Origin of the sequence: Nitrospirillum guaranorum, from assembly GCF_034653275.1 — a bacterium.
GTDB lineage: Bacteria > Pseudomonadota > Alphaproteobacteria > Azospirillales > Azospirillaceae > Nitrospirillum.
In genome coordinates this window covers 1,654,839-1,770,181 of the sequence record NZ_JAYEES010000004.1, presented here as the reverse complement: position 1 = coordinate 1,770,181, position 115,343 = coordinate 1,654,839, and the positions used below count along the sequence as shown (strand labels likewise).

Genomic DNA, 115,343 nt, shown 5'->3' with positions numbered 1-115,343 from the left:
GCCTGTTGCTGGCGCCCACCGTGGCCGGCGCCGATGAAGGCATGTGGACCTTCAACAATTTCCCCAGCGCCAAGGTGAAGCAGGCCTATGGCTTCAGCCCGGATCCCAAGTGGCTGGAGCGGGTGCAACTGGCATCCGTCCGCTTGGCGCGTGGCTGCTCTGGCGCCTTTGTCTCCGCCAGCGGCCTTGTCCAGACCAACCACCACTGCGCCCGCGCCTGCATCCAGCAGGTCTCCACCGCCGACCACAACCATATCAAGGACGGCTTTTACGCGGCCGACCTCAAGGACGAGGCCAGGTGCCCGGATATGGAGGTCAACCAGCTGGTCCAGATCACGGACGTGACCCAGCGGGTGAACGCCGCCACCGCCGGCAAGGAAGGCGACGCCTTTTCCGCCGCCTTGAAGGAGGTGCAGGCCGCCATTCAGACGGAATGCACCGGTGGCGCCGATGACACCCGCTGCGACGTGGTCGAGCTGTACCATGGCGGCGCCTACAATCTTTATAAGTATCACCGGTATCAGGACGTGCGCCTGGTGTTCGCACCGGAAGAGGACATCGCCTTCTTCGGCGGCGACCCCGACAATTTCGAGTTCCCGCGCTACGATCTCGACGTGTCCTACGTCCGCGTCTACGACAAGGATGGCAAGCCGCTGAACACCAAGGCCACTTATTTCCCCTACTCCGCTCATGACGCGGACGAGGGGGATCTGGTCTTCACCTCAGGCAATCCCGGCCGGACGGAGCGCTTGGACACCGTGGCCGAGCTGGAATACGAGCGCGACCACGCGCTGCCCGACCGCCTGCTGTACCTGTCGGAACTGCGCGGCATCCTGTTGCAGTTCACGGCGCAGGGCGAGGAGAACGCCCGTATCGCCCGCACCAAGCTGTTCACCCTGGAGAACAGTTACAAGGCGCTGTACGGCGGGTTGCAGACCCTTGTCGACCCGGCCCTGATCAATGCCAAGCGCAAGGATGAGGCGGCGCTGAAGGCCCTCATCGACGCCGACCCGGCGTTGAAGCAGCAGTATGGCGACCCCTGGGCGGCCATCGCCAAGTCGGTGGACCACTATGCCGTGGTCGCCACGCGTTACAACGTGCTGGAAGGCAGCCGCAGCTTCACCCAGTCCGACATGTTCACCTATGCCCGTAACCTGGTGCGCGCCGGCGGCGAACGCCCCCTGCCGGACGGCAAGCGTCTGCGGGAATACACCGACGCCAACTTCCCCTTCATCCGCCAGCGCCTGCTGTCCAGCAGTCCGGTCTATCCGGAGTTGGAACGGGTGCTGATGCGCATGCAGCTGGTCTACATGCAGCGTCAGCTGGGCCCCGACGACCCCCTCGTGCGCAAGGTTTTCGGCAACCGCTCCGCCCAGCAGATCGCGGATGACCTGGTCAAAGGCTCCAGCCTGGGCGATCCCTCGGTGCGCAAGAGCCTGCTGGAGGGGGGCCAGGCGGCCGTCGACGCCTCCACTGATCCCATGATCAAGTTCGCCAAGCTGGTGGACGCCGATGCCCTGGCCGCCCGCCGGGATGTCGAGGCCAACGTCTCGGCCGTGCAGCAGAAGAACGCCGGCTACATCGCCCAGGCCATGTTCAAGGTGCACGGCACGTCCATCTACCCGGACGCCACCTTCAGCCCCCGCGTCTCCTATGGGACTGTGAGGGGCTATGAGCAGAACGGCCAGCACGTGGCGCCCTTCACCACCATGGGCGGCACCTTCGATCGCGCCACCGGCGCCTTCCCCTTCGCCTTGCCCGACAGCTGGCTGAAGGCCAAGGACGCCATCAATCCGGCGCAGAAGTTCGATGCCGTCAGCACCAACGACATCATCGGCGGCAACTCCGGTTCCCCCGTCATCAACAAGGACGCGGAAGTCGTGGGCCTGATCTTCGACGGCAACATCCAGTCGCTGGGCGGCGACTACGGCTATGACGGTTCGGTCAACCGCGCCGTCTGGGTCTCGGTCGGCGCCTTGAAGGAGGCGCTGGCCAAGATCTACCACGCCAATCGCTTGACCAGGGAACTGGGCGCCCATTGAGGCCGAAGATGGAAAGGGCCCGCCGGATGCATTTCGCGGGCCCTTTCCCATGCGCGGCCATCAGACTGGGTAAACCAAATGCCGCACCCGTCGGGCCGTCAGGTAAAGGCCACAATCCCGTATTATAAGGCAGGGATGGCCCCGAGCGCCCCGGGCCGTTTCCAAACGCGATCAAGGGCGGCTTTGAGGCGGTACCCGCGGCATCAGCGGGCCCGCCGTCTGAAAGAGGATGATCATGCAGCGCGTGTTCAAGGCTCCGTTCCTGGTGATGATGTCGCTGGTGGTGGCCTTGCTGGCGTTGGCCGGCGGCGCCGCCCCGGCGAGCGCCCGCACCTTCGTCAGCGTTGGTATCGGCGTCGGCCCCTTCTATCCGGCCGGCTATTACGGCGCCTATTGGCATGACCCCTACTGGCGTTGGCGCGGTCCATACTGGGCGCCCTATCCGGTGGCGTACGCGCCCTACCCCTATTACGCGCCCCCCGCCTATGTGGCGCCGGCCCCGGTCGTGGTACAGGCGCCGCCGCCCGTGGTGGCGCAGCCCGTCCAGGCCATGGCGGCCAAGCCGGCCTATGATCAGGCCAACTGCCGCGAATACACCTCCACCATCACCGTGGCGGGACAGCCCAGCCAGCAGGTGGGCACCGCCTGCCAACAGCCTGATGGGTCCTGGCGCATCGTCAACTGAGCGGCGGCCCGTCCCTATTCGTTGGAATAGGCGTCACGTGAACCCCAGGGATTTCCCTGGGGTTTCGGCGTTCTGGGGCTGCGACATTTGCACTTCCGTTACAAAATCCCGTCCCGCCCCGGTTTGGCTTGGGGGTATGCTCACAGGGACTGTACCGCCCGGCGGGGAGGCCGGGATCAAGAGGTACAAACGGGCATGCAAGGGACGGGGACCATGCGTACGGGGCTTAGGGCGGCTGCGGTTGGCGGCTGCTTGTCCGGGCTTTTCGCCTCCACGCCCTTCGGGGCCCGCGCGGATGAGGGACTGTGGACCTTCAACCACTTCCCCAGCGCCAAAGTCCAGGAGACCTACGGCTTCGAGCCCACCGTCCAGTGGTTGGACCATCTCCGCATGGCGTCGCTGCGGCTGCCCCGGGGCTGCTCCGCCTCCTTCGTTTCGCCCACCGGCCTGGTCCAGACCAACCATCACTGCGCCCGCGATTGCCTGCAGCAATTGTCATCACCCGCCAACAACCTGGTGCAGGACGGCTTCTATGCCGCCAAGCCGGAGGACGAGGTGAAATGTCCGGATGTGGAGGCCAACCAGTTGGTGGGCATCACCGACGTCACCCCCCAGGTGAGGGAGGCGGTGGCGGGCCGCGAGGGCCAGGATTACGGCCGCGCCCTGCGTGAGACGCTGGCCAAGCTGCAGCGCGACTGCGCCGGCGGGGATGAGGCCATCCGCTGCGACGTGGTGGAGCTGTATCGGGGCAGCGTCTACGACGTGTACAAATACCGCCGTTACCAGGATGTGCGCCTGGTGTTCTCGCCCGAGGAGGACATCGCCTTCTTCGGCGGCGATCCCGACAATTTCGAATTCCCCCGCTATGACCTGGATGTCGCCTTCCTGCGGGTTTATGACGAGCATGGCGCGCCGTTGAACACCCAGGCCAATTACTTCGCCTACGCTCCCCGGGACGCGCAGGAGGGCGATCTGGTCTTCACCTCCGGCAATCCCGGTACCACCGAACGCCTGGATACGGTGGCGGAGCTGGAATACGACCGCGACGTCGTCCTGCCGGAGAGTTTGGTCTACCTGGCGGAGTTACGCGGCCTGTTGCTGCAATTCTCGGCCGAGGGGACCGAACACGCCCGCGTGGCCTTCGCCAAGCTGTTCGCGGTGGAAAACGCCTACAAGGCCCGCCTGGGCCAGTTCCGCGCCCTGGTCAATCCCGGCCTGATCGACAGCCGCCGGCGGGCGGAGAATGAGCTGCGGGCCAAAGTGGCCGCCGACCCGCAATTCCAGCAGCGTTTCGGCGATCCCTGGGCCGCCATCGCCCAGGCCGTGAGCCATTACCGTGCCGTCGCCGACCGCATGGAAGTGGTGGAGGAGGGGCGCGGGCCCCAGTCCGACCTGTTCGCCTATGCCCGCCTGCTGGTGCGCGCGGCGGAGCAGCGCCAACTGCCCGACATCAAGCGCTTCCAGGAATTCACCGAGGCCGGCTTCCCCTTCACCCGTCAGCGCCTGCTGGCCAACGCCCCCATTTCCACCGACCTGGAAAAGGTGCTGCTGCGCGCCTGGCTGGTGCAATTGCGGCGGGTGCTGGGGCCGGACGATCCCCTGGTGCGCGATGTGCTGGGCGCGCAGACGGCCGAAAAGATGGCCAGCGACCTGGTGGACGGCACCAGGCTGGCCGACCCCAACGAACGCAAACGCCTGCTGATGGGCGGCATCGAGGCCATCAAGAACAGCCACGACCCCCTGATCCGCTTCGCGCAAGAGGTGGACAAGCAGGCGCTGGTCATCCGACGCGACGTGGAGGTGAATGTGGAGGCGGTGGAGCGGCGCAACGCCGGCGTCATCGCCCAGGTCGTCTTCGCCGCCAAGGGCACCGGCGCCTACCCGGACGCCACCTTCTCCCCCCGCGTGTCCTACGGGACGGTGAAGGGCTATGACGAGAACGGCCGCCATGTGCGGTATTACACCACCATCGGTGAGGCCTACGGCCGCGCCACGGGGGCGGAGCCGCTGGCCCTGCCGCGCTCGTGGCTGCGCGCCCGCAGCGATGTGGACTTCAGCCGCAAGCTGAACATCGCCAGCACGAACGACATTGTGCGCGGCAATTCCGGCTCCCCCGTGGTCAATACCGATGGCCAGGTGGTGGGCACGATCTTCGATGGCAACAGCCAGTCGCTGGGCGGCGATTTCGGCTTCGACGACACCTCCAACCGCGCCGTCTGGGTATCGGTCGGAGCGGTGAAGGAGGCATTGACCAAAATCTATGGGACCACCCGCCTGAACCGCGAACTGGGCTTCTAAAACCTTGGGCCCGCCCCTGTGATGGTGGACGCTGACAGGCGCCGCCGACCGATGTTGGGCGCGGTGGCGTTGTCGCGGGAAATGGCCTGGAATCCTAAGGTTTTGGTGGGATGCATGGGTGGGTGCTCAGGTCCCACGGTTTTGGCGCTTGCCGCATCCCAGATCTGCGCCATCCTCATTAGGTGCGTTCCGAGGCCATAAGCAATAACTTGCTTGCAAGCAGTTTCCGCGCCGCAGGATTTAGCGGCACCTTCCCCACATCCGTATTCCTTGACCCGGCCGGGCCGGGCCCAAGGTGTTCGCCCCCCGCACGGGGCCCAAGCCCGATCCGGCCTTCAACGATCAGGGACTAAAGGACCATCATGACCAGCGCGTCCACCGCCCTTCCGCCCAAGCGTTCCCCCCTGCCGCGCATCATCGGCTTCGGCGTGCTGGCCGTCGTCATGGTCGGCGGCGTCGTCCTCTGGCTCAGCGGCAGGGGCAAGGAATCCACCGACGACGCCTTCACCGAGGGCCGGGTGGTGACGGTGGCGCCCAAGGTTTCCGGCCTGGTGGTCGAGCTGGCGGTGCAGGATAACCAGAAGGTGAAGGCTGGCGACCTGCTGTTCCGCATCGATCCCCGCGACTATCAGATCACCCGCGACCGTGACGCCGCGCAGCTGCAACTGGCGCAGGCGCAGCTGACGCAGGCGCAGACCAATCTGGAAATCGCCCAGGTTTCCTATCCGGCGCAGCTGGACCAGGCCCGCGCCGCCCGCGCCCAGGCCGAGGCCACGCTGGTCCGGGCCAAGTCCGACCTGTCGCGCCAGACCGAGATCGACGTCCGCGCCACCACCAAGTCGCAGATCGACGCCGCCCAGGCGGCGTTCCGCACCGCCCAGGCCCAGCTGGCCGACGCCGACGCCAAGCTGCGCTCGGCGGAACAGGCGCCGCGCAACATCGAGGTGGCCGCCACCCAGGTGAAGCAGTGGGAGGCCCAGGTGGCCGCCGCCCAGGCCGAATTGGCTCAGGCGGAGCTGAACCTGTCCTACACCACCGTGGTGGCGCCGCAGGATGGCTGGGTGACCAAGCGCGCCGTGGAAAAGGGCAACTACCTGCAGGTGTCGCAATCGGCCATGACGCTGGTGACGCCGGAGGTGTGGGTGGTCGCCAACTTCAAGGAAAACCAGTTGAAGCACATGCGCGTGGGCCAGCCGGTCGATATCGAGGTCGACGCCTTCCCCGACCTGAAGCTGACCGGCGCCGTCGACAGCTTCCAGATGGGCACCGGCTCGCGCTTCACCGCCTTCCCGGCGGAAAACGCCACCGGCAACTTCGTGAAGATCGTCCAGCGCCTGCCGGTCAAGATCAAGGTGACGGGCGGCCTGCCCGCCGATCACCCCCTGCCCCTGGGTCTGTCGGTCGAACCCACGGTCAACCTGAACTGAGGGGACGGCGGTGAGCGAAGGACTTCCCCCACCCGAGGCTGATCACGGGGCGTCGACCTGGCGTCCCAAGCACAACCCCTACCTGGTCGCCATGGTGGTGACCGTCGCCACCTTCATGGAGGTGCTGGACACCACCATCATCAACGTGGCCCTGCCGCACATCGCCGGCAGCCTGTCGGTGGGCACGGACGAAAGCACCTGGACGCTGACCTCCTACCTGGTGGCCAACGGCATCGTGCTGCCCGTGTCCGGCTGGCTGGGCCGCATGATGGGGCGCAAGAACTACTTCCTGCTGTCCATCATCATGTTCACGGTGTCGTCGCTGCTCTGCGGCCTGTCGACCTCGCTGCCCGAACTGATCATCTTCCGCCTGATGCAGGGCTTCTTCGGGGGCGGCCTGCAGCCCAACCAGCAGTCCATCCTGCTGGACACGTTCGAGCCGGCCAAGCGCGCCACCGCCTTCGGCGTCACGGCCGTCGCCATCATCGCCGCCCCCATCATGGGGCCGACGCTGGGCGGCTGGATCACGGACAATTTCAGCTGGCGCTGGGTGTTCCTGATCAACGTGCCGGTGGGCGTCATCGCCACCTTCGCCATCTCGGCGGTGGTGGAGGATCCGCCCTGGGCCAAGGCCGGCGCCGGCAAGGGCAAGCGCAACATCGACGTGGTCGGCCTGTCGCTGATCGCCGCCGGCTTCGCCTGCCTGCAGATCGTGCTGGACCGGGGCGAGCAGGAGGACTGGTTTTCCAGCGGCTTCATCCAGGCCTTCGGCGTGGGCGCCGTGCTGGGCCTGGTGGGCGCCGTCGTCTGGCTGCTGGATCGGCCTGATCCCATCGTCAACCTGCGGGTCTGGAAGAACAAGGATTTCGCCATCGGCACCCTGTTCATCAGCATCATGGCCGCCACCCTGTACGGCAGCGCCGTGCTGATCCCGCAGTTGGCGCAGTCCCAATTGGGTTACACCGCCACCTGGTCGGGCATGATCCTGTCGCCCGGCGGCTTCATGATCCTGTTCATGATCCCCATCATCACCCGCGTGCTGCTGAAGAAGTTCCAGGCCCGCTTCATCGTGGCCACCGGCTTCTTCCTGCTGGGCATCGCCATGTTCTACACGGGCACCATCACGCCCCAGGTCAGCTTCCTGAACCTGATGAGCATGCGCCTGGCCCAGACCTTCGGCACGGCGCTGCTGATGATCCCCATCAGCACGGTGGCCTTCGCCTCCGTCCCGCGGGAGATGAACGGCGACGCCGCCGCCCTGTACGCCATGTCGCGCAACCTGGGCGGCAGCATCGGCATCGCGCTGGTCACGGCCTACCTGACGCAGCGGTCGCAGGTGCACCAGGCCTATCTGGTCGAGCACCTGTCGGACCTGAACATGGGCTATCAGATGACCAAGCAGGCCTGGATGAACGGCCTGGCCGGTCACGGGCTGACGCCGTCGCAGATGGACTCCTCGGCGCTGGGCGGCATCTACCGCACGTTGGTGCGCCAGGCGGCCATCCTGGGCTACGTCGACGTCTTCCGCATATCCGGCGTGGTCGCCTTCTGCGTCGTGCCCCTGGCCTTTTTCATGAAATCCACCAAGGCGGCGCCCAAGCCCGCCGCCGCGGAGTGACCCTGATGTCCGCTTCCACTCCCCTCTTCCCGCTTCCGCGCCGGGCCGGGCTGCTGGCCGCCACGGCGGCCCTGGCCCTGACGGCCGCCTGCACCCTGGGCCCGGACTACCAGCCGCCGGCGGCCGACGCGCCTGCGGCGTGGAGCGCCACGACCACCCAGGCGACGGCCCAGGTGGCGGGCAAGACCCAGGTCAACACCGACGCCACCGTGCTGGGCCACTGGTGGACTGAGTTCCGCGACCCCACGCTGGACAAGCTGGTTGCCGACGTGGTCGCCGGCAACCTGGACCTGAAGGTGGCGGAGCAGCGCATCCTGTCCGCCCGCGCCCAGCGCCAGCAGGCGGCCGCCGCGCAGTACCCCAGCGTGAAGGGGGAGGGCGCCGCCATGCGCAACCGCCTGCCCCCGGGGGCCACGGGCTCGCTGGGCGGCACCAGCAACATCTTCCTGGCGGGCTTCGACGCCTCGTGGGAGCTGGACCTCTTCGGCGGCACGCGCCGCAGCATCGAGGCGGCCGACGCGAACATCGAGGCCGGCGTCGAGAACCGGCGCTCGCTGGTCATGTCCATGCTGGCGGAACTGGGCACCGACTACGCCGCCCTTCGTTCCGTCCAGGCGCGCATCGTCATCGCCAATGAAAACGTGCGCCTGTCGCAGGAAACCCGCGACCTGACGGCCGCGAAGTACAAGGTGGGCCTGGCGACCGAATTGCAGTTGGCGGAGGCCGACGGCCAGCTGGAACAGCAGAAGGCGGTGCTGCCGTCGCTGGCGACCCAGGCCGCCCAGCGTGCCCACGCCATCGCCACCCTGACCGGCCGCACCCCCGCCGACGTGGACAGCCTGCTGACCACCGCCGGGCCGGAGGTGCCCCTGCCGCCGGCCCTGCCGGCCAGCCTGCCATCCGAGGTGGTGCGCGCCCGTCCCGACATCCGGGCCGCCGAGCGCACCATGGTCGCCACCAACGCCGAGATCGGCGTGAAGGAGGCGGCGCGTTTCCCCAAGCTGTCCCTGGGCCTCATCGGCGGCTTCCTCAATCCCGATATAGGCAAGCTGCTGCAGGGCGACAGCTTCGGTTGGAGCGTGGGCCCCACCGTCAGCGGCACCATCTTCGACGGCGGCCGCCTGAAGGCCGGCGTGAAGGATGCCGAGGCCCAGGCCGAAGAGGCGCGCCTCACCTACCGCAAGACGGTGTTGACCGCCTTCCAGGAGGTGGAGGACGCGCTGGTCGCCTATGCCAACGAGCGCCAGCGGAACGAGACCTTGCACCGCGCCCTGGACGCCGCCCAGCGGGCGCAGGACCGTGCCCGCTCGCAGTACCGCGCCGGCCTGGCCGACTTCCTGACCGTGCTGGACGCCGACCGTACCCTGGCCACCTCCAAGGATGCCGTGGCACAGAGCGACTATGCCCTGGTGCAGCAGACCATCGCCCTCTACAAGGCGCTGGGCGGCGGCTGGCAGGCGGGTGAGACGGCAGAGGCCGGTGCGGCCGGCACCCCGCCGGCGTGAACTGGATACGGCGATGACCCAGGGTGAAACGGTGATGGCGGGGGACCTCGACCCCCAAACGCGTCCCAGCGGGCGCCAACGCAAGGCGGGCGACACCCGCCGTGCGGAGATCATCGCCGCCGCCCTGGAATTGCTGCACGAGGTGGGGCCCGGCGGCACCACGACCACGGCCATCGCCCGCCGTATCGGTATGGCCCAGGGCTCGCTGTTCCGCCATTTCCCCACCAAGCGCGCCATGTGGGAGGCGCTGCTGGACAACCTCTCCCAGCGCATCGCCCCCCCGGTCCAGGAGGCGCTGAACGGCGCCGGCAGTCCCATGGCCCGCCTGCGGCAGGTCATGCACACCTGGCTGGGCCTGGCGGAAAGCATCCCGGCGCTGTCGTCGCTGATGTTCTCGCGCGAGGTGCTGGCCGACAGCCCGGACATGCGCAGTCTGCTGGCGGAACGCCTGCAACGGCCGCACCGCATCTATTGCGCCCTGATCCGTGAGGGCATCGCGGCGGGCGAGGTCGCGCCCGAGACCGACGTGGAACGGGTGGGCTGGATCCTTTCGGGCATGAAGCACAGCCTGGTCATGCGCTGGACCCTGCTGGACCGCACCCTGGACATGCACGCCGATCTGGACGTGATGCTGGACACGATCATCGCCGGCATGAGCCCGCGATAATCCGGCTGTTGGCCCGCCTGTGTCGTTTTTCCCGACAGGTTGGCGGCTTTCGCCCCGTACCATCGGGCGGTCACGGGCGGGCGGTCACGGGGGGGGCGTTCCACTTCCCCGGCTGGTGGCTGGGCCAATTGGGCGCAGGCCCAGTTCGTCCGTGACAGGGGGCCTCCGGTGTGAAAAGAAGGGCGCCGGGTCCCGTCCCCAATCCGCGTTTCCATCTGGCCTCCCTTCCTGGATCACGTCCCGCGATGCTGCGCCACCGGTCGTCCCGTTCCCTGCTTTCGTCCGTCGCCAAGCCGGCCCTGGCGGCCTTCCTCATGGCGGGTGCGCTGACGGGCTGCACCGTAGGGCCTGACTATGAACGGCCGGAAACGCCGCAGCCGGCGGCCTATCGGGAAACGGTGACGGGCGACGCCGCCAAGGACGCGACCTTGCGCACGGAAATCGCCGCCGACTGGTGGCGGCAGTTCAAGTCGCCGGAACTGGACAGCCTGATCGCCCGCGTGGCGTCGAATAACTTCGACGTGCGCGCCGCCGTGGCCCGCATCCGCCAGGCCGAAGGGACGGTGGACGAACAGCGCTCCACCCTGTTCCCCACGGTGACGGCGAACGCCGGGCGCACCCGCAGCCAGACGGGCGGCGGCACCACCACCGTCAGCAACGGCAACTTCATCACCCGCAACAACATCAGCAGCAACTATTCGGCCAAGCTGTCGGCCAGTTACGAGCTGGATTTCTGGGGCAAGAACCGGTCCGCCTTCGAATCGGCCAAGGCCAGCCTGAACTACAGCCGCTACGACAAGCAGACGGTGCTGATGACGGCCATCGCCACGGTGGCCACCGACTACTTCCAGGCGCTGGCCTACAAGGACCGCCTGGCCCTGGCCCGCCAGTCGTTGCGCGATGCCGAGGACGTGCTGCGCGGCATCCAGGCCCGCGCCCGCGCCGGCACCGCCACCGATGTGGACGTGGCCAACCAGGTGAACGTGGTGGAGGGCGAGCGCGCCGCCATTCCCCAGTATGAGCAAAGCCTGGCGCAGCAGATCGACGCGCTGGCCGTGCTGGTGGGCGTGCTGCCGGAACAGCTGAAGATCGAGGGCACCACCCTCAGCGGCCTGGCGGAGCCCGAGGTGGCGCCCAACCTGCCGTCCACCCTGCTGACCCGCCGGCCTGACGTGGCCTCGGCCGAGGCGCAGCTGATCGCCGCCAACGCCACCCTGCGCAGCGTCATCGCCCAGCAATACCCCAGCCTCAGCCTGACGGGCAGCTACGGCTACCAGAACCAGACCCTGGACAACCTGTTCAACCCGGCCAGCAAGCTGTGGTCGCTGGGCACCTCGCTGACCCAGACGGTGTTCGACGCCGGCAACCTGCAGGCCCAGTCCGACGTGCAGCGCGCCCGGGTGGAGGAGCTGGCGGCGGATTATCAGAAGGCGGTCGTCACCGCCTTCTCCGATGTCGAGGATGCGCTGGCCGGCGTGCGCTACACCCGCGACATCCGGGGCGCCCAGGAAAAGGCGACGGCCTCGGCCGACGTGGCTCTGCGCGGCACCACCGGGCAGTTCCAGCGTGGTACCGCCGATATGGTCAGCGTGCTGACGGCCCAGCGCACCCTGTTCAGCGCCCAGGACAGCCTGGTGCAAAGCCGCCTGAACTACCTCACCGCCATCGTCACGCTGTACCGCGTGCTGGGCGGCGGCTGGTCGGTGGAACAGACCGAGGCCCAGGCCGACACCATCCCGGCCAAGGCCGGCGGCTGACGGCGCCGTCAAGGCGACCGGCGCCTTCGTCATTTCCGGTAAAATGCCGATCTGGGGGCTAGCCGCGCGTGGCGGGTGCTGGCACACCTGACCGCATCCTCACGCCGTTCCCGGTTGAAAGGCCTTGCCTGACCCCCATGTCCGCACCCGCCTCGGACCGTCCTTCCAGGGAACCTTCCCTGGCCGCCAAGCCTGAACGCCTGCTGTCGCTGGACGTCTTCCGGGGGCTGACCGTGGCCCTGATGCTGCTGGTCAACGACCCCGGCACATGGTCCGACATCTATTGGCCGCTACGCCACGCCAAATGGCACGGCTGGACGCCAACCGACCTGGTCTTCCCCTTCTTCCTGTTCATGGTGGGCATCACCACCCACCTGTCGCTGACCCAGCGGCGCGCGCGGGGGGATGGCGACGGCGCCCTGGCCCGCCAGATCCTGCGGCGCGCGCTCATCCTGTTCGGCCTCGGCCTGTTCATCGCCTGGTTCCCGGGCTACGCGCTGGCCAGTCATGGCACGCTGGCCGACCGCGCGGCGGCGCAGGTCCTGTCCTGGCGCATCCCCGGTGTCTTGCAGCGCATCGCCCTGTGCTACGCCGCCGTTGGCCTGCTGTCGCTGCGGGTGGGGCCGAAGGGGCAGGGCGCCCTGATCGTGCTGCTGGCGCTGGGCTATTGGGCGGTGATGACGCTGGTTCCCGTGCCCGGCACCGGCGCCACCGGCCTGGCGGCGCTGGCCCATCCCGGCGCCACCGTGGCGGCGGCGGTCGACCGCGCGCTGTTTGACTGGGGTCCGCTGGGCAACCATCTGTGGGCCGCCGCCAAGACCTGGGATCCCGAAGGCGCGCTGTCGACCCTGCCGGCCATCGCCACAGCGCTGCTGGGCGTCCAGGCCGGACGCTGGCTGGCCCGGCCCCTGCCGCTGCCGGCCCGCATCCGGGGCCTGATCGTGGCCGGGGTCGCGGGTGTCCTGCTGGGCGAAATCTGGGATTTGGCCTTCCCCATCAACAAGAGCCTGTGGACCAGCTCCTTCGTGGCCCTGACCGCCGGCATGGCCTGCCTGTGCCTGGGTGCCCTGCTGTGGGCGGTTGAGGTGCGCGGCTGGCGCCGCTGGACCCGGCCGGCCCTGGTCTTCGGCGTCAACCCCATCCTGGCCTATGTCGGGTCCGAACTGATGGCCATCGTCATCGGCGGCGTCATCACCCTGCCCTGGGACCACCGCATCGCCCCGCTGCAGGACGTGGTCTACGAGGCGGTGTTCTATCCTGTGCTGCCGGAAAAGGCGGCCTCGCTGGCCTTCGCCCTCCTGTTCGTCACCCTGTGGTGGGCGATCCTGGAGGTGCTGTACCGCCGCCGGATCTTCCTGAAGGTGTGAACTTCAGCCGCGGGGCGCGGTGGGCCATTGCGACAGGAAGGGCGCATACGGACGCAGGGCGGCGACCGTTTTGGGCAGCCCTTGCTTTTCCAGTGTGTCATCCAGCGGGAAGTCTTTAAGATTGAAGGTGATGATGGCGTCCGCTCTTGCCTGAGCGGCCGCAGCCACTACGTGTCGGTCATCGGGGTCGGGAAGATTGATGGTTGGTGTCAGATGTTCATAACCAGACACCAGGCAATCTATGACGCTGGCGTCCATTCGCTCCCGCGTCCACCGCAGCTGCTCCCGCGTCAAATCCGGACGATTTTTCAGAACGTTGCGGATCCATTCGTCATGAATCGCATCGGTCCATCGCGCTCGAAACAGCTCCGTCGCCGCCAATCCATCAGAAAATCGCGCAGCGGCGCCGGATAGAGCACGCAGGCATCGAAGACGACGGTGAACCGTGACACGTCAATAACCCATGTCGAGTTCCTGGGCCTGCGCGACCAGTTCCTCCAGAGCCTTGGATCGAGCCTCCGCCCTTCCTTGTTTGTACGCCTTCAAATCCGCGAAGCGGACACGGCGATGGGTCCCCACCTTGTGGTGGGGTAGCTGTCCCGTCTCCAGCAACTTGACCAAGTGGGGTCGGCTGACGTTCAAGAAGTCGGCCGCCTCCTGTGTCGTCATCTCCGCATGGACCGGGATCACGGTCACCGCGTTGCCTTGCGACATCTCCACCAACAGATGGGTGATCAACTCCCGCAGGGCCCGGGGCAGCGGTAGGGCCTGCCCGTCGTCCAACTGCACTTGAAGCTCCCGGTCCCCGTGTCTGGACAGGATGCGGCTCGACTCCGTCGCCAGCTGTGCGTCTTCGTCAGACGGAACGATGGTGTCGTTCCGCTCCAGCAACGCTGTCATCATAACCTCCACGCTCAATGTATCGGCACGGGGGGCCAAACCTCGGCGCCTCATGGCGCCGCAATGATGTAGATATGAGTCAGGCGCGTATTAAACGCAATATACGAAACATAACCACTAACGGCTTAGGTGTTCTCAAAGCACAGACTGAACAGCGCCCCGCCGCCGTGGCGGTCGCGGGCGGCCAGGCGGCCGCCGTGCTGGCGCATGATCTCCATGGCGATGGCCAGGCCCAGGCCGGATCCGGTGATGCCGGCGCCGGCGGCACCGCGCACGAAGGGCTCCGCCAGGGTCAGGGGGTCCTCGCCCTGTAATCCCGGCCCGCGGTCGGCCACGGACAGGATGGGGCCGGGGCCCACGCGCACCTCCACCGTGCCGCCCGTGGGGCCGTAGGCCACGGCGTTCTCCACCAGGTTGCGCAGGGCCTCGGCCACGGCGCCGGTGTTGCACACCAGGGGGAAGTCCTCCACCACCTCCAGCTCGATGGATTTGCCCAGCGACCGGATGAAGGGCGCCAGGGTCACCAGCTCCCCCGCCGTCAGTTCCCCCGCCATGACCCGGTCGGTGCGGGGCAGGGGGGTGCCGGACAGGCGCGACAGCGACAGCAGCTGCGCCACCAGGCGCGACAGGCGGCGCACGTCTGTTCGCACGGCCGCCATATCGGCCTCCCCGCTTTCTAGGCGGGCCTGCACCACCGCCAGGGGGGTGCGCAACTGGTGGGCGGCGTCGGCGATGAAGCGGCGGTGGTGGCGAAAGCTGCCCTCCAGCCGGGCCAGCGCCGTGTTGAAGGCGTCCACCAGGGGCAGGACCTCGCTGGGCAGGTTCTTGCCGTCCAGCCGGTGGTCCAGGCGGTCCAGGCCGATGGCCGCCGCCTCCTCCGACACTTCCTGGATGGGGGTCAGGCTGCTGCGGATGGTCCAGACGCCGATGGCGGCGGCGATCAAGGCAACGGGAATGCCGAACAGCAGGATGTCGCGGACGAACTCATCCAGCAGGCCGTTGATGATTTTCTGGTCGGCGGTGGGCGACTGCGCCACCGCCAGCGTCAGGGTGCGGTCGCCCAGCTTGATGGGTGTCGCCAGGCCATAACGCTCCGGCTCCCCCGGCGGGCGGAAGAAATATTCCGTGTCCGGCTGGTTCAACGCCTCGCGCAGGGTGTTGGCGGCGCGGGGCAGGGACTGGGTCAGCAGCCGGCCGTGCTGGTCCCACACGGCGTAGATGACGCCGTCCTCCTCCAGGGCATAGCGGTTGGCCAGATCCGGCGGCAGGCGGTCTAGCGACAGGCCGCCGTGGTTGAACACGGCCATCAGCTCATTGGCCTGGCCGCGCAGCACCTTGCGTTGCACGACCCCACCGGCTTCCTCCAGCCGCACCACTAGGGGCAGGATGCCGACGGCGACCGACACGAGGAACAGCAGGCCCAGGCGCCAGGCCAGGCGGCCTTGCAGTGACCGGTGCCGCCATATCTGCGCCAGGGTGGGCAGCAGGTGGCGGCTCACGACGCGCTCATCATATAGCCCAGGCCGCGCATGGTGATGATGCCGGCCGTGGCCTCCGCCGTCGCCAGCTTGCGGCGTAGGCGGGACACCAGGGCCTCCACGGCGTTGTCGGTGGCCTCGTTGCCGAAACCGTAGAGGGCGCTGTCGATGTGGGCCTTGGTCACCACCTGGTCCACCTTGCGCAACAGCACCTCCAGCAGGGCCAGCTCGCGGGCCGTCAGGGCCAACGGGGCGCCGGCCACGGCCACGCCGCGGGCGGCGCTGTCGAAAGACAGGTTGCCGCATTCCAGCACCACGCCGATGATGCCGCCCGGCCGACGCAGCAGTGCCCGCAGGCGGGCCGCCAGCTCCCCCATGTCGAAGGGCTTCACCAGGTAATCGTCAGCGCCGGCGTCCAGCCCCTCGATGCGGTCGTCCAGGGTGGACCGGGCCGTCAGCATCAGGATGGGCACCTTGCGACGGCTGCCGCGCAGGCGGCGCACCAGGCTGACACCGTCGCCATCGGGCAGGCGCCGGTCCAGAACCAGGGCATCGTACTCGGCGGTCGAGATATGGTCATCGGCCTCGGCCAGGCTGCCGCAGGCATCGACGGTGAAGCCGATTCGCGACAGGTGATCGGCGGTCAAGGTCCGCAGATCCCGTTCATCCTCAACCAAAAGAAGCCGCATCGGCCAGGTTCCCACAAGTCGCCCATTACGGGCGGCAGACGTATCTATACGCGCGACCGGCCGCGGCCTGTCGGCATCCGGGCCGATTTTCGTGGGCGGGGCCGGGTTGTGGCGCGGCAGGCCCGCGTCAGCAAGGCGTCAGCTTGACTGTGCCATCGTTGCCACGCGCTGATCAACCGAGGCTGCCGACCATCATGACCGTGCTCACCGCCGCCCTGCTGCCGGACCCTTCTTCCGGCCCTTGGGACATCCCGTCCGCCGGTCCGGCGGACGGCTTCCCCATCATCGACTATCGCGCCCCGGTGGCGCCGGCGGACGACGGTTTCGGACGGCATCGCCCCGCCGGGCTGCCGGGCTTGCTGCTGGCGCTCGGCGCCGCCCTGCCGGCCAGCCGCGGGGGCCGGGCGGCGGGTAGGGTGTTGGGACCCGTGGTGCGGGTCATGGTGCCATGGCTCTACGGCTCCGTCATCGATGTTGCGGCTGATGGCCTGCGCCGCCGCCTGCATGTCCGCGACCATGCCGACGACCGCCGGTTCCTGGCGTTGCCCCGCCAGGCGGCGGCCCAGGCCCGGGCCCATGTCGCGGCGGCCCTGCCGGCGGAGGGCGTCTTCGTCGATGTCGGCGCCGGCACGGGTCTGCACACCCTGGCCGCCGCGCGCCACCTGGGCCCCCAGGGCCGCGTGCTGGCGGTGGAGCCCAATGCCGCCACCCGCGACCGGCTGGCCGTCAACCTGTCCCTGAACCCCATCGCCGCCACCGTGACCCTGGTGGAAGAGGCGGTGGGGCCCACGTGCGACGGCCTGGTCCTGGCGACCGGCACCCGCAAGGCCGCCACGGCGCTTCCCGCCTGGGACGCGCCACCGCCGGCCCTGGTGCGCACGCGCCCGCTGCTGGATTTGGCGCGGGCCGCCGGCCTGCGCCGCGTGGACGTGCTGCGTCTGGGCTACAAGGCCGGCGCCGACCTCGCGTTGATCCCCTTCCTGCAAGCGGCACCCCACGCCCTGCGCCCCCGGCTGATCGTCGTCGACCGGTGCGGCGCCAAGGGCTGGGGCGTGGATCTGCCGGCCACCCTGGCCTTGTTCGGCTACCGCGCCTGCGGCGGCACGCCGGACGCGCTGCTGTTCCAGGATGATGCCGACGCCGACGCCGGCGCCCTGTGGGAGCCGGCCGACTGGTCCTTGGTCGCCTCCTGATCCCGTCTGAGCGATTCGCGCGACATGAAAAGGGCCCGCCGGGGATGATCCGGCGGGCCCATTTTCGTTGGCGGGGTGTTGGAACCAATCCTACTTACGGTTCACCCCGGCCATGGCGGCGTGCAGGCGCGACAGCTTCACCTTGCGCGGCCGCAGGGCCAGGTAGATCACCGGCGTGGTGTAGAGGGTGATGAACTGCGACACCAGCAGGCCGCCCACCAGGGCGATGCCCAGCGGCTGGCGCAGCTCGGCCCCCGTGCCGCCGCCGATGGCCAGTGGCACGGCGCCCAGCAGGGCGGTCAGCGTGGTCATGGTGATGGGGCGGAACCGTTCGCGGCACGCCTCGGTGATGGCGTCCACCGGGGACAGGCCGTGGATGCGCTCCGCCGCCAGGGCGAAATCCACCAGCATGATGGCGTTCTTCTTCACGATGCCCATCAGCAGGATGATACCGATGAAGGAGATCATCGATAGCTCGAACCCCGTGGCCATCAGCGCCAGGATGGCGCCGATGCCGGCCGACGGCAGGGTGGACAGGATGGTGATGGGCTGGGCCCAGCTTTCGTACAGCATGCCCAGCACGATGTAGATGGTCACCAGCGCCGCCACGATCAGCAGAGGCTGACCCTGGTTCTGCTGCTGGAAGATGCGGGCGATGCCGCCCACCTCCACCCGCATCGAGGCCGGCATGGCCAGTTCCGTCACCGCCTGCTGCGCCCGGGCCAGGGCGTCCACCTGGGCGACACCGTCGGCCAGGTTGAAGCTGAGGGTGGAGGAGGGGTACTGCCCCTCATGGTTCACCGACAGGGGCGATTCCTGGACCTGCACCTTGGCGAAGGTGGACAGCGGCACCATACCCGCCACCGACTTCACATAGATGCGCACCAGGTCGTCCGGGCCCTTCTGCTCATTGGGCGTCGCCTCCAGCACAACATGGTACTGGTTGCGGGCGCCATAAAGGGTGCTGACCTGCTTCTGGCTGAAGGCGTTGCCCAGGGCGGCGTCCACGTCCGAGGGCGTCAGGTTCATGCGCGAGGCCAGGTTGCGGTCGATGACCACCTTGGCGTCCAGGCCGGCCTTGTCCTGGTCGGAGCTGACGTCCTGGAAATAGTCCGGTAGCTCCTTCAGCTTGGCCACCAGTTTCGGCCCCCATTCATAGAGGTCGTCCAGGTTGTCGCTCAGCAGCGAGACCTGGAATTGCGAGTCGCTGCTGCGCCCGCCGAAGCGCAGGTCCTGCTCCGCCTGCAGGAAGACCTGCAGCGCCTCCATCTTCGCGAACTTGGGCCGCAGGCGGGCGATGACCTGGTCTGCCGTGGCGTCACGCTGATTGCGCGGCTTCAGCGAGATGGTCATGCTGCCGGTGTTGGCGCTGCTGCTGCCGGGGCCGCCGCCACCGCCGCCGGTGGTGCCGCCGATGGCCGCCACCGCCGGGTCGTCGGCGATGATCTTCACCACCTCCTGCATGCGACGCTGCATGGTCTGGAAGGAGGTGTCGGCCGAGGCGCGCACACTGCCGCGCAGCAGGCCCGTGTCCTGCTGGGGGAAGCCGCCTTTGGGCACGACGCCATAGAGGTAGACGGTGCCGAAGATGGTGCCCAGCGCCACGAACAGCATGAGGATGCGGTGGCGCATCACCCAGCCCAGACCCTTCATGTACAGGTTGGTGGCGCCGTCCAACGGCCGGCCCACCCACCGGTCGGCCCAGTTGGCCTCGCGCTCGCGCGCATGGTCGATGAAGCGGGCGCACATCATGGGCGTCAGGGTCACCGACACGACGCCCGAGACCAGGATGGCCGCCGTCAGGGTCATGGCGAATTCGTGGAACAGCCGGCCCGCCAGCCCGCCCATGAAGATGATGGGCACGAACACGGCCACCAGCGACAGGGTCATGGACACGATGGTGAAGCCGATCTCACGCGCGCCGTCCAGGGCCGCCTGCAAGGGGGGCTTGCCCATCTCGCGGTGGCGGACGGCGTTCTCGATCATGACGATGGCGTCGTCGACCACGAAGCCCACGCTGATGGTCAGGGCCATCAGCGACAGGTTGTCCATGCTGTAGTCCAGCATCCACATGACGGCGAAGGTGCCGGCCAGTGACAGGGGCACGGCGGTGGCGGCGGCCAGGGTGGGCGCCAGGCGGCGCAGGAACAGGCCCACCACCAGGATGACCAGGCCGATGGAGATCAGCATGGTGATCTGCACGTCGTCCACGCTGGCGCGGATGGTGCCGGTCTGGTCGTTCACCACGTTGATGTCGATGCCGGGCGGCAGCCACTTCTGGATCTGGCCCAGGTTGGCCTTGATCAGGTCCACCGTCTTGATGACGTTGGCGCCCGGCTGTTTCAGGACCGAGACCAGCACGGCCGGCTGCGTACCGAACCAGCCCGCCTGCCTGATGTTTTCCGAGCTGTTGAGCACCGTGGCCACGTCGCCCAGGCGGAAGACGGTGCCGCTGGCGGTGCGCACCACCAGGTCGCGGTAGTCCTGCGCCTTCAGCATGGTGTCGTTGGTGGTCACCGTCATCAGCGTGTCTTCGCCGTCCATGGTGCCCACGGGCTGGCTGACGTTGGCGTTGGTGATGGCGGTGCTGATGTCGGCCAGGCTGATCTTGCGCGCGGCCAGGGCGTTCACGTCCACCTGCACGCGGATGGCGGACTTCTCGCCACCGGCGGCCGAGGCCTGGGCCACGCCCTCGATCTGCGACAGGCGCTGGGCCAGGATGCCGTCGGCGGCGTCGAAGATGGCCTGGTTGGTCAGGGTCTTGGACGTCAGGGCCAGCGTCATGATGGGCCGGCCGTTGGGATTGGCCTTGCGGAACGTGGGCTGGCTGGTCAGGCCCGAGGGCAGGTCGGTGGCCGCCGCGCTGATGGCGGCCTGCACGTCGCGCGCCGCGTCCGTCACCGGCCGGCTGACGTCGAATTGCAGGATGATGGTGCTGACACCCAGCGACGTGGTCGAGGTCATCTCGTTCACGCCGGCGATCTCACCCAGGTGGCGCTCCAGCGGGGCGGTCACCGTCGCGGCCATGGTCACCGGGTCGGCCCCCAATTCCCTGGCCTGGATGAAGATGATGGGCAGGTCGGTGTTGGGCAGGGACGCCACCGGCAGGAAGGCGTACGCCACCGCCCCCACCAGCGCCAGGCCCAGGGCCAGCAGGGCCGTGCCGATGGGCCGGCGGATGAAGGGTTCGGAGATGCTCATGGGATGGCCGCTCCGCGCCTCAATCCGCCAGGCCAGTCAAGGGCGGCGGGGCGCCGGGGGGCACGTCCTCCGTCCGCTCGCCGCCGGTGCGCCGGGCGACCCAGGCGCGCAGGCGTTCCATGTACAGGTAAATCACCGGCGTGGTGTACAGGGTCAGCAGCTGCGACAGGATCAGGCCGCCGACGATGGTGATGCCCAGCGGCCGGCGCAGCTCCGATCCCGTGCCGTGCTCCAGCGCCAGGGGCAGGGCGCCCAGCAGCGCCGCCATGGTGGTCATCATGATGGGGCGGAAGCGCAGCAGGCAGGCCTCCACGATCGAGTCGTGGGGTGACTTGCCCTCCACCCGCTCCGCCTCGATGGCGAAGTCGATCATCATGATGGCGTTCTTCTTCACGATGCCCATCAGCAGCACGATACCGATCAGGGCCACCAGCGACAGGTCGTTGCCGGTCAGCCACAGGGCCAGCAGGGCGCCGATGCCGGCCGACGGCAGGGTCGACAGGATGGTCACCGGGTGGATGATGCTCTCGTACAGCACGCCCAGCACGATGTAGATGGTGACCACGGCGGCGGCGATCAGCCATGGCTCGCTGGCGATGGAGGTCTGGAACTCCGCCGCCTCGCCGGCGAAGGACCCGGTCACCGTGTCCGGCATGCCGATGTCCTTCTCCGCCTTGGTCACGGCGTCCACCGCGTCGCCCAGCGACTGGCCCTCGGCCAGGTTGAAGGTGACGGTCAGGGCCGGGAACTGGGCCTGGTGGTTCACCGTCAGGGGCGCGCTGGTGGTCTCGATCTGCACCAGCGAGCTCAGCGGCACCTGGGTGTTGGTGGTGACCTGGGTGCTCTGCGCCACCGTGTTCACCGCCACCGGCCCGCCCGTGCTGGGCACGTACAGGCGGCCCAGCGCCTCGGGGCTGGACTGCAGCTTCTCAGGCACCTCCAGCACGACGCGGTACTGGTTCATCTGGGCGTAGATGGTGGAGATCTGGCGCTGGCCAAAGGCGTCATAGAGCACGTCGTCGATGCTCTGGATGCTGACGCCCAGGCGGGCGGCCAGGGCGCGGTCGACGTTCAGCACCACCTGGCGGCCGTTGGTCTGCTGGTCGCTGGCCACGTCGCGGAACTGGGGCAGGCTGCGCAGCTTGGCCACCAGCTTGGGCGCCCATTCCGCCAGTTCCACGCCATCGGCGTCGGCCAGGGTGTACTGGTACTGGGTGCGGCTGGCGCGGGCGCCGATCTGGATGTCCTGCACCGACTGGACGTAAACCTCGCCCTGCACACCCGACAGCTTGTGGCTGAGGCGCACGGCGATGGCGTCGGCGTTGGCCGATCGCTCATCCCGGGGCTTGAGGCCCACGGACAGGTGGGCGGTGTTGGGGGTGGGGTTGACGGTGCTGGCGCCGGCGAAGCTGGTCACCGACACCACGTCGGGGTCCTGGGCCACGATGTCGGCCACCTGCTGCTGCAGGCGGCGCATGGACGCGAAGGAACTGTCCTGGTCGCCGTCCACGGTGATGGCCAGGATGCCGGTGTCCTGGCTGGGCAGGAAGCCCTTGGGCATCCACATGTAGAGGACGACGGTCAGCACCAGGGTGCCGATGGCCACCAGCAGGGTCAGGAACTGGAAGCGCATGACCACGGACAGGGTCCGCTCATAGCCCTTCAGCATCCAGTTGAAGCCGGCTTCCGTCCATTCCAGGGGGGAATACTTGGCCCAGCGCGCGCGGCGCCGGTGGGCGGCCTGCTCATCGGCATGGCTGCGCAACAGGCGGCCGCACATCATGGGCGTGACGGTCAGCGACACGACGGCCGAGGCGACGACGGCGATGGTCAGGGTCAGCGAGAATTCGCGGAACAGGCGGCCGATGATGCCGCTCATGAACAGCAGGGGGATGAACACCGCCACCAGCGACACCGTCAGCGAGATGACGGTGAAGCCGATCTGCTTGGCGCCCTTGTAGGCGGCGGGCAGGGGGGCCTCGCCCGCCTCGATGTAGCGGATGACGTTCTCGATCATGACGATGGCGTCGTCGACGACGAAGCCGGTGCCGATGGTCAGCGCCATCAGCGACAGGTTGTCCAGGCTGAAGCCGCACAGGGCCATGACGCCGAAGGTGACGATCAGCGACAGGGGCAGGGCCACGGCCGGGATGACGGTGGCGCGGCCGGACCGCAGGAAGGCCAGGATGACCAGCACCACCAGCACGGTGGTCAGCACCAGGGTTTCCTGCACGTCGCGCACGCTGGCGCGGATGGTCTCGGTACGGTCGGCGACGATGGTCAGCTTGATGCCGGCGGGCAGGGCCGATTGCAGCTCATGCAGCTTGGACTTCAGGCGGTCGGCCGTCTCCACGATGTTGGCGCCGGGCTGGCGCTGGATGTCCAGCAGCACGCCCTGCTTGCCGTTGAACCAGGCGCCCACCCGGGAATTCTCCAGCCCGCGGGTCACCACGCCCACGTCCTTCAGGTGGACGGGGGCGCCGTTCTTGTAGGTGACGATGACGTCGGAATACGCCTCCGCCTTTTCGATCTGGTCGTTGGCGGTGATGGTGTAGGCCTGCGCGACGCCGTCGAAGCTGCCCTTGGCCTGGTTGACGTTGGCCTTGCCCAGGGCGCTGCGGATGTCCTCCATGCTCAGGCTGTAGGCGGCCAGGCGTTCGGGCTGGATCTGGATGCGCACGGCCGGGCGCTGGTTGCCCTGCACCGTGACGCGGCCCACGCCCGACACCTGGCTCAGCTTCTGGGCCAGCAGGCTGTCGGCCGTGTCCGACAGGGTGGCGATGGGCAGGGTTTCCGAGGTCAGCGCCAGTGACAGGATGGGCGGGTCCGCCGGGTTGACCTTGGCGTATGTGGGCGGATAGGGCAGCGTCTTGGGCAGGGTGCTGCCGGCGGCGTTGATGGCCGCCTGCACGTCCTGCGCCGCGTCGTCGATGTTGTGGCCCAGGCCGAACTGCAGCGTGATGTTGGACACACCGAAGCTGGAGATGGACGTCATGACGTCCAGGCCGGGGATCTGTCCCAGCTGGCGTTCCAGAGAGGCGGTGATCAGCGTGGCGGTGGTGTCGGCGCTGGCGCCGGGCAGCTGGGTGGTGACCTGGATGACGGGGAAGTCCACTTCCGGCAGCGACGACACCGGCAGCGCCCGATACCCCAGGAAGCCCACCAGCACGATGCCGATCGCCAGCAGCGTGGTGGCGATCGGCCGGGCGATGAAGGGGGCGGAAACGTTCATCGCGGCTGGCCGCCCTGATTGCCCTGGCTATTTCCTTGCGCCGGCTGGCCATTCGCCGGCTGGTTGGGATTGGGGGCGCCCTGCGGTGTGGGGCCTTGCGCCGGGTCGCTGCCCGGCTGGCCGCCCTGGTTGCGGCGGCGGTGATGCTCACCCTCGGGGCCGGCCTGGCCATTGCCCGACGCCCCCCCTTGGCCTTGGCCGCGGTGGTGCTGGCCGGTGGCGCCCGCGGGCGCGCCGGCGTCCGGCGCTGCCCCCGCCGGGGCGGCGATGTTGATCTTGGCGCCGTCCTGCAGGCGGTCCTGGCCGTTCACCACCACGCGCTCACCCACCTGCACGCCGTCCGACAGGGCGGACTTGTCGCCCTCGTTCAGGATGACGGTGACCGGGCGGGGGGTGACGGTGTTGTCCTCGTTGACGATGTAGACGAAGGTGCCGTTGGGGCCGTGCTGAATGCTCGAGGCCGGCACCACGGCCAGCTTGGGCTTCACCTCCAGCAGCAGGCGCATGTTGACGAAGCCGCCCGGCCACAGGCGGTTGTCCTTGTTGGGGAAGGACGCCTTCAGCTTGATGGTGCCGGTGGTGGTGTCGACCTGGTTGTCCAGGGTGGTCAGGGTGCCCTTGTCCAGCTGGCGGCCGTCGGAGCTGACGGCCAGCACGCTCAGCGTCTCGCCCTTGGCCAGGTGGGCGTTGATGACGTCCAGCTGCTGCTGCGGCAGGGTGAAGACGCCCGAGATGGGCTGCATCTGGGTGATGACCACCAAGCCGGTGCTGTCGCTGGAACTGACGATGTTGCCCACGTCCACCAGGCGCAGGCCGGTGCGGCCGTCGATGGGCGCCTTGGTCACGGTCCAGTCCAGGTTGGTGCGCGCGGTTTCCACCGCCGCCTGATCGTACTTCAGCGTCGCCTCGTACTGGGCGACGGTGGCCTTCTGCGTGTCATAGGTCTGCTGCGTGCCGTACTTCTCGGCCGCCAGGGCGCGGTACCGCTCCAGATCCAGCCGGGCGTTGGCCAGTTGCGCCTGGTCCTGCGCCACCTTGGCCACCGCCTGGTCGTAGGCCGCCTGGTACAGGCGCGGGTCGACCACGGCCAGCGTGTCGCCGGCCTTCACGGTCTGGCCTTCGGTGAAGGCGACCTTGGTCAGCTGGCCGCCGATGCGGGTCTTGACCGTGACGGTGTTCAGCGCCTGCACCGTGCCCAGGCCGTCCAGGTAGACCGGCATGTCGGCCAGCACCACCGGCGTGACCGCCACGGTGGGGATGGAGAAGCCGCCGCCGCGACGCCCGCCGCCGCCCCCTGGGCCCCCGGGGCCACCGGGACCGCCCGGGGGCGGGCCGCCAGCGCCGGGCCGGCCGCCCGGTGCCCCACCTGGCGCGCCCATGGGGCTGCCCGCGTCCTGGCTGCTCGGCTTCTTGTGCATGACCCACCACGCGCCACCACCCAGCAGCACCACGACCAGGGCAGACACCCAAACACTGCGTCGCATCGAAATCCCAACCTTCCCGATGATCTCTGGAACCCGGGTTTATACGCCGGCCGTCCGAAGATCCTGTTGTCTCGTTCATTCTCATGGACGGGCGCGGCCGGTAAGATTTGAAAAGGCCCGTACCCGACTGCCCTGCCTAGTATTTCGCGCTTCCTCTTACCCCGAAAACCGCCAGGCGTCAGCACCGCTTGCACCCGGCCGCCTGGGTCCGCTTCGGCGTTTTCCCATGGGGCCATCCCGCCCCCGCCGGCCGGCAGGCTATAGCGGTGCCGGGTGACGGTTTTATGTCATCCCGCACCGGATACCACCCGCGCCAATTGGCGCATGGCGGGGGGCCACGCCCCCGGGAAGGGGGGCCGCGACCGCATGATTTTGCATTGCGGCAAATCGCGCTCTGGTTTGGGGTTGACGCAGGTCCCCCACCCGGTTTATTGGCGGGCCGTCGGTTGTCCTCCGCCGTCTGGAACCCCGGTTCCGCGCGACGGGCGGCACGCCGTCAACCCCACGAGAACAGTCACCCTGAGAATGAACCCTCGACCTAGTGAGAGCGGCGCGGACCCGTTTGGCCGGACCCATCCGGCGCGACTGGTCGCCTCAGACCGCCAGCCGGGACAGGGGTGTGGGTGGGTGTGTCGGGCCCCTCGCTGAGACGGGGGCGTTGACGCCCCCATCCCCGCCTTCGTCCCCGCCGGGCACCGGCCGCGTGACGGAGGCAGCAATGGCCCTCAACAAGACCCGTTTTTCCGCCGGGACCGATCCCGTGTCCGCCGTCATGGCGGCGGCGGCCCGTGCCGCGCAGGCGCAGCGCGCGGCCCTCTCTGGCCATGGCCTCACCCTGGTGTGGCGGCAGGATGCCGCCGGCCGTCCCGTGATGGGCTGGATGCTGATGCGCCGGCCGGTGGCCGCCAACGATATCGCCGCCAACGACGCACCGTCGGAGGGCCGAACGCGGTACGCCCGCTGACCGGTACCTGATTCCCCTGACGCTGTTGGGGCCCGACTCCGCCTCTGAAACCATGGGTGACGGGGGGAACGGCCAATGACGATGCACGTCCTTCACGGCGGCCGTGACGGGCTGGGATCCCCCAGCCCGCTGGCCCGCCTGGCGCCGTCCCGCTGGGATGTGGTGGCCCTGCCGCTGGTCCTGGGCCTGCTGGCCCTGCTGGTCTTCGGCGGGCACGAGGTGGCGCAGCCGCTGTCGCAGCTGGAACGCACGCCCATCACCCTGGACCCATGGACCCTGCCCTACTATGCCCTGCGCACGACGTTGCGCATGATGGCGGCCCTGGGCGCGTCCCTGCTGTTCACCCTGGTCTACGCGCCGCTGGCGGTGAAAAGCCAGCGGGCGGGGCAGATCCTCATCCCGGCGCTGGACATCCTGCAGTCCGTGCCGGTGCTGACCTACCTGTCCTTCACCGTGACCTTCTTCCTGGGATTGTTCCCCGGCCAGGTGGTGGGGGCGGAGCTGGCGTCCATCTTTGCCATCTTCACCAGCCAGGCCTGGAACATGACCTTCAGCTTCTACCAGTCGCTGCGGACGGTGCCGTCCGACCTGGAGGAGGTCTGCACGGGCTATCACTTCTCCACCTGGCAGCGCTTCTGGCGGCTGGAGGTGCCCTTCGCCATCCCCGGCCTGGTCTGGAACATGATGATGAGCATGTCCGGTGGCTGGTTCTTCGTCGTGGCGGCCGAGGCGGTGACGGTGGGCAGCACCACCATCACCCTGCCGGGGGTGGGCGCCTACCTGGCGCTGGCCATCGAACAGCGCGACCTGGGCGCCATCGGCTGGGTCATCCTGACCATGCTGGGCGTCATCATCCTCTATGACCAGCTGCTGTTCCGCCCGCTGGTCGCCTGGGCGGACCGCTTCCGCGCCGACACCGTGCAGGCCGAGGAACGCCCGACCTCCTGGGTGCTGACCATGGTGGAACGCTCCACCCTGTTCCGCACCCTGGGCCGCCCGGCCGGGGGTGCCGCCCGCGCCACGTTGCGCTGGCGCCTGCCGGCCCTGCCCAGGCTGCCAGCACCCAAGCTCAGCCCCCGGGCCGTCCGCATGGGGGACTATGTGTGGCAGGGCGCCCTGGCCGTCATGGCGCTGTACGTGGCGGTGCACGGCATCCAGTTCATGGCCACCGGCGTCACCTGGGGGGATGTCGGCCACGTCGTGCTGCTGGGCCTGGCCACCATGGGCCGGGTGGTCGTGCTGATCGCCCTGGCGGCGGTCATCTGGGTGCCGATCGGGGTGATGGTGGGCATGCGCCCGCGCCTGGCCGCCATCGTCCAGCCGCTGGCCCAGTTCCTGGCCGCCTTCCCGTCCAACCTGTTCTTCCCCGTGGCGGTGGCGGCCATCGTGCACTGGACGCTGAACCCCGACATCTGGCTGTCGCCGCTGATGATCCTGGGCACGCAATGGTACATCCTGTTCAACGTGGTGGCCGGGTCGCAGGCCTATCCCGTGGACCTGCGCGACGTCATCGCCAACCTGCGCCTGCGCGGCTGGCGCAAGTGGCGCGACGCCCTGCTGCCCGGTGTCTTCCCCCATCTGGTGACGGGGGCCATCACCGCCAGCGGCGGCGCCTGGAACGCCAGCATCGTGGCCGAGGCCGTGTCCTGGGGCGATACCCACGTCCAGGCCCGTGGACTTGGCGCCTACATCGCCCAGATGACGACGGACGCCGACTTCCCCCGCCTGGTGCTGGGCAACGTCGTCATGGTCTGCTTCGTCGTGCTGTTCAACCGCCTGGTCTGGCGCCCGCTGTACGCGTACGCCGAACGCCGCCTGCGCGTGTCCTGAAGGAACGGAGGTCCCCATCATGAACCTGACCCCGAAATCCCTGCGCGCGGTCCTGGGCGCGCATGCCCCGGCCGACCTCGCCGCCGCCGGAGTCGCCCCCAACGGGGCGCCCTCCGGACCCCGTCCGCTTCCCAGTGGCGTGCCCATCCTGACCGTGAAGGACGTCTGCAAGCGCTACGCCGCCGACCCCGACAGCCCCCTGGTGCTGGACGACGTCAACATGACGGTGGACCGGCGCGAGATCGTGGCCCTGCTGGGGCGCTCGGGCTCCGGCAAGTCCACCCTGCTGCGCATCATCGCCGGCCTCCTGTCCTCGACCTCGGGCCAGGTGTCCGTGGCGGGCAAGCCGGTGTCCGGCCCGGCCAACGACGTGGCCATGGTGTTCCAGTCCTTCGCCCTGTTCCCCTGGCTGACGGTGCTGGAGAACGTGCAGGTGGGGCTGGAGGCGCGCGGCGTGCCCCCGGCGGAGATGCGCAAGCGCGCGCTGGCCGCCATCGATCTCATCGGCCTGGACGGGTTCGAGAACGCCTATCCCCGCGAACTGTCGGGCGGCATGCGCCAGCGCGTGGGCTTCGCCCGCGCCTTGGTGCTGGATCCCGGCATCCTACTGCTGGACGAGCCGTTCTCGGCCCTGGACGTGCTGACGGCTGAAACCGTCCGCACCGACTTCCTGGACCTGTGGGGCGATGGCCATCTGGCCATCGGCGCCGTGCTGCTGGTCACCCACAACATCGAGGAGGCGGTGCAGATGTGCGACCGCATCCTGGTGATGTCGTCCAACCCCGGCCGCGTGGCGGCGGAGATCGAGGTGACGCTGCCCCATCCGCGCGTGCGCACCGATCCGGCTTTCCGCCAGCTGGTGGACCACATCTACGGTCTGATGACCCGCCGCCGCAAGGCGGCCCCGGGCATCGCCGAGACGCTGGCCGCCGGCCTCAGCCTGCAGCTGCCGCATGTGTCGACCAACGTTCTGGCCGGCCTGATGGAGATGGTGGATGCCGAGCCGCACAACGGCGTGGCCGACCTGCCCGTCATCTCCTCCGCCCTGCAGATGTCCACCGATGACCTGCTGAAGGTGGCGGAAACCTTGCAGATGCTGGGCTTCGCCGAGGTGGTGGAAGGCGACATCCGCCTGTTGCCCCCGGCGCGGCAGTTCGCGCAGGCCGAGCTGGACGTGCGCAAGCGGCTGTTCGCGGACCACCTGCTGCAACGCATCCCGCTGGCCAGCCACATCCGCCGCGTGCTGCAGGAACGCCCCAACCACCGCGCCCCCCGGCCCCGGTTCGAGACGGAGCTGGAGGACCATATGTCCGAGACGGCGGCGGATGAGACGCTGAAGGCCATGATCAGCTGGGCGCGCTACGCCGAGATCTTCGCCTATGACGGCGACACGGCGCAGTTCCACCTGGACGCGGAGGAAGAGGCTTGATCTTAGGACGCCCTCAGGCGCCGGGCGGGCGCATCCGCGCCCTGGGCTTGTCCTCAGTTTCCAGTCCGCCTCCAGCTGATAGGGGTCGATCCTGAAAGGGCTTGGCAGGACGGGCCGCCGGTGGTGCACTGCGCGGCCCGTTCCCTTTTTCGGAAAACGCCCATGGCCCGCCTGGCTGCCCCCCATCTCATCGCCCTGTCCTTGGCCGGAATGGCGTGGTTTGGCGGCGGCGCCGGGGCCGTGGGCCTGCCCTCCACCCCCGCCAGGCCGGTGACCGACAGCTTCTTCGGCCAGACGGTGGCCGATCCCTACCGCTGGCTGGAGGACTGGTCCGACCCGGTGGTGAAGCGCTGGTCGGCCGATGAAAACGGCTACAGCCGCGTCTACCTGGACGCCGTGCCCCAGCGCGCCGCCATCAAGGCCCGTTTGGAGTCGCTGATCGCCTCCGCGCCCAGCCGCTATTCCGGGGTGCGCGCCGCCGGCGGCCATCTCTTCGCCCGCTATACCGACCCGCGCCTGCAACAGCCGCAGGTGGTCATGATCGATGACGGGATGACCACGGCGCCATCGCGCGACCTGACGGTGAAGGTGATCATCGACCCCAACAAGATCGATCCGCACGGCCTGACGGCGGTGGACTGGTTCGTGCCTTCCCCCGATGGTCGGCTGGTGGCCGCCAGCCTGTCCACGGGCGGCAGCGAGAACGGCAGCGTCCACGTCTTCGACACCGCCACCGGGGCGGAGGTGTGGGAGGTCATTCCCCGCGTGCAATACCCCACGGGCGGTGGCGACCTGGCCTGGTCGGCCGACGGCAAGGGCTTCTGGTACACCCGCTACCCGGGGGAGGAGCGGCCGGAGGCCGACCGTCATTTCTTCATGCAGGTCTACTGGCATCCGCTGGGTGGCGATCCGCGCAACGACGCGTATGTGCTGGGCCGCGACTTCCCCCGCATCGCGGAGGTGGAGCTGGACAACCGCGAGGGCACCGGCCCGCTGGTCATCTCCGTCGCCAATGGCGATGGCGGGGAGTTCGCGCACTTCTTGCTGCCCCAGGCGGCCGGTCCCACCGGCACCCCGGTGCCGGTCACGCGGTTCGCCGACAAGGTGGTGGCGGTGGCGCCCGGGCCGGACGGCGCGCTGTATCTGATTTCCCGTTTGAACGCGCCGGCGGGGCGCCTGTTGCGCCTGGCCCCGGGGGACACCAACCTGGCCCATGCCAAGGTGCTGGTGCCGGAGGGCAAGGCGGCGCTGCTGTCCGACCGGGGCTCCCACTCCCTGGCCGTTACGGACAGCCGCGTCTATCTGCGCCGTATCGAAGGCGGCCCCATCACCGTGGCCATGGTGGCGCCCGCCACGGGCCAGCCGCTGGGCCCGCTGCCCCTGCCGCCGGTCTCCGCCAATCATGAGCTGGTGCCGCTGGCCGGCAACCGCGTGCTCTATGACATGACCACCTACCTAAAGGCGCCGGTCTACGCCATCTATGACGAGCGCCGGCAAAGCATGGACGAGACCAAGCTGTCGGCCGCCGGCGGGCTGGATTTCAGCGACGCCGAGGTGGTGCGCGACATCGCGACCTCCGCCGATGGAACCTCGGTGCCGGTCACCCTCGTCATTCCGAAGGGTGCGCGCAAGGGCGGCAAGGCGCCGGCCTTGCTGACCGGCTATGGCGGCTTCGGCGTCAGCCTGACGCCGAATCAGCTGACGGCGGAACAGCGCCTGTGGCTGGATGCCGGCGGCATCTACGCCATCGCCAACCTGCGCGGCGGGGCGGAATTCGGTGAGGCCTGGCACGACGCCGGCCGCCTGACCAACAAGCAGCATGTCTTCGACGATTTCGCCGCCGTGGCCCGCCTGCTGGTGCAGCGCGGCTATACCGATGCCGACCATTTGGCCCTGATCGGCGGCAGCAACGGCGGCCTGCTGATGGGCGCCACCCTGACCCAGCATCCGGAACTGGCCCGCGCAGTGGTGGGCACTGTCGGCATCTACGACATGGTGCGGACGGAACTGGACCCCAACGGCGCCTTCAACATCACCGAATACGGCACGGTGAAGGATCCGGCGCAGTTCCAGGCGCTGTACGCCTATTCCCCCTACCACCATGTGACGGATGGGGTTCGCTATCCCGCCGTGCTGCTGGCGACGGGGGAGAATGATGGCCGGGTGAACCCCATGCATTCGCGCAAGATGGTGGCGCGGCTGCAGGCGGCCAACCCCGCCGGCCTGCCCATCCTGCTGCGTACCACCGCCAATGCCGGCCACGGCCATGGCAGTTCCCTGGCCGAGCGGGTGGCCCTGTCGACCGACGTCTACGGTTTCCTGTTCGACCAGCTGGCCATGACCCTGCCGGCGGCGCCGGCCAAGTGACGCATTACGGCCAATGGTGCATTAAGGCTGTCGCGGGCGGGGCGGCTGGCCCATAGTAGGGGCCTGTTTTTCCTGGTCCTATTCCCCCGCAAGGAACCGCCTGGTGCCATGACGTCCCCGCCCGCCGCCCCGCCGCCATCCCCCGCCCTGGCGGATGGGCTGGACTGGCTGGACCCCGCCTGCCGGCTGGTCCAGGGTGGCCTGTCCTATGACCGGGCGGCCTTGCTCGGGCGGGCGCGGGATCTGGCCGGCCGGCTGCGGCCCGCCACCCGCGTGGCGGCGGCGGCGGCCACGCCGCTGGCCGTGGCGGTGGCCCTGCTGGCGGCCCGCCTGCTGGACGCCGAACTTTTCCTGATGCGGGGCACGGCGGTGCCCACCGGGGTGGACGCGGTGGTGGATGCCGACGGCGGGGTAACGTGCCCCGGTGGTGCTGTGCCCGGGGGCCCGCCCGGCTTCACCCTGGTGCTGGAAAGCTCCGGCACCACCGGTACGCCCAAGCGTCTGCGCCACGCTTTCGATCGGTTGGCGGCCCGGATCCAGCCGGGGCGGGGCCGGGGCAGCGTGTGGCTGGCCACCTTCGACCCTGGCGGCTATGCCGGCCTGCAGGTGCTGTTGACCGTGCTGAGTGGCGGCGGGACGCTGGTGGCGGGCGACGCCCCCGACGTGCCGGCGCTGGCGGACCTGGCCCAGCGCCATGCCGTCACCCACATCAGCGCCACGCCCAGCTTCTGGCGGGCCTTCCTGCTGACGGGCGGGACGCCGCCGCTGAAGGCTGTGACCCTGGGGGGCGAGGCGGCGGACCAGCCGTTGCTGGACCGGCTGGCGGCGGCCTTTCCCAACGCCGCTGTGCGCCACATCTATGCCAGCACGGAGGCGGGCGCCCTGTTCGCAGTGGCGGACGGCAGCGCCGGCTTCCCCGCCGCCTGGCTGGAAACAGGGGTGGAAGGCAGTGAGCTGGCCATCCGCGACGGTGTGCTGTGGGTTCGGGGACCCCGGCTGGCCACCGCGCTGGCCGGCGGCCGCCTGCCGACCGACGCCGGTGGCTGGTTTGCCACCGGCGACCGGGTGGAGGTCGTGGGCGATCGGGTGCTGTTCCGGGGGCGAGAGGACGGTGTGGTCAACGTCGGCGGCGTGAAGGTCATGCCGGATGAGGTGGAGGCCTTGATTCAGGCGGTGCCGGGCATCGTCGACGCCGCCGTGCGGGTGCGGGCCAGTCCCATCACCGGGCACCTGTTGACGGCGCAACTGGTGGCGGTTTCAGGCCAGGATCCCGAGGCCCTGCGCCCCCGGGTGGCGGCGGCCCTGGCCGGCCTGCCGGCGGCGGCCCGCCCCCGGCGGCTGGAATTCGTTACGGAATTGGAACTATCCCCGTCGGGCAAAAAGAAACGGGTGCAGGAATGAGTGACCATATCATCGTCACCGGCGGCAGTCGGGGGCTAGGCTTGGCGCTGGTGCGCGCGCTACTGGCGGACGGCTGGCGCGTCTCCACCTGCGCCCGCAGCCCGACGGCGGAGGTGGAGGATTTGGCGGCCCGGCACGGCGACCGCTTCCTGTTCCAGGTGGCGCAGGTGGGTGATGCGGGGCAGGTGACGGCCTTCGTCGACGCCGCCACGGCCTGGGCCGGCGGGCTCTATGGCCTGGTCAACAACGCCGGCATCGCGCGCGAAGGCATCCTGGCCACCTTGCCACAGGTGGAAATCGACAGCTTGATTCAAACCAACCTGAACGGCGCCATCCAGGCGGCCCGGGCTGCCCTGCGGCACCTGCTGCGCCGCCCCGCCACAGCGGGACCCGCCGGCGGCCGCATCATCAACATCTCTTCCATCATCGGGCAGCGCGGCTACACGGGCCTTGCCGCCTACGCCGCCACCAAGGCGGGGATGGACGGCATGACCCGGGCCCTGGCGCGCGAGGTGGGGCGGCGGGGCATCACCGTGAATTCGGTGGCGCCGGGCTATCTGGAGACGGAGATGTCGTCGACACTCAGCGCCGGCCAGCGCGACCAGATCATCCGGCGCACGCCCCTGGGCCGCCTGGGCACGGCGGACGACGTGGTACCGGTGGTGCGCTTCCTGCTGAGCCCCTCCGCCGCCTATATTACCGGGCAGACCCTGGTGGTCGACGGCGGCATCAGTTGTTGATGGGAGATCGTTGATGGCGTTGGCCCGGTTGAACGGCGTGGCGGTGCGGGGCATCGTCTCGGCACTACCGGCCCGGGTGGAGTATACGGCGGACCTGGCCGCCCGCTTCGGGGAAGAGGCGGCGCGCCGGCTGGCCACCGCCACCGGTATCCATGCCCGCCACTTGGCGGCGCCCGGCCAATGCACATCCGACCTGGCGGTGCCGGCGGCCCAGGCGCTGTTGGACGGGCTGGGCTGGCCAGCCGACAGCGTCGACCTGCTGGTCTTCGTCAGCCAGACCCACGACCAGGTGCTGCCGGCCACGGCGTGTCTGGTGCAGCGGCGGTTGGGTCTGGCCAAGAGCGCGGCGGCCTTCGACCTGTCGCTGGGCTGCTCCGGTTACGTCTACGGACTGTGGGCGGCGGGGTCGGCGCTCGCCTCGTTGCTGCCCCGGGCCGATGGCCGGCCGGCGCGGGCCCTGTTGCTGGCGGGCGACACCACCAGCCACATCCTGGATCCGGACGACCGCGCGGTGGCGCCCCTGTTCGGCGACGCCGCCGCCGCCACGGCGCTGGAGATCGACGCCGCGGCACCGCCCATGATCGTGGACGTGGGCACGGACGGCGCCGGCGCCCCTTATCTCATGGCGGCGGGTGGGGCCATGCGGGCGCCGGGCCAACCGCCGCGCCTGTTCATGGACGGCACCCAGGTTTTCGCCTTCACCCTGCGTGAGGTGCCAGGCGCCATCGCCGCCACCTTGGCCGCCGCCGGCTGGACCGCCGCGGATGTGGACCGTTTCGTCCTGCACCAGGCCAATGAAATGATGATCCGCCGCCTGGGCCATAAGATTGGCGCCACGGATGAACAGTTGGTGCTGGCCCTGGCCCGCCATGGCAACACCAGTTCGGCCAGCGTGCCGCTGGCCTTGACCGACGCGGTGGCGGCCGGTCTCAAGGCGGGGGCCTTGCGGGTCTTGTTGTCCGGATTCGGGGTGGGATGGTCCTGGGCCACGGCGGCGGCCACCTTGGGGCCGCTGGCCGTGTGCGAGACCATTGTGTTGCCGGCCTGAAAGGCCGGGCCTTATACGCGCGGCATTTGAACGTGACCGTTCAAATGCTCCCTCAGTCGCCGGGCGGCGGACATCCGTCCGCCTAGGCTTGTCCTCGCTGTGCCCCCCTTTACGTAAACTGGGGGTGCTCGCTCCGGCGGCCCCAGTCGGGGCCTACAGCGGCACGAGTCTCCATCTCGTGCCGCTGGTATTATTCCTCCACGGCGGGGGCGGCCACCTTGCGGCGGCGGCGCACCACCTCCACCGGCGGCTTGGGTGCCGGCGCGGCCTCGGCCGTTTCCTTGATGTCGAACAGCTTACGGCACAGCTTCAGGGCGCGATAGTTGTTGCCATCGCGCACCAGCGCCTGCACCTCGTCGAACAGGTCGGCCTTGTCGGGGTGCTGTAGCCGCGCCTCTTCCAGGATGGCGGCGAAGTGCACCATGTTGGTGCCGGCGTCCTCGGGGAAGATGTAGATCAGCTGGATGATGAAATAGAGCCGCTTCTCGATGGTGTCGCAGTTCTCTTCCTTCAGGATTTCCCGGCCGCGCAGGAAATTCACCTTGTTGTAGAAAAACAGCGAGACGGGATGGTCGCCGATGCCGATGACGGCGCCGTTGACGATCAGCTTCTCTCCCGGGCGTAACACCAGTTTCAGCGGCAAGGGGGCAATCCTTCCTTCAGAACGCCGTCCCGGGGCCAGGGCCCGGGGCGAGGGTCCAACCGTGCGGCCGGACCGGGCAAAACCTTAAACGAACGAAGCCGCCCGGATGGGCGGGCGTATGCGCGCACCCCTACGAATTACGGCAGCAGACCCTGTCCGGTCATCAAAAAACCGCCGGCCGCTGGAATTGCCTGGCCAAAAAAGAAGGTGGCGGACGTTGCCGTCCGCCACCCTCCGTACTTCCACGCTTGCGCTGATCTATTAGAACAGCTTGAGGATGGACTGCTGAGCCTGGTTGGCCAAGGACAGGGTGGTGACACCCAGGGACTGCTTGGTCTGCAGGGCCAGCAACTGGGCGCCGGCTTCGTTCTGGTCGACCTGCGTCAGGTTGTCGGCACCATCCTGCAACACATTGTTGAACGCGTTCGTGAAATCCGAACGGGTCTGGATGATGTTCAGGTTGGTGGCGAGCGTCTGAGAGGCGGAGCGCAGAACGTTGGTCGCGTTGGTCAGCTGGGCCTGGGCCTTATCGATGTCCGCGCGATCCAGGAAGTTGTTCTGGGCGTAATCGACGGCCAAACCCTGGCCCGAGGTGGTGACGTTGGTCGCCGCCACGGTCAGGCCGCTGCTGTTGTTCTCGTTGAACTGGACGCTCAGATCGTTCGACGTGCCCGCCGCGGTGGTCTGGGACGTGCTGATGTTGGCGGCTTTGTTGGCGCTGGCCGCCTGCCGGACGTTCGAAGCGTCGATGTTCAGACGAACGGTGCCGGTGTCGAACGAGAAGGCGTTCTCACCATTGGACAGCTTGGAGTCGCCGCGCTCGTTGTTGCCGGAACGGGTCACGGAGACACCGTTCAGGTCCGTGGCGGTCACGGAGACGTCCACGTTCTTCTCAATGGTGGACGTACCGTTGCCGGCGGTACCCAGGGCTTCCAGCGAGGCGCGGTCGATGGTGAAGGACACCACCGTACCCGACGAGAAGGACAGGGATACGTCCTTGGTCAGCGCGTTGGACGCCGAGGTGCCCAGCGAGAACGAGGCGGCGGTGCCGGCGGTGGCGCCGGCGGTGATGGTGAACTGGTTGTTGGCGCCGCCCGTGCCGATCGTGAAGCCCGAGAACGCGCTGCCGGCGGTAGCCGCGGCGGCGGAGATCACCGCCTTCAGGTTGGTGGCGATGTTCTTCTGACGGGTCGCGGTATCCGCAGCCGACACGTCGCCCGCCGAGGCGGTGTAGGTGAAGGACGTGCCGTTGATCGTGGCGGTGAAAGTGTCGCCCTGCTCGATATTGCCGGTGATGGACACCTGCGAAACCTGCGGGGTGCCAGACGAACCGGCCGTTTGCAGCGTGTTGGTGGCCGACTGGGTGTTGTCGAAGAAGTTGATGGTCCGCGACTCGTCGCCTTCCGTCACCACGACGCTGCGCTGCTGGCCGACCGCGCCACGGGTCTGGATGGAAATGTCGGCGAAGTTGCCGGCGGTCGAGCTCAGCTTGCCCGAAACCTTCAGGCCGAAGACACCACGCGCGGTCTCGGCATTGGCGATGTCGCCGGCGGCGCCGGTGATGGCGCCGGTGCCGGAAATCTTCACCGAGTAGGTGTCGGCGCCGGTGATGTTGGTCACGCGGGCGTTCGAGACCGAGGTGATGGAATTGGCGGTCGCGATCGTGGTCGATGTGGCGGCGAAGGACTGGCCATTGCCGGCAACCAGGTTCTTGCCCGAGTAGCCGCTGTCACCCGCCAGCTTGTCGATCTGGTCCTTGATGCCGTTGAACTGGTCGGCCAGCGACTTGCGGGTCGCGATGGCGCCGGCGTCCGTGCCCAGGTTGGCATAGGCGGTCGTCAGCAGGCCCTGAGCCTGGGTCACGAGCGACTGGATGGAGGTGATGCCCTGGCTGCCCGCCTTGATCGTGCTGACGGCCTGCGACATGCCGTCCTTCAGGGTGGACAGGTCGCTCGCGCGCTGATTCAGGCTCTGCGCGGCGAAGAAAGCGGTCGGACCGTCAAGGGCGGAGTTGACCTTGTTACCGGTCGCCAGCTGGTTTTCCAGCTTGCTGGTCGCGGTGTTGGTCTGCTGCAGCAGCAGCAGGTTGGTCCGCATGCTGGACGAAAGCTGAACGGCGTCAGACATAAAAAGTCTCCTTTGGAGAGGGTATGTGTCGCCCGAGTTTTTCGGACACGTTAAGTGATGACTGGTTTCAGTGACGGAGTCAAGGCGCGATTGATAAAATTTTAGACGTTTTGTCTATGTCTCAGGATTTACCCGTCGTGCCGGCCTTCACCGCGATGGTTCAATACATCACCAACCGTTGACAGATCCTTAACATGGATCAAAGCGACCGGATAGCGGTATCAGCGGCGTGTCGCGTCAGGTCGGCGGCCACCCGGGCCATGACGGGCCGCCAGTCGCCGCGAATCTCCTGCCGATAGAGGCGGGCGGTGGGATACCAGTCGCTGTCCGTGCGGCCCAGGCCCCAGCGCCAGTCGGGTATCTGCGGCAGAATGACCCATACCGGCCGACCCAGCGCGCCCGCCAGGTGGACCGGGGCGGTGCAGGAGCTGATCAGCAGGTCCGCTTCCGCGAGGATGGCGGCGGTATCGGCGAAATCCTTGATGTCCGGGGCTAGGTCGGTGAAGGCGGCGGGCAGGTCCGCGTCCGCCAGATCCCGCCGCCCATCGCCCATCTGGATACTGAAGAAGTGCGCGCCCGGCACGTTCAGCACCGGCGTGAACGCTGGCAGGCGGGGGGAGCGCCAGCGGTCGCCGGTGAAGTTGGGGTTGCCGGCCCAGACCAGCGCGACCTTCAGGGCGGCGGGATCCGCCACGGCGCCCCGCAACCGGTCGCGCCACCGGGTCCGTCGATGGTCCTCCCCCGGCAGCCCATCCAGAGAAAGATAAGGGACCTCGTCGGGAATGGGGGCCAGTCCGGCCTGGAAAAGGCCCGGCAGGCTCATGACGGGACATTGCAGGTCGAAAGGCGGCAGCGGCCGGTCCGTGGGCGCAAGCTCCAGCCGGCCGGGGCGCCTCAACCCCTGGAACAGGGCCGCAAGCTCCGGCGGTGTCTCCACCAGGACACGGCCACCCCGGGCAGCCACAAGCGGCAGGTAGCGCGCCGCCATCAGCATGTCGCCCAGGCCCTGCTCGATATGCACCAGCAGGGTGCGGCCCGGGAAGGGCGCGCCGTCCCAGGCCGGGCGGTCGAAGGTGCGCAGGGGGTTGGCGCGGCTGTGGCGCCGCCATTCATACAGCGGCCAGCCCTTGGCGTACCGACCCAGCAGCAGGGACACCAGCGCCAGGTTCCAGTTGGCCTCCACCGCGTCGGGCTTCAGGGCCAGCGCCCTCTCCGCCGCCTGGGCCGCGTCCTCGAGTCGACCCAGGTCGTACAGGGCGGCGCCCAATGCCGTCCAGGCGCGGTGGAAGGTGGGGTCGAGGGCCAAGGCCCGGTGGTAGGCATCGACCGCGCCCTGCAAATCATCCATGGCCCGGCGGCCCATGCCGACATTCAGCCAGCCGCCGACGAAAGCGGGGTTCAGCCGCACGGCCTCCTCATAGGCGGCCAGGGCTTCGGCCGGCCGCCGCAGCTCGGCCAGGACGGTTCCCAGGTTGGTGTGCAGCTCGGCTATCCGGGGGAACAGGGCCAGCGCCTGGCGGTAGCTGGCCGCCGCCTCGTCCAACCGCTTGGCCGCCTTCAGCGCGCCGCCCAGGTTGGACAGGGCTTCGCCGTATCGCGGATCCGCCGTCACCGCCGCCTGGAAGGCGGGAATCGCCTCCGCCGTTCGTCCCGCCGCCAATAGGCAGACGCCGAGGCCATTCCATGTTTCGGGACCCGGCGCCAGCCCGCCGCCACGCCGGGCGGCCACGGCCTGCTCGTAAAGGGGCAGCGCGTCGGCGGCGCGCCCCTGTCCCAACAGGGCGGCGGCGCGGGCCTCCAGCAGCGTCGCCAGGGCACCGGCCGCCTGGGCCTGGCCGGGTTCCCCCTCCAGCACGCGCCGATACAGCGCTTCGGCCGCATCCGCCTGCCCCAGGGCCTGGTGCACCGTGGCCAGCAGCAGGGCGACGGCGGGCACGTCGGGCGCCAGGTACTGGGCCCGTTCCAGCCGGGTCAGCGCCACGGGGTCGTCCCCGCGCTGATGGGCCGCCATGCCCCAGAAATAAAGCGCCTGGGCATGGTCGGGTGCCACGGCCACCACGCGGCCGTACAGCAATTCCGCCTCCGCCAGGCGGCCGGCTTCATGGTGGTCCAGCGCCAGCTTCAGCCTGTCTTCAACGGTAGCCATGGTGATCGTGCCGTCCCGGCCGGTGCCCTACGCGATGTGTTCGCAGCATGGCCGCGAGCGGCATGCCGGTTCAAAACAAATCGCGGCCCGGATCGGAAAAGCAGGCGAACTCCGCCCCATCCGGGCGGATGGCGCCTTTGGCCGTAGGGGACGGAGATGTCAGGCGACGACGTTGACGGCCGCGGCGCCCAGGGTGACCGCAGCTACCGTCGGGCTGATCAGGGCGCTGCCCGATCCGCCGCCCCCGGTGCTGGTGGACGACGTGTCGGCGGTACCGCCGGGGGAGGTGGTGGGGCCGGTATTGGACGACGCGGCGGCGCCGGTCGCCGACTGGTCGTTGGAGGGGGCCGTCACTTCAGCTGGCAACAGCGGATTGCCGCCCTTGTAATGCGGGGCGCCCGTCGCGCGCAGGCGATATTGCTCCACCACCTGACGGGAGGGGATTTGGTAGTCGACGGCGCCGGTGGTGCTGTCGCGGAACTGGGTGATGGCGATGGCGGCCTGACTGTCATATGTGACGGCCGGGCTGATGTACGCGGGTGCGGACAGGCGCGACGTCGTCTCTTCCCCTGCCGGGGAGGTTCCCCCGGAGGTCGCGCCAGGCGTGGATGAAGCGGCCGCGGTCGTCTCGGCCGAGGTATCGTTGCTGGCGTAACCCAGGGTCGCCAGGGTCCCGTTGGGGATCTGGGCATAGGCGGAGCCAGTGCTTAACACGCCATCCAGGGCCATGGACTTCGGTCCTTGGTTAGGAGACAAACGAAAATATTCGACACGTCCCATCATGAGGGACGGGCGCAGGCCAGGAAGACATCGGTTCGAGCCCCTTATTCCACCTTTGGTTTAGCGGAGCTTCCCAAGGACGAATCCTTTGGGAAAGTCCGGCGGAAAGGTGGCCGGGGGTGGCGGGTTCACGCCACAGTAAATTTTTCAACAATAACTTTAACAAAATTGACGCGGCCGCACAAATTTTTTTCGCAACTCTACCGTTAGGATAGGACGCGGCTTCGCCCCACTTGCGATCAAAGATTGCGGCGGGGGCCGGGTTTGGGCGCGGGGTCGATAAAAAACATAATATTTTCAGGGTATTGGTGTCGCAACCAAGTCGTTTGCCACCTGGCGTGCGGTGGCTGACCAATCACCCCAACACTCTTGGCGATACAGGCGCAGGGTTGGATACCAAGGGCTATCGGCGCGATCACGCAACCAGCGCCAGCAGCCGTCGGTGCGGGACAGCACCCACACCGGCCGGCCCAAGGCCCCCGCCAGATGGGCGACCGCCGTATCCACGGTGATGACCAGATCCAGGCAGGCCACCAGCGCGGCGGTGTCGGCGAAGTCCTGCAACTCCCCCGTCCAATCCAACAACGGAAAGGGCGCCGTGGCCGCCTGTGCGGCGGGCGCGCCTTTTTGCAGGCTGATGAAGCGGACATCGCCCGCGGCGGCCAGGGGGGCCAGCACCGCCAGGGGCACGCTACGCCGCCGGTCGATCAGGGCCGACACGGGGTCGTCCGGGCGGGGGTCGCCCCCCCACACCAGGCCCACGGCCCGCATGCCGGGCGGCACGGCCTGGGCCAGCCGCGCCCCCCAGCCCTCCACCGGTGGCGGCGTCAGATAGGGGCACTGGGCCGGAATGGTCTCCAGCGTGGTGCCCAGGCGGTGCGGCAGGCTCATGAGCGGGATTCGGGCATCCCAATCGGCGGCGTTGACGGCGGCTCCGGGCGGCACCACCGTCACACCGGGCAGGCTCAGGGCCATCAGCCGCGCCAGCGCCGGCTGCACCATGAGACCGATGCGAGCCAGGCCCAGCCGGTCCGCCGCCCCCGCCAGCAGGGCGGCGTAGCGCGCGAATTGCAGCGTGTCGCCGTGCCCCTGCTCGGCATGCACCAGCAGGCGTGTGCCGGCCATCGCCCTCGAATCCGGTCCCGGCCATTCCGGCAGGACGGTCAAGCCGGGGTCCAGCGGCGGCATTTGGCCGGTCTGGTGGCGCCATTCGTATTCCTGCCAACCCGTGGCCAGGTCACCCGCCAACAGACGGGCCAGCGACCGCTGCCAGTGCACCGCCGGTTCCCCCGGCGCCAGGGCCAGCGCCTTCAGGTAGAGCGCTTCGGCCCTGTCATCGTCGCCCAGGTCCTTCATGACCGTGGCCAGGTTGGTCAGCGGCCGGTGGTCGTCCGGCGCCGTGGCGGCGGCGCGGGCCAGGACCTCCGCCGCCGCCGACAGCCGGCCCTGGGCGTGCAGCAATACGCCCCGGTGGTTCAGCACCTCCGCCCGGCCGGGTTCCTGGGCCTCCGCCTGGTCCAACGCGGCGGTGGCGGCATCGAAGCGGCCCAACCGGGTTTCCAGGAAGCCCAGGTTGATGAGGATTTCGGCCGTTTCGTCGGCGGCGCCGGGCAGCGCCAAGGCCCGGCGCAGGGCGTCGGCCGCCGGCTCCGGCTGGTTCAGGGCCATCAGCGCCAACCCCAGCCGGGCCCAGCCCTCACGCCGGCCAGGATCCAGCTCCACCGCGCGGCGGGCCAGCGTGGCGGCGATCGTGGCCCGGTGGCTGCCGGACACCGGGGCGGCCCCCTGGGAGACGGACCCCTGGGAGACGGACAGATGGCTGGCCGCCTGGTTCAGCCAGAGGCTTACCAGGTTGCGCGTGGCCCCGGCATGGCCGGGCCGTCGCCGCAGGACCTCGGTGAACGCGGCTTCCGCCTCGTCCGTCAGGCCGGCCCGCGTCAGGGTCACCGCCAGATCGTCCAGGATATCGATGTCGTCCGGCGCCAGGGCGGCGGCGGCCCTCAGCGCCCGCACGGCGGCCGGCGCATCCCCGGCGGCCGACAGGGCGCGGCCCCGGCGCCGCTGCCATCCCGCGGCCTGGGGCGCACGCGGATTCAGGGCCAGGGCCTGTTCCAGGCACTCCGCTTCCAGCGCGGGGCGGCCCAGCGCCGCGGCCGCGTCGGCGCGGGTGACGTGGAAGGCGGCGGCCGGGTTGGCCCGTGTGGCCTGGCTGGCCAGGTCCAGGGCTTCATCCGCCCGCCCCGTCTGCAGGCACAACACGGCCAGCAGGTTCAGCGCGTCGCCTTCCGCCGGGGCCACATCCAGGATGCGGCGGTAGATCACCTCGGCATGACCCAGGGCGCCCTCACGGTGATGGCGCAAGGCCTCGTTCAGGGCGTCGGTGATGCTGGCCATGGGATTTTCCAGGAGAGGTGGGACGGGAGCTCAGCCCCGCGCCACGGCGCGGTCGGACACGAAGGGGTTGCTGCGCCGCTCCTGGCCGAAGGTCGATGGCTCGCCATGGCCGGGCAGGAAGGTGATGTCGTCACCCAGGGGGAACAACTTCTCACGAATGGACCGGATCAAGGCGGCGTGATCGCCGCGCGGGAAATCGGTACGGCCGATCGAGCCCTGGAAAATGACGTCGCCCACCACGGCCAGGCGAGAGGCTTGGTGGATGAAAACCACATGGCCCGGGGTGTGGCCGGGGCAGTGCAGCACATCCAGCGTCAGCTCACCCACCGTGATGGTGTCGCCATCCTCCAGCCAGCGGGTGGGGGTGAAGGGTTTGGCGTACAGCATGCCATACTTGGCCCCGTCTTCCGGCAGGCGATCGATCCAGAATTTGTCCTCCAGCTGCGGCCCCTCCACCGGCACGCCGGTCGCGGCCATCAGGTCCGCCACGGCGGCGGCATGGTCGACATGGCCGTGGGTCACCAGGATGCGTTCCAGCGTCAGGCCCTGGCGCGCCAGGAACTCCTTGATTTGGGTGACGCCGTCGCCAGGGTCGACCACCGCCGCCCGCTTGGTGGCCGTGCACCACAGGATGGAGCAGTTCTGCTGGAAGGGCGTCACCGGCAGGATGGCCACCTTCAGGGGTGGCGTGCCCGGCGCGGGCTTCGCGGCGGCGTCCGACGCGGGGGGGACGGTCTGGTCCGGCATGGCTGTCCTCGGGCGGTGGGGGACGGGAAGGCGCTTCCCCGTCATACTCCGCCGGGTGGCGGCAGGTCCAGGTTTAGCCGGGCTCGCGGGCCGCCAAGGGCGGTCACGCGGCGACCGGCCCCACTGCCGGGGCGGCCGTGACCAAGGCGCCGCCGATCGCCATCCAGCCCTGCGGGGTGACATGGGGGCCCAAACGCTGCGCACCCCAGGTGTAAACGCCGGCCACCACCACGATGAGCGCCGGCACCGCGACCAGCAGGGCCGGCTGCACCCGGCGCCACACGCGGGTGCGCCGGGCCATCATGATCAGGGCCAAGGCCATGAAAAGATAGGGAATATAAGGTTGCATGATGTTCTGGCCGCTTCTCAACGAAAGAATTGGGAATGAAATGGCGCGGGGCGCTGGCGAAGCGCTGGCTCAAGCGTGCCGCCTATTACGAGCAATGGGAAGGTGAACTCCTTGCGGGCGGCCCACCAGCTTTAACCAGAATAGAGTCCGGAGTCCAACGGGGTACTCCTTATGCCGGCGACCGATCGATCTATGACTTTGGGGCCGGTAGCAAATCCTTAAGCACTTCCCGCCGAGACTGCCTTCGTGGGTAGAGGGAGCGGGGTTATGGATATTGTCGTGATGCGTGCCGGGGCCGTGCTGGTGGCCGACGCCGCCCACCTGGCTGGATACTGGCCCGCCCTGCTGACCCTCACCCTGGCCGCAACCATGGCCGTGCGCGAGGTGTTGCGCCGCCGCGCGGCGGCCCGCGCCCGCCGGATGCCAAGGGCCCGGCAGCCGCCCGACCGCTTGACGGAAATGAGCCGCATCCTGGCGACGGAGGTGGCCCAGCGCCGCCGGTCGGAGGTGATGCTGGTCAGCGCCCGGGCCCAATTGGGTGAGGCGCAATCGCAAATGATCACCCGTCTGCGGTCCGCCAGCGCCCTGAAGGATAACGAAACCGCTTCCCACACCCACAGGGTGGGGAAGATGGCCCGTCATTTGGCGCTGCTGGCGGGATGCGACATTGAATTCGCCGACCAGCTGGCGTTGGCGGCCCCCCTGCATGACGTGGGCAAGATCGGCATTCCCGATGCCATCCTGTTGAAGCCCGGCCCCCTGGCCCCCGCCGAGTGGGATGTGATGAGGACCCACACCACCATCGGCGCCGGCATTCTCATGGGCAGCGGCCTGCCGGTGCTGGATCTGGCGGCGGAGGTGGCGCTGTGCCATCACGAACGATGGAACGGCCAGGGCTATCCCCGCGCGCTGAAGGGCCCCGCCATTCCCTTGTCCGGCCGCATCGTGGCCCTGGTGGACGTGTTCGACGCGCTCATGTCCGCCCGGCCCTACAAGGAGCCATGGCCGCTGTCGCGGACCCTGGCTCACATCACCGGTGAGGCCGGCGGCCATTTCGACCCGAACCTGGTGCGCCTGTTCATGGACCAGATCCAGGATTTCGTCGCCATCCGGGAGCGGGACCGTGATGACCAGGCGATGCCGGGTGCCGACGACGCCCTGGTTTGGGAGGAGATGGCATCCGCCCAGGTGATTCCCCTGCCGATGCGCTGACCGTCTTCAACGCGGTCATTAAGACACCCCATTATCAAAACACTGGGAGGCGGGGCCGTCGCGGCGCCCGCCTTTTCATGCCCGGCCCTGTCGGTCCGGTCCGACCGCCGCATAGGCGGATTGGCGGATGGCGCGTGACGGATACGGCCGTTACCGTGGGGCCGATCAAAGCGGTCCCGTCGGGGACATCCGAATCGATAAAAGGCGAACGCCCGTTTCTTGTCAGGGACTTGCCAGGCCCCGCGCTTAGGATGGCCCACGATGGCGTTCCAGGCATTCCCTGCCCCCTGGAGGGGGGATGGCAAAATCGGCGCCTTAATCGTTCCTGCAAGCGACAGCTTTTGACGGGTCGTGCGTATAACGACAAAAGCGCACCTAATTCGTGCCGCCCTGCGGAAGAGATGGCTGAAGTGCCAAGGGGCGGCCCCGGTGTCCGGGCGGTTTTGGTCCGGGAACCAGGATTGGTTGCAACGTTGCATCGGTGTGTTGGGCCCGAGCGATCAAGAGTGCCATTTCTGCAATGGCTCAGGTTGATGTCGCAACCACCAGGCGGATCCCGCGTCCGGCCGATGGGGGCGGAGGTAGGCCGGTAGACAGCGGATCTGGCGGTTTCGGGCGGCTTCGTCCCGCGTTCCTGGAAGGGGCACGACCAGGGGGCGCGGGGCCAAGCCAAAGAAGTGGATTTGCAGAAATGAAGATCAAAAGCGTCATCGTGATCGAGGTAGAGGCGGACGACTTCGTGGCGGCGGGTGACCACCAGGCGGCGATCCGCCGCCTGTTCGAGCCCATCATGGCCACCTACCCTCAGGCCAACCTCACATTCTCCCAGGTGAAGCAGCGCGCGGCTTCCCAGGTGCGGCCGTCCCTGCGCCTGGCCTCCAACACGGGGAACATGCACCATTATGACAGCTAATCAGAACGACCACCGCCATCGGCAGCGTAGCGCCCCCCTGGCGGCCCTGGAAGCCATGCGGGCCGTGGACGAGCAGTTCTCGCTGCAGGAGGCCTGCGGTTTCCTGTACATCTGCGAGAACGAAGGCATCAGCCTGCGGGAACTGGGCTTGCTGCTGCGGGCGCAGCCGCACACCGTGTCGCGCATCGTTGCCCGCCTCTCCACCGGTTTCGGCAATCGCGCCTCGGACCTGGTGGAGGCGCGCACGCTGCACCATGACAATCGCGTCCGCACCCTGCATCTGACGGAACGGGGCCGCACCTTGTGCCGCACCCTGAACAGCATCATCGTGCAGGCGGTTCCCATCCTGGACGATGGGGAGGGCGCCCCGGCCGCCACCCGGCCCGCCGCCGGCGCCACCTGGGCGTCCGCCTCGGTCTGATGTGAAGTCGCGATCCCCGGCGGAGGTTGGCCGCCGGGGCGCGTCTGTCCAGGATTGCTCAGTCGGCGACCTTCAGGGCCAGCTTGCCGAAATTCTCGCCCGTGAACAGCTTCAGCAGTGTGTCGGGGAAGGCCGCCACGCCGCCCTCCACGATGTCCTCGCGCGACACCAGCCGGCCTTCCTTGATCCAGCCGGCGATGTCCGCCACCGCCTGCGGATAGCGGTCGGCATAGTCGAACACCACCATGCCCTCCATGCGGGCGCGGTTGACCAGCAGCGACAGATAATTGGCTGGGCCCTTCACCGCGGTGGTGTTGTTGTACTGCGAGATGGCGCCGCACACGACGATGCGGGCCTTGCGCGCCAGCTGCGCCAGCACCGCCTCCAGGATGTCGCCGCCGACGTTGTCGAAATAGACGTCCACGCCGTTGGGGCAGTGGGTGCGCAAATCCTTGCGGATGTCGCCGGCCTTGTAGTCGATGGCCGCGTCATAGCCCAGGGTCTCCACCGCATAGCGGCACTTCTCCGGCCCGCCGGCGATGGCCACGGTGCGGCATCCCTTGATCTTGGCGATCTGGCCCACCACCGCGCCCACGGCGCCGGTGCCGGCCGAGACCACCACCGTGTCGCCCGGCTTGGGCTGGCCCACGTCCAGCAGGCCGAAATAGGCGGTCATGCCAGGCATACCCAGCGCGCTCAGGTGCACGGGCAGGGGCGACAGGGCGGGATCGACCTTGGTCAGCGCCTTGGCCGACAGGGTGGCGTATTCCTGGACGCCCAGGGCGCCGCTGACATAATCGCCCACGGCGAAGGCGGGGGCGGCGCTGGCCACCACGCGGCCGATGCCGCCGGCGCGCATGACCTCACCCAGGCCCACGGGTGGGATATAGGACTTGCCCTCGTTCATCCAGCCGCGCATGGCCGGATCCAGCGACAGGTACAGGGTCTGCACCAGCACCTCGCCCTCGGACGGGGGCCGCGCCGGCTCTTCCGTGCGCTGCCAGTCACCCTCCTTGGGCAGGCCGACCGGCCGGGCCGCTAGGCGGATCTGGTGGTTGGTGGGGGTGCTCATAAGGCGTTCTCTCCCGTGTCTTAGGGCCGGTGTGCCCCGGCCTTGGCTGACGCGGGATGGAGCCTAACGCCAACCGGCGCGAAGCGGTATATCGAAAATCATCGATGCGATTTTATTTCGCACAACATATTGGGGGCAAAGGAAAACGGCGGACCCGGAAGGCCCGCCGTTCCCGGCACGTCATTGAAGTCAAGCCAATCAGAAGTCGGCGGTGACCCCCAGGAAGAAGGTCCGGCCGAGGGTGTCGTAGATGCCGGGGAAAGTGTTGCCGTTGCCGTAGCTGGACGTACCCGCGATGCCGTAGACGTTGCTGTCCAGGATGGGCGGGTCCTTGTCGAACAGGTTGTTGACGCCGAAGCGGACCGTGTAGTGGTCGTACAGCGTGGCCGACAGGGCGATGTCGAAGTAGCTGTAGCTGTTGATGCGGCCGTCGGCCTTGTCATAGTCGCCCGACAGCAGGGCGTTGCTGGTGTTCTGGTCCAGCTTCACACCGCCGATGTATCGCCAGTTGCCCGACAGGTCGACATTCCACGGCGTCTGCCAGGTGACGCGCATGGTGTGGCGCCACATGGGCATGGGTTGGCCGCAGGTCACGCCGAACAGGCCCCGGCAGTTGTAGGCGCTTTCGCCCGGCTGCTGCTGCACCAGGTAGTTGGCCATCCAGGTGCCGTTGAAGGTGAACAGCACCGAACCGCGATCCTTGACGTTCAGGTCCTCCAGGTCGACCAGGTAGTTCAGGCCGATGTCGACGCCCTGCTCGTTCAGATAGCCGGTGTTCAGCTCGGTATCGATGATGTAGCCGCCGGTCAGCGCCAGGCTGCCGTTGCTGGCGCGGTGCACCAGGCCGCAATAGTAGCTGTCGCCGCTGTTCAGGCACTGGTTCAGCACGGACGAGGCGGACAGGGTGCTGATCAGATCGGTCACCCGGATGTCGAAATAGTCGATGGTGGCCGAGAAGTTGCGCAGGAAGGTCGGGGTGATGACGGTGCCGATGGTCCAGGTGTCGGCCGTCTCCGGCTTCAGCGCGGTATTGCCGCCGGTCAGCACGTTGCACTGCGAGGATGTGCATTCCGCGATGGTGCCGTACTGGGCGGCGGTGACGCCGGTGCGGGCGCACTGGGCCAGCGTGGCCGATGGGTTGGACCCCGCGCACGGGTCGGAGGCGGAGGTCAGGCCCACGGTCTGGGTGGAGTACAGCTCCAGGATGCTGGGGGCGCGGACGGCGCGGTTGTAGCCGCCACGGAAGCTGAGATCGGACACGGGCGCGTAGGTCAGGCTGGCCTTCCAACTGTCCACCACGCCGGACGAGCTGTAGTCCGACCAGCGATAGCCGGTGTCCAGCACCAGGGCCTTGGCCCACTCCCGGCCCTCGATCAGCGGCACGCGCAGTTCGCCGTAGATTTCCTTCACATCATAGGAGCCGCTGGAGTTCTGGGTGGCGCCGCCGGAGCCTGCCAGGTCGCCCGAGGAATTCTCCTCATCCACCTTCAGGTTCAGGCCTTCCTTGCGGTACTCGGTGCCGAAGGCGATGGCGACCGGGTTTTTGGCCAGCGGGCTCTGCACCCCGAACCGGCCGAAGTCGCCGGTGACGGAGCCCTGGACCACGTCCTGGGTGACGTTGCCTTCCTTGAAGGAGGTGGTCTTGATGTAGTTCCAGGCGTCGCTGCTGATGCCGTTCAGCGAGAAGATGTTCAGCGGCACGCAGTTCAGGTCGGTGCCGTCGACGACGGACTGGCAGGTGGCCACCCCGTTCACGTTCACCACCTGCAGGGCCTTCTGGACCTTGGAGATGGAAACGTCGTTCTCATAGTGCTCGGTGTAGATCACTTCCGAATGCTGGGCCGAGACGTCATAGCTCCAGCCGCCGCCCAGGTCGCCCTTGGTGCCGATGACATAGCGATAGTCGGTGTGGCGGATGTCGTCATACCGCTCCTGCCCCGACCCGCCGAAGCGCAGACCGATGGTACCCGACCAGTTGGTGCTGGTGCCGGCGTTGCTGCCGCACAGCGCCGTCGCTTCCGACGCCGACATCAGCGGGTTGTCGCAATTGATGTTGTATAGCGCCGAATTGAAGATGGCCGACGGGGCGATCTGGGCCCGGGTGTGGTCGGTCATGAACATGAAGTCGGTGTAGACGTCGAACGCCGGGCTGACCTCGTAGTGCGCGAAGGCGCCGCCCGTATAACGCTCGTCCTGACGCTGCAGATAGTTGTAGGGCCCGTAGTTGTAGGACAGGGCGCTGGTGTAGGGCACGAAGGTGGACGACCCGTCCGGGTTCAGCGACAGGCCGGTGCCCGAACCGTTGGTGCGGAAGCGGCCGTAGGTCGTGTTGCTTGACCCCTGGCAGACATGGCTGTCGTTGTCGGCGCCGGAAACGGAGAGGGAGCAGGCGGACCAGTCGCGGCTGGACTGCTTCACCGGCTCCGTCCAGCGGTAGGTGGCATAGGCGGTGACGTTGCCGCGGTTGTTGGGGGCGTTGGCGCCGATGACGAAGCTGCTGTCGCGCACGAAGCCGTCGAACTGGCTGCCCGGCACTTTCACGCCGAAGTTCTTCAGCGCCGTCTGCGCTTCCTTGTTGTCGTTGTCGTGCTGGGCGGCCGACAGCTGGTAGTCGACCTTCACGCCTTCGAAGTCGCGCTTCATCTTGAAGTTCACGACGCCGGCCACGGCGTCGGAGCCATAGACCGCCGAGGCGCCGCCCGTGACCACGTCCACGCTGTCCACCAGTGCGGCCGGGATGAAGTTCACGTCGGTGTAGGGATAGGCGGGGTCGCCGCCGGCCATGCGGCGGCCGTCGATCAGCACCAGGGTGCGCGAGGCGCCCAGGTTGCGCAGGTTGATGGTGGCCGTGCCGCTGGCGCCGTTGGACACGCCCTGCGTCTGGTCCGCGGTGATGCCCGGCAGGCGGTTCAGCAGGGTCTCGACGTTGGTCGTGCCCTGCAGCTTCATTTCCTTATCGGTGACCGTGGTCAGCGGGCTGTCGCTGCTCAGGTTCGCGGCCTGCTTGATGCGCGACCCGGTGACGACGATTTCCTGCAACTCGTCGTCCGCGGCGGCGGCGGTGCCCGCCGCCAGGGCCGTCACGGCCATGGAACCGACCAGCATGGTCCCCATCAACGTAGTCGACGTGAGCCAGTATCCCCGGTTTGTCATTTTCTTCACGTGTCTCTTCTCCACCCAACCGCCTGTAACGGCGTCTTGACGGTCACGTCGGCAATCCCCGTGCTGAAAAGGGGCTGTGGCTGCCGGATCGCTTGGAGCAGAGTTTTTGAGGAGTGAAAAACAAGCGTCAACTAAACCCGCCAATAACGCCGCATATATCGAGCCAATGTCACGTTTCAGTGACACTTAATATTAATAACGCACTATGATTTTGGTAACTGCTTCGTAACTGGCACCACATTTATTTGGATAATGTGATCAGTATTAGATGCAATGTCGTGCGGCCTATCGCGGAAGATTGCACAACGGCGGTGCAATTAAGCGCATTTCCAAAAGGTTAGGGCTCACATCCCTAGCATTGCGACCAAAGTTGTGGTGCGATGGCGGTGATAAGGCGCTTACAACGGGGAGCAATGATGAAGCCTGATGTCCCAGCCCAGCGGTCCAATGCGGCCGCCATGGCGGCCATGAAATCAGGCAATTTCGCGGACGCGCACGCCATCCTGGAGGAGGCGCTGCGCCATTGGCCGCGCGAGCTGTCGCTGTGGCTGAACCTGGCGGCGTCGCGACGGGCGATGGGGCGGCTGGTGGATGCGTTGGCGGCGGTGGAAGAGGCGCTGGCGGTGGAGCCGCGCCTATTCATGGGCTTGCTGATGCGGGCGTCGCTGCTGGAGGCGCTGGGCCGCAAGCGCGAGGCGGGCGAGGCCTACGGCGTGGCCGTGGCCCTGGGGGAGACGCAGCAGAATCTGGATCCGCCGACTCAGCGGGCGCTGGACCAGGCGCGCAAGGCCCACGCCGCCTATATCCAGGACATGGCCGACTTCCTGCGTCCGGTGGTGGACCAGGGCGCCGCGCGGGGCACCAGCGCCGACGCCCGGCGCATGGCCTTCTTCACCGACCAGGTGCTGGGCCGGCGCAAGGTCTACACGCAGCAGCCGACGCACTATCATTATCCCGACATGCCGGCGATCGAGTTCTATGATCGCGAGGAGTGCCCGTGGCTGCCCACGCTGGAGGCCGCCACCGCCGACATCCAGGGCGAACTGGCGGCCGTCCTGGCGGAAGAGGCGCTGGCCGACGCCTTCGTGCCCTACATCGACTACCGCGACGGGCTGCCCCTGGACCAGTGGGCGGAACTGAACCGCTCCCCCCGGTGGAGCGCCTTCCACCTGTTGCAGCACGGCCTGCCGGTACCCGGCAACGCCGACCGCTGCCCCAAAACCATGGCCGTGCTGGAGCAGATGCCGCAGCCGCGCATGATTCGCCGGTCGCCCGCGGCCATGTTCTCCATCCTCAAGCCGCGCACCCGCATCCCGCCGCACACCGGTGTCGCCAACACCCGTCTGGTGGTGCACCTACCCCTGGTGGTGCCCCCGGGCTGCGGCTTCCGCGTGGGCAACCAGACGCGGGAATGGAAGGTGGGCGTGGGCTGGGCCTTCGACGACACCATCGAGCATGAGGCCTGGAACGACGGCGACCAGGTGCGGGTGGTCATGATCTTCGACATCTGGAGCCCCCGCCTGTCCCCCGCCGAGCGCGACTTCATCGGCCACATCATGGCGGCCATGGACGATTTCCAGGCGCAGCAGCCGGAGGCCGCGGGCGGCTTCGGCGCCACCCCGCTAACGCCCAAGGCGGCAGGCGGCGGTTTCTCCAGTCTGTGACGCGGTCCGGTCAGTCGGCGGCGTAGGCGCGCAGGAACACATCCACCGCCGCGTCCGCCGCCGCGTCGATCGCGGTGGGACCGGGCTTTTCCTTGGCGTCCAGCATGACCAGGTCCACGTGCTCGGCCTCCACCAGGCCGCGGAAATGGGCGGCGGCGCGGTCGGCGTCGGTGTGGCGCAGGCGTCCCCGCGCCATCAGGGCGGTCAGGTAGGTCGCGAACTTGGACCAGCCCACCTTGGGGCCGTTCTCATACAACAGTCGTCCCACGTCGGACCGTGCCGCTTCCGACACGGCGATGCGGCGGATGGCCATGGCCCAGGGCGACAGGACGAAGCGCAAGTAGATACGGCCCAGGCGGGTCAAGGTTTCCCGCACGTCGTCGTCGGGGTTCAGCGCCTCGAACGAGCCCTGCTTCATATCCGCCGCGGCATGCGCCATGACGGCCACGAACAATTCCTCCTTGGACCGGAAATAGCTGTACAGCGTGGCCTTCGACCCGCCGACCCGCGCCGCCAGCTCGGACATGGAGGCGGCGGCGAATCCCACCTCCTGAAACAGGGCGCTGGCGGCATCCAGGATGGCTTGGCGGCGGGCTTCGGTCTTCACCTTCATGATGCGCGCGTTTCCTAAAGGCTGGCCAGCCGGCTGGATTGGGTGGGCTGCGGTCGATGGCGGCGACCATGCCCGTACCGTCCGGCGACGGCAAGGCGTAACATTCTATAACTGAACCGTACGGTCTGTTTATCCCTTGACGGAGTCACGCCGCAAGCGCATAAAACCATACCGTACGGTTCATTTATGCCGATAGGTTTCCATGCCCGCCGCCATCGCTTATCCCGCCCGCCCCCTGCGGCGGTTGGGTACCAGCCTATTCCTGTCCGCCGTTCTGCTGGGCATGGCCGCCTGCGCCTGGGTGCCGGACGTCGGTCCCGCCCCGGCGCCGCGCGACGCCACCGGCTTCGCCAGCCAGGCCAGTTTCACGCCAACGGCGGCGGCCGACTGGCCGCAGGACCGCTGGTGGACGGCTTATGGCGACGCCCAACTGGATGCGCTGATCGAGGAGGGGCTGGCGGGCGCGCCGGACCTGGCGGCGGCGGCGGCGCGGCTGCGCAAGGCCGAGGCCCTGGCCAGTCAGGCGGATGCCGCCCTGCTGCCGCGCGTGACCGGCAACACCCAGGTGACGGAGGACAAGCAGAGCTACCGCTACCTGTTCCCGCCGGCCTTCGTGCCCAAGGGCTATCACGAGGTGCCGCGCGCCACCGTCGATTTCAGCTATGACTTCGATTTCTGGGGTAAGAACCGGGCCAGCCTGGCCGCCGCCACCTCGGACGCCGAGGCGGCGCGAGCGGAGGTGGCGCAGGCCCGCCTGACCCTGTCGGCCGGCATCGCCGCCGCCTACGCCGACCTGGCGCAGCAGGCGGCCGACCGCGCCGCCGCCGCCGAGGCGGTGGATGTGCGGGTGCGCAGCACCAACCTGGTGCGCCAGCGGCGGGAGAACGGGCTGGAAACCCTGGGCGCCGTCCGCCAGGCGGAAGCGCGCGAGGCGGCGGCCCGCGGCGACCTGGCCGCCCAGGACGAGGCCATCGCGCTGACCCGCAACCGCCTGGCCGCCTTGATGGGCGCCGGGCCCGACCGGGGCCTGTCCATCCAGCCGCCGGCCGGCGCCAGCCTGAGGGCCTTCGGCCTGCCGGCCAACCTGGCGGCCGATCTGCTGGGCCGCCGCCCCGACGTGGTGGCCGCCCGCCTGACGGTGGAGGCGGCCGCCAAGCGCATCGCCGTGGCCAAGGCCGCCTTCTATCCCAACGTGAACTTGGCGGCTTATTTCGGGGTGCAGACCCTGGGCCTGAACGCCCTGACCAAGTCCGGCGCCACCATCGGCAGCGTCGGCCCGGCCGTCAGCCTGCCCCTGTTCGAAGGCGGGGCGCTGGCCGCCCAGTATCGGGGCGCGCGGGCCGACTATGACGCCGCCGTCGCCGATTACGACGGCACGGTGGCCAAGGCCCTGCAGGACGTGGCCGATGCCGCCGCCAGCGCCCGCGCGCTGGAAACGCGACTGGCCCATGCCCGCGACGCCCTGGCCGCCGCCACCGACGCCCATCGCATCGCCACCGCCCGGTATGAGGGCAAGCTTTCCACATACCTGGACGTGCTGACGGCGGAGGACACCCTCATCACCGACCGTCGCGCCCTGGCCGATCTGCAGGCCCGCGCCTTCACGCTGGACATCGCCCTCATCCGCGCGCTGGGCGGCGGCTACCAGGCCGCGCCCGCCGCCCCCCAAACCATCGCCGCCCGCTGACCCGCCGCGTTCCAAGGATCACCCCCATGTCCACCCCGTCCCGCACCCCCGCCGCCGAGGCGGCCGAACCCACGTCCGTGCATGTCCTGGCGCCGGCCGCCAAAAAGCCGTCGTCCCGGCGGCGCCTGTTCGCCGGCCTGGGGGCCGTCGTCCTGTTGGCGGGCCTGGGTTACGGCGGCTATCGCCTGGTGACGGGCGGCCGCTACGTCTCCACCGACAACGCCTACGTCAACGCCGACGCGGCGCAGGTGACCTCCTCCGTCGATGGCACCGTCCGGGCCGTGCCGGTGGTGGACACCCAAAGTGTGAAGAAGGGCGACGTGCTGGTGGTTATCGACGACACCGACGCGCGCATCGCCCTGGCGCAGGCGCAGGCGCAACTGGGCCAGGCGGAGCGCCGGGTGCGCGGTTACTTCGCCAATGATGGCGCCTTGGCCGCCCAGGTGGCGGCGCGTGAGGCCGATGCCGCCCGGGCCGAGGCGCAGCTGACCTCCGCCCAGGCCGATTATGACCGTGCCCGGGTGGATCTGGACCGGCGCAAGGCGCTGGCCGCCTCCGGCGCCGTGTCGGGAGAGGAACTGACCAGCGCCCAGAACGCCTTCGCCACCGCCACCGCCAACCTGGCCGTGGCCAAGGCGGCCCGGGCCCAGGCGGCGGCCAACCGCGCCGCCGCCCAGGGCTCGCAGAAGGTGAACACCGTGCTGATCGCCGACAGCGACGTGGCCACCAATCCCGAGGTCATGGCCGCCCGCGCCCGGGTGGAGCAGGCGCAGGTGGATTTGGGCCGCACGACGGTGCGGGCCCCCTTCGACGGCGTCGTCGCCCGCCGCCAGGTGCAGGTGGGCCAGCGGGTCAAGGCCGATACCATGCTGATGAGCGTGGTGCCGGTGGGCGAGGCCTATGTCGACGCCAACTTCAAGGAAGTGCAGCTGGCCCATGTGCGCCCCGGCCAGCCGGTGGAACTGACGGCCGATCTCTATGGCGGGGGCGTCGTCTTCCATGGCCAGGTGGCAGGCCTCGCCGGCGGCACCGGTTCCGCCTTCGCCGTCATCCCGGCCCAGAACGCCACCGGCAACTGGATCAAGGTGGTGCAGCGCGTGCCCGTGCGCGTGGTGCTGGATCCCAGCGAATTGGGGATCCATCCCCTGCGCGTCGGCCTGTCCATGAACGTCACCATCGATACGGCGCCGGCTGACGCCGCCGGCAAGCGCTGAGGGGGCCGCCGATGAGCAGCGCCATTTCCGACGCCGGGGCACCCAAGACCCTGGCCGGCGGGCAATTGGCGGTGGCGGCGCTGCTGCTGGCCGCCGCCAACTTCCTGGTGGTTTTGGACACCACCATCGCCAACGTCTCGGTGCCCAACATCGCCGGCGGCCTGGCCGTCTCCTCCAGCCAGGGCACCTTCGTCATCACCTCCTACTCGGTGGCGGAGGCGGTGACCGTGCCGCTGACCGGCTGGCTGGCCGGCCGCTTCGGCACCGTGCGCACCTTCGTCATCGCCATGCTGGGTTTCGGCGTCTTCTCCGCACTCTGCGGCTTCGCCCAGTCGCTGGGCATGCTGGTGCTGTTCCGGGTGCTGCAGGGCCTGGCCGGCGGGCCGCTGATGCCCCTGTCGCAGACCCTGCTGCTGCGCGTCTTCCCCAAGGATAAGGCGCCGGCCGCCATGGGCATTTGGGCCATGACCACCCTGGTGGCGCCCATCCTGGGGCCCATCCTGGGCGGCACCCTGTGCGACAACTGGGGCTGGCCCTTCATCTTCTACATCAACGTGCCCATCGCCATCCTCTGCGCCGCCGCCTGCTGGGGCATGCTGAAGGTGTTCGAGACGCCGACCGTCCGCCCCCGTTTCGACCTGGTGGGCCTGATCCTGCTGATCGTCTGGGTGGGCGCCCTGCAGATCATGCTGGACGAGGGCAAGGACATGGACTGGTTCTCCTCCCCCGAGATCGTGGCGCTGGCCATCGTCGCCGCCATCGGCCTGGCCGCCTTCCTCATCTGGGAACTGACGGAGGCGCATCCGGTCGTGGATCTGAAGGTCTTCCGCCATCGCGGCTTCGCCATGGCGGTGCTGACCATCAGCCTGGGCTTCGGCGCCTTCTTCGGGGCCACCGTGCTGACGCCGCTCTGGCTGCAAAGCAACATGGGCTACACCGCCACCTGGGCCGGTTACGCCACGGCGGCCACGGGCATCCTGGCGGTCCTGGTGGCGCCGGGCGTGGCCAGGATGTCGGCCAAGGTCGACCCGCGTCCCCTGGTGTTCTTCGGCCTGCTATGGCTGGGCCTGGTCACCTTCTACCGCAGCGGCTCCAGCACCGACATGACCTATGGCCAGATCGCCCTGCCCCTGCTGTTGCAGGGCTTGGGCATGCCCTTCTTCTTCGTGCCCCTGACGGGCCTGGCGCTGGCCAGCGTGACGGTGGAGGAAACCGCCTCGGCGGCGGGCCTGATGAACTTCCTGCGCACGCTGTCGGGCGCCTTCGCCACCTCCCTCGTCAACACGCTGTGGGAGGATGGCGCCACCCGCAACCGGGCGGAACTGGTGGATATGCTGCGTCCCGGCCTGGTGGGGCCCAACCTGTCCATCCAGCAGCTGGACCGCATCGTCCAGGGCCAAGGCGTCATGCTGGCCACCAACCAGATTTTCCTGGGCGTGGCCATCGCCTTCGTCCTGTCGGCCCTGGTCATCTGGCTGGCGCCCAAGCCCACCCGCGTGGCCGACACCACGGGCGCGCATTGAGGCGGGCCCCCGTTTGCCGGCGCCCGCCGCTTGGCCAAGGAAAAAGGCCCCGCCCGGCGTGCCGTCCGGGCGGGGTCCAGGTTCGGGGCCGTCAGTCACCGCCCCCGGGGAAGGTTGGCCCAGGACCTAAAACGTGTAGGTGGCCTTCAGCCCGAACTCGCTGCGGTCGTTGTTGCGGATGATTTCGGTGAAGCCGGCGAAGGCGTCGTCCAGCCGGCCCACGTCATAGCGCTTGTTGAAGATGTTCTCGCCATAGACCGACGCGGTCCAATTCCCCTGGGCCGGCGTATAGGCGATGTTGAAGCCGAACAGGCTGCGCGACTTGATCAGGTTGTAGCTGTCGTTGGCCGCCTGCCCGTATTCCTTGCCGCGATAGGAATAGTCGATGCGGGCATCGACGGTGCCGCTGTCCAGGAACAGGTGGTACTGCGGCGCCACCGACAGGGTCCATTGCGGCGTCAGCGCCGGGGTGAAGCCCACCTTGATGGCGGTGGCGTCGCCCGGCACCGCCGTGATCTGCGCGTCGATGAAGCCGACGGAGGTCTGGATGTCGAAAGCCTTGCTCAGCTTCAGCGTGCCCTCGACCTCGAAGCCTTTGGCCTCGGACTGGCCGGCGCTTTCGATGCGGGTGTTGAAGCCGGTGGCCGACGGCTGCGACACCTCCAGCGGCAGGTCGGTATACTCGGTGTAAAAGCCCGACACGTTCATCTGCAGCAGGTCGAAGAAGACGCCCTTGATGCCCGTCTCATAGTTGGTGGCGAAGGTGGGGTTGAAGGCGGTGAAGTAGCTGGGCCCGTTGAACGGCCGGGGCGGGAAGCCGCCGCTCTGGTACCCACGTGAGATGGTGGCGTAGGCGGCCACGGACTTGGCGATGTCGTATGTCGCCGACACGTCCCAGGTGGTGGCGCTCCACGACTGGCTGCGGTAGACGCGCGACGGGTCGGTCCAGCTGTCGAACTGGGCGCTGGCGTCCTTGTGGTCATCGGAATAGCGGGCCCCGGCCGACAGCTTCAGATCGTCCAGGATCTTGTAGCCGGCGTGGGCGTAGACGGCGTAGCTGCTGGTCGTCTGCTTCAGGTCGAAATAGCCGCTGGGGCTGATGTAGACGGTGGGGCCGGAATTGGTGTTGCCCTGCTCGTCGCTGGCATAGGCGCCGATGACGAAGTCCAGCTTGCCGTACTCGCCGTTCAGCTGCGGTTCCACCGAATATTGCCGGGCGAAGCCGCGTTCCGGATAGGATTCAAGGTCCAGGTAGGTCTGGTCGTCGTCCAGGCCGCCGGTGTAATGGGTATAGCGAAAGCCGCCCAGCACCTTGGCCGTCAGGTTCTCGTTCAGCTCCCAATTGGCGGTCAGCGAGGCGCCGCGGTTCTGGATGGTCTGCTTGAACAGTTCCGCGTGGTTGGAATTGCTGTCGTCCGGGTTGGCCGGCAGCAGGCTTTCGCTCAAGCCCAGCGTGCCGGTGAAGAAGCCGTTGGGGTTGTTCACCTCCATGGTGGTGGGCGTCTTGCCATAGATGCCGTTCATGGCGTCCAGGGTCAGCAGCAGGGAGAAGGTTTCCGAGGCCTGCAGCTTGGCGGCGGCCCGGCCCGACACCTCGTTGATCTCGCCCACATCCTCCGGCGCGTTCACCTTCAACGCCTGGCCGATGCCGTCGCGGCGGTTGACGGCGGCGGTGAGGGACACGGCCAGTTTGTCCGTGACCTTGGTGTTGGTATAGACGTTGGCCTCCACCCGGGCGCGGGTGCCCACCTTCAATTCGGCCTTGGTCACCTGCTCGTCACCCGGCTGGGCGGTGATGATGTTGACGGCGCCCCCGATGGTGTTCTTGCCATAGAGCGTGCCCTGTGGTCCGCGCAGCACCTCCACCCGCTCGATATTGGCCAGGGTGAGGTTGGACCCCATCTGCCGGCCCAGGTAGACGCCGTCGACGTAGACGCCCACGCCGGGGTCGGTGGTGATGATATGGTCCTGCAAACCGATGCCGCGGATGAAGATGGCGGCATGGGCCGGGTTGCCGACGCCGAAGCGGTTGATCTCCAGGTTGGGGACGTACTTGCCCACGTCCGCCAGGTTCTCCATGTTGCGCTGCTGCAGATCCTCCGCCGTGAAGGCGGAGATGGCGGTGGGGGTCTCGGTCAGGCTTTCCGCCCGCTTGCGCGCCGTCACCACGATTTCCTGGAAGACCGAGTCGTCCGTGGCGGCGCCCACCGTTTGCGCCTGGGCGCCGCCAGCCAGCACGGTGGCCGCGCCACCCGCCAGCAACGACCTCAGGATGGCACACGTCTTCTTCTGGTCCTTGCCCGTTATGGAAACTGCCCTGTTCGACATTGTTATCCCCGTCTTTCGTGATTGGATTTGACGAAAGCAGGCTCGATGGATTCCGCCCGTTTGTTATGAGGCCCGTTCACCGTGGTTGGGCCGGGCCATCGTTGACGCGCCCCGAACCTACCGTCCCAGGGTTCCGGGGGCGGTTCGCCGCGCCTCTCGTTCCTGGACTTCATCAGCATCGGCGCAGCCTGGGGTTGCGGCAATCATTTTCTGACCAGATGGTCAGGATTGGCGTAGCCGGGGGACGGGCGCGTTGCATCCGGGTCCACCACAGCCCCCATGCCCCGCGCCCGAGGTATATCGGATGGTGTAGACGGCTGATTTTGGTGGGCTTGAGCCGGGGCAGGCGCTGAGTGGCGGCGCCCCCGAGTCGGCATGCGTAAAGGGCGGCCGCTGGGGCCGCCCTTCGGAAAGAAACGTTTTGGCGGTAAGGCGCGGACCGACGGTCAGCTGACGCGCGTCGCCTTCGCCGGCCGGCTGCGGCCCACCACCATGGAGTAGCTGCCGAACAGGCCGTGCATGACGCGCACCTCGTCGCCTGGCTTGGGGTCGAAGGTCAACGCCTCCTTGCTGACCCAGGTCTGGCCGTTGGCCAGGGTCACGGCGAACAGGCGGTACGGCAAGGCCACCGCCGAGGCGACGGTGGAGTGCATCTCCTCATCCTGTTCGGCATCGTCCTTGGCCTGCTGTTCTTCCGTCCGCGGCAGCTTTTCCTTGCCGAAGCGGGCCGTGGGGTCCTCCGGCATGGCGGGGGCGGCCGGCGCGGCGTTGGCGGTGGCGGCGGGAACGGCCGGCGCGTTGGCCGCGGCGGCGGCCAGGCCGTCGTAGCAGGCCAGGCGCTGGGTGGCATCACCGATGGCCCGGCAGGAGGCCAGGCTCTCGGCGGCGCGGGCCGCTTGCGGGACGGCGGGCGCCACGGCCAAGGCCAGCAATAGGGTGGCGGCCGTCAGCGACGGCGTCTTCTTGAACGACATGGTCCGGAATTCCTAAGGCGTTATCCGTGGGCGGCAGTGTGCCACGGCTTTACACCGGGCGAAATAGCGGCGGCTGTCGGCCGGCATCGAACGCCTGCCGCCAACGCCTTGTAACGGCAAAAGAAAACGGCGGGCCCCGGGGGACCCGCCGTCTCCATACTGAACGCTACGCCTGGGTTCGATTAGAACTTGGCGGAGGCCTGGAAGAAGAAGTAACGGCCCAGGCTGTCGTACACCTGGGAATAGGTGTTGCCGTTGATGAAGGCGGAGTTGCCGTTCACCTGGGTCGTGACCAGGGGCGGATCCTTGTCGAAGACGTTGTTCACGCCGCCGCTCAGGGTCAGCCAATCGCTGACCTGGTACGAGGCCGCGAAGTCGAAGTAGTCGTAGCTGTCGATCTGGTTCAGGCCAGGGATGCCAGTGCCGTGCAGCGTGGCGTTGCTGCTCTGCACTTCCCACTGGGTGCTGCTGATGTGGCGCCAGGCCACGGACAGCGTGGCATCCCACGGGGTTTCCCAGGTCGCGCGAACCTTGTGGCGCCACGCCGGCAGCGGCGTGGAGCAAGTGGCGCCGTAGTAGCCGGTGCAGTCGTAACCATCGGAGCCCGGCAGGGCCACGACGACGAAGTCCAGCATGTAGGTGCCGGTGAAGTTGAAGTTCAGGGCGCCCAGCTTGTCGAGGCCGACGTCAGCCAGATCCAAACGGTAGTTGGCGTTGAAGTCGAGGCCCGACGTCTCTTCGCTACCGGTGTTCTGGTTGGTGTTGGTCACATAGCCGGTCGTGCCCAGCCACAAGGAACCGGTGGCCGAACGCTTCACCAGCGGGCAGTAGTAGCTGGTGTTGATGCCGTTCAAGCAGTTGTTCAGGATCAGGTCGGCGCCGATACCACCGATCAGGCCGTCGATCTTGATGTTGTAGTAGTCAGCCGAGAAGGTCAGGTCCGGCAGGAAGGTCGGGGTGATCACGGCGCCCACGGTCAGGGTATCGGCCGATTCCGGCTGCAGGTTCGGGTTGCCGCCTTCCAGGTCGTTGTACTGACCGGCGCCGTTGGCGACGATCTTGCCGTACTGGGCGGCGGTCACACCGGTGTTGGCGCACTGGGCGGCCGTGGCGGTCGGGGCCGCACCGGCGCAGGGGTCGTTCGACAGGCCCAGGGCCACGCCCGACGGCGTGAACAGTTCAACGACGTTCGGGGCGCGGACGGCGTGGTTGAAGCCGGCGCGGAAGCGGATGTCCGACGTCGGGGCCCACTCGCCACCCACCTTGTAGGTATCGGTGGCGCCGGAGGTGCTGTAGTCGGAGTAGCGGTAGCCGCCTTCCAGGTTCAGGTCCTTAATGAAGGGCTTGTCCTGGACCAGCGGGATCTTGATCTCCATGAAAGCTTCACGGACATCATAGGCACCCGACACGCCGTGGGTCGGACCACCCTGGCCCGCCAGGTCGCCGCTGTCGAATTCCTGGTCGACCTTCAGGGTCAGCTCTTCACGACGGTACTCGGTACCGAACGCGATGCCGACACCATGGCTGGCCAGCGGGCTCTGCAGGCCGTAACGGCCCAGGTCGCCGCTGATGGAGGCGTCGACGACGTCCTGGACGGTCGAACCTTCCTTGAAGCCCGGGGTCTGCAGATAGGTCAGCGCGGCCGGATCGATGGCCGTGCTGCTGCTGAACACGTTGTAGGGCACGCAGCCGTTGGCCACGGCGGTGGCATTGGCGCAGACCAACTTGCCGCTGCTGTCGGTCGTGGCGTTGAACGCCTCGGCCGTACGGGCCAGCGAGAAGTCGTTCTTGTAGGTTTCCGACAGGATGACGGTGCTGCGCTGGGCGTAGACGTCATAGCTCCAGCCGTCCCACAGGTCGCCCTTCAGGCCGACCAACTCGCGGTAGGAGGTGTGGCGCAGATCGTCGATACGGCCACCGCCTTCGACGTTGCGGCGCAGGACGCTCACGTCGGCGCTGTCCGAGGCAGTCAGACCGTTGTTGGTGCAGAGCGTGGTGACTTCGCTGGCCGACAGCAGCGGGCTGTTACAGCCGATGAGGAATTCCTGACCGAACACGCCCGAGGGCGCGATCTGGGCGACCGTGTGGTCGTCGTGGAACATGAACTCGGTGTAGACCTGGACATGCGGGTTGAAGTCGTAGTGACCGAAGAAGCCCGCGGAATAACGCTGGTCAGGACGCTGGTAGTAGTTGTACGGCGCGTAGTTGAACGCCGACGCAGCGGTGTAATCCTTCAGGGTCGTGCCGCTGACGACGTAGTCGCCGCCACCGATGTTGTCGATGATCTGGGCCGGGGCCGTGGTGCCCGAGCCGCCGCACGAGTAGGAACCGTTCTTGGCGACGCTGATGGCGCAGGCGCTGTAGTCGCGCTTGTCCTGCGTCACGGCCATCGTCTTGCGGTAGTCGGCGTAGACGGTGATGTTGCCCTTGCCGTCGGGGGTGTTCACACCCAGCACGCCGGAGTAGGTGCGGGTGAAGCCGTCGGTGACGTCGTCTTCCGGCAGGCCGAAGTTCCGCGCCTTGACGGCGTTCTGGATCTTCGTGCTGTCGTTGTTGTGCTGGTAGAAGCTGTAGCTGATGTCAGCCTTGGCGCCTTCGAAATTGTCGTCCATCACGAAGTTGACGACGCCGGCGACGGCGTCGGCGCCGTACACGGCCGAGGCGCCACCGGTCAGCACGTCGATGCGCTTCACCAGGGCGTCAGGGATTTCGTTCAAGTCGGCGGCCGGGTTCAGCGGCGAACCGGCCGGCATGCGGTGGCCGTTGACCAGCACGAGGGTACGGGACGGGCCCAGGTCGCGCAGGTCGACGGTGGCGGTACCGGTGGAGCCGTTGGAAATCGCGCTGCCCTGACCGGCGAAAGCCTGGGGCAGGTTGTTGATCACGTCTTCGATGCGGGTGGCACCCTGCAGCTTGATTTCCTCGCTGCCGACGCTGGTGATCGGGCTGATGCCGGCGGACGAGTCCTGCTTAATGCGCGAACCCGTGATGACGATTTCCTGCAGATCGTCGGCGGCCGCCGCGGCGTAGGCCGTCGTCGACATCGTGAGGGCGCACACGCCAAGGGCGGCGCCCGTCAGCAGCGACTGACGGATCCTGCTCTCAAATCCCTTCATGTAGTCCATCTCCATTTCGGATTGGTTGTTCCCCGTTCGGCGCCGCCTGGGCGTGTTTCCCGGCCTCCGGCGGCAGCTCCCCAGTCCGCTTCTGCCCAGCGTTCTGTTTGGCTTGGGAGGAAGTTTTCCGATCACGTTAGCAATGCGTCAACGACCCAAGGGGTGGTGGGCCCGATTCCGTGCATGTCTGTAGCTTTTTGGTTACACTTAAGCGATAAACTTGCGCCAAAAATGTTGAAATTGGACAAAAATAACCACGCGACAGAATGAGCTGTCCGACACACATCTGTTGCAAATTAAAAACCAAACGGTAACAGCGACAAATTGCATCGTTTCGCGGGTGTGAACGGCGCCCCCGCCGGCGCCGCTGCCGAATCAGTAGGCACCCCCGGTCCCTGCCCAAAGACCGGGCGACGGGCTCGCGGCAGGCGGGAAAATCCTCCTTCTGATACGCCGAATGCGGTCCCTGCCGCGCTGGGCGCGCAAAAGAAAAGGGGCGACCCGAAGGCCGCCCCTTTCGCATTTGGTTCCGGCGGCCCGGAGGCCGCCGGAGGGATGCGGGATCAGAACGAGGTGTGGATGGTGCCCATGAACGTGCGCGGGGCGCCAACCTGGTAGAACGGCAGGCTGCTCTTGCCGGCCACCGTCGCGACCGAGGTCGAGGACGAGATCGTGTTCAGGTAGCGGCGGTCGAACAGGTTGTTCACGTTGAACTGCAGGTACGTGCCCTTGAAGCCGCCGGCATCCGGCAGGTCCAGCCGGGTCTCGAAGTTGGCGACGAAGAACGGGGTGGTCCATTCGTCGTTCACGTCGGTGGCGGCGCGGGTGCCGGTGTACTTGCCTTCGATGGACGCCGACAGGATGTCCAGCGGCTTGTACTCGACGCGGCCGGCGGCCATCCACTCCGGCGTGTCCACCAGCTGCTTGCCGGAGGTCTTGTAGATGTAGCCCGCCGGGCCGGCCAGGTTGTTCTTCACTTCGGAGTGGGTGTAGCTGCCCGAGGTGTAGAAGTTGACCTGGTCGGTGATGGCGAAGCCGGCCTCGACCGAGGCGCCGTACAGGTCGACGCGGCCCAGGCTGCGGTCGATGGTGTTGTTGGCGTCGTTCGGGTCCAGGGCGGACACGATGCGGTTGATGTAGCGGGTGTACCAGCCGCTGACCGAGGTCATCAGCCAGTTGGTCTGGTAACGCTCACCCAGTTCGAAGTTGTAGGTCTTTTCCGGATCGACGATGCCCGGCTGATCGGTCTTCACGCCGTACAGGTTGTCGGTGCGCGGCGCGGAGAAGCCTTCCGAGAACTGGAAGTAGACCTGGTGTTCCGGCGTGACCTGGTAGACGACGCCCAGGCTGGGCAGCGGATCGCTGAAGTCCTTCGTGCCGGTGAACGGCGTCCGGTACAGGTTGGTCTGCGTGATCGTCGGGTTGGTGGTGCAGTACTGGTTGCTGCTCAGCGACGCCACGTTGGTGGAGGTGCTGGTGTAGGTGTAGCAGTACTGGTTCAGCTCACGATGGAAGAAGGGCAGGCGCAGGGCCGGCACCACGGTCAGCTTCTGGTCCAGGGCCTTGAACACGTATTCCAGCGACGCCTGGTTCAGCTCGGCGATGGAGTAGCGGTTGCGGGCTTCCAGCTGGCTGCCGTCGGCGGCGTAGATCTGGCCGGAGTTCTTGCCACCGAACACGTCCAGCGGGGTGCCGTCGGCGCCGATGTAGCTGAAGTCACCGGTCTGGCGATGACGGCCGTAGTCCAGGGTGTAGCCGACGCGCAGGCGGTTGTTGTCGTCGATGTCCCAGATCAGGGAGGAGGTGACGCCGGTGCGGAAGGTGTTGGTGTTGCTGGGGGCGTACAGCAGCACGGTGTCCAGCAGGTCGCCGTCGCCGTTCAGATCCACGCCCTTGGCCTTGCTGGTGCCGATCAGGCGGGGATCGGTTTCCTTGATCGAGGTGGTGCCGCCGCCGTTGGCCAGCGTGTACTGGAAGTACGGGTCGACGGTCAGCATGACGTCGTCGGCCAGGTGGAAGCGCGACTGGCCGCGGACGTTGCCCGTGTTGGACGGGTTCACGCGCACATTGTAGTAGTTGCTGTCCAGGCTGGACGGGGTGTCAGCCTTGCCGTTGACGGCCGTCTGCGGCACCCAGGTGTTGTTGTAGTCGGCGAAGTAGTTCGAGGCGAACGTCGCGCGGCTGTTGGTCTGGTACGAGTTGTTGCGGTTCTCGTTGTAGTGGGCCGCGACGGAGATGAAGTCGCCACCGCCCAGATCTTCATAAATACGGGTGTTGAACTGCTTCTTCTGCAGGCTGCCGTAGCCCTTGAACTTGTCGTAGTCCTGGTAGGACGCGGCCAGGAAGGCCGAGGTGCGGTTGCCGGGGCCGAAGTCGCCGGTGTCCAGCACGGTGAAGATGCGCTTGTAGCTGTTGCTGCCGAAGCTCAGCTTGCCTTCCACGCCCAGCTCGTCCAGCGGCTTGCGGGTCTGGACGTTGATGGTGCCGCCGGTGGCCGACGCGGTCGGGCTGTCGACGTCGGTGGTGCCGATGTTGACGGTGGCGCGGTTCACCAGCTCTTCATCGATGACCTGGTTGGAATAGATGGCGTAGTTGCCGGTATCGTTCAGCGGGATGCCGTCGAAGGTCAGCGAGACGCGGTTGCCGTCGAAGCCGCGGATGCGGATGTTGCCGCCGGAGGAGCCGTAGGCGTCGTTGTTGGTGAAGTTCACGCCCGGCAGCAGGTTCAGGCTGGCCAGCACGCTCTGGCCGGCGGTCTGCGTGGCCAGGTATTCCTGCGTCACGGTGGAGCGGGACTTCGGGGACGTCTCGGCCTGGATCAGGCCGGCGATGTTGGGCTGCTTGCGCGCGCCGGTGATGACGATCTCATCCATTTCGGACGCGGTGGACTGCGCCAGCGCCGGAGCGACCCAGGCGGTGGCGGTCGCCAGGGCGACCATGCCCGTGCCAAGCTTCAGGAAAGTGGCGTAGCGGCGCCCCGGCGCCTGCGCGCGATTAAGCTTCTTCATCGATTGCCCCCAGAATTTGGATCGTTCGTCGTTCGGTCAGCCACACACCCGTCCGCACCCGTTCGTTCAGCCAGGTGAGGCCGTGTCGGGCGCTTTATTCCCCTCTTCGTATTACAACACGATTACAGAGGCGCGGCCTTCTTGCCCACCCCCCACCAAAACGCGCCGATTTGCCCCCAACTGTGGCCGTCAAAGCACATATCAACGGGCGGGCGCGACAAAGTGCAGCGCAGCTTTTTTACGCAAAAATAGGCGAAAAATCATTATATATCAATGATATATATATTGATGCACATGCGTCTGCCATCTGTGTCGGGTGAAGTGTTGCAGAATGATGAAATCTTGACCTGTTGATCAGGAATTCCGGCGAATCAGCACGGGTGGTGGCGGCGCGGCCGACGATCCGGCCGGCAGGCCCGGGCCGTCCATGACGGCATGGTGGAATGACGGGGCCCTTGACCCCCCAATCGCCAGCCTCGCGGGGGGCGCCCGCTCTTGGCGGGGGCGGCGGCCGGCCCTAGTATAGATATTGGGCATGCCTTCCAGGGGTTTGCCGGCTGTAAACGGGGGCGGTGCATGCGGCGCGCGGACGGTGAGGGGTGATGCGGCTACCGGGACTGCGCAGCAGGCTGCTGTTGCTGCTGGTGGCCGTCATCGGCGCCATGGCGGCCCTGATGGTGGTGGAGGGGCAGTCCCGGCGCCAGGCGGCGGTCATGGCCGCCCGCGCCCACGTCCGCATCCTGACCCAGGTGGCGGAGGAGGAACACCGGGTGCTGGTGGAACAGCTGGGTCACCTGGTGGAAACCGTCGCCCTGCAGGAGGTGGATCTGTCGGCCGGCGATTGCGCCGGCGACCTGGTGCGGCTGAAGGCGGCGGAGCCCTGGATCGCCAACGTTTTCCTCTCGCGGCCCGACGGCACCACGATCTGCGCCTCCACCGGCAGCTCCCCAGCCCTCAACGTCAGTGACCGCCCCTATTTCCAGGAGGCGGTGCGAACCGGCCGCGCCACGCTTAGCGACTATATGATAGGCCGCACCACGCGGGCCCCCATCCTGGCCATGGCCCGTCCCATCCTGGGACCGGATGGTCGGGTCCAGGCCGTGGCCCGGGCCAGCATGCGGCTGAACTGGGCCGGCCGCTTGGCGGCCATGGCCGCCGACATGCCCAATGGCCTGTTCGCCATCGTCGATGCCAAGGGCGAGGTGCTGGTGCGCTTCCCCGCCCCGGCGCAGACGCCCCCCGCGCCCCCGTCGGACGGCCCGGCCGCCCCGCTGGGGGACAACCAACTGGGCGCCGTCCTCACCGGCCAGCGGCTGGACGACGCCCTGGTGTCGCAACTGTTCGCGCAGCCGACGGGCACGCTGCTGTCGGCGGGGCTGGACGGCGTGCCGCGCATCATCGGCTTCGGCACCCTGCAGGGCATCAACGCCCGCGTTGTGGTCAGCCTGCCCCGGGCCGAGGCGGTGGGGGAGGCGGACGAGGATTTCTGGCGCAGCATGATGGGCCTGGCGGCCGTGGCCGCCGTCGCCCTCTTGCTGGGGATCTTCGCGCTGGAAACCTCGGTCATGAGCCGCCTCGGCACCCTGACCCGGGTGGTGGAGCGCATCGGCCGGGGCGAGCGCGGCGTGCGTGCGCCCGAACGGGCGTCTGATGCTGAATTCGCCGTGCTGGCCCGGGCCATCAACACCATGGCCCACAATCTGGAGCAGGGCGCCTCCGACCTGGCGGAGCGCGAGGTGCGCTTCCGCGACCTGATCGACGTGTCCACCGACTGGTATTGGGAGGCGGATCCGGATCGCCGGCTGACCTATGTGTCGCCGGGTGTGCGGTCCATCGGCCTCGACCCCTTGCGCATGGTGGGGCAGAAGCAGATCGGCGGCCTGACCCCCACGCCCGAGACGGCCGCCGCCTTGGCCGGCGGCGCCGATAAGCAGGAATTCCGCGACCTGCGCTATGTCGTCAGCCATCCCAGCGGCCGGCGCTACCACATCGTGCTGTCGGGCCGCCCGCTTTATGACGCCGATGGCGCCATCCGGGGCTGGCGCGGCGTCGGCCGCGACATCACCGCCCTGGTGGAGGCGCGCGACGCGTTGGAGGAGAGCGAGGCCCGCTTCCGCCTGTTGGCCGACCGCGCCAGCGACATCATCCTGTTGACGCGGCCGGATGGCACCCGCCTGTACGTCTCCCCCTCGGTGAAACGCATCCTGGGGTACGGCGTGGCGGAATTCACGCGGTTGCCCTTGGTGGAGCTGCGCCATCCGGATGACCATGCCATCGACGCCACCTTGGACGCGCTGTCGGCAGCGGCCTCGCGGGCCGGTTCCGCCATGGGGGATGAGGGCGTCGTGGTCGGCGGCGATCTGACCGGCGGCGTCTCCGCCCGCTTCCGCCTGCGCCACAAGGAGGGCCGCTGGATCTGGCTTGAAACCCTCATCTCCCTCACCCGGGGCGACGATGGCACGCCCCTGCTGATCTCCGCCGCCCGCGATGTCACCGAGCGGGTGCGGCAGGAGGAGGAACTGCGCGCCGCCCGCGACACCTTGAGCGCCGCCGCCGCCGAACTGGAGCAGGCGCGCCGCGTGGCGGAAGACGCCAACGCCGCCAAGTCCGCTTTCCTGACCGCCACCAGCCATGAGATCCGCACCCCGCTGAACGGCATCATCGGGGCGGTGCAGCTGCTGGCGGCGGAGCCGCTGGCGCCCCTGCAGCGCGACCTGGCCGTGATCATCCGCGACAGCGCGCAGACCCTGTTGCTGCTGGTGGACGATCTTCTGGACCTCTCGAAAATGGAGGCCGGGCGGGTGGACCTGGTGGCGACGGATTTCCAGTTGGCCGCGGTGGTGACGGAGGCCGCGCGCCTCATGGAAGGCCAGGCCCGGGCCAAGGGCCTGGCGCTCAGCACGCGTATCGCGCCCGAGGCGGCGGCCACCTTCCGTGGCGATGCCCGCCGCCTGCGCCAGCTGCTGCTGAACCTGCTGGGCAACGCCGTGAAGTTCACCGACAAGGGGCAGGTCCAGCTGACAGCCGAGGTGGTCGAGGGCGCGCCGGCGGCGGAGGCGGGCGGCCCGCGCGACGCGCGCGTGGTGCTGACGGTGCGCGACACCGGCATCGGCATGACGGCGGATCAGCAGGCGCGGTTGTTCAACCGCTTCGTCCAGGGTGACGACGGCATCGCCCAGCGCTATGGCGGCAGTGGCCTGGGCCTATCCATCTGCCGCGAACTGGTGACCCTGATGGGCGGCACCATCACACTGGACAGCGCACCCGGCCAGGGCAGCACCTTCACCATCGACCTGACCCTGCCGCGCCTGCCGGGCCAGGCCACCGCCCCGGCCGAGGTGGCGTCGCCTCCCGCCGACCCGCCCAAGCGTGGCGCCGGCCGCCGCGTGCTGGTGGTGGAGGACAACAGCATCAACGCCCGCCTGACGGAGATGATGCTGCGCACCGAAGGCTATGCCGTTGAATTGGCCGGCGACGGGGCCGGGGGCGCCGCCATCGCCCTGGGCCAGCCGCCGGTGGATCTGGTGCTGATGGATATCCAGATGGCCGGCCTGGACGGGCTGGAGGCGACGCGCCGCATTCGCGCGGGCGAGCCGCCGGGCCGCCGCGTGCCGGTCATCGCCATGACCGCCAACGCCATGGTGGGCATGCGCGAGGAATACCTGGCCGCCGGCATGGACGACTATGTCTCCAAGCCCTTCGACCAGGGCCGCTTCCTTGACCTGGTGGCCCGCTGGACCGGCGGGGTCGCGGCACCGGCGGACCCGGCCATGGCGCAGGCGTCCCGGCCCATGGCGGGCCCCAGCGACGGCTTTCCCATGGCCGACCAGCCCCTGTTCGATGGCGAGCCGCTGGCCAAGCTGGTGGACTTGGCAGGGCGCGACGGCACGGTGGACATGGTGCGGGAGTTCGTCAGCTTCGGGCAGGCGCGCATCGCCCGCACCGCCGGCCTGGTCACCGCCGGCGACCTGCCCGAGGCGCGGCGCGAGGCGCACAGCCTGATCTCCACCGTGGGCAATCTGGGCCTGCGCCGGCTGCAGTATCTGGCGCAGTCGCTGGAGCAGGCCTGCATCCAGGGCGACGCCGAAGAGGCCCGCCGGCTGGTCGCCGCCATCGTCGGCGTGGCGCCGGCGTCCTGGGCGGCCCTGGCCCGTGACTACCCGGTGCCCATCGCCGCCGCCTGAGAAGCGCGCGTCACGCGCTCCCGATCAAAATCCCGGTCGCGAACACCAGCAGGCCGCCGATGATGACCTGGAAGGCGGCGGCCAGGAAGGTCGTGTCCATGTAGCGGTTGCGGATCCAGGAGATGACGCCCAGTTCCACCACCACCACGGCGGCGGCCGCCGCCGTCGCCGTCCAGAACTGGGGGATGAGGTAGGGCAGGGTGTGGCCCAGGCCGCCCACGGCGGTCATAAGGCCGCAGACCAGGCCGCGCAGCCAGGGGCTGCCCCGGCCGGTCAGGCTGCCATCGTCGGACAGCGCCTCGGCGAAGCCCATGCTGATGCCGGCGCCCACGGCGGAGGCGATGCCCACCAGAAAGGTCTGCCAGGTGTCGTGGGTGGCGAAGGCGGCGGCGAACAGCGGCGCCAGGGTGGAGACGGAGCCGTCCATCAGCCCCGCCAGGCCGGGCTGAACCACCTGCAGCACGAACAGGCGGCGTTCCGACGCGTGCTCCTCCTCCCGCACCTCGGGCGTCACCAGGCGGGATTCCAGCTGCTCCGCCCGCGCCTCGTGACGGCGCTCCTCATCCGCCAGGTCGCCCAGCAGCTGGCGGATGGCGGCATCGGTGGAGCGGCGGGCGGCGCGGGTGTAGAAGCGCTTGGTCTCCGCCTCCATCAATTCGGCCTGCTGGCGCACCGTCTCCAGGGACAGCGGGCGGATCAGCCACACCGGCTTGCGCTGCACGAAGCCGCGCACGTCCTGCCGGCGGATCAGGGGAATGTGCTCCCCAAAGCGCTGGCGGTACAGCTCGATCAGGCGGTGGCGGTGGCCGTTCTCTTCCGCCGCCAGGGCGTTGAAAACCTTGGCGCTTTCCGGAAAATTCTCGCGCAGGCCGGTGGCGAACTCGTCATAGATGCGCGCGTCCTCCTCCTCCAGGGACACGGCCAGCGCCAGCAGCTCCTGTTCGGTGAGGTCGGAGAAGTCCTTCATGGGGATGGCCTTGCGCAAGAGCGGGGAATGCCGGGAAGACTAGCCAAGTCATGGCGCCCGTCAACCCGCCGCGTGCGCGAGAGATGCGGAATTCTCGAGTAATAATAATGAGTTGCGCTTGCTGTCCCGAGGTGGACGCCATGGCGTGGCGGCATGGGCTCCCTGCACGCGATCCCCCTCATCAGCCGGGGTCTTCCGCGTTAAACTCCCGCCCTATTCCATCCTTCGAGGACGCCTGGGCATGTTGAGCTGGCAGACCCTATCGGCCTTCGCCGTCACCTGCTTCTTCCTGTCGGCCACCCCCGGCCCCAACATGCTGTTCGCCATGGGCATCGGCCTGCGCCACGGCGTGCGCGCGGCGGCCTGGGCGGGGGCGGGCATGTGCCTGGCGCTGGGCGCCATGGCCGGCCTGTCGGCGGTGGGCATGGCGGCGCTGCTGCAGGCCTCCTCCACGGCCTTCATGGTGGTGAAGGTATTGGGCGTGGCTTATCTGCTGTACCTGGGCGTCCAGGCGTGGCGGGCGGATCCGAAGGAGACGCTGCGCGCCGAGGCCGACGCGGAAGAACGGGGGGAGGCCGTGCGGTCCGCCGACGCCCGCGCCCACCGGCTGCTGCTGCGCGGTCTGCTGGTGTGCGGCTCCAACCCCAAGGCGCTGATCTTCATGGCCGCCTTCTTCCCCCAGTTCATCGACGCCGCCCAGCCGTTGACGGCGCAGCTGGTCCTGCTGACCGTGCTGATGGTGGTGATCGAGTTCGGCTGGATCCTCACCTACGCCATCGGCGGGCAGACCCTGGCCAGCCGCCTGCAGACGCCCAAGGCCGCCCGCCAGTTGAACCGCCTCACCGGCGGTCTGCTGATCGGGGCTGGCGGCATCCTGGCGCTGATGCGCTGACGGCGGGCGCTGACTGGGCGCGCGCCGACTGGCGGGTATTGCGCCCGTGTAAGCCGGGTCGCTTGCGGATCCGCGTCCATGGCCTACAGTGGGCGCGGGACCGGCTCGCGGTTCGTCCTGGGTCTCATCCATGTCGGGGTGTCATGCGTTCGCGTCGTTTTTCCGCTTCCGTCCTCGCCGCCGGCCTGGCCGCGTCCCTGCTGTCCGGCTGCGCCTTTTTCGAAGGTGACGACGATACCGCCCCCGCCAAGCCCGACGAGGGCCTGCTGTCCCGGTTGGCCCAGGCCCCTGAGACCCAACCCGCGCAGGCGCCCGCCACCCAGCCCGCGGGTCCCGCCCAACCGGTGACGCAAGCGCCCGCCGCCGCTCCGACCACCCCGGTGAACGTTCCCGTGCTGCCGGCGCCGGCGGTGCAGGCGCCTCCCGACCCCCTCGGGCAGGCCGCGCCCGTCCAGACGCCCGACACCATCATGCCCGGTGCCCAGGGGCGGGCGGGTCAGATGGCCGTGTCCGCCCTGCCGCTGGACGGCCACATCAATCCCCCCGTCGACCCGCCGGACGCGCAGCGGCTGGTGGCCCAGGCCGATGCGCAGATGGAGGATAAGAACGGCAAGGGCCCCTCGTCGCAGGACATGGCCTCGGCCCTGGCGCTGTTCGACCAGGCCATGGCCCGTGGCAGCCTGAAGGCGCGCGAGGCGTTGGCGGTCTATTACTACTATGGCCGGGGCACGGCCCGGGATCCGCAGAAGGCGGCGCAGGTGGTGAAGCCCGCCGCCCAGGCCGGCCTGGGCATGGCGGCGCTGATCTACGGCCAGTTGTACAACAACGGCAGCATCCCCGGCGGCGGCGCGGGCGAGGCGCAGTATTGGTACAACATCGCCCGCCGCGCCGGCTGCGCCCCCTGCATATCCAGCCACCAGGAATTCCTGAACAGCATCGAGGCCAAGCTGAACCTGCCGGCCAGCAAGGGGCAGGGCGACCTGGCGAGCGACCCCATCGTGCTGCCCGGCATCACCGACAGCGCCGCCGGCGCCAAGCGCGAATACACCACGCTGGGCATCCTCTACCCCGGCTGGAAGCAGGTGGAACAACGCCAATTGACGGAAAACGGCCGAACGCTGGACCAATTCACCTTGGAAAACGCCCAGCAACGCCGCGTGCGCGTCTATTTCGACGCCACCGACTGGGGCAAGCCGACCGCCAAGACTCCCGGCGCGAAATAAACCTCTGGGCTCCCATCAACGGCATGAGACGCATGGCTCATGCCGCTGTAGGACGCGACCGCGTCCGCCGGAGATTTCTGGGAAGCCGAAGGCGGACTGGAAATCGAGGAAAGCCAAGCCAGCGGATGCTGGCGCCCGGCGTTTGAGGGGACTTAATCTGCCCAAGCTCGGCGCAGGGCCTGGCCGCAGGCCATGCTGGCCAGATAGGCCTTGGGCGCCATGACCTCGCGCGCGATCAGGCCATAGGTACGGCGGTCGGCGCTGATCCAGGGATAGAAGCCCATCATGCCCGGGCTGCTGAAGGCGCCGTCGCCGCCGGGGCCATCCTCCACCCAATGGTTCAGGCTGTAGTGCCAGGGCTGGGGCAAATCCGGCGCCTGCACGGCCGGGCAGCCCGGCCCCTGGGTGCAGACGGGGTGGCTGCCCAGCAGGTCGTGGATGCGCAGATGGCCGGACACCACCTTGCGCAGGAAGGCGGCGTAGGCGGCCGGGCTGGCCTTCAGGCCGCCCGACACGCGGGGGGCGGCATAGTCCAGGTGCAGGTCCGGGCCCAGCACCCGCCGCACCTCCGCCGCCAAGCCGTAGCGATCCAAATCGCCCAGGCCCAGGGCGGTGGCCAGGTGCTGGTCGTGGCCGCCGTTATAGCTGAACCGGCCCTGGTGCTCGGCATTCAGCAGGCCGTTGCCGCGCCGGTCCAGGCAGGCGGCCACGGTGTGGGCGGCGAAGCAGGCCAGCGGGTTGAAGTTGTCATAGCCGGACCGCATCTCGAGCGCGTCCAGCTGGTCCGGCGTCAGCTGCCCGCCCACCCGCTCCACCACATAGGCGGCGAAGACCAGCTTGCTGGCGCTGGCCACCTGCAAGGGCTTGTTGGCGCTGTAGCGGCTGCCCCGGGCGCCGCTGGCCAGGGTGCCGCTGCCGTCGCCGATCTCCCAGTAGAAATCGCCCATTTCCCGGCAGGCGGCGTCGGTGCCGGCCGCCGCTGCCACGGCCGCGCGGCGGCGGGCCAGGCCATGATGGGGGTCGGCCTTCTGGTACGCCTGGGTTTGCAGGACATCCACCGGCATGGCATGGGCGACCTCCGGGGCGACCTCCGGCGAGGCCGGTAACGGGGCCGGCGACTGGGCGCTGGCCCCGGCGGCGGTCATCAAGGCGGCACCCAGCAGGCCAGCCGCCAGGGCGGCCGCCCGCCAATCCACCGCTAGTCCCAACACCCGCCGTTGCACACGCACGTCCGCCGACCACACCCATTGTCCAGAGCGTGGTCATGATATCAGCCGCCCCCGACGGCGGGTATGGACCGGGGCGGTACTGTCGTCTTTGTCGCAGGTGGGGGCAGGCCGCCTGCCCGGGCGATATGCACCTCATGCGCGCATTGAACAAAAAATACATACGTATTAATTGTACTCACGCTTTCAATCAGGATGTCCTTGCTGGCATTCTGCAACCAACGGGAGTCGACGGGATGGCGACGATCTTTGACGCGTGGCAGACCACCTTCTTCTTCAACAACATCGCCAATGACGCCAGCGGGCAGGATGTGACGGTGGACTTGGACAAGTCCCTGCCGAAAAGCGCCGCCCTGCAGGCGGGGGCCACGGCGGCGGCGGCGCAGCTGACGGCCACCCTGAAAGCCGGTGTGGACAAGGCGATCGAATCTGCCGGGGCGCAGCTGGGTGCGACGGACTGGACCGTGGTCTGGGGGCCGCAGGTCCTGTGCATCGATCCGGTTTTCGCCAGCGTCCATTGGGAAGCGCCGACCCCCACCGCCAGCTTCAACGCCGCCAACGCCCTGTTCGTGGTCTATAGCCCCACGCTGGCGCGCTACGTCGTGGCCATCGCCGCGACCAACTTCAAATCCTTCTATGACTGGCTGAAGGAGGATTTCGCCGTGGCCACCGTGGTGGCGTGGGAAGGGGCCTTGCAGGTGTGGAACGGCGGCACCAACGACACCCAGCCCAGCGACCAGGTCCCCTGCATCTCCACGGCGACCTACACCGGCATCACCAACCTGCTGGGCATCGTCGACACCCAGATCACCAGGCAGACCTTGGTGACTTTCCTCAAGGGGTTGACGCCGCCGTCCGGCACCACGTTGACCTTCACCGGCCACTCGCTGGCCGGCGCCCTGTCACCGACGCTGGCCATGGCCTGCTTCGACCCCACCGCCGGCCTGCTGCAGGGCAGCTCGTGGACGGCCGGCGACGCCATGATCTATGCTACCGCCGGCGCCACGCCAGGCAACGCCCCCTTCGCGGCGCTGGTCAACGGCACCGCCTGGGCCGGCGGCGACCAGACGGGCAGCCAGCCCTGGCAGATCTGGAACCACGACATGTACAATAACGTGGACGTGGTGCCCCACGCCTGGGGTTCCGCCATGCTGGACGCCATTCCCGGCTATTACGGCACCTATTACGGCGCGCTGACCACCGACCTCATCACCCACCTCATCTCGCACGCCCGCGCCCATGCCAAGAAGGGTGAGGCGGTGGCGGGCCCCTACACCCCCATCAACAACCAGGCGCTGAATCCCGAGGGCCAGTCCGCCGCCTTCGATGAATTCGTGTCCAGCTACAAGGTGTCCGAGACCGGCGGCGGCACGGTGATCGAGTACCTGACCCCGGCCCAGGCCGCGGCGGTGTCGCCCCCGCCCACGGACAAGACGCAGGTCTCGTGGACCGAGCAGGTGCTGTTCCAGCACACCACGGCCTATGGCCAGCTGATCCTGCAGTACACGCCCCAGCCGGTGAAATCGGCGTCTTAAAGACGGTCAAATAAGGAAGGCCGGCGTCCATCCGGGCGCCGGCCTTTCCCTGCGGTCTTCGCCCTTTTTGCTTGGGCGTTTCCTCCCTCTCCCCGGGACCTCAGGAACCCGCCTCCATCAGCCGGTCATAGGCCGGCAGGGTCAGGAATTCGGCGAAGCGGTGCTGGAACACCAGGTCGGAGAACAGGCGCGCCGCCTCCTCATGGCGGCTGTGGGCCAGGGCCACTTCCCCCACGCGGCCGATCCAGGCGGCCAGTTCCTCCTCGATGATCCGTTCCACCAGGGCGTGGTCGACGGTGCGGCCGTCATCCAGCCGGGCGCCGTGGCGCAGCCACTGCCAGACCTGGGCCCGGCTGATCTCCGCCGTCGCGGCGTCCTCCATCAGGTTGAACAGGGGCACGCAGCCCTGGCCGCGCAGCCACGCCTCGATGTAACCGATGCCCACCGCCACGTTCTGGCGCAGGCCCGCCTCGGTGCGGGGCCCCTGGGGGATGGCCAACAGATCCTCCGCCATCACCCGCACGTCGTGGCAGGTGGCGTGGATCTGGTTGGGCGTGGGCATCAGGTCGTCGAACACCGCGCGTGCCACCGGCACCAGCGCCGGGTGGGCCACCCAGGTGCCGTCATGGCCATTGCGGGCCTCCCGCTCCTTGTCCGCCCGCACCTGGGCGAAGGCGCGGTCGTTGGCGACGGGGTCATCCTTGACCGGGATGTAGGCCGCCATGCCCCCGATGGCCGGGGCGCCGCGGCGGTGGCAGGTCTTCACCGCCAGGCGGGAATAGGCGTTGAGGAAGGCCTTGTCCATGGTGACCGCTGCGCGGTCGGGCAGCAGGGCGTCGGGGTCGTTGCGGAACTTCTTGATGAAGCTGAAGATGTAATCCCAGCGGCCGCAGTTCAGGCCGGCGGAATGGCAGCGCAGCTCATACAGGATCTCGTCCATCTCGAAAGCCGCCAGGATGCTTTCGATCAGCACGGTGGCCTTGATGGTGCCGGGGGGCAGGTCCAGGCATTCCTGGGCGTGCAGGAAGACGTCGTTCCACAGCCGCGCCTCGGCCCGGCCCTCGATCTTGGGCAGGTAGAAATAGGGGCCGCTGCCCCGGGCCAGCAGTTCGCGGGCGTTGTGGAAGAAATAGAGGCCGAAGTCGAACAGGGCGGCCGACACGGGCCGGCCGTCGATCAGCACGTGCTTTTCCTCCAGGTGCCAGCCGCGAGGGCGAACCATCAGCACGGCGACCTTGTCGTTCAGGGCGTAGCTCTTGCCCGACACCGGATCGATATGGGTGATGGTGCGGCGGATGGCGTCGCGCAAGTTGACCTGGCCGTCCATGATGTTGGCCCAGGTCGGGGCGTTGCTGTCCTCGAAATCGGCCATGAACACCTGCGCGCCGGAATTCAGCGCGTTGATGATCATCTTGCGCTCGACCGGGCCGGTGATCTCCACCCGGCGGTCGCGTAGGTCGGCCGGCTGCGGCTCGACCGTCCATTCCTCATGCCGGGCATAGCCGCAGGCGGGGTTGAAGGCCGGCTTCTCGCCGGCGTCCAGGCGGGCCTGGCGCTCCACCCGCTTTTCCAGCAGATAGCGCCGGCGCCAGCCGAAGCGGCGTTCCAGGTCGGCCACGAAGGCCAGGGCGGCGGGGGTCAGAAGGACATCATAGCCGGGCTTGGACGCGGCGCGGATCTCGATGCGTCCGGCCGGGGCATCCGGCGACAGACGGGGGGCCGAGGGGGCGAGCAGTGCGTCAGGCATGATACCTCTCCCTTCAGATCGGGGGCCTGTCGCGGCGTCGCCTGCGGCCTGGGCCCCAAAAGGCGGTATGGACGGGGAAGAAGGGTGCGGTGGCGGGACGCTCCAGCGTCGTTCAGACCCCGCCGCCGCACCCTTCTTGTGACAAGGACGGAATGGGCCATCCCTGCCGATCTCGATGGACGCGTTGGAATTCAGTGAAATCCGGAGGGGAAACCGGGCGGCGGCGGGACGCTCCAGCGTCGTTTACTCCCGCCGCCGCCCGAAGGGTGCTTCCAGGCGAACGGTGCGTCGGCCTTCCCTGGTAGCCACCCCGTTCCGGGGACGGAGACGATCAGTGGAACTGGTCGGTCTCGGTCGAGTCCTTCATGGCGGTGGTGCTGCTGGTGCCGCCGGTGATGGCCATGGACACGGCGTCGAAGTAGCCGGTGCCCACCTCGCGCTGGTGCTTCACCGCGGTGAAGCCCTGTTCGACGGCGGCGAATTCCTTCTGCTGCAGTTCGGAGAAGGCGGCCATGCCGCGCTCCTTGTAGCCGCGCGCCAGCTCGAAGGTGGCGTAGTTCAGCGAATGGAAGCCCGCCAGGGTGATGAACTGGAACTTGTAGCCCATGGCGCCCAGTTCCTGCTGGAAGCGGGCGATGGTCGCCTCGTCCAGGTTGGCGCGCCAGTTGAAGCTGGGCGAGCAGTTGTAGGCCAGCAGCTTGCCGGGGAACTGCTTGTGCACGGCCTCGGCGAAGCGGCGGGCGTCATCCAGGTTGGGCTTGGACGTTTCCCACCACAGCAGGTCGGCGTAAGGGGCGTAGGCCAGGCCGCGGGCGATGCAGTAATCGACGCCCATGCCCTTGCGGATGCGGAAGAAGCCTTCCGGCGTGCGGTCGTTGCGATCGATGAAGGGATGGTCGCGCTCATCCACGTCGGACGTGATCAGCTGCGCGCTTTCCGCGTCGGTGCGGGCCACCACCAGGGTGCTGGTGCCGCTGACGTCGGCGCCCAGGCGGGCGGCGTTCAGGATGCGGATGAACTGCTGGATGGGGATCAGCACCTTGCCGCCCAGGTGGCCGCACTTCTTCTCCGACGCCAACTGGTCCTCGAAATGGACGGCGGCGGCGCCGGCCTCGATCATGGACTTCATCAGCTCATGGGCGTTCAGCGGACCGCCGAAGCCGGCCTCGGCGTCGGCGACGATGGGCACCATCCAGTTGATGTCGTCCTTGCCCTCGGAATGGGAAATCTGGTCGGCGCGCAGCAGGGCGTTGTTGATGCGCTTCACGACGCTGGGGACCGAGTTGGCCGGGTACAGGCTCTGGTCCGGGTACATCTGGCCCGCCAGGTTGGCGTCGGCCGCGACCTGCCAACCGGACAGGTAGATGGCTTCCAGGCCGGCCTTGGCCATCTGCACGGCCTGATTGCCGGTGAAGGCGCCCAGGCTGTGGACGTAGGGACGGGTGTGCAGCAGTTCCCACAGGCGGCGGGCGCCCAGCTCGGCCAGGGTGTATTCGATCTTCACCGTGCCGGACAGACGCTTCACGTCATCCATGGTGTAGTCGCGCTTGATTCCGTCGAAGCGGCGGGCATGCAGCGCCTTCAGGTCGGTGGGGGTGGGGCCTTGATCCAGCGGAGCCATGATCGCCTAATTCCTTTCATTCAAGACTTCGGACGGCCGCTTTGAGTGGGTTGGAACCATGACGGTTCCGGCCGACCTGATGATGTTCCCGTGACCGCCGGCGTTCGCCTGTTTCGCACTGCGTCCGTCGCGTTCACTGCACTGCATTAGACTTGGCGATTTGGTAAACCGGATCAATAAGTCTTTGATTGAAAAGTGGTAATGATGTAATCTCTTGTAATGTCGGTAAGTGAAAACTTGTAAAGTTTGTAAATTAACTTACCCTTCCGGCGCAGTGCGGAAGGGGTGGGAACCAAGCGGCGGCAGGGCTAAGGCCCCGTGAAAACAAGCGGCTGGCAAACCGGATGGGGAGGGGATGGCGCGATGGCGGCGGAAAAGAAGGCGATGCTGGGCCACAAGGTGCGCCGCCTGCGTCGCGACCTGCACCTGACCCAGGCCCAGATGGCGGAGATGCTGGCCATCTCCCCCTCCTACCTGAACCTGATAGAGGGCAACCAGCGGCCGCTGACCGTGGCGTTGCTGCTGAAGATCGGCCAGACCTTCGACGTGGATCTGGCCACCTTCGCCGAGGATGACGAGGTGCGGCTGGTGGCGGGCCTGCGCGAGGTGTTCGCCGACCCGCTGTTCGACCATACCGACATCAAGAACCAGGACATGAAGGAGCTGGCGGCCGTCGCCCCAGGCCTGGGCCAGGCGGTGGTCACCCTCTATCGCGCCTATCTTGAGGCGCGGGAGGACATCCAGGCGCTGGCGGAAAAGGTGGATGACCGCGACCGCCAGCACCCCCAGGCGGCCGGTCAGCAGTTCGCCCAGGATGAGGTGGGGGAGTTTTTCCAGGACCAGAACAACCATTTTCCCGAGCTGGAGCTGGCGGCGGAAACGCTGTGGTTCGATGGTGACTTGGATTCGGCCGACCTCTATGGCTCCCTCGCCCGCTTCGTGCAGAAGGCCCATGGCCTGACGGTCAAGCTGATGCCGGTGGAGGTGATGGGCGAGACGGTGCGCCGCTACGACCGCCATTCCCGGCGGGTGCTGATCTCGGAAATGCTGCCACCGGCGGGGCGCACCTTCCAGCTGGCGGTGCAGGTGGCCCTGATGCGCCACCGCGACCTGCTGTCGGCCACGGTGGAAAAGGCCACCATGGCCAGCGAGGACTCGCGCCAGCTGGCCCGCATCGTCCTGGCCGGCTACTTCGCCGCCGCCGTCATGATGCCCTATGGCCGCTTCCTGGAAGCGGCGAAGTCCGCCCGCTACGACATCGAGGTGCTGATGCACCGCTTCGTCGCCAGCTTCGAGCAGGTCTGCCACCGGCTGACGACCCTGCAGCGGCCGGGGGCCAAGGGCGTCCCCTTCTTCCTGGTGCGGGTGGATCCGGCGGGCAACATCTCCAAGCGGTTCAGCGCCGTGCCCGGCTTCCACATGGCGCGCTTCGGCGGTGGCTGCCCGCGCTGGACCGTGCATCAGGCCTTCCGCAACCCAGGCCAAATCCTGACCCAGCTGATGCGCATGCCGGACGGCACCAGCTATTTCGCCATCGCCCGCACCCTCAGCAAGGCGGGCGGGTGGAAAAGCGTGCCGCGCCAGTTCGCCCTCAGCCTGGGCTGCGAGGCGACGCAGGCGCACCAGCTGATCTATGCCGACGGCATCGACCTGGCCGGCGCGCAGGCGACGCCGGTAGGCACCAACTGCCGCCTGTGCCCGCGCCTGGATTGCACGCAGCGGGCCTTCCCGCCCTTGAACCACCGCCTGGTGGTGGATGAGAACATCCGCGGCCTGTCCAGCTACATCGGGCCGCCCACCGGCTGATGGTCATATTAACGGCGGGCATCCATCCCATCCCCTTGCGTCCTTGCCGCCTAACGCCGTAGGCGGCAGGGTGGCGCCGGGCCGTCGTGGGAAGGGCCGTTGTGGGGGAAGTCATCATGCGCAGGTTGGCGGTGGGTATGGCCTTGGGCGCCATCGCGGGCGTGTCGATGGCCGCGTTCGCCGATCCGGCGCCGGGCCTGAAGCCCATGGCCTTCCTGGCCGGCCATTGCTGGAAGGGCGAATTCCCCGGCGGGCAGCAGCGCACCGACACCCACTGCTTCGCCTGGCTGTACGAGGGCAAGGCCCTGCGCGACAGCCACACGGTGCGCGCGCCCGGCCAGCCGGATTACGTGGGCGAGACGACCTACTATTGGGACCCTGCGGCCAAGCGGGTGGAATACCTCTACATCGAGAACCAGGGCGGCATCAGCCATGGCACGGTGACGGCCGAGGGCGGCGCCCTGATCTTCCCCGCCACCCAGTATGTGGCGGAGGGCCAGGCCATGACCTACCGCGTGCGCTGGACACCGCAAGGGGACGCCGATGGCGAGCCCCAGTCGTATGAGGCGTGGAGCGAGGCCCAGACCAAGGACGGCTGGTCCACCATGTTCAAGCTGGCGCTGAAGCGGCAGCCCTGAACCCCCAGCAAACGCCGGATCAATCGCCCTTGGGGCCCTTTGGGACCTCCAGCGCGCGGTCGGCCGCCGTCAGGGCGCCCTTGCCGGCCATGGTCAGGACGATGACGTAGTTCTGATAGTGGCGCAGCCGCTCGATCAGGGTCTGGCGCTGGGTGGCGGTCATCTGGGCGGGATCGGTGCCGAACAGGCGCATGTCCTGCCATTCCGCCAGCTGCGCCTTTTCCTGCTCCGTGAACAAGCGGAAGCCTGCATAGGCCTCGGCATAGCGGCGCACCGCGTCGTAGGGCAGTTCGCCCAGGGCCTGGGTGGCGATGGCGGCGTCCCAGCTGGCGCTGGACATCAGGTCCAGGCGGATGCCGGGGTACTTCAGCTCCGTGCCCGCGGTCCCCTTGCCCTGCTGCCAGGCGGTCAGCAGGGCGATGTCCTCCTCCGCCCGGGTGTTGTGCCCGGCGATCTCGTCCAAGACCTCCCGCACAGCCTTGCGATTCTCCGCCAGTTCGGCATGGAAGCTTTCCACCGCCTGGCGCGCCAATTCATGGCGATGATAGGCCTCCACCGCCTGTTCCAGGCCCAGCGCGATCAGGATGCCGACGGTGACCACGCCGATATGGATGGCGAAGTCCTTCAGGGATTGGATGGGGCTTTCCGGGGCGTGGATTTCCATGGGCGTGTTCCGCGTCTTGTCGGAATGGCGGGTGGGTATGGGACGGGCGGGTGGGAAACGGTCAGTTCAGGATTTTCTGCAGGAACACCAAATCCAACCAGCGGTCGAACTTGCGCCCCACCTGGGGCAGGCGCCCGGTCTCGTTGAAGCCATAGCGCTGGTGCAGGCGGATGCTGGTCAGGTTGCTGGCCTCTATCCCGGCGATCATGACATGCAGGCCGGCGGCCGTCGCCCGCGCCAGCAGGGCGGACAACAGGGCGGTGCCGATGCCCCGGCCCCGCGCCGCCTCATCCACGTACAGGGAATTCTCCACCGTGTGCTGATAGCCGCTGCGGGCGCGGAACTCCCCATATGTGGCGAAACCCAGCACCTCGCCCGGCGGCGCGTCGGGGCCGGACGTCGCCACCAGCACGGGCTGGCCCTTGGCTTGGCGGTCGGCCAGCCAGGCGGCACGCTCCGCCACCGAGGTGGGCTCCAGGCTCCAGATCGCGGTGGTGTGGACGATGGCCTCGTTCAGGATGGCCACGATTCGCGGCAGGTCGGCGGCATTGGCGTCGCGGATGTGGACGAAGGGGGGCTGTGCGGCGGACATGGGCGTCGGTCGGACCTCGGGTTCTCGCTTTGGTGGCACCGGTAAAACACATGAACCCGACCCCTTTGGCAATGGCCGTTGCCGGACCGGGGTCGGGGCGGATACCGTTGCGCCCAAGGGCCGCCGCCGAAACGGGCGGTTCCACAAAGACATGACACAGGCGGAAGGGGCATGGGATGAGGGGCTTGATGGGGACGTGCGCCGGGGTGGCGGCGCTACTGGCGTCCACGGCGATGATGGCGGGCGCGGGGGCGGCCGAGGCGCCGCATGACACCGTGGTCTATGCCGGCGCGCTGATCGACGGCGTCACTTTCACCCCCCACCGGCAGGTCACCATCGTGGTGCGCGAGGGCAAGGTGGCGGCGGTGGAGGCCGGCTACGTCGCCCATCCCGGCGCCACGGTCGTCGACCTGAAGGACCAGACTGTGCTGCCGGGCCTGATCGACTGCCACGTCCACATCTCGTCCAAGCTGCCCAGCCAGGCCAACGCGGTGGAGGACATGATGACCCACACCGCCGTGGACGCGGTGCTGGACGGCGTCGTCTTCGCCCGCGCCATGCTGCTGCAGGGCTTCACCAGCGCGCGCGACGTGGGCGGCGGGGACGACACGGTGTCGCTGCGCAACGCCATCAACGAGGGCAAGGTGCCGGGCCCGCGCCTGTGGGTGTCGCTGGAGCCGCTGGGCCCCACCGGCGGCCATGGCGACCCGTCCAATGGCTTCGATTCCCGCCTGCATCATCCCGACTGGCAGAACGGCATCGTCGACACGCCGGACATGGCCCGCCTGCGGGTGCGGGAGCATCACAAGCGCGGCGCCGACGTCATCAAGATCATGCCGTCGGGCGGCATCGCCAGCACGGGCGACGACCCCCGCGCCCAGCTGATGACGAATGAGGAGATCAAGGCCGCCATCGACACGGCGCACGCGCTGGGCATGAAAGTGGCGGCCCACACCTACCCGGCCCAGGCCATCATCAACACGGTGAACGCCGGCGTCGATTCCATCGAGCACGGCTCCTTCGCGGATGCCGACGCGGTCAAGGCCATGAAGGCCCACGGCACCTACCTGGTGCCGACGCTCACCGTCTACGACGTCTACATGAAGGCGGCGCAGGACCATCCCGAGCTGCTGCCGCCGGGGACGGCGGAAAAGGAACTGGCCAACGACGCCATACCGAAGCGCAACCTGCCGCTGGCCTACAAAGCGGGGGTGAAGATCGCCTACGGCACCGACATCGGCGAGGGTGACCATGCCCGCGAATTCGCCCTGCTGGCCGAGGCGGGCGTGACCCCGGCCGACGCCCTGGCCTTCGCCACCCGCAACGCCGCCGACCTGATCGGCGCCACCGACCGCATCGGCACGGTGCAGCCGGGCCGCTACGCCGACCTGATCGCCGTGGCCGGGGACCCGCTGAGCCATCTGGAGTTGATGGAACAGGTGCGGTTTGTCATGAAGGGGGGCGTGGTCTACAAGGCCGACGGCCACCCGGTCCCGCAGCCCTGACGGCGGGCGGGATCAGACGGCGAAGGGGGAACGGGCGGTGATGGGACCACGGGAGGGCGACATCAGTCTGGTGGAGCGCTGGCGCACCCGCATCCCGTCCTGGCGCGTCTTCCTGGAGCGGGCGCAGACCGACCGGCGGCTGGCTATCTACGACCTGCTGCCCCTGGTCTGGACGCCCCGGGCCCGCGACATCGCCGCCGCCATCGTCGCCTTCTTCCAGCCCAAGACGCTGTGGCCCCGTCCCACCAACCAGGCCCGGTCCTGGGCGCGCGACCTGGCTTGGCAGGGCCTGGTGCCCCTGCCGGCCCTGGACGGCGAGGTGGCGGCCGAGATCCGCGCCTATTTCCAGGGCGTGCCGTGCAGCGACCCCTTCCGGCCCCACTTGGGGGCCTTTCCCTGGGACCAGCCGGCCAGCGATGAAACCAACATGGGCTATTACGCGGCGCGGGACATCCTGGCCGCCCCCCATGTGCTGGCGCTGCTGAACGACCCCACCATCCTGGACGTGGCGGAGCTGTACCTGGGCTGCAAGCCGGTGCTGGACAACATCGGCTGCTGGTGGTCCTACGGCGGGCGCCCGGCGGCCAAGGGCACCCAGCGCTATCATCGCGACTGGGATTCGCTGAAAGGCTTCAAGCTGTTCTTCTACCTGACCGACGTGGGGGAGGAGGACGGCCCCCATGTCTACGTGCGGGGCAGCCACCGCGACCCACGCCTGGCGGTGGGCAAGGCCCTGTCGGACGAGGTGGTGCACCGCGTCTTCGGCGCCGACAAGGTGGCGACGGTTACCGGCGCGGCCGGCACCCGCTTCCTGGCCGACACCTTCGGCTTCCACAAGGGGCAACTGCCCCGCGCCGGTCGCCGCCTGATCCTGACGGCCCAGTACAACGTCCACTCCTCCCCCCACACCCCGCGCCAGCCCTGGCTGCCCCGCGACAGCCATTTCGACCCGGACGTGAACCGGCGGGTGATGAAGCGGCGCTAGCGCTGTTGGAAGATGAAGGTGTTGCCGCTGGGATCGTCGATATAGACCTCGCGGGTGCCCCAGGTCTGGTCCAGCGGCCCCTCATGCACGGGCGAATTCGCCCTGGTCGGCGCCACCAGGCCCCGCGCCGTGAAGGAGGCGAACAGCCCGTCGACATCGTCGCAGAGGACGATCGTCGATGCGCGGCCGTATCGCCCATCCGGGGTCAGGTTGAGGTGCAGTTCGTCGGGGCCCCGGTTCAGAAGGGCATAAAACGGGGTGTCGGCCGGAAAGCTGCGCACCAGTTCGAAGTCAAGCACCTGGGTGAGGAACGTCAGCGCCTCCGCCATGTCCCGCACGATAAGCACAGGGATAAGCATGGGGCCCACCTCCCCGCCTGATTTCGTCGCCCGCGACGGTCGCACGGAAAGCGAACCGCCGGCAAGCGCCGGGGCTTGCCCGATCCCACGGGCGGAATTGGAAACCCCCGCCGGGCCTGGCCTGGCGGGGGGTCTTCTCATGTCAATCCGGCAGACGCCAGGCGGTTCAGGCGCCGTGGCACTTCTTGTACTTCTTGCCGCTGCCGCAGGGGCAGGGATCGTTGCGACCCACCTTGTCCGCCGTGCGCGGGCGCGGACCCATGGCGCCGTCGACATAGTACCAGCGGCCGTCGCGCTTCTCGAAACGGCTAGTCTCGTGGTGCAGGTAGTCCTTGCCCTCGAAGTTGAAGCGGGCGACGAACTCCACCTTGCCGGTGTCGTCCTCGGGGCCGCCAGCCTCTGTCCAGCGGACCTCCAGGCCCTGCCACTTGCTGTCGCGGGCCCACTGCTCGGTCTCTTCGCGGTTGAAGTCCTCCGCCGTGTCCGGCAGCAGGGTGCTCTGCAGGTAATCGATGTTCTGCACGATGAAGGCGGAATAGCGCGAGCGCATCAGCGCCTCGGCCGTGGGCGGCAGGGCGGCGCCCGCATGATAGGGGCCGCAGCAATCTTCATAGGCGCGGGCGCTGCCGCAATGGCACTGGCTCATCGTCGTCACGGGTCTCAACATCGAAAAGAAGGGGTATCTGTGCTGCCAGATACCGCAAACCGCCGCCGGACGCCAGTGCGCAGGCCGCACCACCGCCGTTCCGTAACCATGGGCCCGCCGCCACCCGGCCGAACCCTGCGCGCACGCGCGGCACGCCAGCCTTGCGGCGCCTGGGCCTTGCGGCGGCGGGGCCGAGCGCTCATTTGCTTGGTGTAACAGGATGTGTGCCCGGGTCGAATGCCGGGGCCGACCACCGCCGATCCCAAGGCCGACCCCATCCTCGCCCGCCGCACGGATCCCCTCAGGGAGTGCACGAACCATGTCCTTGCCTGGCAACACCGCGCTGACCACGGGCCCATCCACGGCCCCGAAACGCCGCTGGCCCTCCTTGGCGTTGAAGGGCTTGGCGGCGGGTGCTGCGCTTCTGGCCCTGTCGGGCTGCGTGGCCGACGGCTACTACGCCACGCCGGCCTATTCGGGCCCCTACGCCTACTCCACCTACCCTTACTACGACGGCTACGGCTATTACGGCGCCTATCCCTATTACGTCGGCATCGGCGGTTATTATCCGTATTACGGCTGGGGCCATGGTTATTGGCATGGCCACTACGGTGGCTGGTCGGGCGGCCATTGGGGCGGTGGTCACTGGGGCGGTGGTCACTGGGGTGGGCACGGCGGCGGGTTTGTTCATCACTGAACCCGCCACCGGGCGTGGCGCATCGGCATGAGGCATCGGCGGGGTCGCCAGGCGCCCGGTCCAGCGATGGGCCGGGCGTTTCGCTGCGCGCGTCGGGGCCATTTCCTGCGTCAGCGTGCCACGGCATGAACCCGATCATGCCCAGCAGCCGCCGTCTTGTTGTCGCATTTGGCTGCCAAATTTCTCCCATGCCGATAGCCCGATGGGACGCGCCCCAACGGCACCCTTCCCAGGGCATGGCCTGACAGTCCGGAGAGAAATGATGTCTGATCGATCCCGTTCCATTCTGACCCGGCTGGTCCTGGCCGGGATGGTGCTGGCCGGACTGTCCGGCTGCGTGATTGAGGAACGTCCTTATCACCACCACTATTGGCACCACGACTATTACGACCATTACTAAGCTCATCAGGCGCCGACGTCGGGCGCCGGGTGCGATCGCGAAAGGCCGGAGGCGCCCTGGGAACGGGCCCCCGGCTTTTCTTTTGGGAGAAGGGCGGTGGCGCCGCCGCCCATCGTCCGGCGCGGGGCTGATCCGCACAAAGGCCGGATTGGTTGGCGGCCCGGCTGTGGCCATCATTGTTGCACATGCCAAATGGCGTGGTTGGGGGCGGGCGCACCGCTCAAGGAGCTGAAGGTGGCGGTGGAACAGGTGGCCTCGGGATCGGCGATCGCCGGCGGGGCGTCGATGGGGGTTTCCGCGGTTGCGGGGGCTGTGGATGCGGGCGGGCGCCGGGGTGCCGGACTGCTGACCCAGCGCGGCGTGGGCTTCGTCGCCATGCTGGCCATGTTGATGTCCTTCGGCTCCATGTCGGTCGACATGTACCTGCCGGCCATGCCGCAGATCGCCCGGGACCTGGGCGTCACCCAGGCGGGTGTCGAATCGTCGCTCACCGCCTTCTTCCTGGCGTTCGGCCTGTGCCAGCTGTTCTGGGGGCCGCTGGGCGACCGCTTCGGCCGCCGCGGGCCCATCCTGGTGGGCATCCTGCTGTACCTGGCGGGCAGCGCCGGCTGCGCCGCCGCGCGGGACATCGCCACGCTCAGCCTGTGCCGCGCCGTCCAGGCGGCGGGCGCCGGCGCCGCGCCGGTGCTGGCCCGCGCCATGGTGCGCGACGTCTTCGACCGCGACCGCGCCGCCAGCGTCTTCTCCATGATGATGCTGGTCATGGGCATCGCCCCCATGGCCGCCCCGCTGCTGGGTGGGCAGGTGCTGGCCTATCTGGACTGGCGCGCCATCTTCTGGGTGCAGGCGGGCTTCGGCCTGGTGGCCATGGCCGGCCTGATCAGCCAGCGGGAAACCCTGAACCCGGCCCTGCGGGCGCGGTCCAACGGGCTGGCCCAGCTGCGCAGCTATGGCCAGCTGATGGTCAGCGGCCGTTTCCTGGGCTACGCCCTGACGTCCGCGATGATCTATGGCGGCATGTTCGCCTACATCGCCGGCACGCCCTTCGTGTACATCGACTATTTCCACGTGCCGGCCAACCTGTACGGCCTGTTGTTCGGCCTTAACATCGTCGGCATGATCATCGTCAACATGATCAACAGCCGCCTGGTGCTGCGCCTGGGCACGGACCGCCTGCTGGCCTGGGGGGCCGCCTGCATCGCCCTGTTCGGCATCGGGCTGGCCGCGGTTGGGTGGTTTGAGGCCGGCTGGACCGGCGCGGGCGGCCTGTGGGGCATCGTCGCCGGGCTGTTCCTGTTCATGGCCTTCACCGGCCTGATCGGCGCCAACGCCACGGCGGGCGCCCTGGCCTCCTACCCCCACATGGCGGGCACCGCCTCGGCCCTCATGGGCTCGACCCAGTTCGTCACCGGCGCCGTGGTCGGCACCCTGGTGGGCTGGCTGGCCGACGGCACGCCCTGGCCCATGGCCGCCATCATCGGCGGCCTGGGTGTGCTGGGTTTCGCCTTCAACCGCCTGCTGATCCGCTGAACGCAACAGTGGCATGCGCCACTATTGTGCGCCTGCGCTGATCCATGTGCGCCGCGTCACTGAGACGCGGCCGGGGTTTGCCTTAAACAACGGCACGATTGCACCGGATCGGGTGCGTCGGGCAGGGGCGGGGGGCCAACCCGATCGGCCTGGCGCACGCCGCTTCCCTCTGACACGCGTCCTGTCTGCCCAGCCCCTGCGCCGTTCCCGCGCGCGAGGGGCACGAAACCGTTTTGCCGGATCGAAGGTTTCCACGATGTCCACGTCGCGTACCCTTGCTTCCACCTCCTGGTTCCGCCGCCTGGCCACCCGCCGCCTGGCCGTCGCCTTCCTGCCGCTGATGCTGGCGGCCTGCGCGCTGGACGGGGAAACCCCGGCCGACCCGACCAAGTCCCTGGTGATGCCATCCCACTGGGATGCCACCTCCACCCAGGGCGGTGCGAAGGACGGCACCACCCAGACGGCCGCCATTACCACCGACGCCGCCGCCTGGCCGACGACCGACTGGTGGTCGGGCTTCAACTCGCCGGAACTGACCCAGCTGTTGGCCCAGGCCCGCGCCGACAATCCCGACCTGGGCGCCGCCGCCGCCCGCATCGCCCAGGCCGAGGCCCAGGCGGAAATCTCCGGCGCCTCGCTGTGGCCCAGCGTGCAGCTGGGGCTGAGCAGCACCCGCTCCGGCAGCCGCAACATCAAGGGCTCGGCCGCCGCCGGCCTGAATGGCGCCGTGCCGCTGAACGACTACGCCGGCAATGTGCACCAGGCCTCGCTGTCCGCCAGCTATGAGATCGACTTCTGGGGCAAGAACCGCGCCACGCGGGACAGCGCCCAGTTCAGCCTGGACGCCAGCCGCTTCGACAGCGAGACGGTGGCCCTGTCGCTCAGCAGCAACGTGGCCGCCACCTACTTCCAGATCCTGGCGATCCGCGACCGCCTGGCGGTCGCGCGCGGCAACCTGGAAAACGCCGAGCATGTGCTGTCCCTGATCGATGCCCGCGTGCAGGCCGGCGCCGACAGCCAGCTGGACCTGGTGCAGCAGCGCTCCATCGTCGCCACCCAGCGCGCCGCCGTCCCGGCCCTTGAGCAGCAGGAGCGCACCCAGCTGAACGCCCTGGCCATCCTGCTGGGCCGGGCGCCCGAGGGCTTCACCGTGCAGGCCAAGGGCCTGGCCGACGTGCAGCCGCCGGCGTTGGGCACCGGCGTGCCGGCCGAACTGCTGACCCGCCGGCCCGACATCCGCTATGCCGAGGCGCAACTGGCCGCGGCCGGTGCCGACATCAAGGTGGCGCGCACCCAGATGCTGCCGTCCGTCACCCTGAACGCCAGCACGGGCGTCGAGGCGGCGACCCTGGCCCACCTGGTGAACGCCCCCACCCTGCTGTTCAGCCTGGGCGGCGACATCGCGCAGAGCCTGTTCTCCGGCGGTCGCCTGGAAGGCCAGGTGCACCAGGCCGAGGGCCGGCACCGCGAGCTGGCGGAGGATTACCGCAAGGCCGCGCTGTCCGCGCTGTCCGACGTGGAAAGCGCCGTCTACTCCATCGACCGTTATCAGGACCAGTACGGCCTGCAGAAGGACGCCGTGGCCCAGAGCCAGCGGGCCTTCGAACTGGCCGAGGATCGCTACCGCGGCGGCCTGACCGACCTGCAGACCCTGCTGGATACCCAGCGCACCCTGCTGTCCACACAGGACACGCTGGCCCAGGTGAAGCTGTCGCGGGTGCAGGCCAGCGTCAGCCTGTTCAAGGCGCTGGGCGGCGGCTGGCAGGACGACGGCAGCAGCTTCCTGTCGCAGGCCAAGGCCGCGCGCTGATCCCAACCGGCTTGATCTTCCGTTTCGCTTAATCTCAGGGAAAACCCGCCCGGCCGCTGACCAGGGCGGGTTTTCTTTTGCGCCTACGCCTGGCCGCCTTTCATGGCGGCGCCGACGTAGTCCCACAGGCCCTGGTCGAAGGGCAGGCCCTGGCCCTGCGGGTCGCGGTCCAGCGCTTTCTGCCACAGGCCGGCGGTGCGCCGCGCCACCGCCCCGTCGCCCTGGGTGAAGGCGGTGACCAGGCCTTGCCAGCGCCGTGCGGCCTCTTGCGCACGGGAGTCGCTGGCCGGCACGCCGGCTTGGCGCAGGGCCTGGATGTCGGCGATCAACTCCGTCCAGGCGCGGGCACCCTCGGTCGCCGCCGCCTCACTGCCCCGGGGCGTCATCAGGGTGGCGCGTTCCTCGGCCGTATAGTCCTCGGCCAGGATGGTGCGCAGGGTTTCAGGCATCGTGTTCATGTCCAATCTCCGGATCAAAATGCACAGGTCATCGACGGAGATCGGGGTGGCGCCGGGGCGGGACATGTCCGTGCGGACCAGGGCCTGTTCCACCAGGTCCAGGCCGGCCTGGGCCGCCGCCAGCCGCCCGCGCCAGAGGGCGGCCTGCACCTCCAGCACGCGCCGCAGGGACGGGGTGTCACTAGCCAGGACCTGGGCGATCTCGGCCAGCGACAGGCCCAGGGACTTCAGCGCCTGGATGATGCCCAGGCGCTGGAACTCCCGCGGGCCGTACAGCCGCCAGCCCTTGTCGGTGCGTGGCGGGTCCAGCAATCCCCGTGCTTCATAGACCCGCAGCGCCCGGACGGTCAGCCCGGTGCGTGACGCCGCTTCCGCCGCCGTCAGCACCGGTTCCGCCGCCCGCACTGGTTTCCTGGCCATGCCGCCCACTCTTGTAAGCACCGCTCGTCCCCGATCATCGTCGATAAGGGACGGTGCGGGTATGACCCAGGGTCCGGCTCAAGAGATTTTTTTCGTCCGTCCAAAGGCCGGCGACCGCCGGCCCCGCAGTGAGCACCGCAGGGCGGAACGAGGATAAGCCAAAGGCGCGGATGCGCCTGCCGGCGTTTGAGGAAAAACTTAAAGATAATCCACCGTCAGCGGCGCGTGATCGCTGAAGCGCTGGTCCTTGTAGATGGCGGCCCGCTGGGCGGTGGCGGCGACGCCGGGGGTGGCGATCTGGTAGTCGATGCGCCAGCCCACGTTCTTGGCCCAGGCCTGGCCCCGGTTGGACCACCACGTGTAGCCCTCCTCCCCGGCCTCGGGGTACAGGCGGCGATAGACGTCGACCCAGCCCTGCTCGTCGAACAGGCGGGACAGCCAGGCGCGCTCCTCCGGCAGGAAGCCGGAGTTCTTCAGGTTGCCCTTCCAATTCTTCAGGTCGATCTCCTTGTGGGCGATGTTCCAGTCGCCGCAGATGATGACCTGGCGACCCGCCTGGGCGAGGGCCGCCATATGGGGCAGGAAGCGGCCCATGAAGGCGAACTTGGCGGCCTGGCGGTGCTCCCCGCTGGAGCCGGAGGGCAGGTAGACCGAGACGACCGACAGGTCGCCGAATACCGTCTCGACATAGCGGCCCTCGGCATCGATGTCCTCGTGCCCCAGGCCGATGATCACCTGGTCCGGCGCTTTGCGGCTGTAGACGCCGACGCCGCTGTAGCCCTTTTTCTCCGCGTACTGGAAATAGCCGTTGTAGGCGACGCCGGTGGCGTCGCCGGGCGCCAGCATCAGGGGCGTCATGTCCTCGGCCTGGGCCTTCAACTCCTGCACGCAGACGACGTCGGCGTCCTGGGCCGCCATCCACTCGAAGAAGCCCTTGGTGGTGGCGGAGCGGATGCCGTTCAGGTTGGCGGAGATGATGCGCATGCTGGGGCTTTCGTCAAAGGGTCAGGCAAAGAAAAGGGGGCCCGCGCGGGCCCCCTCTCGGTAAACAAATCCGGCCGCTTCAGCAACAACGGCCGACCTTGCCGCTGTAGCGCGCCTCCTGCCGTTCGCGGAAGAACGCCTCCCGCGACATGACGGGCTGGTCCGGATGGTTGAGGCGCCGGTGCTCGACATAGCTGTCGTAATCCGGCAGTCCCACCATCAGGTTGGCCATGCGGGCCACCAGCTTGGCGAAGGGAAGGGCCTGCGCCTGCGCCGACATCAGTCGTCCCCGGCGGCGACGGCGGCGCCACCGATCCCAACCTCGTGCGCCGTGGCGCGCGGGTTGGCCAGGGCCTTGCGGATGTTCAGGAGGCCGAACACCAGCATGGACACGACCACGGCCATGAACAGGCCACACAGGGTGGCGTCGACATAGTCGTTGGTGATGACCCGGGCCATGGCTTCCGTGGTCTTGGCCGGGGCCAGCACCTTGCCGTCGGCCAGCGCGGTGGAGAACTTCCTGGCGTGCGCCAGGAAGCCCACGGCCGGGTTGTCGTCGAACAGCTTCTGCCAGCCGGCGGTCAGCGTGCAGATGGCCAGCCAGGTGGTGGGCAGGATGGTGACCCAGGCGAACTTCTCCCGCTTCATCTTGAACAGGATGACGGTGCCCAGCATCAGGGCGATGGCCGCCAGCATCTGGTTGGAGATGCCGAACAGGGGCCACAGCGTGTTGATGCCGCCCAGCGGGTCGACCACGCCCTGGTACAGGAAATAGCCCCAGCCGGCCACGGCGATGGCCGTGGCCAGCAGGTTGGCGCCCCAGCTTTGGGTCACGCGCAGGGCCGGCACCGCCGTGCCCAGCAGGTCCTGGATCATGAAACGGGCGACGCGTGTGCCGGCGTCGACCGTGGTCAGGATGAACAGGGCCTCGAACAGGATGGCGAAGTGGTACCAGAAGGCGGTCATGGACTGGCCACCCACCAGGCTGGACAAGATGGTCGACATGCCCACGGCCAGGGTGGGGGCGCCACCCGCGCGGCTGAGGATGGTCGACTCGCCCACATTCCTGGCCACCTGGGCCAATTCGTCGGGCGTGATGGCGAAGCCCCAGTTGCCCACCACCTGGGCCGCCTGGTCCACCGTGGTGCCGATGACGCCGGCCGGCGTGTTCATGGCGAAATAGACGCCGGGGTGCAGCACGCAGGCCGAGATCAGGGCCATGATGGCGACGAAGCTTTCGGCCAGCATGGCGCCGTAGCCGATCATGCGGGCTTGCGCTTCCGTCTCCAGCATCTTGGGCGTGGTGCCCGAGGAGATCAGGGCGTGGAAACCCGAGACCGATCCGCAGGCGATGGTGATGAACAGGAAGGGGAACAACTGGCCGGAGAAGACCGGGCCGCTGCCGTCGACGAAGCGGCTGACCGCCGGCATGTGCAGGTCGGGCATGACGATCAGGATGCCGACCGCCAGCGCGATGATGGTGCCGATCTTCAGGAAGGTCGACAGATAGTCGCGCGGCGCCAGCAGCAGCCACACCGGCAGGACCGAGGCGATGAAGCCGTAGGCGATCAGCATCAGCGCCAGCGTCTCACCCTTGAAGGTGAAGGCGGCGGCCCAGGCGGGATCCTCGGCCACCCATTGGCCGCCCATGATGCCCAGCAACAGCAGGACCAGGCCGATGGCCGACATCTCGCCCACGCGGCCGGGGCGGATGAAGCGGCCGTAGATGCCCATCAGCACGGCGATGGGCATGGTGGCGAAGACGGTGAAGGTGCCCCAGGGACTGCCCGCCAAGGCCTTGACCACGATCAGCGCCAGCACGGCCAGCAGGATGATCATGATGAGCAACACGCCGAACAGGGCGATGACGCCCGGCACCGTGCCCATCTCGGACTTGATCATGTCGCCCAGCGACCGGCCGTCGCGACGGGTGGAGGCGAACAGGATGATGAAGTCCTGGACGGCGCCGGCGAACACCACGCCGATCAGGATCCACAGCGTGCCGGGCAGATAGCCCATCTGCGCCGCCAGTACGGGGCCAACCAGCGGGCCGGCGCCGGCGATGGCGGCGAAGTGGTGGCCGAACAGCACCCACTTGTCCGTGGGCACGTAGTCCAGGCCGTCATTATGGCGCGCGGCCGGGGTGGGGCGTCCGCCGTCCAGCTTCAGCGCGGCGTTGGCGATGTACAGGCTGTAGAAGCGATAGGCGATGGTGTAGGTGCACAGGGCCGCCACAACCACCCACAGCGCGTTGACGGTTTCGCCGCGCGACAGCGCGACGACGCCCAGCGACGCGGCGCCGACAAGCGCCACAATCAGCCAGACGAGCCGTCCGGCGGTTCCGTTCATTCCGTTTCCTCCCAAGAAATCCCGCACCCCAGCCCCGGCCGCTGGGGGTACCTCGAATTCTCTTTACCCTCGGCCCCTCCGCCGGGTCTCCGGCAAGGGTACGGGGCTGGCCTTGTCATTGCCGCGCCAGGGCTGATCGCGTTGATATTACAGGATCGTTTGCCACTTGGACAGGGGGGCGCCCACCTTCCGTGAGGGGCGACGCCAAGGGTTCGGTGTGCGGTGCGGTAAAGGAATTATTCATAGTTTTGCGCGATAACAGGGGTGCAACTTGGTTGCGTTTTCCTCCCTTCTGAAAACTCAGCCCCGGCGCCTTCTGGCAGCCGGGGTTTTTTATTGCCCGCACCGCAGCGTCTTTTTGCTGCGACCGCAAACGGCGACGGCCCCGCCCGGGTGTTCCAGGCGGAGCCGTCTTGGTGAGCCGGACCGATGCGGTTGTCGGGGGCGGGGTCAGCGGCCCTGGATGGTGATGGTGAGGGTGTCGGTGTAGCTGCCGGCGATGGCCTGGGCGTTGGCGGGGACGGTGACGGCGACGGTGGCGGTCTTGTTGAACTGGGCGGAGGAGCGGACGACGTTGACGCTGCTGCCGCTGGACTGGCCGTCGTAGATGGGGGTGTAGCTGATGGGCTGGGCGCCGGTGGCGGAGGACTTCAGGGTGCCGCCGTTGGCGGAGGAGACGCTGATCTGGTAGCCGGCGCCGTCGTTGCAGGTCTCGACGACGCTGCCGACGGTGACGGCGTTGGAGCCGGCGAGGATGTTCAGCTGGGTGCCGGCGTCGGTGACGGCGACGGTGCAGGTCTGGGCGACGGTGCTGTTCAGCTGGATGGTGCCGGAGGCGGCGGCCGTGGCGGCGTAGGCGGGGGCGCCCAGGGAGATGGCGGCGACGGTGGCGACGGCGATCAGGGCGGCGGCGGAGCGGATCATGATGAGGGTCCTATCGGTTCGGCTGGGCTTGTTGCCCGATTGCTTTGATGGAAGATGTAAAAGCAATCGTGGTGCCAGAACCGGGGCCGGGTTGGCATGAACCGGTTAATACATTGATATCGTTAATTTATCAGATTTATGGCGACGCTCCCGCCCCGCGCATGCCGTCCGGGCCGTTGCGTTGCGCACCATGCGAAAGGTTAGGAACGCAAGCGAATCAATGCATTAGGATTTGCGGTTCGCCAGATGGCGGGCACGCGAAAGGGCGCCCCGGCGTGGGGCGCCCTCTCCCGAACCTGAGGTGACCGTCGCGGCTTACTTGCCGGCGATGGTGATGGTCAGGGTGTCGGCGTAGCTGCCGGCGATCGCCTGGGCGTTGGCCGGAACCGTGACGGAGACGTTGGCGGTCTTGTTGAACTGGGCGCCGGAGCGGGTGACGGCGAAGCTGGCGCCGGAGCCGCTGGTGCCGTCGTAGCTGGTGGTGTAGCTGATGGCCTGGGCGCCGGTGGCCGAGGACTTCAGCGTGCCGTTATTGGAAGAGGCGACGGTGATGGTGTAGCCGGCGCCGTCGTTGCAGTTCTCAACCACGCTGCCGACCGCGACGTTGCTGGAGCCGGCCAGGATGTTCAGGGTGGCGCCGGCATCGGTGACGGCGACGGTGCAGGTCTGGGCGACCGAGCTGTTCAGCTGGATGGTGCCCGAGGCGCCGGCGGCGGCGAAGGCGGGGGCGGCGGCCAGGGAGGCGGCGGCGATCAGGGCGGCGGCGGCGAAGCGGATCATGATGAGGTTCCTATCGGTTCGGTGGGCGGCTTCAGCGGCCCGGTTGGTTCATGCCTGGTTATAAGCACCCACCGTGCCAAGTTTGGATCGACACAGGCCGCTCAGTTATATTATTGAAAAATAAGGAAAATTTTTAAGACCATCTAGAGGTGCGCGCAATCATCTCCAGGTTGTTGCGTTGCGCAATAACCTAAAGATTAGAAAGACCGCTGAAGCTAATGCATTAACATTTGCATTTATCCACGATTGATCTTGATGCCACAGCGAGCAATGGAAAAGGGCGGCCCCTCACGGGACCGCCCTTTTCGACGTCGGAATAAAGCCAGGCTTACTTGCCGGCGATGGTGATGGTGAGGGTGTCGGCATAGCTGCCGGCGATGGCCTGGGCGTTGGCCGGGACCGTGACGGAGACGTTGGCGGTCTTGTTGAACTGGGCGCCGGAGCGGGTGACGGCGAAGCTGGCGCCGGAGCCGCTGGTGCCGTCGTAGCTGGTGGTGTAGCTGATGGCCTGGGCGCCGGTGGCCGAGGACTTCAGCGTGCCGCTGTTGGCGGAGGCGACGGTGATGGTGTAGCCGGCGCCGTCGTTGCAGTTCTCGACCACGCTGCCCACCGCCACGTTGCTGGAGCCCGACAGGATGTTCAGGGTGGCGCCGGCGTCGGTGACGGCGACGGTGCAGGTCTGGGCGACGGTGGCGTTCAACTTGATGGTGCCCGAGGTGGCGGCCCCGGCGGGAATGGCAGCCAGAAGGCCGGAAGCCACGGCGGTGGTGGCGACGACAGCGGCAATGCGGCGGATCATGACAGGCTCTCTAAACGGTTCGGTGGGCTTTTGCCCATTTGGTTCATAGCTGGTTAAAAGCAAAGACGATGCCAGAAACACAGGATCGCAATAAAATGATATTAATCTATTGATTTATAAGAATTTATCTTCTGGCGAGCCCGAGAGTGTCAGATGGCCTGGACCTGGCTTCTGCATGTCCTGCGTTTAGGAACGCAAGACTATTCTGGATTTGTGCAATTGCAAAAATACAGGCGACGCGGCCGATTGGGGCGGCCGTGTCGCATTCATCGGACCTTGCTGGCGGCTTACTTGCCGGCGATGGTGATGGTCAGGGTGTCGCTGTAGCTGCCGGCGATGGCCTGGGCGTTGGCGGGCACGGTCACGGAGACGGCGGCGGTCTTGTTGAACTGTGCGCCAGAGCGGGTGACGGCGAAGCTGCCGCCCGAGCCATTGGTGCCGTCATAGCTGGTGGTGTAGGTCACCGGCTGGGCGCCCGTCGCGGAGGACTTCAGGCTGCCGCCGTTGGCGGAGGCGACGGTGATGGTGTAGCCGGCGCCGTCGTTGCAGTTCTCGACCACGCTGCCCACCGCCACGTTGCTGGAGCCGGCCAGGATGTTCAGCTGCGCACCGGCGTCGGTGACCGCCACGGTGCAGGTCAGGGACACGGTGCCGCTCAGCTTGATGCTGCCCGACGTGTCGGCCAGGGCCGGGGCGGAGATCAGGGTGGCGGCCAGGGTGGAGGCGGCGACGGCGGCGGCGATGCGGCGGATCATGGCGGAAGGTCCTATCGGTTCGAGTGGGCTTTTGCCCGTTTCGTTCATGTCCGGTTATAAGCAGGCTGCGTGCCAATGTGGCGTTGGAGGGGATTTAACTTATTAAATTCAATGTCTTGCGCTGGAATTTATTAACGAGACTTAACCTATCCCTACGGCCTAGGCCATTTATCATAGGTTTTGCGCTGCAACACGCATCGCGCCCTTGGGATAGGTTCATGGAAATAAGCATTGCATCATGCAAATGCCCACGGAGTCACTTGACCGCCCGTCGCTTCCCGCCTGCAATGCGGCCTATCCAACAACCACCAATCAGGGGTAGGACCCATGGCGAGCGACAGTGCGGGCAAGGGCGGTTTCCAATGGGACGACGCCCTGCTGCTGGATGACCAGCTGGAGGCGGAGGAGCGGCAGGTGCGCGACAGCGCCCGCGCCTTCTGCCAGGACCGGCTGGCCCCCGGCGTGCGCGACGCCTTCCGGCACGAGGTGTTCGACCCCGCCATCATGGCCGAGATGGGGAAGCTGGGCTTGCTGGGCATGACCATCGACGGCTATGGCTGTGCCGGGGTGAACCACGTCTGCTACGGCCTGGTGGCGCGTGAGGTGGAGCGGGTGGACAGTGGCTACCGCTCCGCCATGAGCGTCCAGTCCTCCCTGGTCATGCATCCCATCCACGCCTATGGCAGCGAGGAACAGCGCCAGCGCTACCTGCCCGGCCTGGCGGCCGGCACGCTGATCGGCTGCTTCGGCCTGACGGAACCGGACGCCGGGTCCGACCCCGCCGCCATGAAGACACGGGCCCGCCGCGTGGCCGACGGCTATGTCCTGACCGGATCCAAGATGTGGATCACCAACGCGCCGGTGGCCGACGTGTTCGTCGTCTGGGCGAAGGATGACGAGGGGCAAATCCGGGGCTTCATCCTGGAAAAGGGTATGACGGGCCTGTCGGCGCCCAAGATCGAGGGCAAGTTCTCCCTGCGGGCCTCCATCACCGGTGAAATCGTGATGGATGGTGTGGCGGTGCCGGAAACGGCCCTGCTGCCCGGCGTGGTCGGGCTGAAGGGGCCCTTCGGCTGCCTGAACAAGGCGCGCTACGGCATCTCTTGGGGTGCCATGGGCGCGGCGGAGGCCTGCTGGTTCGCGGCGCGCGACTATACCCTCAACCGCACCGCCTTCGGCCGGCCGCTGGCGGCGACCCAATTGATCCAGAAGAAGCTGGCTGACATGCAGACGGAAATCACCCTGGGCCTGCAGGGCGCCCTGCGCCTGGGCCGGCTGATGGACCAGGGCCGCGCGGCGCCAGAGATGATCAGCCTGATGAAGCGCAACAACTGCGGCAAGGCGCTGGACATCGCCCGCGCCGCCCGCGACATGCACGGCGGCAATGGCGTGTCCGACGAGTATCCCGTCATCCGCCATGTCCTGAACCTGGAGGCGGTGAACACCTACGAGGGGACCCACGACGTCCACGCCCTGGTGCTGGGCCGGGCGCAGACGGGCCTGCAGGCCTTCGGCTGAGCCCCGGGAAAGGTCTGCGGCCAAACAAATTGCTCGCCGATTGATCCAGCTCAAGGACGGTGCGGCCGGCGAGGGATAGTCCTGGCCTCATCCGGAACGCATAGCCAGGGAAGCACCGCCCCATGAACCTTCTCTTCCCCCATGCCACGGCCGTGGCTATGCCGTCCCCCGTTTTGGCCGCAGCCCCGGTTTTGGGGGGTGAACTGGCGGGGCTGTCCCTAATCGCCTATGCCATGGGGTGTGCCGCGCGGCGCGATGGACATGCCCTTTTGTCTAATCCCTTTGATGAGGCGGACGCCCTTGGCTCTTTGGGTCATATCGAGCCCGCGGGCGCCTGGCGCGACGGTTGGCTGAACGGCGGCTGAAAGCGGATCAAGCGACCGCAAGCTGGTCCTCGTTACAGCCTCGAAACGACTGTCCTGACGGCCTTCCCGCCGCCTGGATTCCAGCGGCGGCGTCAACGGCCAAAAAATCGGGGGAAGATGGCGGGTGACAAGGTGATGACGTACCCCTAAGCTATATCTCTTGGCATTTGATTTGGATTATGCTGATCGCAACAGCCCATGGGTTCCATTCCCCGGGGCGGACCGGTCCGGCGAACGGCCTGGGTTTCGAGAGCCGACCCCCAGAGGCGCGCCCTTGCGGGCAGGTGCCCCCGGGGGCTGTTAAGGAGTAGGAAAGCTATGGCGTTGTCTAGGCGCGGGGTCGAACCGCCCAAACCGGGTGAATGGATGGAAGAGGTGAAGCTGCCCAAGCGTCGCCTGCTGGTCCATGCCATCCATCAGCGGGCGGGTCATCCGCCCCATGTCGAATTTCTGGTCGACGGCCGCTCCAGCGACCGCCTCAGCCTGGCGCTGGAGGTTGTGCTGGATGGTGACCGGTTCCGGCGCATGGGCGTGTCGCAGAACGCCGCCTGACGCGCACGGATCAAGGGGACCGACGACAGCCGGGCCGGCGACGGTCCGGCTGTTTCTTTTTAGGGCTGGCTCGCCTTCAGGCCGATTTCATGCCGCCTAGGCCGCGACTGGGGCCGCCGGAGCGAGCAGCGCAGAGGGCAGCGAGGATGAGCCAAGCCAGCGGAGCTGGCGCTTGGCGCCTGAGGGCGGCATTTGAGCGGTCACGATCAAATGCCGTTGGGATCATTGCGCGGCGATCCAGGCCGCCGCCGCCCGGACGGCGGCTTCCGCGCCATGGTACAGGCCATGCGGTCCGGCCGTGCCCCAGGCGGTGATGGCGGGGTCCACCAGCATCAGGTTGGCGCCCAGGCCGAAATCTTCCACCATTTGGCCATCGGGGTCGCGCCACAGGCCGGCCTGCCCATCCCGTGTCAGCGTGAAATGCGCCCGCGTGCGCGCCAGCAGGCTGTCCTCCGTGGCGGTGTAGGCGAAGACCGGCCGGCCCAGCGCCGTGGCGTAGCCCATCTCATAGGCCGTGCCATCGTCGGCCGACGGTCCGCGAAAGGGGCCGGCGTTGGCCAGCATCAGGTCGGCGCCGCGGATCAGGTCCAGGTTGGCGGCGCGGATGCGGGCGGCGTGGGCGGCCGGCGATTCGTCCGCCTGCGCCTTCACCGCCCCGTCCAGGGGAAAGACGCCGACGATGCCGTGCCGGGCGCACAAACCCCGCAGCACCCCGGCGGCCGCCCCGGGATCCGGCAGGAACACCTCCGGCCCCGCCAGATAGGCCCGCCAAATCTTCTTTTCCGCCGTCATTTTCCCAGCACCCCGCCGGCCAGCGCGGTCGGCGACAAATCCACGCGGAACAGTTCCAGCCCCGCGTCGCCCGGCCCCACGTCGCTCAGGTTGGGGTATTGGGTCAGCAGGGCCGCCGCCTTGGCGTTGGTGTCGTACAGCACGGTCACCGGCGCGGTGACGGGCACGAAGCCCCAGCTGTGGTTGGTGGCGGGCACCAGGGTGCCAGCCGCGCGCAGGTAGTCGGCGATGATCTCCTGGATCGTCTCCGTGCCCGAGTAGATGATGTTCTGGCCGGTCAGGCCCGGGAAGTTGCCGCCGCCGTTGGCGCGGTAATTGTTGGTGACGACGATGAACTCATCCTCGTCCTTCACCGGTTGGCCATTGTAACGCAGGTCGACGATGCGGTGGTTGTCGCCCGCCGCCAGCTTGCCATCGCCGCCGAAGCGCGGCGGCTGGGTCACATCCACCCGCCAGGTGACGCCGTCGATGACATCGAAGTCGAAGCTGGGAACGGCCCGGTTCACCAGCATCTGCGGTTCCTTCTTGGCCGGGTCGACGCGGTTGAAGACGCGGGCACCCATCTCCAGCCAGTCGCGCACCTGGGCCCCCGTCACCTTCACCGCCGCGACGATGTTGGGGTAGAGGTAGAGGTCGGCGACGTTCCGCAGGCTGATCTGGCCGGCGGCTACGTCGGTGAAATAGTCGGGGCCGGGCTTGCCGCCCGCCTTGAAGGGCGCGGCCGCCGACAGGATGGGCAGGGCCGCGTAGGGGCCGCCCGCCAGCGCCTTGGCCACGTACTGGCGCTGGGCGTCCGACACGATGTCCAAGGCCGGCTGGTCGGCGATGAAGCTGAAATAAGTCTCGATGCGGCCGGTGCTCTTGCCCACGGGCTGGCGCACGTAATCCAGGGTCGCCTGGTGCGCGTCCTTGGCGATGGCCGCAACCGCCGCGTCCGGCTCCACCAGCGGCGTGGCCTTGCCGTTCACGCGGGTGAGCACGGGCCGCGTCTCGGCATGGCCGGCGGCCACGGTCCAGCCGCCCTTGCCGCCATGGGCCTTGGGGTCGGCGGACAGGATCAGGTCGATCACGCCCAGATGGTCGCCGAAGAAGCCGGCCATGACCACCGGCTTGCCATGGATCAGGCCGTGCGGGATGTCGGCATCCGGCAGGTTGGCATAGTCGGCGGCGGGGAAGACGCGGTGGGCATGGCCGGTCACGACGGCATCCACCTCGGGAATGGCGGCCACGGCCACGCCGGCGTTCTCCGCCATCTTCTGGTGGGGGGCCGCCGACAGGCCGCTGTGGATGACGGCCACCACCACGTCGGCGCCCTGGGTCTTAAGGTCGCGGGCGGTCTTGGCCGCCACCTCCACGATGTCCGAGGTGGTGACCTTGCCCTCCAGCTTGTCCTTGTCCCACAGCACGATCTGGGGCGTCAGCACGCCGACCACGCCCACGCGCACCGTGTGCTTGGCGCCGGCGCCGTCGGTGAAGTCGCGGTCCAGGATGACGCCAGCGGGGAACAGGGGCTGGCCATCCTCCACCCGGTTCACGTTGCCGGCCAGCACGGGGTACTTGGCTTCCTTCTCGGCCGCCACGGCATAGTCCAGGCCGAAGTTGAACTCATGGTTGCCCATGACGGCGGCGTCATAGCCCAGCGCGTTCAAGGCGGCGATGATGGGCTGGAACTTGCCCGGCCCCAGGCCCTGCACCCGGGCGACATAGTCGCCCATGGGCGTGCCCTGGATCAGGTCGCCGGCATCCACCAGCAGGGTGTTGGGCTTCTCGGCCCTGGCCTTGCGGATCAGGCTGGCCACGCGCACCAGGCCGATGCCGGGGTCCGGCTTGTCGGCGTAATAATCGTAGTCCATGACGTTCATGTGCAGGTCGGTGGTCGACAGGATCTGCACGTCGATCTGGTCGGACCTGGCCTCCTGCGCCCCCGCGTCCAGGCCCCCGAACGCCCCGCCGAACGCCATGGTACCGGTAAAGAGCAGGGCGGCCAGGCGGCGGCAGGCGGGCATGGCGGGGGCATCCTTGATCTGCATCGGGCTTGATCTGCATCGGGGAAAAGGGGCCGGATGCGTTCCGGTCCCCTTGGCTCTACAGGTGCTGTGTTACACCCACGCCATCGCTACCGGCCTTGATGTAGGTCGCTTACCGGTCTTTCACATAGGCCTGGCCCGCCGCCTTGGGCGGAATGGACTTGCCGACGAAGCCCGCCAGCAGCAGCACGGTCAGGATGTAGGGCAGCACCTCGATGATCTGCACCGGCACCGCGCCCACGACCGGCAGGGCGACACCCTGCAGCCGCGCCTGCAGCGCGTCGGTGGCGGCGAACAGCAGGCAGCCGGCCAGGGTGGGATAGGGCCGCCACTTGCCCAGGATCAGGGCTGCCAGAGCCAGGTAACCCTTGCCGGCGGTCATGTTCTCCTGGAATCCCGCCCCTTGCGCGATGGAGAGGTAGGCGCCGGCCACGCCGCACAGCAGGCCGGTGATCAGCACGGCGCGATAGCGCAGCCAGGGCACGGAGATGCCGGCGGTGTCCACTGCGGCCGGGTTCTCCCCCACCGCGCGCAGCCGCAGGCCGAAACGGGTGCGGTAGGCCACCCACGAGGTGGCCGGGACGGCCAGCACCGCCAGGTAGACCAGCAGGTTTTGCCCGCCGACGACCTCGCCATAGAAGCGGCCCAGCAAGGGCACGCCGCGCACGGCGTCGGTGACGGGGAAGTGCAGGCTCAGGAAGCGCTGCCCGCCGTCCAGCGAGGGCGTGCGGCCGCCGAGGTCGAACCAGGCGTTGGCCAGCACGGCGGTCAGGCCGGCGGCGATGGTGTTGATGGCCACGCCAGCCACCACCTGGTCGCCCCGGTGGGTGATGCAGGCGAAGCCGTGCACCAGGGCCAGCACCAGCGACGCGGCGATGGCCGCCGCCAGGCCCAGCCAGGGCGATCCGGTGACGGCGGCGGTGGCGGCGGCGGCGAAGGCGCCGGTCAGCATCTTGCCTTCAAGGCCGATGTCGACCACGCCGGCGCGTTCCGAATAAAAGCCGGCCAGCGAGGCCAGCACCAGCGGTGTCGCCAGGCGCACGGTGCTGGCCAGCAGCGACACGATCCACAGGGCGGTATCGTCCATGGTCTCTTTCCCCGGGATCTCAGGCGCGCTGGCCGGCGGCCGATGCCGCCGCCTTGGGCTTCAACAAACGCACCAGCGCCGGGCGGAACATATGCTCCAAGGCGCCGGAGAACAGGATGACCACGCCCTGGATGACCACCACCAGGCGGGGGCTGATCTCGTTGTACTCGAACGACAGCTCGGCTCCGCCCTGGTACAGGGCGCCGAACAGCAGCGACGACAGGACGATGCCCACCGGGTGGCCGCGGCCCATCAGGGCGACGGCGATGCCGGTGAAGCCCATGCCGGCCTGGAAGTTCAGGGTGACGCGGTGCTGCACGCCCTGCAGCTCGTTGATGCCCACCAGGCCGGCCAGCGCGCCGGAAAGGGCCATGGCGATGACGATGGTGGTGCGGGCGTTGATGCCGGCATAGCGCGCCGCGGCCTCGTTGGCGCCCACGGTGCGCATTTGGAAACCCCAGCGCGTATGCCAGATCAGGAACCAGACGCCGGCGGCGCAGAGCAGCGCCAGGACCAGCGACAGGTTCAGCGGCAGGGTGCTGGTGCGATAGCCCAGGCTGGCGGCGATGTCCTTCACCGCCGGCAGGAAGGTGCTTTCGGCGAATTCCCGGCTTTCCGGCGCCATCTGGCCATGTTCGATCAGCGGCCCGCCCAGCAGATAGACCATCAGCGCGCTGGCCAGGAAGTTGAACATGATGGTGGTGATGACGATGTGGCTGCCGCGATAGGCCTGCAGATAACCCGGGACCAGGCCCCACACGGCGCCGAACAAGGCGCCCGCCAGCACCGCCACCGGCAACACCGCGTACCAGGGCCAGCCGCTGAGCGCCAGGCACACCAGGCCGGTGCCCAGGCCGCCGACATAGGCCTGGCCCTCACCGCCGATGTTGAACAGGCCGGCGTGGTTGGCGATGGCCACGGCCAGGCCGGTGAAGATCAGGCTGGTGGCGTAATAGAGGGTGTAGCTGAGGCCCGTGCCGCTGCCCACCGCCCCCTTGACCATGAAGGCCAGGGCGGAGACCGGGTCCTGGCCGATGGCCAGGATGACCAGGGACGAGACCACCAGGGCGGCGAACAGGTTGATGGCCGGCAGCAGGGCCAGCGTGGCCCAGCGCGGCAGGCCGTCGGTGTTGGTAGACGCGCTCATGCCGCCCCTCCGGCCGCGTCGGCGCGCTGGCCCCGTTCCATGGTGTTGGGTTCGATGTCGTCGGTGATGCCGGCCATCAGGCGGCCGATCAGGCCCTCGGTCGCGTCCTCGGCCGCCAGTTCACCGGTGATGGCGCCGTCGCACATCACCAGGATGCGGTCGGACAGGGCCATGATCTCCTCCAGCTCGGCGGAGACCAGCAGGATGGCCTTGCCGGCGTCGCGCATGGCCAGCAGGCGGCGGTGGATGAACTCGATGGCGCCGATGTCCACGCCGCGGGTGGGCTGGCCCACCAGCAACACGTTGGGATCACGCTCCATCTCGCGGCCCAGCACCAGCTTCTGCTGGTTGCCGCCGGAGAAGAGCGAGGTGCGCAAGCTGGGCTGGCGCGGGCGGACGTCCCAGTCCTCCATCAGCCGGGCGGTGGCGGCGGCCACGCGCTTCCAGTTCAGGCGGGGACCGTCGGCCATGGCCGGGTCGTCCTGATAGCCCAGCAGCGCGTTCTGGAAGGCGGGGAAGGGCTTCACCACCGCGCGGCGCAGGCGGTCCTCCGGCACGTGGGCGATGCCCTGGCGCCGGGCCTGGGCCGGATCCATGGGCGACTCCGGTGTCACGTCGCGCCCGTTGACATGGAGGCGCCCGCGCTGGAAGGGCGTCATGCCCGACAGAGCCTCCAGCAATTCCGACTGGCCGTTGCCGGCGACGCCGGCCACGCCGACGATCTCGCCCGCCCGCACGCGGAAGGTGGCGCGCTTCAGCCGCTCCACCCCGCGCTCGTCGAACACGCTGAGGTCCTCGACCGTCAGCAGCGGCGCGCCCGCCGGTGCGCCCGGCCGCCGCACGGCGGGGTTGGCGCGCCGTCCCACCATGGCCTCGGCCAGCGCCGCCTCGTTGGTGTCCCGGGTCTGGAAATTGGCGACCACCGCCCCCTGGCGCAGCACCGACACGGCGTCGGTGATGGCCATGATCTCCTTCAGCTTGTGGGTGATCATCAGGATAGTACGGCCTTGGGCGCGCAGCGCGTCCAGGATGCGGAACAGGTCCTGCACCTCCGGCGGCGACAGCACGGCCGTGGGCTCATCCAGGATCAGCACCTGGGCGCCGCGGTACAGCGCCTTCAGAATCTCCACCCGCTGCTGGATGCCCACATTCAGGTCGGCGACCTTGGCGTCCAGTGGCACGTCCAGGCGATAGGCCTTTTCCAGCCGTTCCACCTCGGCGCGGGCCTTTTTGATGCCATCCTTCAGCAAGGCGCCGCCCTCGGCCCCCAGCATCAGGTTCTCCAGCACCGTGAACTCCTCAACCAGCATGAAGTGCTGATGGACCATGCCGATGCCGAGGGCGATGGCGTCCTTGGGCTCGCGGATGCGTACCTCGGCCCCGTTCACCAGGATCTGCCCCTCATCGGCCTGGTAAAAGCCGTAGAGGATGCTCATCAGCGTGGATTTGCCGGCGCCGTTCTCCCCCACCAGGCCGTGGATGGATCCGGCGCGGATCTGCAGCGAGACCGCCTTGTTGGCGTGGACGGGGCCGAAGCGCTTGTCGATGCCCACCAGCTCCACGGCCCAGGGGCCCGGCTGCGGCGGCACGGAGAGGGGAACGGTTTGCGACACGGGGCGGCTGGTCTCTGGTTCTGGGGGTCCGGGAAAGGGGGACCCGAGGCGTGGATGGGATGGCCTGTCAGTACTTGCAGCCGTTGGTTTCGTCGTAATTGGCGACCTTGCGGGTCCCGTTCTGGATCTCGGCGGACGCCGCGTCCAGCGCCGCCTTCATCTCCGGCGTCACCAGCTTGGCGTTGTTCTCGTCCAGCGCCCAGCCCACGCCCTCCTCCTTCAGGCCCAGGGTGCGCACGCCCGCCTGCCAGGTGCCGTCCTGCGCCGCCTTGATGGCGTTGTAGGCGGCCACGTCCACCCGCTTGACCATGGAGGTCAGGACCGAACCGGGGAACAGGTGATTCTGGTTGCTGTCGACGCCGATGGAATACTTGCCAGCGTCCTTGGCCGCCTGCAGCACGCCGATGCCGCTTTGCCCGGCGGCGGCGAACACCACGTCCACGCCCCGGTCGAACTGGCTCTTGGCCAGCTCGCCGCCGCGCGTGGGGTCCGACCAGGCGGCGGGCGTGGTGCCCACCATGTTGGCGATGATGTGGTCGTCCGGCGCCACGGCCTTCACGCCCTGCTCATACCCGCACTCGAATCGGCGGATCAGGGGAATGTCCATGCCGCCGACGAAGCCGACGGTGTGGGTCTTGCTGCTGAGGGCGGCCAGCATGCCCACCAGGTAGGAACCCTCCTGCTCGGAAAACAGGATGGATTGCACATTGGGCAGCTTCACCACGCCGTCGATCAGGGTGAACTTGATCTCGGGGAATTCCTTGGCGACCTTGGCCACCGCTGGCGCCTGGCTGAAGCCCACGGCCAGGATGATGTCGGCGCCATGCTCCGCCAGGCGGCGCAGGTACTGCTCGCGCTGGACGTCGTTGCTGATCTCCAGCGCCTTGTAATTGATGCCGGTTTCGCGATGGAACCGCTCAATGCCCGTCAGGACGCCTTCGTTGAAGGACTTGTCGTACTTGCCGCCGTAATCGAAAACCACGCCGGGAAAGAAGGCGGCCTCCGCCCCACGGGTGGGGACGGCCAACGCGCAGCTCAACAGGGCGGCCGCCGCCAACGCCGCGCGGATCGCTCTACTCATGAAGGGTCCCTGCCTCCGTGGGCATGCTTATGGACGGTGGCGAACGGAAGGGGCCGCACCGCCTGCTCTTCTGAAACCTAGTCCATTTCCCAAGGTCCCGGCAAGCCGGGGGCTTAGGGGCACGGCACGGGAACCGACCCTGGCTGATCCTGACCAAATGGTCAAGGTTGTGCGTGGGGCAGACGGCCGCGCCACGCAGGGTTGTGGCGTCTATCGCGACACTTTCATGACAGGGCGCCTGGGCGGGGTTTTCATGGTTGAACCCGTTTCCGCCGGCGGGCACTCTGCCGCGCATTCCACGATCCTCCCGCCTTGCCGCATTCCGAGACGCCGCCCATGACCCGGTTCAGCCCCGTTCCCGAGGCCACCCGCCGCGCCCTGTTGAAGACCTTCGGCGCCACCGCCGCCACCGCCTTCCTGCTGCCGTCGTCCGTGGGCTCGGCCCTGGCCCAGGCGGCCTTCAGCAACGACCCGTTCTCGCTGGGCGTGGCCTCGGGCGATCCGCTGCCCGACGGCTTCGTGCTGTGGACCCGGCTGGCGCCCGAACCGCTGGCCTTCGGCTACGGCATGCCCAAGCGCCCGGTGGAGGTGGACTGGGAGGTGGCGACCGACGAGCGCATGCGCAACATCGTCCAGACCGGGACGGAGATGGCGCGGCCCGAACTGGGCCACGCCGTGCATGCCGAGGTGGGCGGGCTGGAGCCGGGGCGCGACTACTACTACCGCTTCACCGTGGGGGCGGAGCGCAGCATGGTGGGACGCGCCCGCACGGCCCCGGCCCTGGGCGCCAAGGTCGAGCGTGTGCGCCTGGGCATGGTCGGCTGCCAGAATTATGAGGACGGCTATTACACCGCCTTCCGCCACCTGGCGGAGGAACGGCCCGACTTCGTCTTCCACTATGGCGACTACATCTACGAGAATCGGGTCCGGACGCATGAGACCAGCCGCTATTACGGCGGCCTGGCCCAGCCCACCGCCCGCCGGCATCTGGGGGACGAGCCCTATTCCCTGGACGAGTACCGCCGCCGCTACGCCCAGTACACTCTGGACCTGGACCTGCAACTGGCCCGCGCCGCCTGCCCGTGGATGGTGACCTGGGACGACCATGAGGTCGACAACAACTGGACCGGTACCGTCGACGGCGCTGGCATCGCCCCGCCGGAATATTTCCTGCTGCGCCGCGTGGCGGCCGCCCAGGCCTATTTTGAGCACATGCCCCTGCGCCGCGCCTCCTGGCCCAAGGGGCCGGACATGCAGATCTACCGCCGCCTGGCCTTTGGCAACCTGATCGACCTGCACCTGCTGGACACCCGCCAGTTCCGCACCGACCAGCCCTGCGGCGACGGCTTCAAGCCCGCCTGCGAGGGTCAGGACGATGACGACGCCCAGGTGATGGGGGAGGAGCAGGAGCGCTGGCTGTTCGAGGGGCTGGACCGTGGCCGCGCCCGCTGGAACCTCATCGGCCAGCAGGTCATGATGATGACCATGAACCGCGAGCCCTGGCACGGCCCCATCTACAACATGGACAGTTGGGAAGGGTATCACCAGCCGCGCCAGCGCCTGCTGCGGCACATCGCCGACCGCCGCCTGAACAATGTGGTGGTGCTGACGGGCGACGAGCACCAGAACTTCGTGGGCGACCTCAAGACCGACTACCACAGCGACAAGGCCGGCGTGGTCGCCACCGAATTCGTCGGCACCTCCATCAGTTCCGGCGGCGATGGCGCCGACAAGCGCCCGCGCCATGAGGAGATCATGCGCGGCAACCCGCACATCCGCTTCATGAACGACCAGCGCGGCTACCTGATGTGCGACATCGGCCATGACAAGCTGACAGCCAACTTCCGCGTCATGGACCGCGTCACCACCCCCGGCGGCGCCATCAGCACCCGTGCCAGCTTCGTGGTCGAGCCGGGCAAGCCGGGCGCCAAGCCGGCGTAAGCGCGCCTACGCCGCCTCCACCCTCAGCGCCGTGCCGTCCACGCCCACCACGCGCACGGTCGCCCCGGCGGCCAGGCCGTCGGGGCCGTAGACGATCCAGGCGCCGTCGTCCAGGCGGGCGCGGCCCTGGCCGTTGGTGATGGGCGTCTCCAGCGTCAGGATGCGGCCGACGTACTGGCTGGCGCGGGCGTTCAGGGGTGGCCCCGGGGGCGCCTCCTCAAGCCGGCCGCCTCCCAGCCAGCGGCGGGTGGCCAGCAGCAGGCCGGCCGCCAGCACGGCGAACAGCACCGCCTGCCCCGCCAGGGCGAAGGCCGGGAAGATGAACAGCGCCGTGCCCACCAGCACCGCCGCCACGCCCAGCCACAGCAGGCCGAATCCGGGGGTGACCATTTCCACCAGCGCCAGGGCGACGCCCGCCGCCCACCAATGCCAGGCGTGGGGCGTCCATGCGGTGAAGTCAGGCATGATGTTCTTCCTCCGCGTTAGCGGGCCCCTGCGTCAGCGGCCCGGGGTGGACCAGGGACTATCGCCGGGCTGCAACTGCCCGCCGGCGGCCGGGGGAGCGGCCGGGGGGTCCCCACGGCGGGGTGGCGGGGCCGTGCGGCTGGCCGGCACGCCGGCGAAGCTGTCCTTGGCCAGCTCGGCGATGCCGCCCAGCGCGCCCAGGATGCCGGTCGACTCCATGGGCATGAACAGGATCTTCTGGTTGGGGCTGGCGGCGAAGCCCTTCAGGGCGTCGACATAGCGCTGGGCAATGAAATAGTTCACGGCCTGGACGCTGCCGCCGGCGATGGCCTCGGATACCACGCGGGTGGCGGTGGCCTCCGCCTCCGCCAGGCGCACGCGGGCCTCGGCTTCGCGAAACGCGGCCTCCTTCTTGCCTTCGGCCTGCAGGATGGCGGATTGCTTTTCACCCTCCGCCCGCAGGATGGCGGACTGGCGCAAGCCTTCAGCCTCCAGGATCAGGGCGCGGCGTTCGCGTTCCGCCTTCATCTGGCGGGCCATGCTGTCCACCAGGTCGCGCGGCGGCTGGATGTCGCGGATTTCCACGCGGGTGATCTTGACACCCCAGGGGTGGGTGGCGGCGTCCACCACGGTCAGCAGGCGGGCGTTGATGGCGTCGCGCTGCGACAGCAGCTCATCCAGATCCATGGAACCCATGACCGTGCGCAGGTTGGTCATGGTCAGGTTCAGCACGGCGGTGTCCAGGTTGCGCACCTCGTAACTGGCCTTGGCGGCGTCCAGCACCTGGAAGAACAGCACGCCGTCCACCGTCACCATGGCGTTGTCCTTGGTGATGATCTCCTGCGACGGCACGTCCAGCACCACCTCCTGCATGGTCTGGCGGGCGCCGATGCGGTCAACGAAGGGGACGATGATGGCCAGGCCGGGCTTCAGGGTGCGGGTGTAGCGGCCGAACCGCTCCACCGTGTATTCCATGCCCTGGGGCACGGTCTTGATGCTGCTGTAGACCAGGACGATGGCGAAGGCCAGGACGGCCAGGATGAACACGCCGAAGGGCGACAAGACGTCTCTCCCGCTTGTGGGCGCGGGTGCCGCCGCCGGAACGGCCGCCCCGCTCTGCCCCGCCATCATGCCACAGGGCGGGTGCCGTGGCCCGGCCTTTTATCTTTCTGGTTGTGGCGCCTCAGCTTTGGCCAATCAGCTTTGGCCAGTCAGGTTTGGATGATAGCCAGCCAGCGCGCCTTGGCCTGGGCATAGCTGGTGTCGCCCAGCACGCAATCCAGCTGCGGCAGGCGGGTGATCAGGGGCTGGTTGGGCACGTCGCCCGCCATCCAGTCGCGGCCCAGCCGCTGGATAAGGGCGATCTGCGCCGGATCCACCGCGTCGGCGGGCAGGGCCGCCACCTGGGCGAAGCGTCCGTCGGCCAGGCCCGGGGGCGCCGCCCACACCCCGCTTTGCAGCACCGGCTGGACGGAGACGTTCAGGCGCACCAGGCCGCCCAGGGTGGCGGGGTCGCGGCCCGCCAGGCGCTGGGCCAGGATGTGGGCCTCCAGGCTGGCGGTGTCGGGTGGGTCGTCCAGGGTGGTCTGGGCCAGCAGCGACAGGTCCCCCAGGGTGCCCCGCATCCCCACCGGTTCGGCCAGGTCGTCCGGCGGCTGGCTGGTGCCGGTCACCGGCGCGTGGCGGGTGGTGCCGCTGCCGAGGCTCAGGATTTGAAGGTCGGTGTCGCCGCTGGGTTGCGCCAGCGCCTCCATCACCGCCAGCATCACCGGGTTGTTGCAGCCGGTCAGCCCGCCGTCCCAGTACAGGCGCCCATCGCACCGGGCGGGTTCGTCGAAGAAGGCCACGGGTGCGGTGCTGCTGGCGTTGATGACCTCCGCCAGGGGGGCGGTGGAGGCCTGCGGCTCCGTCACCGCCGTCGCCAGACCGGCATAGCTGCGGAAGGTCATGGCCCGGCGCTGGGCGTAGTCGAAGGCGGGGATGAACACCTTCACCGGCGCGTCGCCCCGCCGCGCCAGGGGCAGGGGCAGGCGGGCCATGGGGCAGGCGGACAAGATCAGCGGCCGCCCCTGGCCATCGACGATGGCCGGGGTGGGCGGCGCCAGGCTGGGGTCGTCCAGCATGGCGGTCAGGCCGGCCAACTTGCCCTCGGTGCTGTACCGCGGCCCCAGGTCTAGGTCAGCCACCAACCTGTCCAGCCCGTCGACCTTCACGAACAGGCTGCCCCGCCGCGTATCGTTGACGAATAGGTCCAGGATCTGGGCCGGCGTCAGGTTCTTGATCAGCCCGCCCAGCACGATGGCGCCGGCCGAGGTGCCGGCCGCCAGGTCGAATTCCGCCAGGATGTCGTGGCCGGGCGTGTCGCTGCCGTACAGGTCGCCCAGCACCAGGGCCTCCAGCAGGGCCCAAGGGCCGCCGCCGTCCAGCGTCAGGATGCGATAGGACATGGGTTCTTCCTCCCTCAACCCCGCGCACCTCTACGCGGTTTCAAGGGGGGCTGGCCAGCGCTACTTAGCCGCGCAGGGCCGCGATGTTGGCCTGATAGCGGCCGGGTCCACCCTGGAACACGGCGGATCCCGCCACCAGCACGTCCGCCCCGGCCTGCACGCACAGGCGCGCCGTCTCCGGGTTGACGCCGCCGTCGACTTCGATCTGGATGGGCCGGCGGCCCACCAGGGCGCGCAGGGCCCGGATCTTGGGGATCATGGCGGGAATGAACGACTGGCCGCCGAAGCCCGGGTTCACGGTCATGACCAGCACCAGGTCCAGCCGGTCCAGCACATAGGCCACGGTCCCTTCCGGCGTGGACGGGTTCAGCGCCACGCCGGCCTTTTTTCCCAGGGC

General features: G+C 68.3%; 87 protein-coding genes (2 of these 87 cut by a window edge). 40 read left to right on the top strand and 47 right to left on the bottom strand.

Annotated elements, in window-relative coordinates; genetic code table 11:
- From UAJ10_RS29430 to UAJ10_RS29390, 9 genes are all read left to right on the top strand, one after another.
- Positions 1-2,042, top strand: the 3' portion of a protein-coding gene (locus UAJ10_RS29430; RefSeq protein WP_322918949.1) for a S46 family peptidase. 58 nt of this gene lie to the left of the window's left edge; 2,042 of the gene's 2,100 nt are visible here — the last part of the coding sequence; the start codon falls outside the window, past its left edge; it ends in the stop codon at positions 2,040-2,042.
- A gap of 235 nt (positions 2,043-2,277) precedes the next feature.
- Positions 2,278-2,727, top strand: a complete 450-nt coding sequence (locus UAJ10_RS29425) for a hypothetical protein (protein WP_322918948.1) — start codon at positions 2,278-2,280, stop codon at positions 2,725-2,727.
- A 252-nt stretch (positions 2,728-2,979) separates the two neighbouring features.
- Positions 2,980-5,025: a S46 family peptidase gene (locus UAJ10_RS29420; RefSeq protein WP_322918947.1), complete on the top strand. Its 2,046-nt coding sequence runs from the start codon at positions 2,980-2,982 to the stop codon at positions 5,023-5,025.
- A gap of 362 nt (positions 5,026-5,387) precedes the next feature.
- Complete coding sequence (locus UAJ10_RS29415; protein ID WP_322918946.1) at positions 5,388-6,452, top strand: HlyD family secretion protein; 1,065 nt, start codon at positions 5,388-5,390, stop codon at positions 6,450-6,452.
- 10 nt (positions 6,453-6,462) lie between these two features.
- Positions 6,463-8,070, top strand: coding sequence for a DHA2 family efflux MFS transporter permease subunit (locus UAJ10_RS29410; protein WP_416235415.1), 1,608 nt, complete (start codon positions 6,463-6,465; stop codon positions 8,068-8,070).
- Positions 8,071-8,075: 5 nt separating this feature from the next.
- Positions 8,076-9,575, top strand: coding sequence for an efflux transporter outer membrane subunit (locus UAJ10_RS29405; protein WP_322918945.1), 1,500 nt, complete (start codon positions 8,076-8,078; stop codon positions 9,573-9,575).
- A 13-nt stretch (positions 9,576-9,588) separates the two neighbouring features.
- Positions 9,589-10,242 carry a TetR/AcrR family transcriptional regulator gene (locus UAJ10_RS29400; protein WP_322918944.1) on the top strand — a complete coding sequence of 218 codons (654 nt, stop codon included), beginning with the start codon at positions 9,589-9,591 and terminating at the stop codon, positions 10,240-10,242.
- A gap of 245 nt (positions 10,243-10,487) precedes the next feature.
- Positions 10,488-11,999 (top strand): efflux transporter outer membrane subunit, encoded by a 1,512-nt coding sequence (locus UAJ10_RS29395; protein WP_322918943.1) that lies wholly within the window; start codon positions 10,488-10,490, stop codon positions 11,997-11,999.
- Positions 12,000-12,136: 137 nt separating this feature from the next.
- The gene (locus tag UAJ10_RS29390) at positions 12,137-13,366 is read left to right on the top strand and encodes an acyltransferase family protein (protein ID WP_322918942.1); all 1,230 of its coding nucleotides are present in this window, start codon (positions 12,137-12,139) and stop codon (positions 13,364-13,366) included.
- 3 nt (positions 13,367-13,369) lie between these two features.
- Here UAJ10_RS29390 and UAJ10_RS29385 read toward each other — a convergent pair whose 3' ends face one another.
- The 4 genes from UAJ10_RS29385 to UAJ10_RS29370 form a co-directional block, all read right to left on the bottom strand.
- The gene (locus UAJ10_RS29385) at positions 13,370-13,747 is read right to left on the bottom strand and encodes a PIN domain-containing protein (protein ID WP_322918941.1); all 378 of its coding nucleotides are present in this window, start codon (positions 13,745-13,747) and stop codon (positions 13,370-13,372) included.
- Between the two features lie 72 nt (positions 13,748-13,819).
- Positions 13,820-14,266 carry a helix-turn-helix domain-containing protein gene (locus tag UAJ10_RS29380; RefSeq protein ID WP_322918940.1) on the bottom strand — a complete coding sequence of 149 codons (447 nt, stop codon included), beginning with the start codon at positions 14,264-14,266 and terminating at the stop codon, positions 13,820-13,822.
- A gap of 125 nt (positions 14,267-14,391) precedes the next feature.
- Complete coding sequence (locus tag UAJ10_RS29375; RefSeq protein WP_322918939.1) at positions 14,392-15,765, bottom strand: sensor histidine kinase; 1,374 nt, start codon at positions 15,763-15,765, stop codon at positions 14,392-14,394.
- Entirely contained in the window at positions 15,762-16,433 is a 672-nt protein-coding gene (locus tag UAJ10_RS29370; RefSeq protein ID WP_322918938.1) for a response regulator transcription factor, read from the bottom strand. Before UAJ10_RS29370 ends, UAJ10_RS29375 begins: the two co-directional genes overlap by 4 nt.
- A 194-nt stretch (positions 16,434-16,627) precedes the next feature.
- Here UAJ10_RS29370 and UAJ10_RS29365 point away from each other — a divergent pair, with 194 nt between their 5' ends.
- Positions 16,628-17,626, top strand: a complete 999-nt coding sequence (locus tag UAJ10_RS29365; RefSeq protein ID WP_322918937.1) for an FkbM family methyltransferase — start codon at positions 16,628-16,630, stop codon at positions 17,624-17,626.
- Positions 17,627-17,716: 90 nt separating this feature from the next.
- Here the strand turns inward: UAJ10_RS29365 and UAJ10_RS29360 are convergent, their stop codons facing one another.
- The 3 genes from UAJ10_RS29360 to UAJ10_RS29350 are packed head-to-tail and all read right to left on the bottom strand — an operon-like array spanning position 17,717 to position 25,543.
- A complete protein-coding gene (locus tag UAJ10_RS29360) occupies positions 17,717-20,827 on the bottom strand; it encodes an efflux RND transporter permease subunit (RefSeq protein WP_322918936.1) in 3,111 nt (1,036 codons plus the stop codon).
- A 19-nt stretch (positions 20,828-20,846) separates the two neighbouring features.
- A complete protein-coding gene (locus UAJ10_RS29355) occupies positions 20,847-24,059 on the bottom strand; it encodes an efflux RND transporter permease subunit (RefSeq protein ID WP_322918935.1) in 3,213 nt (1,070 codons plus the stop codon).
- Complete coding sequence (locus UAJ10_RS29350) at positions 24,056-25,543, bottom strand: efflux RND transporter periplasmic adaptor subunit (protein WP_322918934.1); 1,488 nt, start codon at positions 25,541-25,543, stop codon at positions 24,056-24,058. The genes UAJ10_RS29355 and UAJ10_RS29350 overlap by 4 nt, the downstream gene beginning before the upstream one ends.
- A gap of 718 nt (positions 25,544-26,261) precedes the next feature.
- Here UAJ10_RS29350 and UAJ10_RS29345 point away from each other — a divergent pair.
- From UAJ10_RS29345 to UAJ10_RS29315, 7 genes are all read left to right on the top strand, one after another.
- Positions 26,262-26,507 (top strand): hypothetical protein, encoded by a 246-nt coding sequence (locus UAJ10_RS29345; RefSeq protein ID WP_040842394.1) that lies wholly within the window; start codon positions 26,262-26,264, stop codon positions 26,505-26,507.
- A gap of 75 nt (positions 26,508-26,582) precedes the next feature.
- Positions 26,583-28,337 (top strand): ABC transporter permease, encoded by a 1,755-nt coding sequence (locus tag UAJ10_RS29340; protein ID WP_322918933.1) that lies wholly within the window; start codon positions 26,583-26,585, stop codon positions 28,335-28,337.
- A 19-nt stretch (positions 28,338-28,356) separates the two neighbouring features.
- Positions 28,357-29,766 carry an ABC transporter ATP-binding protein gene (locus UAJ10_RS29335; RefSeq protein ID WP_322918932.1) on the top strand — a complete coding sequence of 470 codons (1,410 nt, stop codon included), beginning with the start codon at positions 28,357-28,359 and terminating at the stop codon, positions 29,764-29,766.
- A gap of 162 nt (positions 29,767-29,928) precedes the next feature.
- On the top strand, positions 29,929-32,133 hold the full coding sequence (locus UAJ10_RS29330) for a prolyl oligopeptidase family serine peptidase (RefSeq protein ID WP_322918931.1): 2,205 nt from the start codon (positions 29,929-29,931) through the stop codon (positions 32,131-32,133).
- 108 nt (positions 32,134-32,241) lie between these two features.
- Complete coding sequence (locus UAJ10_RS29325) at positions 32,242-33,534, top strand: AMP-binding protein (protein WP_322918930.1); 1,293 nt, start codon at positions 32,242-32,244, stop codon at positions 33,532-33,534.
- Positions 33,531-34,274, top strand: a complete 744-nt coding sequence (locus UAJ10_RS29320; protein WP_322918929.1) for an SDR family NAD(P)-dependent oxidoreductase — start codon at positions 33,531-33,533, stop codon at positions 34,272-34,274. The genes UAJ10_RS29325 and UAJ10_RS29320 overlap by 4 nt, the downstream gene beginning before the upstream one ends.
- Before the next feature lie 13 nt (positions 34,275-34,287).
- Complete coding sequence (locus UAJ10_RS29315; RefSeq protein WP_322918928.1) at positions 34,288-35,322, top strand: ketoacyl-ACP synthase III; 1,035 nt, start codon at positions 34,288-34,290, stop codon at positions 35,320-35,322.
- Between the two features lie 190 nt (positions 35,323-35,512).
- Here the strand turns inward: UAJ10_RS29315 and UAJ10_RS29310 are convergent, their stop codons facing one another.
- The 7 genes from UAJ10_RS29310 to UAJ10_RS29280 form a co-directional block, all read right to left on the bottom strand.
- Positions 35,513-35,965: a flagellar biosynthesis repressor FlbT gene (locus UAJ10_RS29310; protein ID WP_322918927.1), complete on the bottom strand. Its 453-nt coding sequence runs from the start codon at positions 35,963-35,965 to the stop codon at positions 35,513-35,515.
- Positions 35,966-36,226: 261 nt separating this feature from the next.
- Positions 36,227-38,092 (bottom strand): flagellin N-terminal helical domain-containing protein, encoded by a 1,866-nt coding sequence (locus tag UAJ10_RS29305; protein WP_322918926.1) that lies wholly within the window; start codon positions 38,090-38,092, stop codon positions 36,227-36,229.
- Positions 38,093-38,291: 199 nt separating this feature from the next.
- A complete protein-coding gene (locus tag UAJ10_RS29300; RefSeq protein WP_322918925.1) occupies positions 38,292-40,238 on the bottom strand; it encodes a tetratricopeptide repeat-containing glycosyltransferase family protein in 1,947 nt (648 codons plus the stop codon).
- 159 nt (positions 40,239-40,397) lie between these two features.
- Complete coding sequence (locus UAJ10_RS29295; RefSeq protein ID WP_322918924.1) at positions 40,398-40,967, bottom strand: hypothetical protein; 570 nt, start codon at positions 40,965-40,967, stop codon at positions 40,398-40,400.
- A gap of 348 nt (positions 40,968-41,315) precedes the next feature.
- Complete coding sequence (locus UAJ10_RS29290; protein WP_322918923.1) at positions 41,316-43,412, bottom strand: tetratricopeptide repeat protein; 2,097 nt, start codon at positions 43,410-43,412, stop codon at positions 41,316-41,318.
- Between the two features lie 30 nt (positions 43,413-43,442).
- Entirely contained in the window at positions 43,443-44,159 is a 717-nt protein-coding gene (locus UAJ10_RS29285; protein ID WP_322918922.1) for an MBL fold metallo-hydrolase, read from the bottom strand.
- A 103-nt stretch (positions 44,160-44,262) separates the two neighbouring features.
- A complete protein-coding gene (locus UAJ10_RS29280) occupies positions 44,263-44,508 on the bottom strand; it encodes a hypothetical protein (RefSeq protein ID WP_322918921.1) in 246 nt (81 codons plus the stop codon).
- Positions 44,509-44,790: 282 nt separating this feature from the next.
- Between UAJ10_RS29280 and UAJ10_RS29275 the strand changes: the two genes are divergently transcribed.
- From UAJ10_RS29275 to UAJ10_RS29265, 3 genes are all read left to right on the top strand, one after another.
- Complete coding sequence (locus UAJ10_RS29275) at positions 44,791-45,720, top strand: HD-GYP domain-containing protein (protein WP_322919076.1); 930 nt, start codon at positions 44,791-44,793, stop codon at positions 45,718-45,720.
- A gap of 691 nt (positions 45,721-46,411) precedes the next feature.
- Positions 46,412-46,633, top strand: coding sequence for a hypothetical protein (locus tag UAJ10_RS29270; protein WP_040842923.1), 222 nt, complete (start codon positions 46,412-46,414; stop codon positions 46,631-46,633).
- A complete protein-coding gene (locus UAJ10_RS29265) occupies positions 46,623-47,054 on the top strand; it encodes a MarR family winged helix-turn-helix transcriptional regulator (protein WP_322918920.1) in 432 nt (143 codons plus the stop codon). The genes UAJ10_RS29270 and UAJ10_RS29265 overlap by 11 nt, the downstream gene beginning before the upstream one ends.
- Positions 47,055-47,112: 58 nt before the next feature.
- Here the strand turns inward: UAJ10_RS29265 and UAJ10_RS29260 are convergent, their stop codons facing one another.
- Together UAJ10_RS29260 and UAJ10_RS29255 are read right to left on the bottom strand one after the other, a co-directional pair.
- Positions 47,113-48,126: an NADP-dependent oxidoreductase gene (locus tag UAJ10_RS29260; protein WP_322918919.1), complete on the bottom strand. Its 1,014-nt coding sequence runs from the start codon at positions 48,124-48,126 to the stop codon at positions 47,113-47,115.
- 198 nt (positions 48,127-48,324) lie between these two features.
- On the bottom strand, positions 48,325-51,231 hold the full coding sequence (locus UAJ10_RS29255; RefSeq protein WP_322918918.1) for a TonB-dependent receptor domain-containing protein: 2,907 nt from the start codon (positions 51,229-51,231) through the stop codon (positions 48,325-48,327).
- 473 nt (positions 51,232-51,704) lie between these two features.
- Here UAJ10_RS29255 and UAJ10_RS29250 point away from each other — a divergent pair, with 473 nt between their 5' ends.
- On the top strand, positions 51,705-52,952 hold the full coding sequence (locus UAJ10_RS29250; protein ID WP_322918917.1) for an aspartyl/asparaginyl beta-hydroxylase domain-containing protein: 1,248 nt from the start codon (positions 51,705-51,707) through the stop codon (positions 52,950-52,952).
- Positions 52,953-52,962: 10 nt separating this feature from the next.
- Here the strand turns inward: UAJ10_RS29250 and UAJ10_RS29245 are convergent, their stop codons facing one another.
- Entirely contained in the window at positions 52,963-53,565 is a 603-nt protein-coding gene (locus UAJ10_RS29245) for a TetR/AcrR family transcriptional regulator (protein WP_322918916.1), read from the bottom strand.
- A gap of 202 nt (positions 53,566-53,767) precedes the next feature.
- On the opposite strand from UAJ10_RS29245, the gene UAJ10_RS29240 reads away from it, so the two are divergent.
- The 3 genes from UAJ10_RS29240 to UAJ10_RS29230 are packed head-to-tail and all read left to right on the top strand — an operon-like array spanning position 53,768 to position 57,989.
- Positions 53,768-55,252: an efflux transporter outer membrane subunit gene (locus tag UAJ10_RS29240; protein ID WP_322918915.1), complete on the top strand. Its 1,485-nt coding sequence runs from the start codon at positions 53,768-53,770 to the stop codon at positions 55,250-55,252.
- Between the two features lie 26 nt (positions 55,253-55,278).
- On the top strand, positions 55,279-56,466 hold the full coding sequence (locus UAJ10_RS29235) for an HlyD family secretion protein (protein WP_322918914.1): 1,188 nt from the start codon (positions 55,279-55,281) through the stop codon (positions 56,464-56,466).
- Positions 56,467-56,477: 11 nt separating this feature from the next.
- On the top strand, positions 56,478-57,989 hold the full coding sequence (locus tag UAJ10_RS29230) for a DHA2 family efflux MFS transporter permease subunit (RefSeq protein ID WP_322918913.1): 1,512 nt from the start codon (positions 56,478-56,480) through the stop codon (positions 57,987-57,989).
- A gap of 126 nt (positions 57,990-58,115) precedes the next feature.
- Here the strand turns inward: UAJ10_RS29230 and UAJ10_RS29225 are convergent, their stop codons facing one another.
- The 4 genes from UAJ10_RS29225 to UAJ10_RS29210 form a co-directional block, all read right to left on the bottom strand.
- Positions 58,116-60,317 (bottom strand): TonB-dependent receptor, encoded by a 2,202-nt coding sequence (locus UAJ10_RS29225; protein ID WP_322918912.1) that lies wholly within the window; start codon positions 60,315-60,317, stop codon positions 58,116-58,118.
- A 446-nt stretch (positions 60,318-60,763) separates the two neighbouring features.
- Positions 60,764-61,291 carry a hypothetical protein gene (locus UAJ10_RS29220; protein WP_322918911.1) on the bottom strand — a complete coding sequence of 176 codons (528 nt, stop codon included), beginning with the start codon at positions 61,289-61,291 and terminating at the stop codon, positions 60,764-60,766.
- 182 nt (positions 61,292-61,473) lie between these two features.
- Entirely contained in the window at positions 61,474-64,407 is a 2,934-nt protein-coding gene (locus UAJ10_RS29215; protein ID WP_322918910.1) for a TonB-dependent receptor domain-containing protein, read from the bottom strand.
- 563 nt (positions 64,408-64,970) lie between these two features.
- Entirely contained in the window at positions 64,971-67,415 is a 2,445-nt protein-coding gene (locus UAJ10_RS29210) for a TonB-dependent receptor (RefSeq protein ID WP_322918909.1), read from the bottom strand.
- Positions 67,416-68,017: 602 nt separating this feature from the next.
- Here UAJ10_RS29210 and UAJ10_RS29205 point away from each other — a divergent pair.
- Positions 68,018-71,599: an ATP-binding protein gene (locus UAJ10_RS29205; RefSeq protein WP_322918908.1), complete on the top strand. Its 3,582-nt coding sequence runs from the start codon at positions 68,018-68,020 to the stop codon at positions 71,597-71,599.
- A 10-nt stretch (positions 71,600-71,609) separates the two neighbouring features.
- Here UAJ10_RS29205 and mbfA read toward each other — a convergent pair whose 3' ends face one another.
- On the bottom strand, positions 71,610-72,566 hold the full coding sequence (mbfA, locus tag UAJ10_RS29200; protein WP_322918907.1) for an iron exporter MbfA: 957 nt from the start codon (positions 72,564-72,566) through the stop codon (positions 71,610-71,612).
- Positions 72,567-72,807: 241 nt separating this feature from the next.
- Between mbfA and UAJ10_RS29195 the strand changes: the two genes are divergently transcribed.
- Together UAJ10_RS29195 and UAJ10_RS29190 are read left to right on the top strand one after the other, a co-directional pair.
- Positions 72,808-73,458, top strand: coding sequence for a LysE family translocator (locus tag UAJ10_RS29195; protein ID WP_322918906.1), 651 nt, complete (start codon positions 72,808-72,810; stop codon positions 73,456-73,458).
- A 143-nt stretch (positions 73,459-73,601) separates the two neighbouring features.
- Positions 73,602-74,681, top strand: a complete 1,080-nt coding sequence (locus UAJ10_RS29190; RefSeq protein ID WP_322918905.1) for a tetratricopeptide repeat protein — start codon at positions 73,602-73,604, stop codon at positions 74,679-74,681.
- A gap of 152 nt (positions 74,682-74,833) precedes the next feature.
- Here the strand turns inward: UAJ10_RS29190 and UAJ10_RS29185 are convergent, their stop codons facing one another.
- The gene (locus UAJ10_RS29185) at positions 74,834-75,910 is read right to left on the bottom strand and encodes a hypothetical protein (RefSeq protein ID WP_322918904.1); all 1,077 of its coding nucleotides are present in this window, start codon (positions 75,908-75,910) and stop codon (positions 74,834-74,836) included.
- 233 nt (positions 75,911-76,143) lie between these two features.
- Here UAJ10_RS29185 and UAJ10_RS29180 point away from each other — a divergent pair, with 233 nt between their 5' ends.
- On the top strand, positions 76,144-77,442 hold the full coding sequence (locus tag UAJ10_RS29180; RefSeq protein ID WP_322918903.1) for a hypothetical protein: 1,299 nt from the start codon (positions 76,144-76,146) through the stop codon (positions 77,440-77,442).
- 100 nt (positions 77,443-77,542) lie between these two features.
- Here UAJ10_RS29180 and aceB read toward each other — a convergent pair whose 3' ends face one another.
- Together aceB and aceA are read right to left on the bottom strand one after the other, a co-directional pair.
- On the bottom strand, positions 77,543-79,189 hold the full coding sequence (aceB, locus tag UAJ10_RS29175) for a malate synthase A (protein ID WP_322918902.1): 1,647 nt from the start codon (positions 79,187-79,189) through the stop codon (positions 77,543-77,545).
- Positions 79,190-79,520: 331 nt separating this feature from the next.
- Positions 79,521-80,810 carry an isocitrate lyase gene (gene aceA, locus UAJ10_RS29170; protein WP_322918901.1) on the bottom strand — a complete coding sequence of 430 codons (1,290 nt, stop codon included), beginning with the start codon at positions 80,808-80,810 and terminating at the stop codon, positions 79,521-79,523.
- A 363-nt stretch (positions 80,811-81,173) separates the two neighbouring features.
- Here aceA and UAJ10_RS29165 point away from each other — a divergent pair, with 363 nt between their 5' ends.
- The gene (locus tag UAJ10_RS29165) at positions 81,174-82,616 is read left to right on the top strand and encodes a helix-turn-helix domain-containing protein (RefSeq protein ID WP_322918900.1); all 1,443 of its coding nucleotides are present in this window, start codon (positions 81,174-81,176) and stop codon (positions 82,614-82,616) included.
- Between the two features lie 116 nt (positions 82,617-82,732).
- A complete protein-coding gene (locus tag UAJ10_RS29160; RefSeq protein WP_322918899.1) occupies positions 82,733-83,254 on the top strand; it encodes a hypothetical protein in 522 nt (173 codons plus the stop codon).
- Between the two features lie 19 nt (positions 83,255-83,273).
- Here UAJ10_RS29160 and UAJ10_RS29155 read toward each other — a convergent pair whose 3' ends face one another.
- Both UAJ10_RS29155 and UAJ10_RS29150 read right to left on the bottom strand, forming a co-directional pair.
- Positions 83,274-83,918, bottom strand: a complete 645-nt coding sequence (locus UAJ10_RS29155) for a hypothetical protein (RefSeq protein WP_322918898.1) — start codon at positions 83,916-83,918, stop codon at positions 83,274-83,276.
- Between the two features lie 61 nt (positions 83,919-83,979).
- On the bottom strand, positions 83,980-84,510 hold the full coding sequence (locus UAJ10_RS29150; protein ID WP_322918897.1) for a GNAT family N-acetyltransferase: 531 nt from the start codon (positions 84,508-84,510) through the stop codon (positions 83,980-83,982).
- A 188-nt stretch (positions 84,511-84,698) separates the two neighbouring features.
- On the opposite strand from UAJ10_RS29150, the gene UAJ10_RS29145 reads away from it, so the two are divergent.
- Both UAJ10_RS29145 and UAJ10_RS29140 read left to right on the top strand, forming a co-directional pair.
- Entirely contained in the window at positions 84,699-86,015 is a 1,317-nt protein-coding gene (locus tag UAJ10_RS29145; protein ID WP_322918896.1) for a metal-dependent hydrolase family protein, read from the top strand.
- Between the two features lie 40 nt (positions 86,016-86,055).
- Positions 86,056-87,000: a phytanoyl-CoA dioxygenase family protein gene (locus UAJ10_RS29140; RefSeq protein ID WP_322918895.1), complete on the top strand. Its 945-nt coding sequence runs from the start codon at positions 86,056-86,058 to the stop codon at positions 86,998-87,000.
- On the opposite strand, the gene UAJ10_RS29135 is transcribed toward UAJ10_RS29140, so the two are convergent.
- Positions 86,997-87,359: a VOC family protein gene (locus tag UAJ10_RS29135; RefSeq protein ID WP_322918894.1), complete on the bottom strand. Its 363-nt coding sequence runs from the start codon at positions 87,357-87,359 to the stop codon at positions 86,997-86,999. The genes UAJ10_RS29140 and UAJ10_RS29135 overlap by 4 nt on opposite strands.
- Before the next feature lie 166 nt (positions 87,360-87,525).
- Positions 87,526-88,005, bottom strand: a complete 480-nt coding sequence (locus UAJ10_RS29130; RefSeq protein ID WP_322919075.1) for a YchJ family protein — start codon at positions 88,003-88,005, stop codon at positions 87,526-87,528.
- 319 nt (positions 88,006-88,324) lie between these two features.
- Here UAJ10_RS29130 and UAJ10_RS29125 point away from each other — a divergent pair, with 319 nt between their 5' ends.
- The 4 genes from UAJ10_RS29125 (at position 88,325) to UAJ10_RS29110 (ending at position 92,442) form a co-directional block, all read left to right on the top strand.
- On the top strand, positions 88,325-88,702 hold the full coding sequence (locus UAJ10_RS29125; RefSeq protein WP_322918893.1) for a hypothetical protein: 378 nt from the start codon (positions 88,325-88,327) through the stop codon (positions 88,700-88,702).
- A gap of 262 nt (positions 88,703-88,964) precedes the next feature.
- A complete protein-coding gene (locus UAJ10_RS29120; RefSeq protein ID WP_157999424.1) occupies positions 88,965-89,102 on the top strand; it encodes a hypothetical protein in 138 nt (45 codons plus the stop codon).
- Positions 89,103-89,294: 192 nt separating this feature from the next.
- Entirely contained in the window at positions 89,295-90,632 is a 1,338-nt protein-coding gene (locus UAJ10_RS29115) for a Bcr/CflA family multidrug efflux MFS transporter (protein ID WP_322918892.1), read from the top strand.
- A gap of 256 nt (positions 90,633-90,888) precedes the next feature.
- Positions 90,889-92,442: an efflux transporter outer membrane subunit gene (locus UAJ10_RS29110; RefSeq protein WP_322918891.1), complete on the top strand. Its 1,554-nt coding sequence runs from the start codon at positions 90,889-90,891 to the stop codon at positions 92,440-92,442.
- Between the two features lie 83 nt (positions 92,443-92,525).
- On the opposite strand, the gene UAJ10_RS29105 is transcribed toward UAJ10_RS29110, so the two are convergent.
- The 8 genes from UAJ10_RS29105 to UAJ10_RS29070 form a co-directional block, all read right to left on the bottom strand.
- Positions 92,526-93,320 (bottom strand): MerR family transcriptional regulator, encoded by a 795-nt coding sequence (locus UAJ10_RS29105; RefSeq protein WP_322918889.1) that lies wholly within the window; start codon positions 93,318-93,320, stop codon positions 92,526-92,528.
- A 198-nt stretch (positions 93,321-93,518) separates the two neighbouring features.
- Positions 93,519-94,304 carry an exodeoxyribonuclease III gene (locus UAJ10_RS29100; RefSeq protein WP_322918887.1) on the bottom strand — a complete coding sequence of 262 codons (786 nt, stop codon included), beginning with the start codon at positions 94,302-94,304 and terminating at the stop codon, positions 93,519-93,521.
- Between the two features lie 79 nt (positions 94,305-94,383).
- Positions 94,384-94,584, bottom strand: a complete 201-nt coding sequence (locus tag UAJ10_RS29095) for a YbdD/YjiX family protein (RefSeq protein ID WP_322918886.1) — start codon at positions 94,582-94,584, stop codon at positions 94,384-94,386.
- Positions 94,584-96,653, bottom strand: coding sequence for a carbon starvation CstA family protein (locus UAJ10_RS29090; protein WP_322918884.1), 2,070 nt, complete (start codon positions 96,651-96,653; stop codon positions 94,584-94,586). The genes UAJ10_RS29095 and UAJ10_RS29090 overlap by 1 nt, the downstream gene beginning before the upstream one ends.
- A 450-nt stretch (positions 96,654-97,103) precedes the next feature.
- Positions 97,104-97,577 (bottom strand): spore coat protein U domain-containing protein, encoded by a 474-nt coding sequence (locus UAJ10_RS29085; protein WP_322918882.1) that lies wholly within the window; start codon positions 97,575-97,577, stop codon positions 97,104-97,106.
- Between the two features lie 315 nt (positions 97,578-97,892).
- A complete protein-coding gene (locus UAJ10_RS29080) occupies positions 97,893-98,357 on the bottom strand; it encodes a spore coat protein U domain-containing protein (RefSeq protein WP_322918880.1) in 465 nt (154 codons plus the stop codon).
- A 328-nt stretch (positions 98,358-98,685) separates the two neighbouring features.
- A complete protein-coding gene (locus UAJ10_RS29075) occupies positions 98,686-99,156 on the bottom strand; it encodes a spore coat protein U domain-containing protein (RefSeq protein ID WP_322918878.1) in 471 nt (156 codons plus the stop codon).
- Positions 99,157-99,443: 287 nt separating this feature from the next.
- The gene (locus UAJ10_RS29070) at positions 99,444-99,911 is read right to left on the bottom strand and encodes a Csu type fimbrial protein (RefSeq protein ID WP_322918876.1); all 468 of its coding nucleotides are present in this window, start codon (positions 99,909-99,911) and stop codon (positions 99,444-99,446) included.
- Positions 99,912-100,238: 327 nt separating this feature from the next.
- On the opposite strand from UAJ10_RS29070, the gene UAJ10_RS29065 reads away from it, so the two are divergent.
- The 3 genes from UAJ10_RS29065 to UAJ10_RS29055 all read left to right on the top strand — a co-directional run bounded on the left by UAJ10_RS29065 (position 100,239) and on the right by UAJ10_RS29055 (position 102,346).
- Positions 100,239-101,429, top strand: coding sequence for an acyl-CoA dehydrogenase (locus UAJ10_RS29065; RefSeq protein WP_322918874.1), 1,191 nt, complete (start codon positions 100,239-100,241; stop codon positions 101,427-101,429).
- Positions 101,430-101,551: 122 nt separating this feature from the next.
- On the top strand, positions 101,552-101,794 hold the full coding sequence (locus UAJ10_RS29060; RefSeq protein ID WP_322918872.1) for a hypothetical protein: 243 nt from the start codon (positions 101,552-101,554) through the stop codon (positions 101,792-101,794).
- Between the two features lie 318 nt (positions 101,795-102,112).
- A complete protein-coding gene (locus UAJ10_RS29055) occupies positions 102,113-102,346 on the top strand; it encodes a hypothetical protein (protein WP_322918871.1) in 234 nt (77 codons plus the stop codon).
- A gap of 222 nt (positions 102,347-102,568) precedes the next feature.
- Here UAJ10_RS29055 and UAJ10_RS29050 read toward each other — a convergent pair whose 3' ends face one another.
- The 6 genes from UAJ10_RS29050 to UAJ10_RS29025 all read right to left on the bottom strand — a co-directional run bounded on the left by UAJ10_RS29050 (position 102,569) and on the right by UAJ10_RS29025 (position 110,093).
- Positions 102,569-103,138, bottom strand: coding sequence for a nucleoside 2-deoxyribosyltransferase (locus tag UAJ10_RS29050; protein ID WP_322918870.1), 570 nt, complete (start codon positions 103,136-103,138; stop codon positions 102,569-102,571).
- Complete coding sequence (locus UAJ10_RS29045) at positions 103,135-105,144, bottom strand: bifunctional 2',3'-cyclic-nucleotide 2'-phosphodiesterase/3'-nucleotidase (protein WP_322918868.1); 2,010 nt, start codon at positions 105,142-105,144, stop codon at positions 103,135-103,137. The genes UAJ10_RS29050 and UAJ10_RS29045 overlap by 4 nt, the downstream gene beginning before the upstream one ends.
- A gap of 133 nt (positions 105,145-105,277) precedes the next feature.
- A complete protein-coding gene (locus tag UAJ10_RS29040; protein ID WP_322918866.1) occupies positions 105,278-106,252 on the bottom strand; it encodes an ABC transporter permease in 975 nt (324 codons plus the stop codon).
- 19 nt (positions 106,253-106,271) lie between these two features.
- Positions 106,272-107,399, bottom strand: a complete 1,128-nt coding sequence (locus UAJ10_RS29035; RefSeq protein ID WP_322918864.1) for an ABC transporter permease — start codon at positions 107,397-107,399, stop codon at positions 106,272-106,274.
- Positions 107,396-109,012 carry an ABC transporter ATP-binding protein gene (locus UAJ10_RS29030; RefSeq protein ID WP_322918863.1) on the bottom strand — a complete coding sequence of 539 codons (1,617 nt, stop codon included), beginning with the start codon at positions 109,010-109,012 and terminating at the stop codon, positions 107,396-107,398. Before UAJ10_RS29030 ends, UAJ10_RS29035 begins: the two co-directional genes overlap by 4 nt.
- Before the next feature lie 67 nt (positions 109,013-109,079).
- Positions 109,080-110,093 carry a BMP family lipoprotein gene (locus tag UAJ10_RS29025; protein WP_322918861.1) on the bottom strand — a complete coding sequence of 338 codons (1,014 nt, stop codon included), beginning with the start codon at positions 110,091-110,093 and terminating at the stop codon, positions 109,080-109,082.
- 336 nt (positions 110,094-110,429) lie between these two features.
- On the opposite strand from UAJ10_RS29025, the gene UAJ10_RS29020 reads away from it, so the two are divergent.
- Positions 110,430-112,034 (top strand): alkaline phosphatase D family protein, encoded by a 1,605-nt coding sequence (locus tag UAJ10_RS29020; protein WP_322918859.1) that lies wholly within the window; start codon positions 110,430-110,432, stop codon positions 112,032-112,034.
- A gap of 6 nt (positions 112,035-112,040) precedes the next feature.
- Here UAJ10_RS29020 and UAJ10_RS29015 read toward each other — a convergent pair whose 3' ends face one another.
- The 4 genes from UAJ10_RS29015 to rpe form a co-directional block, all read right to left on the bottom strand.
- On the bottom strand, positions 112,041-112,499 hold the full coding sequence (locus tag UAJ10_RS29015; RefSeq protein WP_322918857.1) for an NfeD family protein: 459 nt from the start codon (positions 112,497-112,499) through the stop codon (positions 112,041-112,043).
- Positions 112,500-112,532: 33 nt separating this feature from the next.
- The gene (locus UAJ10_RS29010) at positions 112,533-113,561 is read right to left on the bottom strand and encodes an SPFH domain-containing protein (RefSeq protein ID WP_322918855.1); all 1,029 of its coding nucleotides are present in this window, start codon (positions 113,559-113,561) and stop codon (positions 112,533-112,535) included.
- A 149-nt stretch (positions 113,562-113,710) separates the two neighbouring features.
- The gene (locus tag UAJ10_RS29005; protein WP_322918853.1) at positions 113,711-114,946 is read right to left on the bottom strand and encodes a patatin-like phospholipase family protein; all 1,236 of its coding nucleotides are present in this window, start codon (positions 114,944-114,946) and stop codon (positions 113,711-113,713) included.
- Between the two features lie 64 nt (positions 114,947-115,010).
- On the bottom strand, positions 115,011-115,343 hold the 3' portion of the coding sequence (gene rpe / locus UAJ10_RS29000) for a ribulose-phosphate 3-epimerase (RefSeq protein WP_322918852.1). It continues 318 nt past the right edge of the window; only the last 333 of its 651 coding nucleotides appear in the window; the start codon falls outside the window, past its right edge — the gene reads right to left on this strand; it ends in the stop codon at positions 115,011-115,013.

What these genes read in the sequence shown, in the direction of transcription:
- UAJ10_RS29065 (WP_322918874.1), top strand. Translation starts at nt 100,239, where the DNA reads ATGGCGAGCGACAGTGCGGGCAAGGGCGGTTTCCAATGGGACGACGCC.
- UAJ10_RS29295 (WP_322918924.1), bottom strand. Translation starts at nt 40,967, where the DNA reads ATGGCCCTGGATGGCGTGTTAAGCACTGGCTCCGCCTATGCCCAGATC.
- UAJ10_RS29370 (WP_322918938.1), bottom strand. Translation starts at nt 16,433, where the DNA reads ATGCGGCTTCTTTTGGTTGAGGATGAACGGGATCTGCGGACCTTGACC.
- UAJ10_RS29130 (WP_322919075.1), bottom strand. Translation starts at nt 88,005, where the DNA reads ATGAGCCAGTGCCATTGCGGCAGCGCCCGCGCCTATGAAGATTGCTGC.
- UAJ10_RS29350 (WP_322918934.1), bottom strand. Translation starts at nt 25,543, where the DNA reads ATGCGACGCAGTGTTTGGGTGTCTGCCCTGGTCGTGGTGCTGCTGGGT.
- UAJ10_RS29140 (WP_322918895.1), top strand. Translation starts at nt 86,056, where the DNA reads ATGGGACCACGGGAGGGCGACATCAGTCTGGTGGAGCGCTGGCGCACC.
- UAJ10_RS29260 (WP_322918919.1), bottom strand. Translation starts at nt 48,126, where the DNA reads ATGAGCACCCCCACCAACCACCAGATCCGCCTAGCGGCCCGGCCGGTC.
- UAJ10_RS29040 (WP_322918866.1), bottom strand. Translation starts at nt 106,252, where the DNA reads ATGGACGATACCGCCCTGTGGATCGTGTCGCTGCTGGCCAGCACCGTG.
- UAJ10_RS29075 (WP_322918878.1), bottom strand. Translation starts at nt 99,156, where the DNA reads ATGATCCGCCGCATTGCCGCTGTCGTCGCCACCACCGCCGTGGCTTCC.
- UAJ10_RS29025 (WP_322918861.1), bottom strand. Translation starts at nt 110,093, where the DNA reads ATGAGTAGAGCGATCCGCGCGGCGTTGGCGGCGGCCGCCCTGTTGAGC.
- aceB (WP_322918902.1), bottom strand. Translation starts at nt 79,189, where the DNA reads ATGCCTGACGCACTGCTCGCCCCCTCGGCCCCCCGTCTGTCGCCGGAT.
- UAJ10_RS29275 (WP_322919076.1), top strand. Translation starts at nt 44,791, where the DNA reads ATGCGTGCCGGGGCCGTGCTGGTGGCCGACGCCGCCCACCTGGCTGGA.
- UAJ10_RS29320 (WP_322918929.1), top strand. Translation starts at nt 33,531, where the DNA reads ATGAGTGACCATATCATCGTCACCGGCGGCAGTCGGGGGCTAGGCTTG.
- UAJ10_RS29425 (WP_322918948.1), top strand. Translation starts at nt 2,278, where the DNA reads ATGCAGCGCGTGTTCAAGGCTCCGTTCCTGGTGATGATGTCGCTGGTG.
- UAJ10_RS29400 (WP_322918944.1), top strand. Translation starts at nt 9,589, where the DNA reads ATGACCCAGGGTGAAACGGTGATGGCGGGGGACCTCGACCCCCAAACG.
- UAJ10_RS29100 (WP_322918887.1), bottom strand. Translation starts at nt 94,304, where the DNA reads ATGCGCATCATCTCCGCCAACCTGAACGGCATCCGCTCCGCCACCACC.
- UAJ10_RS29090 (WP_322918884.1), bottom strand. Translation starts at nt 96,653, where the DNA reads ATGAACGGAACCGCCGGACGGCTCGTCTGGCTGATTGTGGCGCTTGTC.
- UAJ10_RS29210 (WP_322918909.1), bottom strand. Translation starts at nt 67,415, where the DNA reads ATGAAGAAGCTTAATCGCGCGCAGGCGCCGGGGCGCCGCTACGCCACT.
- UAJ10_RS29300 (WP_322918925.1), bottom strand. Translation starts at nt 40,238, where the DNA reads ATGGCTACCGTTGAAGACAGGCTGAAGCTGGCGCTGGACCACCATGAA.
- UAJ10_RS29165 (WP_322918900.1), top strand. Translation starts at nt 81,174, where the DNA reads ATGGCGGCGGAAAAGAAGGCGATGCTGGGCCACAAGGTGCGCCGCCTG.
- UAJ10_RS29225 (WP_322918912.1), bottom strand. Translation starts at nt 60,317, where the DNA reads ATGTCGAACAGGGCAGTTTCCATAACGGGCAAGGACCAGAAGAAGACG.
- UAJ10_RS29125 (WP_322918893.1), top strand. Translation starts at nt 88,325, where the DNA reads ATGTCCTTGCCTGGCAACACCGCGCTGACCACGGGCCCATCCACGGCC.
- UAJ10_RS29060 (WP_322918872.1), top strand. Translation starts at nt 101,552, where the DNA reads ATGAACCTTCTCTTCCCCCATGCCACGGCCGTGGCTATGCCGTCCCCC.
- UAJ10_RS29150 (WP_322918897.1), bottom strand. Translation starts at nt 84,510, where the DNA reads ATGTCCGCCGCACAGCCCCCCTTCGTCCACATCCGCGACGCCAATGCC.
- UAJ10_RS29155 (WP_322918898.1), bottom strand. Translation starts at nt 83,918, where the DNA reads ATGGAAATCCACGCCCCGGAAAGCCCCATCCAATCCCTGAAGGACTTC.
- UAJ10_RS29380 (WP_322918940.1), bottom strand. Translation starts at nt 14,266, where the DNA reads ATGACAGCGTTGCTGGAGCGGAACGACACCATCGTTCCGTCTGACGAA.
- UAJ10_RS29365 (WP_322918937.1), top strand. Translation starts at nt 16,628, where the DNA reads ATGACCGTGCTCACCGCCGCCCTGCTGCCGGACCCTTCTTCCGGCCCT.
- UAJ10_RS29390 (WP_322918942.1), top strand. Translation starts at nt 12,137, where the DNA reads ATGTCCGCACCCGCCTCGGACCGTCCTTCCAGGGAACCTTCCCTGGCC.
- aceA (WP_322918901.1), bottom strand. Translation starts at nt 80,810, where the DNA reads ATGGCTCCGCTGGATCAAGGCCCCACCCCCACCGACCTGAAGGCGCTG.
- UAJ10_RS29120 (WP_157999424.1), top strand. Translation starts at nt 88,965, where the DNA reads ATGTCTGATCGATCCCGTTCCATTCTGACCCGGCTGGTCCTGGCCGGG.
- UAJ10_RS29280 (WP_322918921.1), bottom strand. Translation starts at nt 44,508, where the DNA reads ATGCAACCTTATATTCCCTATCTTTTCATGGCCTTGGCCCTGATCATG.
- UAJ10_RS29145 (WP_322918896.1), top strand. Translation starts at nt 84,699, where the DNA reads ATGGGGACGTGCGCCGGGGTGGCGGCGCTACTGGCGTCCACGGCGATG.
- UAJ10_RS29335 (WP_322918932.1), top strand. Translation starts at nt 28,357, where the DNA reads ATGAACCTGACCCCGAAATCCCTGCGCGCGGTCCTGGGCGCGCATGCC.
- UAJ10_RS29205 (WP_322918908.1), top strand. Translation starts at nt 68,018, where the DNA reads ATGCGGCTACCGGGACTGCGCAGCAGGCTGCTGTTGCTGCTGGTGGCC.
- mbfA (WP_322918907.1), bottom strand. Translation starts at nt 72,566, where the DNA reads ATGAAGGACTTCTCCGACCTCACCGAACAGGAGCTGCTGGCGCTGGCC.
- UAJ10_RS29255 (WP_322918918.1), bottom strand. Translation starts at nt 51,231, where the DNA reads ATGCTGGTCGGTTCCATGGCCGTGACGGCCCTGGCGGCGGGCACCGCC.
- UAJ10_RS29160 (WP_322918899.1), top strand. Translation starts at nt 82,733, where the DNA reads ATGCGCAGGTTGGCGGTGGGTATGGCCTTGGGCGCCATCGCGGGCGTG.
- UAJ10_RS29035 (WP_322918864.1), bottom strand. Translation starts at nt 107,399, where the DNA reads ATGAGCGCGTCTACCAACACCGACGGCCTGCCGCGCTGGGCCACGCTG.
- UAJ10_RS29340 (WP_322918933.1), top strand. Translation starts at nt 26,583, where the DNA reads ATGACGATGCACGTCCTTCACGGCGGCCGTGACGGGCTGGGATCCCCC.
- UAJ10_RS29360 (WP_322918936.1), bottom strand. Translation starts at nt 20,827, where the DNA reads ATGAGCATCTCCGAACCCTTCATCCGCCGGCCCATCGGCACGGCCCTG.
- UAJ10_RS29250 (WP_322918917.1), top strand. Translation starts at nt 51,705, where the DNA reads ATGAAGCCTGATGTCCCAGCCCAGCGGTCCAATGCGGCCGCCATGGCG.
- UAJ10_RS29315 (WP_322918928.1), top strand. Translation starts at nt 34,288, where the DNA reads ATGGCGTTGGCCCGGTTGAACGGCGTGGCGGTGCGGGGCATCGTCTCG.
- UAJ10_RS29290 (WP_322918923.1), bottom strand. Translation starts at nt 43,412, where the DNA reads ATGGCCAGCATCACCGACGCCCTGAACGAGGCCTTGCGCCATCACCGT.
- UAJ10_RS29050 (WP_322918870.1), bottom strand. Translation starts at nt 103,138, where the DNA reads ATGACGGCGGAAAAGAAGATTTGGCGGGCCTATCTGGCGGGGCCGGAG.
- UAJ10_RS29085 (WP_322918882.1), bottom strand. Translation starts at nt 97,577, where the DNA reads ATGATCCGCTCCGCCGCCGCCCTGATCGCCGTCGCCACCGTCGCCGCC.
- UAJ10_RS29055 (WP_322918871.1), top strand. Translation starts at nt 102,113, where the DNA reads ATGGCGTTGTCTAGGCGCGGGGTCGAACCGCCCAAACCGGGTGAATGG.
- UAJ10_RS29215 (WP_322918910.1), bottom strand. Translation starts at nt 64,407, where the DNA reads ATGAAGGGATTTGAGAGCAGGATCCGTCAGTCGCTGCTGACGGGCGCC.
- UAJ10_RS29245 (WP_322918916.1), bottom strand. Translation starts at nt 53,565, where the DNA reads ATGAAGGTGAAGACCGAAGCCCGCCGCCAAGCCATCCTGGATGCCGCC.
- UAJ10_RS29005 (WP_322918853.1), bottom strand. Translation starts at nt 114,946, where the DNA reads ATGTCCTATCGCATCCTGACGCTGGACGGCGGCGGCCCTTGGGCCCTG.
- UAJ10_RS29355 (WP_322918935.1), bottom strand. Translation starts at nt 24,059, where the DNA reads ATGAACGTTTCCGCCCCCTTCATCGCCCGGCCGATCGCCACCACGCTG.
- UAJ10_RS29265 (WP_322918920.1), top strand. Translation starts at nt 46,623, where the DNA reads ATGACAGCTAATCAGAACGACCACCGCCATCGGCAGCGTAGCGCCCCC.
- UAJ10_RS29020 (WP_322918859.1), top strand. Translation starts at nt 110,430, where the DNA reads ATGACCCGGTTCAGCCCCGTTCCCGAGGCCACCCGCCGCGCCCTGTTG.
- UAJ10_RS29330 (WP_322918931.1), top strand. Translation starts at nt 29,929, where the DNA reads ATGGCCCGCCTGGCTGCCCCCCATCTCATCGCCCTGTCCTTGGCCGGA.
- UAJ10_RS29110 (WP_322918891.1), top strand. Translation starts at nt 90,889, where the DNA reads ATGTCCACGTCGCGTACCCTTGCTTCCACCTCCTGGTTCCGCCGCCTG.
- UAJ10_RS29395 (WP_322918943.1), top strand. Translation starts at nt 10,488, where the DNA reads ATGCTGCGCCACCGGTCGTCCCGTTCCCTGCTTTCGTCCGTCGCCAAG.
- UAJ10_RS29105 (WP_322918889.1), bottom strand. Translation starts at nt 93,320, where the DNA reads ATGGCCAGGAAACCAGTGCGGGCGGCGGAACCGGTGCTGACGGCGGCG.
- UAJ10_RS29230 (WP_322918913.1), top strand. Translation starts at nt 56,478, where the DNA reads ATGAGCAGCGCCATTTCCGACGCCGGGGCACCCAAGACCCTGGCCGGC.
- UAJ10_RS29220 (WP_322918911.1), bottom strand. Translation starts at nt 61,291, where the DNA reads ATGTCGTTCAAGAAGACGCCGTCGCTGACGGCCGCCACCCTATTGCTG.
- UAJ10_RS29240 (WP_322918915.1), top strand. Translation starts at nt 53,768, where the DNA reads ATGCCCGCCGCCATCGCTTATCCCGCCCGCCCCCTGCGGCGGTTGGGT.
- UAJ10_RS29135 (WP_322918894.1), bottom strand. Translation starts at nt 87,359, where the DNA reads ATGCTTATCCCTGTGCTTATCGTGCGGGACATGGCGGAGGCGCTGACG.
- UAJ10_RS29080 (WP_322918880.1), bottom strand. Translation starts at nt 98,357, where the DNA reads ATGATCCGCTTCGCCGCCGCCGCCCTGATCGCCGCCGCCTCCCTGGCC.
- UAJ10_RS29015 (WP_322918857.1), bottom strand. Translation starts at nt 112,499, where the DNA reads ATGCCTGACTTCACCGCATGGACGCCCCACGCCTGGCATTGGTGGGCG.
- UAJ10_RS29270 (WP_040842923.1), top strand. Translation starts at nt 46,412, where the DNA reads ATGAAGATCAAAAGCGTCATCGTGATCGAGGTAGAGGCGGACGACTTC.
- UAJ10_RS29305 (WP_322918926.1), bottom strand. Translation starts at nt 38,092, where the DNA reads ATGTCTGACGCCGTTCAGCTTTCGTCCAGCATGCGGACCAACCTGCTG.
- UAJ10_RS29285 (WP_322918922.1), bottom strand. Translation starts at nt 44,159, where the DNA reads ATGCCGGACCAGACCGTCCCCCCCGCGTCGGACGCCGCCGCGAAGCCC.
- UAJ10_RS29070 (WP_322918876.1), bottom strand. Translation starts at nt 99,911, where the DNA reads ATGATCCGCCGCATCGCCGCCGCCGTCGCCGCCTCCACCCTGGCCGCC.
- UAJ10_RS29345 (WP_040842394.1), top strand. Translation starts at nt 26,262, where the DNA reads ATGGCCCTCAACAAGACCCGTTTTTCCGCCGGGACCGATCCCGTGTCC.
- UAJ10_RS29405 (WP_322918945.1), top strand. Translation starts at nt 8,076, where the DNA reads ATGTCCGCTTCCACTCCCCTCTTCCCGCTTCCGCGCCGGGCCGGGCTG.
- UAJ10_RS29095 (WP_322918886.1), bottom strand. Translation starts at nt 94,584, where the DNA reads ATGTCGGCGCAGGCGCAGGCCCTTCCCTTCGCCAAGCTGGTGGCCCGC.
- UAJ10_RS29190 (WP_322918905.1), top strand. Translation starts at nt 73,602, where the DNA reads ATGCGTTCGCGTCGTTTTTCCGCTTCCGTCCTCGCCGCCGGCCTGGCC.
- UAJ10_RS29235 (WP_322918914.1), top strand. Translation starts at nt 55,279, where the DNA reads ATGTCCACCCCGTCCCGCACCCCCGCCGCCGAGGCGGCCGAACCCACG.
- UAJ10_RS29325 (WP_322918930.1), top strand. Translation starts at nt 32,242, where the DNA reads ATGACGTCCCCGCCCGCCGCCCCGCCGCCATCCCCCGCCCTGGCGGAT.
- UAJ10_RS29415 (WP_322918946.1), top strand. Translation starts at nt 5,388, where the DNA reads ATGACCAGCGCGTCCACCGCCCTTCCGCCCAAGCGTTCCCCCCTGCCG.
- UAJ10_RS29195 (WP_322918906.1), top strand. Translation starts at nt 72,808, where the DNA reads ATGTTGAGCTGGCAGACCCTATCGGCCTTCGCCGTCACCTGCTTCTTC.
- UAJ10_RS29180 (WP_322918903.1), top strand. Translation starts at nt 76,144, where the DNA reads ATGGCGACGATCTTTGACGCGTGGCAGACCACCTTCTTCTTCAACAAC.
- UAJ10_RS29045 (WP_322918868.1), bottom strand. Translation starts at nt 105,144, where the DNA reads ATGCCCGCCTGCCGCCGCCTGGCCGCCCTGCTCTTTACCGGTACCATG.
- UAJ10_RS29115 (WP_322918892.1), top strand. Translation starts at nt 89,295, where the DNA reads ATGGCGTGGTTGGGGGCGGGCGCACCGCTCAAGGAGCTGAAGGTGGCG.